The 111,491-nt window shown below is 73.8% G+C and carries 122 protein-coding genes, 1 tRNA gene and 1 riboswitch (2 of these 124 only partly in view); of the genes, 69 read left to right on the top strand and 54 right to left on the bottom strand.

All coding sequences use genetic code 11. The features are described 5' to 3' along the window. Together O2W53_RS08980 and O2W53_RS08975 are read left to right on the top strand one after the other, a co-directional pair. Positions 1-1,158 carry the 3' portion of an FAD-binding oxidoreductase gene (locus O2W53_RS08980; RefSeq protein ID WP_269162717.1) on the top strand. 105 nt of this gene lie to the left of the window's left edge, so the window shows 1,158 of its 1,263 coding nt (coding positions 106-1,263); the start codon falls outside the window, past its left edge; the stop codon is at positions 1,156-1,158. After that, positions 1,158-2,561, top strand: a complete 1,404-nt coding sequence (locus O2W53_RS08975) for a (Fe-S)-binding protein (protein WP_269162716.1) — start codon at positions 1,158-1,160, stop codon at positions 2,559-2,561. Before O2W53_RS08980 ends, O2W53_RS08975 begins: the two co-directional genes overlap by 1 nt. A 38-nt stretch (positions 2,562-2,599) precedes the next feature. Here O2W53_RS08975 and O2W53_RS08970 read toward each other — a convergent pair whose 3' ends face one another. The 5 genes from O2W53_RS08970 to dnaK form a co-directional block, all read right to left on the bottom strand. Continuing rightward, positions 2,600-3,127, bottom strand: coding sequence for a MarR family winged helix-turn-helix transcriptional regulator (locus O2W53_RS08970; protein WP_269162715.1), 528 nt, complete (start codon positions 3,125-3,127; stop codon positions 2,600-2,602). A gap of 44 nt (positions 3,128-3,171) precedes the next feature. Next, entirely contained in the window at positions 3,172-3,603 is a 432-nt protein-coding gene (locus tag O2W53_RS08965) for a heat shock protein transcriptional repressor HspR (RefSeq protein WP_269162714.1), read from the bottom strand. Beyond that, positions 3,600-4,844 (bottom strand): molecular chaperone DnaJ, encoded by a 1,245-nt coding sequence (dnaJ, locus tag O2W53_RS08960; protein ID WP_269162713.1) that lies wholly within the window; start codon positions 4,842-4,844, stop codon positions 3,600-3,602. Before dnaJ ends, O2W53_RS08965 begins: the two co-directional genes overlap by 4 nt. An 82-nt stretch (positions 4,845-4,926) precedes the next feature. Further along, positions 4,927-5,679, bottom strand: coding sequence for a nucleotide exchange factor GrpE (gene grpE / locus O2W53_RS08955; protein WP_269162712.1), 753 nt, complete (start codon positions 5,677-5,679; stop codon positions 4,927-4,929). A 64-nt stretch (positions 5,680-5,743) separates the two neighbouring features. Continuing rightward, positions 5,744-7,630 carry a molecular chaperone DnaK gene (gene dnaK, locus O2W53_RS08950; RefSeq protein WP_269162711.1) on the bottom strand — a complete coding sequence of 629 codons (1,887 nt, stop codon included), beginning with the start codon at positions 7,628-7,630 and terminating at the stop codon, positions 5,744-5,746. A 305-nt stretch (positions 7,631-7,935) separates the two neighbouring features. On the opposite strand from dnaK, the gene O2W53_RS08945 reads away from it, so the two are divergent. From O2W53_RS08945 to O2W53_RS08930, 4 genes are all read left to right on the top strand, one after another. Next, entirely contained in the window at positions 7,936-8,934 is a 999-nt protein-coding gene (locus O2W53_RS08945) for a type IV toxin-antitoxin system AbiEi family antitoxin domain-containing protein (protein ID WP_269162710.1), read from the top strand. 218 nt (positions 8,935-9,152) lie between these two features. Continuing rightward, positions 9,153-11,444, top strand: a complete 2,292-nt coding sequence (locus tag O2W53_RS08940) for a (Fe-S)-binding protein (RefSeq protein ID WP_269162709.1) — start codon at positions 9,153-9,155, stop codon at positions 11,442-11,444. 146 nt (positions 11,445-11,590) lie between these two features. Next, entirely contained in the window at positions 11,591-12,151 is a 561-nt protein-coding gene (locus tag O2W53_RS08935) for a hypothetical protein (protein WP_269162708.1), read from the top strand. Positions 12,152-12,201: 50 nt separating this feature from the next. After that, positions 12,202-13,512 (top strand): CynX/NimT family MFS transporter, encoded by a 1,311-nt coding sequence (locus O2W53_RS08930; RefSeq protein ID WP_269162707.1) that lies wholly within the window; start codon positions 12,202-12,204, stop codon positions 13,510-13,512. Positions 13,513-13,514: 2 nt separating this feature from the next. Here O2W53_RS08930 and O2W53_RS08925 read toward each other — a convergent pair whose 3' ends face one another. Both O2W53_RS08925 and dcd read right to left on the bottom strand, forming a co-directional pair. Then, positions 13,515-14,288, bottom strand: a complete 774-nt coding sequence (locus O2W53_RS08925; RefSeq protein WP_269162706.1) for a methyltransferase domain-containing protein — start codon at positions 14,286-14,288, stop codon at positions 13,515-13,517. A 90-nt stretch (positions 14,289-14,378) separates the two neighbouring features. Continuing rightward, entirely contained in the window at positions 14,379-14,972 is a 594-nt protein-coding gene (dcd, locus tag O2W53_RS08920) for a dCTP deaminase (protein WP_269162705.1), read from the bottom strand. Positions 14,973-15,159: 187 nt separating this feature from the next. Here dcd and O2W53_RS08915 point away from each other — a divergent pair, with 187 nt between their 5' ends. The 5 genes from O2W53_RS08915 to O2W53_RS08895 all read left to right on the top strand — a co-directional run bounded on the left by O2W53_RS08915 (position 15,160) and on the right by O2W53_RS08895 (position 20,047). Continuing rightward, positions 15,160-15,687: a PAS domain-containing protein gene (locus tag O2W53_RS08915; RefSeq protein ID WP_269162704.1), complete on the top strand. Its 528-nt coding sequence runs from the start codon at positions 15,160-15,162 to the stop codon at positions 15,685-15,687. 1 nt (position 15,688) lies between these two features. Next, positions 15,689-16,639, top strand: coding sequence for a methyl-accepting chemotaxis protein (locus O2W53_RS08910; RefSeq protein WP_269162703.1), 951 nt, complete (start codon positions 15,689-15,691; stop codon positions 16,637-16,639). Between the two features lie 123 nt (positions 16,640-16,762). Beyond that, positions 16,763-19,453 (top strand): S8 family serine peptidase, encoded by a 2,691-nt coding sequence (locus tag O2W53_RS08905; protein ID WP_269162702.1) that lies wholly within the window; start codon positions 16,763-16,765, stop codon positions 19,451-19,453. Positions 19,454-19,537: 84 nt separating this feature from the next. Continuing rightward, positions 19,538-19,611: transfer RNA gene (locus tag O2W53_RS08900), tRNA-Gly, on the top strand. A gap of 220 nt (positions 19,612-19,831) precedes the next feature. After that, positions 19,832-20,047 (top strand): helix-turn-helix domain-containing protein, encoded by a 216-nt coding sequence (locus tag O2W53_RS08895; RefSeq protein WP_269162701.1) that lies wholly within the window; start codon positions 19,832-19,834, stop codon positions 20,045-20,047. A gap of 169 nt (positions 20,048-20,216) precedes the next feature. On the opposite strand, the gene O2W53_RS08890 is transcribed toward O2W53_RS08895, so the two are convergent. Continuing rightward, positions 20,217-20,396: a hypothetical protein gene (locus O2W53_RS08890; protein ID WP_269162700.1), complete on the bottom strand. Its 180-nt coding sequence runs from the start codon at positions 20,394-20,396 to the stop codon at positions 20,217-20,219. Positions 20,397-20,821: 425 nt separating this feature from the next. On the opposite strand from O2W53_RS08890, the gene O2W53_RS08885 reads away from it, so the two are divergent. Both O2W53_RS08885 and O2W53_RS08880 read left to right on the top strand, forming a co-directional pair. Continuing rightward, complete coding sequence (locus O2W53_RS08885; protein ID WP_269162699.1) at positions 20,822-21,427, top strand: hypothetical protein; 606 nt, start codon at positions 20,822-20,824, stop codon at positions 21,425-21,427. A 171-nt stretch (positions 21,428-21,598) separates the two neighbouring features. Next, positions 21,599-22,411, top strand: a complete 813-nt coding sequence (locus tag O2W53_RS08880; RefSeq protein ID WP_269162698.1) for a hypothetical protein — start codon at positions 21,599-21,601, stop codon at positions 22,409-22,411. 95 nt (positions 22,412-22,506) lie between these two features. Here the strand turns inward: O2W53_RS08880 and O2W53_RS08875 are convergent, their stop codons facing one another. Further along, positions 22,507-23,280 (bottom strand): TIGR02391 family protein, encoded by a 774-nt coding sequence (locus tag O2W53_RS08875; RefSeq protein WP_269162697.1) that lies wholly within the window; start codon positions 23,278-23,280, stop codon positions 22,507-22,509. Positions 23,281-23,390: 110 nt separating this feature from the next. On the opposite strand from O2W53_RS08875, the gene O2W53_RS08870 reads away from it, so the two are divergent. After that, a complete protein-coding gene (locus tag O2W53_RS08870) occupies positions 23,391-23,651 on the top strand; it encodes a hypothetical protein (protein WP_269162696.1) in 261 nt (86 codons plus the stop codon). Between the two features lie 326 nt (positions 23,652-23,977). Here the strand turns inward: O2W53_RS08870 and O2W53_RS08865 are convergent, their stop codons facing one another. Then, a complete protein-coding gene (locus O2W53_RS08865) occupies positions 23,978-24,883 on the bottom strand; it encodes a hypothetical protein (RefSeq protein WP_269162695.1) in 906 nt (301 codons plus the stop codon). A gap of 211 nt (positions 24,884-25,094) precedes the next feature. Next, entirely contained in the window at positions 25,095-25,364 is a 270-nt protein-coding gene (locus O2W53_RS08860) for a hypothetical protein (protein ID WP_269162694.1), read from the bottom strand. A gap of 120 nt (positions 25,365-25,484) precedes the next feature. Here O2W53_RS08860 and O2W53_RS08855 point away from each other — a divergent pair, with 120 nt between their 5' ends. Next, positions 25,485-26,654 carry a site-specific integrase gene (locus O2W53_RS08855; RefSeq protein ID WP_269162693.1) on the top strand — a complete coding sequence of 390 codons (1,170 nt, stop codon included), beginning with the start codon at positions 25,485-25,487 and terminating at the stop codon, positions 26,652-26,654. 209 nt (positions 26,655-26,863) lie between these two features. After that, positions 26,864-27,418 carry a GNAT family N-acetyltransferase gene (locus O2W53_RS08850; protein WP_269162692.1) on the top strand — a complete coding sequence of 185 codons (555 nt, stop codon included), beginning with the start codon at positions 26,864-26,866 and terminating at the stop codon, positions 27,416-27,418. A 37-nt stretch (positions 27,419-27,455) separates the two neighbouring features. Here the strand turns inward: O2W53_RS08850 and fdhA are convergent, their stop codons facing one another. Next, positions 27,456-28,682: a formaldehyde dehydrogenase, glutathione-independent gene (fdhA, locus tag O2W53_RS08845; RefSeq protein WP_269158021.1), complete on the bottom strand. Its 1,227-nt coding sequence runs from the start codon at positions 28,680-28,682 to the stop codon at positions 27,456-27,458. Positions 28,683-28,893: 211 nt separating this feature from the next. On the opposite strand from fdhA, the gene dhaK reads away from it, so the two are divergent. From dhaK to dhaM, 3 genes are read left to right on the top strand one after another with little or no spacing between them, the layout of a single operon-like run. Next, positions 28,894-29,895, top strand: a complete 1,002-nt coding sequence (gene dhaK, locus O2W53_RS08840) for a dihydroxyacetone kinase subunit DhaK (protein ID WP_269162691.1) — start codon at positions 28,894-28,896, stop codon at positions 29,893-29,895. 2 nt (positions 29,896-29,897) lie between these two features. Further along, positions 29,898-30,527 carry a dihydroxyacetone kinase subunit DhaL gene (gene dhaL / locus O2W53_RS08835; protein WP_269162690.1) on the top strand — a complete coding sequence of 210 codons (630 nt, stop codon included), beginning with the start codon at positions 29,898-29,900 and terminating at the stop codon, positions 30,525-30,527. 2 nt (positions 30,528-30,529) lie between these two features. Then, positions 30,530-30,940 carry a dihydroxyacetone kinase phosphoryl donor subunit DhaM gene (dhaM, locus tag O2W53_RS08830; protein ID WP_269162689.1) on the top strand — a complete coding sequence of 137 codons (411 nt, stop codon included), beginning with the start codon at positions 30,530-30,532 and terminating at the stop codon, positions 30,938-30,940. Positions 30,941-30,954: 14 nt separating this feature from the next. Here the strand turns inward: dhaM and O2W53_RS08825 are convergent, their stop codons facing one another. Genes O2W53_RS08825 through O2W53_RS08810 form a run of 4 tightly spaced genes read right to left on the bottom strand, consistent with a single transcriptional unit; the run spans position 30,955 to position 33,295 of the window. Beyond that, the gene (locus O2W53_RS08825; RefSeq protein WP_269162688.1) at positions 30,955-31,104 is read right to left on the bottom strand and encodes a hypothetical protein; all 150 of its coding nucleotides are present in this window, start codon (positions 31,102-31,104) and stop codon (positions 30,955-30,957) included. Positions 31,105-31,112: 8 nt separating this feature from the next. Beyond that, positions 31,113-32,141: a type III polyketide synthase gene (locus O2W53_RS08820; protein ID WP_269162687.1), complete on the bottom strand. Its 1,029-nt coding sequence runs from the start codon at positions 32,139-32,141 to the stop codon at positions 31,113-31,115. A gap of 43 nt (positions 32,142-32,184) precedes the next feature. Beyond that, positions 32,185-32,931 (bottom strand): methyltransferase domain-containing protein, encoded by a 747-nt coding sequence (locus O2W53_RS08815; RefSeq protein ID WP_269162686.1) that lies wholly within the window; start codon positions 32,929-32,931, stop codon positions 32,185-32,187. A gap of 10 nt (positions 32,932-32,941) precedes the next feature. Further along, complete coding sequence (locus O2W53_RS08810; protein WP_269162685.1) at positions 32,942-33,295, bottom strand: DUF3140 domain-containing protein; 354 nt, start codon at positions 33,293-33,295, stop codon at positions 32,942-32,944. Positions 33,296-33,343: 48 nt separating this feature from the next. Between O2W53_RS08810 and O2W53_RS08805 the strand changes: the two genes are divergently transcribed. The 12 genes from O2W53_RS08805 (at position 33,344) to O2W53_RS08750 (ending at position 41,722) form a co-directional block, all read left to right on the top strand. Then, positions 33,344-33,856, top strand: a complete 513-nt coding sequence (locus tag O2W53_RS08805; RefSeq protein WP_269162684.1) for a DUF6328 family protein — start codon at positions 33,344-33,346, stop codon at positions 33,854-33,856. A 32-nt stretch (positions 33,857-33,888) separates the two neighbouring features. Then, positions 33,889-34,812 carry a ribokinase gene (locus O2W53_RS08800; protein ID WP_269162683.1) on the top strand — a complete coding sequence of 308 codons (924 nt, stop codon included), beginning with the start codon at positions 33,889-33,891 and terminating at the stop codon, positions 34,810-34,812. Positions 34,813-34,849: 37 nt separating this feature from the next. After that, positions 34,850-35,014: a hypothetical protein gene (locus tag O2W53_RS08795; RefSeq protein WP_269162682.1), complete on the top strand. Its 165-nt coding sequence runs from the start codon at positions 34,850-34,852 to the stop codon at positions 35,012-35,014. Between the two features lie 340 nt (positions 35,015-35,354). Continuing rightward, positions 35,355-36,383 carry a metal ABC transporter solute-binding protein, Zn/Mn family gene (locus O2W53_RS08790; RefSeq protein WP_269162681.1) on the top strand — a complete coding sequence of 343 codons (1,029 nt, stop codon included), beginning with the start codon at positions 35,355-35,357 and terminating at the stop codon, positions 36,381-36,383. After that, the gene (locus O2W53_RS08785; protein ID WP_269162680.1) at positions 36,380-36,901 is read left to right on the top strand and encodes an ATP-binding cassette domain-containing protein; all 522 of its coding nucleotides are present in this window, start codon (positions 36,380-36,382) and stop codon (positions 36,899-36,901) included. Before O2W53_RS08790 ends, O2W53_RS08785 begins: the two co-directional genes overlap by 4 nt. Before the next feature lie 3 nt (positions 36,902-36,904). After that, positions 36,905-37,786: a metal ABC transporter permease gene (locus tag O2W53_RS08780; RefSeq protein WP_269162679.1), complete on the top strand. Its 882-nt coding sequence runs from the start codon at positions 36,905-36,907 to the stop codon at positions 37,784-37,786. A 69-nt stretch (positions 37,787-37,855) separates the two neighbouring features. Beyond that, positions 37,856-37,978, top strand: a complete 123-nt coding sequence (locus tag O2W53_RS08775; RefSeq protein WP_269162678.1) for a hypothetical protein — start codon at positions 37,856-37,858, stop codon at positions 37,976-37,978. 156 nt (positions 37,979-38,134) lie between these two features. Next, positions 38,135-38,758, top strand: coding sequence for a TetR/AcrR family transcriptional regulator (locus O2W53_RS08770; RefSeq protein WP_269162677.1), 624 nt, complete (start codon positions 38,135-38,137; stop codon positions 38,756-38,758). 22 nt (positions 38,759-38,780) lie between these two features. Then, positions 38,781-39,203, top strand: coding sequence for a hypothetical protein (locus O2W53_RS08765; RefSeq protein WP_269162676.1), 423 nt, complete (start codon positions 38,781-38,783; stop codon positions 39,201-39,203). A 44-nt stretch (positions 39,204-39,247) separates the two neighbouring features. Further along, on the top strand, positions 39,248-39,403 hold the full coding sequence (locus O2W53_RS08760) for a hypothetical protein (RefSeq protein WP_164703369.1): 156 nt from the start codon (positions 39,248-39,250) through the stop codon (positions 39,401-39,403). 117 nt (positions 39,404-39,520) lie between these two features. Beyond that, on the top strand, positions 39,521-41,365 hold the full coding sequence (locus tag O2W53_RS08755) for an acyl-CoA dehydrogenase (protein ID WP_269162675.1): 1,845 nt from the start codon (positions 39,521-39,523) through the stop codon (positions 41,363-41,365). A gap of 177 nt (positions 41,366-41,542) precedes the next feature. Next, entirely contained in the window at positions 41,543-41,722 is a 180-nt protein-coding gene (locus O2W53_RS08750) for a hypothetical protein (RefSeq protein WP_269162673.1), read from the top strand. 78 nt (positions 41,723-41,800) lie between these two features. On the opposite strand, the gene O2W53_RS08745 is transcribed toward O2W53_RS08750, so the two are convergent. Genes O2W53_RS08745 through O2W53_RS08730 form a run of 4 tightly spaced genes read right to left on the bottom strand, consistent with a single transcriptional unit; the run spans position 41,801 to position 45,433 of the window. Next, positions 41,801-42,406, bottom strand: coding sequence for a response regulator transcription factor (locus tag O2W53_RS08745; protein WP_269162672.1), 606 nt, complete (start codon positions 42,404-42,406; stop codon positions 41,801-41,803). After that, the gene (locus O2W53_RS08740) at positions 42,403-43,605 is read right to left on the bottom strand and encodes a sensor histidine kinase (RefSeq protein ID WP_269162671.1); all 1,203 of its coding nucleotides are present in this window, start codon (positions 43,603-43,605) and stop codon (positions 42,403-42,405) included. Before O2W53_RS08740 ends, O2W53_RS08745 begins: the two co-directional genes overlap by 4 nt. Positions 43,606-43,646: 41 nt before the next feature. Continuing rightward, entirely contained in the window at positions 43,647-44,474 is an 828-nt protein-coding gene (locus tag O2W53_RS08735; protein ID WP_269162670.1) for an ABC transporter permease, read from the bottom strand. Then, positions 44,471-45,433 (bottom strand): ABC transporter ATP-binding protein, encoded by a 963-nt coding sequence (locus O2W53_RS08730; RefSeq protein ID WP_269162669.1) that lies wholly within the window; start codon positions 45,431-45,433, stop codon positions 44,471-44,473. The genes O2W53_RS08735 and O2W53_RS08730 overlap by 4 nt, the downstream gene beginning before the upstream one ends. Positions 45,434-45,610: 177 nt before the next feature. On the opposite strand from O2W53_RS08730, the gene O2W53_RS08725 reads away from it, so the two are divergent. Both O2W53_RS08725 and O2W53_RS08720 read left to right on the top strand, forming a co-directional pair. Beyond that, complete coding sequence (locus O2W53_RS08725; RefSeq protein ID WP_269162668.1) at positions 45,611-46,531, top strand: 3-methyladenine DNA glycosylase; 921 nt, start codon at positions 45,611-45,613, stop codon at positions 46,529-46,531. Between the two features lie 18 nt (positions 46,532-46,549). After that, on the top strand, positions 46,550-47,389 hold the full coding sequence (locus O2W53_RS08720) for a tyrosine-protein phosphatase (RefSeq protein ID WP_269162667.1): 840 nt from the start codon (positions 46,550-46,552) through the stop codon (positions 47,387-47,389). Between the two features lie 175 nt (positions 47,390-47,564). On the opposite strand, the gene O2W53_RS08715 is transcribed toward O2W53_RS08720, so the two are convergent. Then, positions 47,565-47,720, bottom strand: a complete 156-nt coding sequence (locus O2W53_RS08715; RefSeq protein ID WP_269162666.1) for a hypothetical protein — start codon at positions 47,718-47,720, stop codon at positions 47,565-47,567. Between the two features lie 315 nt (positions 47,721-48,035). Then, the gene (locus O2W53_RS08710; RefSeq protein WP_269162665.1) at positions 48,036-49,754 is read right to left on the bottom strand and encodes a phosphoenolpyruvate--protein phosphotransferase; all 1,719 of its coding nucleotides are present in this window, start codon (positions 49,752-49,754) and stop codon (positions 48,036-48,038) included. A 224-nt stretch (positions 49,755-49,978) separates the two neighbouring features. Here O2W53_RS08710 and O2W53_RS08705 point away from each other — a divergent pair, with 224 nt between their 5' ends. The 4 genes from O2W53_RS08705 to O2W53_RS08690 are packed head-to-tail and all read left to right on the top strand — an operon-like array spanning position 49,979 to position 54,238. After that, positions 49,979-50,746: a DeoR/GlpR family DNA-binding transcription regulator gene (locus tag O2W53_RS08705; protein ID WP_036336305.1), complete on the top strand. Its 768-nt coding sequence runs from the start codon at positions 49,979-49,981 to the stop codon at positions 50,744-50,746. Beyond that, on the top strand, positions 50,743-51,765 hold the full coding sequence (locus O2W53_RS08700) for a 1-phosphofructokinase family hexose kinase (protein ID WP_269162664.1): 1,023 nt from the start codon (positions 50,743-50,745) through the stop codon (positions 51,763-51,765). Before O2W53_RS08705 ends, O2W53_RS08700 begins: the two co-directional genes overlap by 4 nt. Positions 51,766-51,785: 20 nt before the next feature. After that, positions 51,786-53,945 (top strand): PTS fructose transporter subunit IIABC, encoded by a 2,160-nt coding sequence (locus O2W53_RS08695; protein ID WP_269162663.1) that lies wholly within the window; start codon positions 51,786-51,788, stop codon positions 53,943-53,945. 32 nt (positions 53,946-53,977) lie between these two features. After that, a complete protein-coding gene (locus tag O2W53_RS08690) occupies positions 53,978-54,238 on the top strand; it encodes an HPr family phosphocarrier protein (RefSeq protein WP_269162662.1) in 261 nt (86 codons plus the stop codon). Between the two features lie 82 nt (positions 54,239-54,320). Here O2W53_RS08690 and O2W53_RS08685 read toward each other — a convergent pair whose 3' ends face one another. The 7 genes from O2W53_RS08685 to pdhA all read right to left on the bottom strand — a co-directional run bounded on the left by O2W53_RS08685 (position 54,321) and on the right by pdhA (position 61,040). Further along, entirely contained in the window at positions 54,321-54,941 is a 621-nt protein-coding gene (locus tag O2W53_RS08685; RefSeq protein ID WP_269162661.1) for a flavodoxin family protein, read from the bottom strand. A gap of 161 nt (positions 54,942-55,102) precedes the next feature. Next, a complete protein-coding gene (locus O2W53_RS08680; RefSeq protein ID WP_269162660.1) occupies positions 55,103-55,561 on the bottom strand; it encodes an SRPBCC family protein in 459 nt (152 codons plus the stop codon). Between the two features lie 115 nt (positions 55,562-55,676). Then, positions 55,677-56,147, bottom strand: coding sequence for a hypothetical protein (locus O2W53_RS08675; RefSeq protein WP_269162659.1), 471 nt, complete (start codon positions 56,145-56,147; stop codon positions 55,677-55,679). A gap of 81 nt (positions 56,148-56,228) precedes the next feature. Then, positions 56,229-57,425 (bottom strand): AGE family epimerase/isomerase, encoded by a 1,197-nt coding sequence (locus O2W53_RS08670; RefSeq protein WP_269162658.1) that lies wholly within the window; start codon positions 57,423-57,425, stop codon positions 56,229-56,231. Positions 57,426-57,427: 2 nt separating this feature from the next. Next, entirely contained in the window at positions 57,428-58,927 is a 1,500-nt protein-coding gene (locus O2W53_RS08665) for a dihydrolipoamide acetyltransferase family protein (RefSeq protein ID WP_269162657.1), read from the bottom strand. Next, entirely contained in the window at positions 58,927-59,904 is a 978-nt protein-coding gene (locus O2W53_RS08660; protein ID WP_269162656.1) for an alpha-ketoacid dehydrogenase subunit beta, read from the bottom strand. Before O2W53_RS08660 ends, O2W53_RS08665 begins: the two co-directional genes overlap by 1 nt. Then, on the bottom strand, positions 59,901-61,040 hold the full coding sequence (gene pdhA / locus O2W53_RS08655; RefSeq protein WP_269162655.1) for a pyruvate dehydrogenase (acetyl-transferring) E1 component subunit alpha: 1,140 nt from the start codon (positions 61,038-61,040) through the stop codon (positions 59,901-59,903). Before pdhA ends, O2W53_RS08660 begins: the two co-directional genes overlap by 4 nt. A gap of 229 nt (positions 61,041-61,269) precedes the next feature. Between pdhA and O2W53_RS08650 the strand changes: the two genes are divergently transcribed. From O2W53_RS08650 to O2W53_RS08640, 3 genes are read left to right on the top strand one after another with little or no spacing between them, the layout of a single operon-like run. Next, positions 61,270-61,761 (top strand): Lrp/AsnC family transcriptional regulator, encoded by a 492-nt coding sequence (locus O2W53_RS08650; protein ID WP_269162654.1) that lies wholly within the window; start codon positions 61,270-61,272, stop codon positions 61,759-61,761. Further along, a complete protein-coding gene (locus O2W53_RS08645; protein WP_269162653.1) occupies positions 61,754-62,104 on the top strand; it encodes a hypothetical protein in 351 nt (116 codons plus the stop codon). The genes O2W53_RS08650 and O2W53_RS08645 overlap by 8 nt, the downstream gene beginning before the upstream one ends. 50 nt (positions 62,105-62,154) lie before the next feature. Next, entirely contained in the window at positions 62,155-62,745 is a 591-nt protein-coding gene (locus O2W53_RS08640; protein ID WP_269162652.1) for a hypothetical protein, read from the top strand. Positions 62,746-62,755: 10 nt separating this feature from the next. Here the strand turns inward: O2W53_RS08640 and O2W53_RS08635 are convergent, their stop codons facing one another. Together O2W53_RS08635 and O2W53_RS08630 are read right to left on the bottom strand one after the other, a co-directional pair. After that, a complete protein-coding gene (locus O2W53_RS08635) occupies positions 62,756-64,225 on the bottom strand; it encodes an AAA family ATPase (protein WP_269162651.1) in 1,470 nt (489 codons plus the stop codon). 70 nt (positions 64,226-64,295) lie between these two features. Continuing rightward, a complete protein-coding gene (locus O2W53_RS08630) occupies positions 64,296-64,547 on the bottom strand; it encodes a DUF3253 domain-containing protein (RefSeq protein WP_269162650.1) in 252 nt (83 codons plus the stop codon). A gap of 45 nt (positions 64,548-64,592) precedes the next feature. On the opposite strand from O2W53_RS08630, the gene O2W53_RS08625 reads away from it, so the two are divergent. The 3 genes from O2W53_RS08625 to O2W53_RS08615 are packed head-to-tail and all read left to right on the top strand — an operon-like array spanning position 64,593 to position 66,788. Continuing rightward, complete coding sequence (locus O2W53_RS08625; protein WP_269162649.1) at positions 64,593-65,546, top strand: aldo/keto reductase; 954 nt, start codon at positions 64,593-64,595, stop codon at positions 65,544-65,546. Positions 65,547-65,588: 42 nt separating this feature from the next. After that, positions 65,589-66,107 carry a hypothetical protein gene (locus O2W53_RS08620; RefSeq protein WP_269162648.1) on the top strand — a complete coding sequence of 173 codons (519 nt, stop codon included), beginning with the start codon at positions 65,589-65,591 and terminating at the stop codon, positions 66,105-66,107. A gap of 60 nt (positions 66,108-66,167) precedes the next feature. Further along, positions 66,168-66,788, top strand: a complete 621-nt coding sequence (locus tag O2W53_RS08615; protein WP_269162647.1) for a pyridoxamine 5'-phosphate oxidase family protein — start codon at positions 66,168-66,170, stop codon at positions 66,786-66,788. Between the two features lie 4 nt (positions 66,789-66,792). Here O2W53_RS08615 and O2W53_RS08610 read toward each other — a convergent pair whose 3' ends face one another. The 3 genes from O2W53_RS08610 to O2W53_RS08600 all read right to left on the bottom strand — a co-directional run bounded on the left by O2W53_RS08610 (position 66,793) and on the right by O2W53_RS08600 (position 69,827). After that, positions 66,793-68,121: a serine hydrolase domain-containing protein gene (locus tag O2W53_RS08610; RefSeq protein ID WP_269162646.1), complete on the bottom strand. Its 1,329-nt coding sequence runs from the start codon at positions 68,119-68,121 to the stop codon at positions 66,793-66,795. A 7-nt stretch (positions 68,122-68,128) separates the two neighbouring features. Then, positions 68,129-68,497, bottom strand: coding sequence for a DUF3817 domain-containing protein (locus O2W53_RS08605; RefSeq protein ID WP_269162645.1), 369 nt, complete (start codon positions 68,495-68,497; stop codon positions 68,129-68,131). A gap of 148 nt (positions 68,498-68,645) precedes the next feature. Next, complete coding sequence (locus O2W53_RS08600; RefSeq protein WP_269162644.1) at positions 68,646-69,827, bottom strand: C40 family peptidase; 1,182 nt, start codon at positions 69,825-69,827, stop codon at positions 68,646-68,648. Positions 69,828-69,843: 16 nt separating this feature from the next. Next, a riboswitch (cyclic di-AMP (ydaO/yuaA leader) is annotated at positions 69,844-69,999 on the bottom strand. A gap of 169 nt (positions 70,000-70,168) precedes the next feature. On the opposite strand from O2W53_RS08600, the gene O2W53_RS08595 reads away from it, so the two are divergent. From O2W53_RS08595 to O2W53_RS08575, 5 genes are all read left to right on the top strand, one after another. Then, on the top strand, positions 70,169-70,714 hold the full coding sequence (locus tag O2W53_RS08595) for a hypothetical protein (RefSeq protein WP_269162643.1): 546 nt from the start codon (positions 70,169-70,171) through the stop codon (positions 70,712-70,714). 4 nt (positions 70,715-70,718) lie between these two features. Further along, entirely contained in the window at positions 70,719-71,171 is a 453-nt protein-coding gene (locus O2W53_RS08590) for a GNAT family N-acetyltransferase (protein ID WP_269162642.1), read from the top strand. Continuing rightward, the gene (locus tag O2W53_RS08585; RefSeq protein WP_269162641.1) at positions 71,168-72,721 is read left to right on the top strand and encodes a phytoene desaturase family protein; all 1,554 of its coding nucleotides are present in this window, start codon (positions 71,168-71,170) and stop codon (positions 72,719-72,721) included. The genes O2W53_RS08590 and O2W53_RS08585 overlap by 4 nt, the downstream gene beginning before the upstream one ends. A gap of 158 nt (positions 72,722-72,879) precedes the next feature. Beyond that, entirely contained in the window at positions 72,880-73,026 is a 147-nt protein-coding gene (locus tag O2W53_RS08580; protein ID WP_269162640.1) for a hypothetical protein, read from the top strand. Between the two features lie 65 nt (positions 73,027-73,091). After that, positions 73,092-73,925: a YihY/virulence factor BrkB family protein gene (locus O2W53_RS08575; protein ID WP_269162639.1), complete on the top strand. Its 834-nt coding sequence runs from the start codon at positions 73,092-73,094 to the stop codon at positions 73,923-73,925. Here O2W53_RS08575 and O2W53_RS08570 read toward each other — a convergent pair. From O2W53_RS08570 to O2W53_RS08560, 3 genes are all read right to left on the bottom strand, one after another. After that, positions 73,916-74,497, bottom strand: a complete 582-nt coding sequence (locus tag O2W53_RS08570) for a putative glycolipid-binding domain-containing protein (RefSeq protein WP_269162638.1) — start codon at positions 74,495-74,497, stop codon at positions 73,916-73,918. The genes O2W53_RS08575 and O2W53_RS08570 overlap by 10 nt on opposite strands. An 84-nt stretch (positions 74,498-74,581) precedes the next feature. After that, positions 74,582-75,436, bottom strand: coding sequence for a PPK2 family polyphosphate kinase (locus tag O2W53_RS08565; RefSeq protein ID WP_269162637.1), 855 nt, complete (start codon positions 75,434-75,436; stop codon positions 74,582-74,584). A 23-nt stretch (positions 75,437-75,459) separates the two neighbouring features. After that, positions 75,460-77,541, bottom strand: coding sequence for a HelD family protein (locus O2W53_RS08560; RefSeq protein ID WP_269162636.1), 2,082 nt, complete (start codon positions 77,539-77,541; stop codon positions 75,460-75,462). 102 nt (positions 77,542-77,643) lie between these two features. Between O2W53_RS08560 and O2W53_RS08555 the strand changes: the two genes are divergently transcribed. Further along, positions 77,644-78,423 (top strand): YsnF/AvaK domain-containing protein, encoded by a 780-nt coding sequence (locus tag O2W53_RS08555; protein WP_269162635.1) that lies wholly within the window; start codon positions 77,644-77,646, stop codon positions 78,421-78,423. Between the two features lie 17 nt (positions 78,424-78,440). Here O2W53_RS08555 and O2W53_RS08550 read toward each other — a convergent pair whose 3' ends face one another. Then, a complete protein-coding gene (locus tag O2W53_RS08550; RefSeq protein ID WP_269162634.1) occupies positions 78,441-79,124 on the bottom strand; it encodes an alpha/beta hydrolase in 684 nt (227 codons plus the stop codon). A 55-nt stretch (positions 79,125-79,179) separates the two neighbouring features. Between O2W53_RS08550 and O2W53_RS08545 the strand changes: the two genes are divergently transcribed. Together O2W53_RS08545 and O2W53_RS08540 are read left to right on the top strand one after the other, a co-directional pair. Continuing rightward, a complete protein-coding gene (locus O2W53_RS08545; RefSeq protein ID WP_269162633.1) occupies positions 79,180-80,205 on the top strand; it encodes a zinc-binding dehydrogenase in 1,026 nt (341 codons plus the stop codon). Between the two features lie 196 nt (positions 80,206-80,401). Then, the gene (locus O2W53_RS08540) at positions 80,402-82,231 is read left to right on the top strand and encodes an NAD(P)/FAD-dependent oxidoreductase (RefSeq protein WP_269162632.1); all 1,830 of its coding nucleotides are present in this window, start codon (positions 80,402-80,404) and stop codon (positions 82,229-82,231) included. Positions 82,232-82,257: 26 nt separating this feature from the next. Here the strand turns inward: O2W53_RS08540 and O2W53_RS08535 are convergent, their stop codons facing one another. The 3 genes from O2W53_RS08535 to O2W53_RS08525 form a co-directional block, all read right to left on the bottom strand. Further along, positions 82,258-82,926, bottom strand: a complete 669-nt coding sequence (locus O2W53_RS08535) for an acVLRF1 family peptidyl-tRNA hydrolase (protein ID WP_269162631.1) — start codon at positions 82,924-82,926, stop codon at positions 82,258-82,260. Positions 82,927-83,002: 76 nt separating this feature from the next. Continuing rightward, positions 83,003-84,250, bottom strand: a complete 1,248-nt coding sequence (locus O2W53_RS08530) for an MFS transporter (RefSeq protein WP_269162630.1) — start codon at positions 84,248-84,250, stop codon at positions 83,003-83,005. A 184-nt stretch (positions 84,251-84,434) separates the two neighbouring features. After that, positions 84,435-86,240 (bottom strand): phosphoenolpyruvate carboxykinase (GTP), encoded by a 1,806-nt coding sequence (locus O2W53_RS08525; RefSeq protein WP_269162629.1) that lies wholly within the window; start codon positions 86,238-86,240, stop codon positions 84,435-84,437. A 206-nt stretch (positions 86,241-86,446) separates the two neighbouring features. Here O2W53_RS08525 and O2W53_RS08520 point away from each other — a divergent pair, with 206 nt between their 5' ends. Continuing rightward, on the top strand, positions 86,447-87,622 hold the full coding sequence (locus O2W53_RS08520) for an NADH:flavin oxidoreductase/NADH oxidase (RefSeq protein ID WP_269162628.1): 1,176 nt from the start codon (positions 86,447-86,449) through the stop codon (positions 87,620-87,622). A 67-nt stretch (positions 87,623-87,689) separates the two neighbouring features. On the opposite strand, the gene O2W53_RS08515 is transcribed toward O2W53_RS08520, so the two are convergent. Beyond that, the gene (locus O2W53_RS08515; protein ID WP_269162627.1) at positions 87,690-88,193 is read right to left on the bottom strand and encodes an SRPBCC family protein; all 504 of its coding nucleotides are present in this window, start codon (positions 88,191-88,193) and stop codon (positions 87,690-87,692) included. Beyond that, complete coding sequence (locus tag O2W53_RS08510) at positions 88,190-88,519, bottom strand: ArsR/SmtB family transcription factor (RefSeq protein WP_036335844.1); 330 nt, start codon at positions 88,517-88,519, stop codon at positions 88,190-88,192. The genes O2W53_RS08515 and O2W53_RS08510 overlap by 4 nt, the downstream gene beginning before the upstream one ends. A gap of 81 nt (positions 88,520-88,600) precedes the next feature. Between O2W53_RS08510 and O2W53_RS08505 the strand changes: the two genes are divergently transcribed. The 4 genes from O2W53_RS08505 to O2W53_RS08490 all read left to right on the top strand — a co-directional run bounded on the left by O2W53_RS08505 (position 88,601) and on the right by O2W53_RS08490 (position 90,816). Then, complete coding sequence (locus O2W53_RS08505; protein ID WP_269162626.1) at positions 88,601-88,837, top strand: hypothetical protein; 237 nt, start codon at positions 88,601-88,603, stop codon at positions 88,835-88,837. Positions 88,838-88,944: 107 nt separating this feature from the next. Further along, positions 88,945-89,187 (top strand): acyl carrier protein, encoded by a 243-nt coding sequence (locus O2W53_RS08500; protein ID WP_269162625.1) that lies wholly within the window; start codon positions 88,945-88,947, stop codon positions 89,185-89,187. A 123-nt stretch (positions 89,188-89,310) separates the two neighbouring features. Next, positions 89,311-89,811, top strand: a complete 501-nt coding sequence (locus O2W53_RS08495) for an FBP domain-containing protein (RefSeq protein WP_269162624.1) — start codon at positions 89,311-89,313, stop codon at positions 89,809-89,811. A gap of 42 nt (positions 89,812-89,853) precedes the next feature. Beyond that, positions 89,854-90,816 (top strand): NAD(P)H-dependent flavin oxidoreductase, encoded by a 963-nt coding sequence (locus tag O2W53_RS08490; protein WP_269162623.1) that lies wholly within the window; start codon positions 89,854-89,856, stop codon positions 90,814-90,816. 78 nt (positions 90,817-90,894) lie between these two features. Here the strand turns inward: O2W53_RS08490 and O2W53_RS08485 are convergent, their stop codons facing one another. The 3 genes from O2W53_RS08485 to O2W53_RS08475 are packed head-to-tail and all read right to left on the bottom strand — an operon-like array spanning position 90,895 to position 92,323. Beyond that, complete coding sequence (locus O2W53_RS08485) at positions 90,895-91,587, bottom strand: DsbA family oxidoreductase (protein WP_269162622.1); 693 nt, start codon at positions 91,585-91,587, stop codon at positions 90,895-90,897. Positions 91,588-91,628: 41 nt separating this feature from the next. Further along, a complete protein-coding gene (locus tag O2W53_RS08480) occupies positions 91,629-91,913 on the bottom strand; it encodes a DUF1905 domain-containing protein (protein ID WP_269162621.1) in 285 nt (94 codons plus the stop codon). 44 nt (positions 91,914-91,957) lie between these two features. Then, positions 91,958-92,323: a MerR family transcriptional regulator gene (locus O2W53_RS08475; protein WP_269162620.1), complete on the bottom strand. Its 366-nt coding sequence runs from the start codon at positions 92,321-92,323 to the stop codon at positions 91,958-91,960. 93 nt (positions 92,324-92,416) lie between these two features. Between O2W53_RS08475 and O2W53_RS08470 the strand changes: the two genes are divergently transcribed. Next, complete coding sequence (locus O2W53_RS08470) at positions 92,417-93,121, top strand: SDR family oxidoreductase (protein WP_269162619.1); 705 nt, start codon at positions 92,417-92,419, stop codon at positions 93,119-93,121. Positions 93,122-93,214: 93 nt separating this feature from the next. Here the strand turns inward: O2W53_RS08470 and O2W53_RS08465 are convergent, their stop codons facing one another. Then, entirely contained in the window at positions 93,215-93,592 is a 378-nt protein-coding gene (locus tag O2W53_RS08465) for an FKBP-type peptidyl-prolyl cis-trans isomerase (protein WP_269162618.1), read from the bottom strand. Positions 93,593-93,809: 217 nt separating this feature from the next. Here O2W53_RS08465 and O2W53_RS08460 point away from each other — a divergent pair, with 217 nt between their 5' ends. After that, a complete protein-coding gene (locus O2W53_RS08460) occupies positions 93,810-96,512 on the top strand; it encodes an ATP-binding protein (protein ID WP_269162617.1) in 2,703 nt (900 codons plus the stop codon). On the opposite strand, the gene O2W53_RS08455 is transcribed toward O2W53_RS08460, so the two are convergent. The 3 genes from O2W53_RS08455 to O2W53_RS08445 all read right to left on the bottom strand — a co-directional run bounded on the left by O2W53_RS08455 (position 96,469) and on the right by O2W53_RS08445 (position 99,537). Beyond that, positions 96,469-97,764 (bottom strand): AI-2E family transporter, encoded by a 1,296-nt coding sequence (locus O2W53_RS08455; RefSeq protein ID WP_269162616.1) that lies wholly within the window; start codon positions 97,762-97,764, stop codon positions 96,469-96,471. The genes O2W53_RS08460 and O2W53_RS08455 overlap by 44 nt on opposite strands. A 159-nt stretch (positions 97,765-97,923) precedes the next feature. Continuing rightward, positions 97,924-99,192, bottom strand: coding sequence for an acyl-CoA dehydrogenase family protein (locus O2W53_RS08450; RefSeq protein ID WP_269162615.1), 1,269 nt, complete (start codon positions 99,190-99,192; stop codon positions 97,924-97,926). Positions 99,193-99,336: 144 nt separating this feature from the next. Then, positions 99,337-99,537, bottom strand: a complete 201-nt coding sequence (locus tag O2W53_RS08445; protein WP_269162614.1) for a hypothetical protein — start codon at positions 99,535-99,537, stop codon at positions 99,337-99,339. Positions 99,538-99,722: 185 nt separating this feature from the next. Here O2W53_RS08445 and O2W53_RS08440 point away from each other — a divergent pair, with 185 nt between their 5' ends. The 7 genes from O2W53_RS08440 (at position 99,723) to O2W53_RS08410 (ending at position 105,674) form a co-directional block, all read left to right on the top strand. Continuing rightward, complete coding sequence (locus O2W53_RS08440) at positions 99,723-100,046, top strand: FmdB family zinc ribbon protein (RefSeq protein WP_269162613.1); 324 nt, start codon at positions 99,723-99,725, stop codon at positions 100,044-100,046. Positions 100,047-100,098: 52 nt separating this feature from the next. Beyond that, the gene (locus tag O2W53_RS08435; RefSeq protein WP_269162612.1) at positions 100,099-100,758 is read left to right on the top strand and encodes an AmiS/UreI family transporter; all 660 of its coding nucleotides are present in this window, start codon (positions 100,099-100,101) and stop codon (positions 100,756-100,758) included. A 62-nt stretch (positions 100,759-100,820) separates the two neighbouring features. Next, a complete protein-coding gene (gene fmdA, locus O2W53_RS08430) occupies positions 100,821-102,074 on the top strand; it encodes a formamidase (protein ID WP_269162611.1) in 1,254 nt (417 codons plus the stop codon). Positions 102,075-102,110: 36 nt separating this feature from the next. Continuing rightward, positions 102,111-103,373: a formamidase gene (fmdA, locus tag O2W53_RS08425; protein WP_269162610.1), complete on the top strand. Its 1,263-nt coding sequence runs from the start codon at positions 102,111-102,113 to the stop codon at positions 103,371-103,373. Between the two features lie 60 nt (positions 103,374-103,433). Continuing rightward, the gene (locus O2W53_RS08420) at positions 103,434-103,706 is read left to right on the top strand and encodes an FmdB family zinc ribbon protein (RefSeq protein ID WP_269162609.1); all 273 of its coding nucleotides are present in this window, start codon (positions 103,434-103,436) and stop codon (positions 103,704-103,706) included. A 73-nt stretch (positions 103,707-103,779) separates the two neighbouring features. Continuing rightward, positions 103,780-104,607: an MOSC domain-containing protein gene (locus tag O2W53_RS08415; RefSeq protein ID WP_269162608.1), complete on the top strand. Its 828-nt coding sequence runs from the start codon at positions 103,780-103,782 to the stop codon at positions 104,605-104,607. A 32-nt stretch (positions 104,608-104,639) separates the two neighbouring features. Continuing rightward, a complete protein-coding gene (locus O2W53_RS08410) occupies positions 104,640-105,674 on the top strand; it encodes an alpha/beta fold hydrolase (protein WP_269162607.1) in 1,035 nt (344 codons plus the stop codon). Positions 105,675-105,680: 6 nt separating this feature from the next. On the opposite strand, the gene O2W53_RS08405 is transcribed toward O2W53_RS08410, so the two are convergent. Both O2W53_RS08405 and O2W53_RS08400 read right to left on the bottom strand, forming a co-directional pair. Then, positions 105,681-106,475 (bottom strand): CPBP family intramembrane glutamic endopeptidase, encoded by a 795-nt coding sequence (locus O2W53_RS08405; protein WP_269162606.1) that lies wholly within the window; start codon positions 106,473-106,475, stop codon positions 105,681-105,683. After that, a complete protein-coding gene (locus tag O2W53_RS08400; RefSeq protein WP_269162605.1) occupies positions 106,472-107,395 on the bottom strand; it encodes an NAD(P)H-binding protein in 924 nt (307 codons plus the stop codon). The genes O2W53_RS08405 and O2W53_RS08400 overlap by 4 nt, the downstream gene beginning before the upstream one ends. Before the next feature lie 92 nt (positions 107,396-107,487). On the opposite strand from O2W53_RS08400, the gene O2W53_RS08395 reads away from it, so the two are divergent. Both O2W53_RS08395 and O2W53_RS08390 read left to right on the top strand, forming a co-directional pair. Next, complete coding sequence (locus O2W53_RS08395) at positions 107,488-107,886, top strand: DUF2237 family protein (RefSeq protein ID WP_269162604.1); 399 nt, start codon at positions 107,488-107,490, stop codon at positions 107,884-107,886. A 26-nt stretch (positions 107,887-107,912) separates the two neighbouring features. Then, positions 107,913-108,365 (top strand): nuclear transport factor 2 family protein, encoded by a 453-nt coding sequence (locus O2W53_RS08390; RefSeq protein WP_269162603.1) that lies wholly within the window; start codon positions 107,913-107,915, stop codon positions 108,363-108,365. 73 nt (positions 108,366-108,438) lie between these two features. Here the strand turns inward: O2W53_RS08390 and O2W53_RS08385 are convergent, their stop codons facing one another. Continuing rightward, positions 108,439-108,840, bottom strand: a complete 402-nt coding sequence (locus O2W53_RS08385; protein WP_269162602.1) for a VOC family protein — start codon at positions 108,838-108,840, stop codon at positions 108,439-108,441. 70 nt (positions 108,841-108,910) lie between these two features. Beyond that, positions 108,911-109,699, bottom strand: coding sequence for an alpha/beta fold hydrolase (locus O2W53_RS08380; protein WP_269162601.1), 789 nt, complete (start codon positions 109,697-109,699; stop codon positions 108,911-108,913). Positions 109,700-109,864: 165 nt separating this feature from the next. Between O2W53_RS08380 and O2W53_RS08375 the strand changes: the two genes are divergently transcribed. Together O2W53_RS08375 and O2W53_RS08370 are read left to right on the top strand one after the other, a co-directional pair. Further along, positions 109,865-110,293, top strand: a complete 429-nt coding sequence (locus O2W53_RS08375; protein WP_269162600.1) for a hypothetical protein — start codon at positions 109,865-109,867, stop codon at positions 110,291-110,293. Beyond that, positions 110,290-111,491: the 5' portion of a glutathionylspermidine synthase family protein gene (locus O2W53_RS08370; protein WP_269162599.1), read on the top strand. The gene runs 61 nt beyond the window's last position; 1,202 of the gene's 1,263 nt are visible here — the first part of the coding sequence; it begins with the start codon at positions 110,290-110,292; its stop codon lies off the right edge, out of view. Before O2W53_RS08375 ends, O2W53_RS08370 begins: the two co-directional genes overlap by 4 nt.

Here is a 111,491-nt window from a genome sequence, read left to right as displayed (position 1 = left end):
CTCGTCGCCCGGCCGGGCTCCACCGAGGAGACCGCCGCCGTGCTGCGCGCCGCCGCGGCGGCCGGGCTCACCGTCGTCCCGCGCGGTCGGGGCACCAAGCTCACCTGGGGCCGGCCGCCGGAGTCCGCCGACGTCGTGCTGGACCTGAGCCGGATGAACCGGGTGCTCGACCACGCCGCCGGCGACCTCATCGTCGACACCGAGGCCGGCGCGCTGTTCTCCGACGTCCAGCAGGCCGCGGGCTCGGCCGGGCAGCGACTGGCCCTGGACGAGCCGATCGCCGGCGGCACGGTCGGCGGCATGCTGGCCACCAACGCCAGCGGTCCCGGCCGGGTCGCCGTCGGCACCGCCCGCGACCTGCTGATCGGCGTGACCGTGGTGCGCGCCGACGGCGTGGTCGCCAAGGCCGGTGGCCGGGTCGTCAAGAACGTGGCCGGCTACGACCTGGGCAAGCTGGTCATCAGCTCGTTCGGCACCCTCGTGGTCGTCACCCGGGCGGTGTTCCGGCTGCACCCTGTGCCGGCGGCCCGGCGGTTCGTCTCCGTCCCGTTCGGCACCGCCGAGGACGCCTCCCGGCTGGTCCAGTCGGTGGTGCACGCGCAGGTCGTGCCGGCCGCCGTCGAGGTGGAGTGTCGCGCCGACGGCGCCGGCACGGTCGGTGTCCTGCTGGAGGGCACCCCGGCCGGCGTCGAGGCCCGGACGGCGAGCACCCGGCAGCTGCTGGGCGACGGCGCGTCCGCCGCCGAGGAGGCGCCCGCCGGCTGGGGCGTCCTGCCCTGGACCGAGGAGCCCGGGTCGACCGGGCTGAAGCTCACCTGCGCGCTGTCCGGCCTGGCACCGGTGCTCACCGCCGCCCGCCGGGCCGCGGACGACGCCGGGGTGCAGCTCACCGTCCGCGGCTCCGGTGGGGCCGGCGTCCTCTACGCCGCGCTCGCCGCCGACGCGCCGGTCGACGCCGTGGCCGGCGTGGTCGCCCGCACCCGGGCGGTCTGCACCGAGCACGGCGGCTCGCTCGTCGTCCTCGACGGTCCGCCGGCGGTCAAGACGGCGGTCGACACGTGGGGCCCGGTACCGGCGATCGACCTGATGCGCCGTGTGAAGGAACAGTTCGACCCCGAGCGCCGCCTGGCGCCCGGCCGGTTCGTCGGAGGCATCTGATGGTCGAGTCCACCCGCGCCCGTTCCGACGAGCCGCAGAGCGACCCACGCAAGGCCGACGCCCTCAGCGCCGGTCCGGTGCCCGTGGGCACCCCGACCGTGCGGTCGGCGTTCGACGAGGACCACCCGCCCTCGGCGGAGCTGATCAGCGACTGCGTGCACTGCGGCTTCTGCCTGCCCACCTGCCCCACGTACACGCTGTGGGGCGAGGAGATGGACTCCCCGCGTGGCCGGATCGACCTGATGAAGGCCGGGCTGCAGGGCGCACCGCTGACCGACACGATGGTGCAGCACTTCGACGCCTGCCTGGGCTGCATGGCCTGCGTGACCGCCTGCCCCTCCGGCGTCCAGTACGACAAGCTCATCGAGGCCACCCGCGTGCAGGTGGAGCGGCACCACACGCGCAGCCCGGGCGACCGGGCGATGCGCGCGGCGATCTTCGCCCTCTTCCCCTACAAGAAGCGGCTGCGGGCGCTGCGCGGGCCGCTGCGGGCCTACCAGGCCAGCGGCCTGCCCAAGGTCGTGCGCGGCAGCGGGCTGCTGGACCGGCTGGCGCCGAAGCTGGCCGCCATGGAGGGCCTGGCCCCGGTGCTGGAGAAGCGGGAGAAGCTGCCCGAGCGCGTGCCGGCCACCGGCACCCGGCGGGCCGTGGTGGGCATGCTGACCGGCTGCGTGCAGGGCGAGTTCTTCCCCGGCGTGAACGCCGCCACCGCGCGGGTCCTCGCCGCCGAGGGCTGCGACGTGATCATCCCCCGCAAGCAGGGCTGCTGCGGGGCGCTGTCGGTGCACAACGGCCGGCAGGAGGAGGCGGAGTCCTTCGCCCGCTCCACGATCGACGCGTTCGAGGCCGCCGGCGTCGACACGGTCGTGGTCAACGCGGCCGGCTGCGGCTCCAGCATGAAGGAGTACGCCGACCTGCTCGCCGACGAGCCGGACTACGCCGAGCGGGCGAAGGCCTTCTCCGCCAAGGTCCGGGACGTCTCGGAGTTCCTCTCCGACCTCGGCAGCGTCGCACCGCGGCACCCGCTGGAGGTCACCGTGGCCTACCACGACGCCTGCCACCTCGGGCATGCGCAGGGCATCCGGAGCCAGCCGCGCAGCCTGCTGCGGGAGATCCCCGGCCTGCAGGTCAAGGAGATCGCCGAGGCCGAGGTGTGCTGCGGTTCGGCCGGGATCTGGAACGTGCTGAACCCCGAACCCGCCCGCGAGCTCGGCGACCGGAAGGCGCGCAACATCGCCGGCACCGGGGCCCAGCTGCTGGTGACCGCGAACCCCGGGTGCCTGATGCAGGTCTCGTCCTCGCTGGAGCGGCAGGGCACCCGGATCGGACTGGCGCACACCATCGAGGTCATCGACGCCTCGATCCGGGGCCTCCCGGTCACCACCCTCGGCCCCCAGCACTGAGGAACGGCCCGCCCCTGCTGGGGCGGGCCGTTCGGCGTTCAGTCGGTCTGGCCGGCGACCTCGGCCTCGTGCGCCTCGCCGAGCCGGTTCAGCCGGCCCAGCAGCTGGGCGAGGGTCGCGACGTCGGAGGTCTCCCAGTCGGCGAGGTCGGCCTCCCAGCGCGCCCGGCGGGCATCACGCAGCCGGCTGAGCCGTCGGTGCCCCTCCTCGGACGTCGACAGCACCTGGGCCCGGCCGTCGTCGGGGTCGGCGACCCGGTCGACCAGGCCGAGGTCGACGAGCGAGGACACCTGGCGGCTGACCGTGCTCTTGTCCAGCCCGAGCCGCGCGACCACGTCACTCGCCCGCAGCGGGCCCGCGTCGTCCAGCAGCACCAGCAGGCCGTACGCCGCGCCGTCCAGGTCCTGGTGCAACTGGCCACCCAACCGGCCGGAGATGGCCCGGGCCCGGCGCAGCAGCAGGGCCACCTCGCGTTCGAGCGCGACGTAGGCGGCGTGCGGGTCCTGCCCGGAGATGTCCACGTCGGCTCCGTCCGGGGTGGCGCGAGCTGCGCTGTCGACGGTCACACCGTTCTCCACGTCCGAGGCGGACCCGGCGTTCCCGGAACCCGTCACTGCCGGCCCGTCGGCCGCCACACCACCAGGGCAGAACTGGACGTGCGGGGCACCAGGTCCCGGCGGTAGGCCGCCGCCACCGCGGACTCGGCGGCGATCCGGTGGGCCTCGGAGAGCTCCAGCTCGTCGAGCAGTTCGGTCACCCGGGCCTGCAGCGCCTCGACCCGGGACTCGAGCTCGATGATCCGCTTGATCCCGGCCAGGTTGACGCCGTCCTCCTGGCTCAGCCGCTGCACCTCGCGCAGCAGCGCGACGTCCCGCGGGCTGTACCGGCGGCCCCCGCCGGCCGTGCGACCGGGGCTCACGAGGCCGAGCCGGTCGTACTGCCGCAGCGTCTGGGCGTGCATGCCGGCCAGCTCGGCGGCGACGGAGATGACGAAGACCGGGGCGTCCTCGGCGAAGGAGCGGCCGGGGTCGGGGAGCGTCATCGCGCCGCTCCGTTCCGGAGCGCGGCCGTGACCTCCGGTCGCGGGTCGTCGGGCAGCTCGGCGGCGAGCTTCTCGATCGCCTCCCGGGCACCCGGGGTCAACCGACTGGGGACGGCGACCTCCACGGTGACCAGCAGGTCGCCGGTCGTGGCCTTGACCGGCACGCCGCGCCCGCGGACCCGGAAGGTGCGGCCGCTGGAGGTGCCGGCCGGGACCTTCAGCGACACCGCCCCGTCCAGGGTGGGCACGGTGAGCGTGGTGCCCAGCGCCGCCTCGGCGAAGGACACCGGCACGGTGAGGGTGAGGTCGTTGCCGCTGCGCCCGAAGAGCTCCGAGCCGCTGACGTGGACGACGACGAACAGGTCGCCTGCCGGGCCACCGCGTCGTCCGGGGGCGCCCTTGCCGGGCAACCGGATGCGCTGCCCGTCCTTGACCCCGGCCGGGATGCGCACGGTGATGGTGCGGGTCTGGGTGGTGACCCCGCCGCCCTTGCACTCCGGGCAGGGGTCGTCGACCACCGAGCCGGTGCCGCGGCACTCCTTGCACGGCTCGGAGAAGGCGAACGCGCCCTGGCTGCGGCTGGTGACGCCCGCGCCGTTGCAGACCGGGCAGGTGTGCGGGCTGGTGCCCGGGCGGGCACCGCTGCCGGCGCAGGTCGGGCAGGTGCCCGGGCTCTGCATCCGCAGCGGCACGGTCACGCCGAGCACGGCCTCGTCGAAGGCGAGGGTGGCCTCCGTCTCGACGTCCTGACCTCGGGCCGGCCCGGACGCGGCCTGGCTGCGGCCGCGCGCGGAACCACCCGGACTCGCGGCGCCGCCGGTGAACAGGCCGCCGAAGAGGTCGCCCAGGCCACCGGCCCGCCCCCCGGCGCCGGGGGCGCCGGACGCGCCGCCGAAGAGGTCGCCGAGGTCGAACGGCTGGCCCGCGCCGGCACCGCCCCCGCCGGGGAAGCCACCGGGGAACCCGCCGGGCGCACCGGCGCCGGGCCGGAAGCCCCCGGCACCGAAGAGCCGGCGCGCGTCGTCGTACTCCGCCCGCCGCTTCGGGTCGGACAGGACGTCGTAGGCCTCCGAGACCTCCTTGAAGCGGGTCTCGGCCTGCGCGTTGCCCGGGTTCTTGTCCGGGTGCAGCTCACGGGCCAGCTGTCGGTAGGCCTTCTTGATGGCGGCGGCGTCGGCGTCCTTGGCGACGCCCAGGGCCGCGTAGTAGTCCTTCTCGATGAAGTCCCGGGTGCTGCTCATCGGGCGCCTCCTCTCTGCTGGGCGGGGGACGGGCCGGGCCGGCCTCCGGGGGACGGAGACCGGACCGGCCGGGGGGTCGGGCTCAGCCGGCGGCCGGGCCGGAGCCCGACTGATCGGCGTCCGCGGCGGTGTCGACCACCTCGGCGTCCACGACCTCCGGTCCCGCAGCCGCAGCAGGGGCGGCCGGGGTCTCCGGCTCGCTCACGCCGACCATCGCGGTGCGCAGCACCCGGTCACCGCGCTGGAAGCCCGGCCGCAGCACCGTGGTGGCGGTGGGCTCGCTCACCTCCGGGGAGGTGTCGTGCAGGACTGCCTCGTGCAGGGCCGGGTCGAACGGGTCGCCCGGCTTGCCGAACGAGGTGACCCCGAGGCCGTCGAGCAGCCCCAGCACCCGGTCGGCGACGACCTTGAAGGCGCCGGTGAGGTCGCCGTGGTCCCGGGCGCGCTCGATGTCGTCGACGATCGGGAACAGCTGGCCGGCGAAGCGCTCGGCCGCCTGGTCGACGACGAGGACCCGGTCACGCTCGACCCGACGCCGGTAGTTGGCGTACTCGGCGGTGACCCGCTGCAGGTCCTCGGTCCGCTCGGCCAGCTGCCGCGCGGTGTCGTCGGCCCCGCTCTCGATCCCGCCGGTCACCGGCGGTTCGACGACCGGGCCCGCTCCGTTGCCGGAGGCGCTCGTGTCGTTGTCGTGCTCGCTCATGTGTTCTCCCTGCTCCGGCGTGGCACCGGCCGGCTCGTCGCCGGCCGGCACGCGGACCGTGCCGCTGGTCGGGTCGATGCGCCGCTCGTCACGGATGACGACCCGCGGCGCCTGCTCGTCCTGCTGGCTCATCGTCCCTCGCCAGGTGCACCGGCCCGGTCACCCGGGCCGGTGCGCCTGCGCGTCGACGGTGAGGTCAGCGCTTGTCGGACTCGTCGTCCACGATCTCGGCGTCGACGACGTCGTCGTCCCCAGCGGCCGCGGTCGAGGTCGAACCGGTGGAGTCGGTGCCGCCGTCGAAGCCGGCGTCCCCTGCCGCACCGTCGGTTGCCCCGTCGGCCTGCGCCTGGGCGTAGAGGGCCCCGCCGACCTCCTGGGAGATCCGGGCGACCTTCTCCTGCGCCGTCTTGATCGCGGCGATGTCCGACCCGCCGAGGGACGAGCGGAGCTCGGTCAGCGCCTCGCCGAGCTCCTCCTTCTTCTCGGCCGGGATCTTGTCGCCGTTCTCGGCCAGGAACTTCTCGGTCTGGTACTGCAGCGACTCGGCGAGGTTGCGGGTCTCGGCCTCGTCGCGACGCTTCTTGTCCTCCTCGGCGTGCGCCTCGGCGTCGGCCATCATCCGGGCGATGTCGTCCTTGGGCAGGGCCGAGCCGCCGGTGATGGTCATCGACTGCTCCTTGCCCGTGCCGAGGTCCTTCGCGTGGACGTGGACGATGCCGTTGGCGTCGATGTCGAAGGCGACCTCGATCTGCGGGACGCCGCGGGGCGCCGGCGGCAGGCCGGTCAGCTCGAACATGCCGAGCTTCTTGTTGTAGGACGCCATCTCGCGCTCGCCCTGGAAGACCTGGATCTGCACGCTCGGCTGGTTGTCGTCGGCCGTCGTGAAGATCTCCGAGCGCTTCGTCGGGATCGTGGTGTTGCGCTCGATGAGCTTGGTCATGATCCCGCCCTTGGTCTCGATGCCCAGGGAGAGCGGGGTGACGTCGAGGAGCAGGACGTCCTTGACCTCACCGCGGAGCACACCGGCCTGCAGCGCGGCACCCACGGCGACGACCTCGTCGGGGTTGACGCCCTTGTTGGGCTCCTTGCCGCCGGTCAGCTCGCGGACCAGCTCACTGACGGCGGGCATCCGGGTCGAGCCACCGACGAGGACGACGTGGTCGATGTCGCCGACCTTGACGCCGGCGTCGCGGATCGCCTGGTTGAACGGCGCCTTGGCGCGGTCGAGCAGGTCCTGGGTCAGCCGCTGGAACTCGGCGCGGGTGATCGTGACGTCCAGGTGCATCGGGCCGTCGGCACCGGCGGTGATGTAGGGCAGGTTCACGTTCGTCGACTGCGCACCGGACAGCTCGATCTTCGCCTTCTCGGCGGCCTCGCGCAGGCGCTGCATGGCCAGCTTGTCCTTGGCCAGGTCGATGCCGGACTGGGCGTTGAAGGTCTGCACGAGGTGCTTGACGACCCGCTCGTCCCAGTCGTCTCCACCGAGCTTGTTGTCACCGGCGGTGGACTTGACCTCGATGACGCCGTCGCCGATCTCCAGCAGGCTGACGTCGAAGGTTCCGCCACCGAGGTCGAAGACCAGGATGGTCTGCTCGGTCTCGCCCTTGTCCAGGCCGTAGGCCAGGGCCGCGGCGGTGGGCTCGTTGACGATGCGCAGCACGTTGAGGCCGGCGATCTCGCCCGCCTCCTTGGTGGCCTGACGCTGGGCGTCCTCGAAGTATGCAGGGACGGTGATGACGGCCTCGGTCACGGGCTCGCCGAGGTAGGTCTCGGCGTCGCGCTTGAGCTTCTGCAGCACCCGGGCGCTGATCTCCTGCGGGGTGTACTGCTTGCCGTCGATGTCGCCGGTCTTCCAGGTGGTGCCGACCTCGCGCTTGACGCTGCGGATCGTGCGGTCGACGTTGGTGACCGCCTGGTTCTTCGCCGACTGGCCGACGAGGACCTCGCCGTTCTTGGCGAACGCGACGACCGAGGGAGTGGTGCGCGCACCCTCGGAGTTGGCGATGACGGTGGGCTCGCCGCCCTCGAGGACCGCGACGACGGAGTTCGTGGTGCCGAGGTCGATTCCGACTGCTCGTGCCATGGAAGGCCTCTCCTAGCGTTGCTGACGGGGTGGTGCTGGTCTGGGAGTCGGGGGCCCGGCGCCGTCCACCATTGGGCCTTGCGCCTGGTCCGCTCAACTTTCCTGCCCAGCCTAACGGCAGTCTGCGCCTGCGTGTTCCCGGGGGCGTTGGGCGTGACGCGCCCCTCACCTGCAGGGCGCCGTCCTCACGGCACGGGGCGCGGCTCGCCCCCCGGAGGTGAGGACGGCGACGGTGGGGCCGCCGTCGTCCACAGGCCCCTGGCCGACCGGGCGGTCTGGCGTCGTCGAGCACCGAGACTCTCCCGGTGCACCCGGCACTGAGGTACACGGCGGACGAGCGGATGGGCGTCTTCTCCATCGCGGAGGCCCACTCCGCCGGCTACGGCGACGACGAGATCCGCGCGCTGCGCTCATCCGGGCGGTGGGTGCGACTGCGCCAGGGCGTCTACACCACGGCCGAGGACCTGGCGGTGACCGAACGGGACGGCGTCCGGCACGCGGTCGACTGCCTGGCCGTGCTGACGTCGCTGGCCCGCCCCACCGCCGTCGTCAGCCACACGTCCGCGGCGCGGGTGTGGGGCTGGCCGGTCCCCCGGCGGGAGCCGGACACCGTGCGGCTCACCGACCCGCACCAGTGGCGGCGCACATCCGCCTACCGCATGGCCTGCACGCCGGTACCGCCGGAGCACCGGGCGCACCGCGGGCCGGTCCCCCTGACCTCACCCGCCCGCACCCTGGTCGACTGCGCGCGCGAGTGGGCACTGGAGGACGCGGTCATCGCGATGGACGCCGCGCTGCTCGCCGGGAGGGCGACACCGGTGGGGCTCCGGGACGCCCTCGCCGTCGCTGCCCACTGGCCCGGCGTCCCCCGCGCGATCCGGGCCGTCGCCCTCGCCGACGGCCGAGCCGAGTCACCACTGGAGACGCGCGGGCGGCTGCGGGTCGTCGGGGCGGGCCTGCCGCTGTTCGAGCCGCAGGTCGAGATCTGGTCCGGCGGCCGGCGTCTCGCCGTGGTCGACGGCTGGTACGACGACGCTGCGATCGCCCTCGAGTTCGACGGGAAGCTGAAGTACACCGATCCGTGGCGTGACCGCACGCCCGGCGAGGTGCTGTGGGAGGAGAAGCGGCGAGAGGACGCCCTCCGCGGCCTCGACATCCGGGTGGTGCGGATCGCCGACGAGGACGTCGGACGCGGGTGGGATGCGCTCGACCGGCGGCTGCGCGCCCTGCTCGGCGCCGACGGCCCTGTCGACCGCCGGTTCACCGTCGTGCCCCGCGCCATCGGCCGCCCGCGCGTCGGCTGACTCGCCGCCGCCCTCACCTCCCGGGCGCCGCCCTCACCGCACGGGATGCGGTCGGCCCCCGGGAGGTGAGGCCGGCGCGAGCCCAGACGGCCGGCGGGACGCCGCGGCGACCCCGGCGGGGGCGGGGTTCGAGGGTTACCCGCGAGTAGCCTGTGGGCGCCCGGTTAGTGTCCGTGCCGGGTGGGCGATGACGCCCGCGCACGCACGAGAGGGAGCCCATGGGCCCGTTGCAGATCGTCCTCGGCACGCTGGCCGTGATCCTGCTGGTCGTCTCGGTGGTCTATGCCACCAAGGCCGTCCGCGCGATGCTGCGGATCTTCCGCACCGGCCAGCCCGACCCGACCCGGTCCGGCCCGGTCGGCCCGCGGCTGAAGACGCTGGCGGTCGAGTCACTGGGGCACACCCGGATGCTCAAGTGGTCGGCCATCGGCGCCGCCCACTGGTTCGTCTTCATCGGGTTCTACGGCCTCTTCCTCACGCTCGTCGAGGCGTTCGGGGAGGTCTTCAACCCGGAGTGGCACCTCCCGCTCATCGGCGAGTGGGCGCTGTGGAACCTCTTCGTCGACCTGATCGGCGCCCTCACGGTGTTGGGCATCGTGTACCTGATCATCCGGCGACAGCTCGACCACCCGCGCCGGAAGGGCCGGGACAGCCGGTTCGCCGGGTCGAACGAGGGGCGCGGCTACTTCGTCGAGGCCGTCGTCCTGACCATCGGGATCTGCATCCTGCTGATCCGCGCGATCAAGGTCGCCGCCGACCTCACCGACGCGCCGGCCTGGTCGCACCCGGTCTCCGGCCTGCTGGCGAACATCGTCCCGGCCAACCCCGACCTGCTGTCGGTCGTCGCGTTCATCAAGATCGTGGTGAGCCTGGGCTGGCTGATCACCATCTCCCGGGTGCTCAACATGGGCGTCGCGTGGCACCGGTTCAGCGCGTTCTTCAACATCTACTTCAAGCGTGAGGACGACGGCACGCAGGCCCTCGGCCCGCTGCCGGCGATGACCTCGGGCGGCAAGCCGATCGACTTCGAGGACCCGGGCGAGGACGACGTCTTCGGCCGCGGCAAGATCGAGGACTTCACCTGGAAGGGGATGCTGGACTTCACCACCTGCACCGAGTGCGGGCGGTGCCAGAGCCAGTGCCCGGCCTGGAACACCGGCAAGCCCCTGTCGCCGAAGATGGTGATCATGGACCTGCGGGACCACCTGTACGCCAAGGCCCCGTACCTGACCGGCGCGACCAAGGCCTCCGACGATGCGCCGAACTTCGCCGACTTCACCACCCTGGAGCCCAGCGCCGAGCAGGTCTGGGCGTCGGGCTACGCCCGGATCGAGGGCACCAACGACGCCCAGGCGCACCGCCCGCTGGTCGGCACCCTCGAAGAAGGCGGGGTCATCGACCCCGATGTGCTGTGGAGCTGCACCAACTGCGGTGCCTGCGTCGAGCAGTGCCCGGTCGACATCGAGCACGTCGACCACATCATGGACATGCGTCGCTACCAGGTGCTGATCGAGTCCAGCTTCCCCTCCGAGGCCGGCGTGATGATGCGCAACCTGGAGAACCGCGGGAACCCGTGGGGCGTGGGCGGCAACATCCGCGAGGAGTGGATGAAGGACCTGGACTTCGAGGTCCGGCAGGTCGAGGGCGCGATCGACGACGACGTCGAGTACCTGTTCTGGGTCGGCTGCGCCGGCGCCATCGACGACCGCGCCAAGAAGGTCACCAAGGCCGTCGCCGAGCTGCTGCACATCGCCGGCGTGGAGTTCGCCGTCCTGGGCAACGGGGAGACCTGCTCGGGTGACCCGGCCCGCCGGATGGGCAACGAGTTCCTCTTCCAGCAGCTGGCGCAGGAGAACGTGGAGACGCTCAACGCCGTCTTCGAGGAGCGCCCGGCCGGACGACGGAAGATCGTCGCCACCTGCCCGCACTGCTTCAACTCGATCAACCGCGAGTACCCGCAGCTGGGCGGCGACTACGACGTCGTCCACCACACCCAGCTGCTCGGCCAGCTGGTCGAGGAGGGGCGGCTGACCCCGGTCACCCCGATCGACCGCAAGGTCACCTACCACGACCCGTGCTTCCTGGGCCGGCACAACAAGGTCTACACACCCCCGCGGGAGATCCTCGACTCGGTGAAGGGCCTGTCCACCCAGGAGATGCACCGCTGCAAGGACCGCGGCTTCTGCTGCGGCGCCGGCGGCGCGCGGATGTGGATGGAGGAGAAGATCGGCAAGCGGATCAACGTCGAGCGCACCGAGGAGGCGCTCGAGCTGGACCCGGACGTCATCTCCACCGCCTGCCCGTTCTGCATCACGATGCTGTCGGACGCGGTGACCAGCAAGCAGCAGGCCGGCGAGGCGAAGTCGCACGTCGAGGTCCTGGACGTCAGCCAGATCCTGCTCCGCTCGATGGCCCCTGCGGGTGCGCCGGGCACGGAGTCCGGCCCGGGCGTGGGCACCGTGCCCGACGACCCGGCCGGCACCGGCTCCGCCGCCACCCAGCACAACTGACGAAGGACCCCGCTGCCCCCCCACCGCTCGCAGGCTCGCGGCGGGCCCCTGCAGCGGGGCCGGGAACGACCGTCCCCCCGCACGAACGCTGGTGCGGGGGGACGGTCGTCGGTGCAGGGGGACGAGCCGGAGGGACACTGGGCACCATGAGCTCTCCGTACGGCGGCGGTCGTCGCCGCGGGGAGGCCGAACGGACCGCCGCCTCCCGCAGCACGCGCATGCACTACGCCCGCGACGTCAACGACGAGCGCGCGCTGGCCGACGACCGCCCGACGATCCGGCGCAGCCGCCACTGGACCTGGCTGGCCCTCGCGATCGTGGCGATGTCGGTGCTCGCCGCCGTCGGCGGCCGCGGCGCCCAGGACGTGCCGATCACCGCCGACTGCGACGCCCCGCAGATCGCCGTGGCCAGCAGCGTCGTCACCGCCGGCCAGCCGCTGCGGTTCCGGGTGACCGGGGCCGAGGACGTCGACTACGTGATGACCCTGGACGGCGAACCGGTCCGCGGCGACGCCGGCACCACCGTCAGCTACACCGAGACGTCTGCTGGACCGGCGTTCCGGCTGCCCCAGTGCGTGAGCCCGACCCTGCGGCTTGCCGCGCCGGCCGGTGACGGCGTCCACGACCTGGCGATGCTGCGGGTGGCCGGCGACGGCACGACCGAGCAGGTGGCCGCGGTGCCGGTCACGGTCACCGGTACCGGGTAGGAGCACCCGACTCCCGGGCGGCGGCGGCTCGGGGAGGAGGATGAGCGGACGTGACCCGCAGCGCCGCCCCACCGCCGACGCGCACCTCCTCCCGGCAGGGGCTGGTCCTGGTCGGGACGGCGATCGTGCTGACCGGGGTCAACCTGCGCACCGCGGTGAACAGCGTCGGCCCGGTGCTGGAGGAGATCGAGCGCGGTCTCGGCATCTCCTCCGGCCTCGCCGGCCTGATCACCAGCATGCCGCTGATCTGCTTCGCCCTGATCGGCTTCGCCGGCCCACCGCTGGCCGCCCGGTATCGCGACGGTCACGTGCTGGCCGCGGCCCTGCTGGTCATGGCGATCGGGCTGCTGCTGCGGGTGTCGGTACCGAACGTGTGGGTCTTCCTGCTCGGCACCGTGGCCACGATGGTCGGCGGGGCGCTGGGGAACGTGCTGCTGCCCGGGCTGGTCAAGCGGTGGTTCCCGGACCGGACCGGGCTGCTGGTGGGCGCCTACAGCACGGCGCTGGCGATCGGCGGGGCGGTCGCCAGCGTCTCCACCGCGCCGATCGCCGAGGCGGCCGGCGCCGAGGGCTGGCGCTGGGGCCTCGGGATCTGGGCGGTGTTCGCGCTCGTCGCGGCGCTGCCCTGGCTCGCCGTGCCGGTCCGGCCGGGCGCCTCCCGGGGCGGGCACGCCGCGGTACGGCTGCGCGCGCTCGGGCGCAGCCGGCTGGCCTGGACGATGGCGGCCTTCTTCGGCCTGCAGGCGATGCAGGCCTACGTCATCGTCGGCTGGACGGCGCAGTACCTCCGGGACCAGGGGATGTCCGCGGAGGCAGCCGGGTTCCTGGTCGGGCTGAACGCACTGATCGTCATCCCGCTCAACGCCGTCGTCCCGCTCGGCACGGTGCGGCCGACCTGGCAGCGGCCGATGCTGCTGGCCTTCGTCGCCTGCTACCTGGCCGGCTGGACCGGCCTGCTGCTGGCCCCGCTCACGCTGACCTGGCTGTGGGTCTGCCTGCTCGGGCTGGGGATGGGCACGTTCGCGATGATCCTGGCCCTCTTCGGGCTGCGCGGGCGCACCCCGGAGTCGGTGAGCGCCCTCTCCACCGTCGCCCAGGGCTGGGGGTACGCACTGGCCGGGGTGGGCCCGCTGCTGGTCGGCCTGCTGCGGGGCCTCACCGGCGGTTACACCGGCATGTTCGTGCTGGTCTACGCCGGGGTCGGGTTGCTGCTGGCCACCGGCTGGAGCATCTGCCGGCCGAGGTACGTCGACGACGAGGTGCCCGCGCTCGGCGGCCCGGCCGGTCGCCCGGGGGACTTCCCGGAGACCGAGGTCGCCGGCGCCGAGCCACCGGTCGTCCTCCCGCGCCCCGAGCGCTGAGCTCAGACCGGCAGTTGCAGCGCGCGCAGCAGCTCGGTGGACCGGTCCCGGCGCAGCTCCGGTGACCGGGTGAGCAGTGCGACGGCGACGACGTAGGAGTCCTCACCCGCCCAGCCGCGCCCCTCCGCGGTGAGCTCGGCGATGTGCTCGCGGACCCGGGGCTCCCCGCTGTACGCGCCGAACTCCAGGCCCATCGCCAGGAAGTTGGCCACCCGGTACCCGAGGTCGCGGGCCGTGGCCAGGGTGGCGGCGGGGTCGGAGTAGCTGGGCAGCGCGACCAGCAGGTGATCGAACCCGGCCTTGAGCAGCCGGAGCACCATGTCGTTGCCGTACCAGCCGCCCCACAGCTCGGGCATCAGGATGTCGGCGTCCGGTGCCGGGATGTAGGGCGGGTTGGCGATCACCGTGGAGACGTCCCGCCCGCTCGGGGAGTCGGCCCAGGCGAAAAAGTCACCGTGCTCGACGGCGTAGCGGTCGGCCACGCCGAGGCCGCTGATCGTCTGCCGGGCCCGCTCGACCGACGTCGCGCTGATGTCGGTGCCGTGCACCTGCAACCCGGGCACCGCCCGGACGACGTGGGCGATGGCCCGTGCGTCACCGCTGCCGAGCTCCGCGACCCCCTCGGTCTGCCAGGGCACCAGCGTCGCGTACTGCGTCAGCAGGAGCTGCACCGAGAACGCGTAGTGCGCCGACTCCTCGGCACAGTCGAAGAAGCCGTCCACGATGTGGTTGCCCGACGGCTGGGGCAGGAGAACAGCGGTGTCCCGGGGGTCCATGGGGCAGGCCTACCCCGGAAGGCGGTCCGTCATCCGGCCTCGCGCCACCGTTCACCGAGTCGTCGGACACCCGCCGCCCGCGGGTACCCGTCAGGCCGGGTCGGGGCGGCGGGTCTCGGCCCGGCTGAAGTTGCGGAACGACCGGGACGGCGTCGGTCCGCGCTGGTCCTGGTAGCGCGAGCCGTAGACCGCCGAGCCGTAGGGGTGCTCGGCCGCGGAGCTCAGCTGGAACAGGCACAGCTGGCCGATCTTCATCCCCGGCCACAGCGTGATCGGCAGGTTCGCCACGTTGGACAGCTCCAGCGTGATGTGCCCGGTGAACCCGGGGTCGACGAACCCCGCCGTCGAGTGGGTGAGCAGCCCGAGCCGCCCCAGGGAGGACTTCCCCTCCAGCCGGGCGGCGAGGTCGTCGGGGATGCGGACGACCTCGAGCGTCGACCCGAGCACGAACTCACCCGGGTGCAGCACGAAGGCGTCGTCACCGGTGGGCTCGACCAGGGTGGTCAGGTCGTCCTGCTGCTCGGCCGGGTCGATGTGGGTGTACCGGGCGTTGTTGAAGACCCGGAAGAACCGGTCGAGCCGGACGTCGATGCTCGAGGGCTGCACCATCGCCGGCTCGTAGGGCTCGATCCCGAGCCGGCCGGTCGCCAGGGCCGCTCGGATGTCGCGGTCGGACAGCAGCATGGCGCGGAGTCTAGGGACCGCCCGCTCGGGACCTTGGTCCCGTCTCGCCCGACCCGGGTCAACAGCACTGGACCCCTGCCGATGTAGCCGGGAGACAACCGAGTGCCGGAACGGCAGTGGACGGAAGCAGAGGCCCGTGGTCCTGACGACAGCGACACCGGACAGGCCTCGTACGGAACGCCGGGCGATGCGACCGACCGGGGTCGAACGCACCTTCTCCCCCGACGAGCTCATCGTCTCCAAGACCGATGCCCGCGGGGTGATCACCTACGCCAACGACGTGTTCCTGCGGGTCGGCGCCTACTCCCTCGACGAGGTGATCGGCCAGCCGCACAACCTGATCCGGCACCCGGACATGCCCCGCGCGGTGTTCGCCCTGCTCTGGGAGACCCTGGCCCAGCGGCAGGAGCTGTTCGCCTACATCGACAACCTGGCCGCCGACGGCGCCCACTACTGGGTGCTCGCGCACGTCACGCCCTCCTACGGGCCGGACGGCGCCGTGGTGGGCTACCACTCCAACCGGCGCCGGCCCTCCCGCGCCGGGATCGCGGCGGTCAAGCCGCTCTACGACCAACTGCTCACCGAGGAGCGGCGGCACCCCACGGCGCGGGCCGCGGTGGCGGCCTCCAGCGAGCTGCTGCGCCGGCTGATCGCGGAACGGGCACCCAGCTACGAGGACTTCATCTGGTCGATCATCAGCGAGAAGGGCGACTGAGATGCCACGTCGTCCCTCCTCCGGCGACGCGGCCGAGCTGGCCGTCTACCGGGCCTTCGTCCAGCAGCTGACCGAGGCCTGCGATGCCGCAGCCCGGGGCGACCTCGAGGCGCGCAGCCGCCCGGTCCCCGGGTCCGACGGCGTCCCGGAGCTGGTCGCGCTGCAGCACAGCGTCAACCGCGCGCTCGACGTCTCCGATGCCTTCATCCGGGAGTCCAGCGCCGCGCTGACCTCGGCGGCCGAGGGCCGCTTCCACCGGCAGGTGCTGCTCACCGGCCTGCCCGGCGCCTACCGGCAGAGCGCGTCGGACATCAACGCCGCCCGGGACGCGATGCGGGGCAGTGCCGATCGCGTGGTGGAGGCCCGGGACTCCCGGCTGCGGCTGGCCGACGAGTTCGAGTCGGTCGTCCTGGCGATGAGCGAGGGGGTGGCGACCGCGGCGACCGAGCTCAGCGCCTCGGCCGCCGGCCTCACCGGGGCGGCGACCGCGGCGAGCACCGAGGTTGACCGCGCGCGCGACTCGATCACCTCGCTGGACCGCTCCTCGACCGAGATCCAGCAGGTCATCGCGCTCATCGAGACGGTGGCCGACCAGACCCGGCTGCTCGCGCTGAACGCCACCATCGAGGCGGCCCGCGCGGGCGAGGCGGGCAAGGGCTTCGCCGTCGTCGCCTCCGAGGTCAAGGACCTCGCCGACCAGACCGCCCGGGCCACCGAGCGGGTGACCACCCAGGTGGAGTCGGTGCGCGCGGCCTGCGACGACGTCGCGACCGTGATGAGCAACGTCGGGAACACCGTGACGGAGATGAACGGGCTGGTCGACGGGATCGCCGCAGCGGTCGACGGTTCCGCGTCGCTGGGGCCGGCAGGCAGCGACACCACCGGGCTGTCCCAGATGGCGGAGAAGCTGCGGTCGGAGATGACCGGCTTCCTGGGCGCGATGCGGGGCTGAGGTCCGGGGTCACCCGATGGGGGGAGCGGCGACCGGGCCGCTCCAGCGGGGGACCGGCCGGGCCGATGCCCCTCCTTCGAGCACCGCTGTGACGGCACGGGGTGCACCTCGGAGGAGGATCGGATGGATCTCGTGGGCCACCAGGGCAGTCGGCTGCCCGCGCACGGCCGGGGCGTGCGCGTGGTCGCCGTCGTCGCCGCTGCGCTGACCGGCTTCGGCGGTGCCGCAGCCGTGGACGCGCTGGTCGGCCCGCCGACGGTCCCCGTGGCGGAGGGCTTCGGCCCCGGGGACGGGCTGACCCGGTACGTGGTCACCGCAGCAGCGGGGGACGCGACGCCGGAGTTCGTGGCCGGACTGGACCAGCAGGACGGCGTCGACTCCGCGCAGCGGCTCTTCGACGGCACCGCCCTGGTCGCCGTCGACGGCCCCACCCTGCCTCAGCTGCGCGCCCTGCCCGGGGTCGCCGCGGTCGAGCTCTCCCCCTCGGTGCCGGTGTTCGGCACCGCCTCGGACCCGTACTACGCGCCGTACGCCTGGCACCTGGAGAACACCGGGTCCAACGCCTACGGCCAGTCCCCGGTGGTGGCCGACGCCGACATCGACGGCTCGGTCGGCTGGGACGCCTCCACCGGCGCCGGCCTCATCGTCGCCGTCGTCGACACCGGCTTCGACTCCGACCACCCCGACCTGGCCGGCTCGCTGTGGACCAACCCGGCCGAGTCCTGCGGCTCGGTCGACGTCGACGGCAACGGCCTGGCCGGTGACTGCCACGGCTGGAACTTCACGACGAACAGCCCCGACGTCGACAACGGCGCGGGCGGCGGGCACGGCACGTCGGTCGCCGGCGTCATCGGCGCCCGCAAGGACAACGGGGTCGGTTCGGCCGGCGTCGCCCCCGACGTGACCCTGATGCCGCTGGTGATCGGCTCCGGCGAGGGCGTCGACGTCAACCTCGGCGCCCAGGCGATCCGCTACGCCGCCGACCACGGCGCCGCCGTCGTCAACGCCTCCTGGGGCGGACCGGTGACCGGGTCGGCGCTGGACAACCTGCGCGCCGCCGTCGCGTACGCCGAGGCCCGGGGCGTGCTGGTCGTCGCCGCTGCCGGCAACGACGCCGCCGACCGGGACACCTCGCTGGTCTACCCGGCGAGCCTGACCGAGCCGAACGTCGTCACGGTCGGCAACTCGACGGCCGCCGACACCGTCGCCGCCTCTTCGGCCTACGGCGCCACCTCCGTCGACCTCTTCGCCCCCGGCGAGCTCGTGGTCACCACCTCCAACAACGGCGACTACCAGCTGGTGAGCGGGACGTCGATCGCCGCACCCCAGGTGGCCGCCGCACTGGCGCTCCACCGGGCCACCATGCCGACCGCGACCATCGCCGAGCTGCGGGCGGCACTGCTGGCCGACGTCGACCCGATCGCCGCCTTCACCGGGAAGTCGGTCACCGGCGGCCGGCTGAACGTCAGCCGGCTGGACCCCGGTGCGGCCTCCGTCGGCTACCAGTTCACCTCGATGACGGCCCCGACGGGCCCGGCGACGCCGCGGGTCCGAACGACCGGCCCGGAACTGGCCGGGACCTACGAGATGGTGCTCGGCCTGGGCATGGAGCACGGCGGCGAGGTCTGGGCGCTGTCCGGTGAGCCCGTCACGGTCGCCGGGACGACGCTGACCACCGACGACGCCGGCCAGGTCACCGTCCCGCTGGGCACGCTGACCACCGTGGAGGGCCTGGAGCTCGCCCCGTCGGCCGACCTCGCCCCCGGCCGTTACGCGCTGAGCGCGCAGCTGCTCGTGGACGGTCAGCCGTTCGGCGGCACGTTCGCCGCGCCGCTCCTGGTCGGCGACACCTCGGCTCCCGCACCGGACGGCGGGACGACGCCGGGGACCGACCCGAGCACCACCGACCCCGGCACCACCGACCCGGACACCACCGACCCGGACACCAGCGAGCCCGGTACGACGAACCCCGGCACGACGGACCCCGGCACAGGCGGGAGCACTCCCGGCACCACCGACCCGGGCACCACCGACCCCGGCACGAGCGATCCGGGCACGACGGACCCCGGCACCACCGACCCCGGCACCACCGATCCGGGCACCACCGACCCCGGCACCACCGACCCCGGCACCACCGATCCCGGGACGACGGACCCGGGCACCACCGAGCCCGGGACGACCGACCCCGGCACGACGGACCCGGGCACGAGCGGCCCGGGCACCAGTGACCCTGGGACGACCGACCCCGGGACCACGGGCCCGGGGACCACGGACCCGGGGACCACGGATCCCGCGCCGGGCGACAGCACCCCGCCGCCGTCCGTCGTCACATACCCGGAGGTCGGGCCGTTCGGCCTGACCAGCATCTCCCCGGCGGTCGTCAGCACCGCCGGCGGGACGCGGGTCACGGTCACCGGGACCAACGTCCCCGACGGCGCACGGGTGCGGATCGGGGACACCCGGGAGGCCACCGTCGTCAGCTCCGACAGCACGTCGGTCGTCTTCACCGCACCGGAGCTGGTGGCCGGGGTGTACGACGTCTTCGTCTTCGGTCCGTCCGGCACCGAGTCCTCGGTGCTGGCCGACGGCCTCACCTACGTCGAGGACCCGGCCGGCGGCGGCACGACGCCGGGCACGGACGACGGGTCGACGCCGGACTCCGGCAGCACGCCGGGCACGGGCGGCGGCTCGTCCGTGGTCACCGCGGTCGGGCCGAACGGCGAGCGGCTGGTGCGCTCGGCGGCCTTCGGGCGGCTGGGCAGCTCGTTCTGGTCGCTGGACTGCAGCACCAGCTGCCGAGGCGTGCTGCTCTGAGCCGCTGAGACACAGTCGCCCCCGACCGGGTTCCGGTCGGGGGCGACTGCCTTGCTAAGCTCTCCGACAGGTCACTGACCTGTCGCGGGTGTAGTTCAATGGTAGAACATCAGCTTCCCAAGCTGACAGTGCGAGTTCGATTCTCGTCACCCGCTCCACGCGCCTCACCGGCGCATCGACCCTACTGCCTGGTCAGACCGGACATCCGGCTGCCGGGCCAGAGTGGTCTCCAGGGCCCTTGAGTGGTCTGGTGTGTCCCCCGTTGAGACACGCCAAGGACACGCGCGGCCGAGACGGCCACCGAGCGGCACCTGGCCCCCGCGGGCACTCCAGACCGCCCCAGGTTGTCTGAGGGCCGGAGAACCTCGTAGAAGCCCTATGCCCTCTACCCGGAACACCACGAAGCCCACGAAGACCCGGGCCGCCGACACCTTCCTGACGGTCGACCAGATCGCTGAGAAGTGGCAGGTCGGAACCAAGTTCGTGCGGCGGCAGATCGCCTCCGCCGCCCTGCCCGCCGTCCGATTCGGCCGCGCCGTCCGGGTCCGGTCGGTCGACGTCCTGGAGTACGAAGACCGTCTGGCAGCACGGTGAGTGCCGCGCCGGGCCGGAGGCCGCCACATAGCCCGCCAGCCGCCGCGTAACGGCTCCGCCGGGCAGCCCTGGGCCACCCGCCCCACCACCGGCAGCGCCCGCCCGAGGCCCCCCGGAGGATCACCCGGCGCCCGTTCGTCGTCCAGGCGGTCGCCGGGGTTGCCCGGCGTCAACCGCCCCCGACGAGCCACGAGAACGCGGCCACGACCGCCATGAACGCCACGCCTAGCACCGCCACCTTGGCGATGAGCAGGCCGATCCGCGCCAAGACGAACAGCCCGAGGGCGATCGAGACGAGCAGCCCGAAGGCCGTCCCAAGCGACATGAGGAGCACGACGGCGGCGATCACCAAGACGTCCTGCTTTCTGCGGTCCTGCTCCCCCGTGGGGCACGGCGGCTGCTTACTTCTCCACACGGCCTGCCGGCTCGTCCACCCCGTCGTTCCGTTGAGTCACTCCATGGGGGTCCGCCTCGCCCACCAGGACAATCCGTCTCACTCTGCGAGATAAGGCGGAGTCACAGCTCACTAACGCCGTAGTAGATGGTGCGGGGCTCGCTCCGTGGGCCGGTGTGGCCCTGGGAAGCCACACCCCGGACACCTCGTATGAGACCGGAGGCACCTCACCCACCGGCGCGGGGCGCTGGGGGGAAGGGGGGTCTATCCGTTTCTTGATTGAGCCCGAGCACCGCGAGGACCTAGCACTTACCCGCGGGTCACTCGCTCGCCGGTCCGCGTATCTGAGGTCAGTTCCGACTAACGCCGAAGGAGGACTCGTGACGTCAGACCAGCTCCGCCCGGCCGAGGACGGCGGGGAAGCGCGCCCCGCCATGCCAGCGCACCGGCGCTACGTCCGCGAGGTGACGAACCTGCTGCACCGCGCTGGGTTCCCCGAGGCCGGGCAGGACGCCGACACCGGGCTCGTGACCCTCAGGACGAGCTCCGAGGACGACGCCGCCCCGAGCTGGGCGCTGGACCTCCGCGCTGGCCGCCACATCCGCAAGGCCGAGTACAGCGACGCGCTGGCAGAGCGAGCCGACGCCGCCGGGCTGCGGTGGCGGGCCACGGTGCAGCGCCGGTACGGCCACGACACCGGCGCCTCGTACGTCGTGATGACGCTGGACCAGCTGACGGCGATCCTCCAGCGCCTGGAGCCCGCCGCCTGCACGAAGCCAAGCGCGCGGATACGCGCAGGTCTCGGGCTGGACGGGACGGACTGGTGGCCGCTGCGGGTGGCTGGGCGTCGTTCGGCTCGCCGTCCTATGGCACAAAGTCAGTCGGCGGCGACCTGGTCACCGACGACCGTGAGGCCGCCGCCCTGGCCCGCATCCGCGAGTTGCACGCCGAGGGCGCCAGCCTGGGCACAACGGCCGCCACCCTGACCACCGAGGGTCACCGCCCCAAGCGCTCCAACACTGGCACCCGCAGTCCCTGGCCCGGATCGTCGCCCGGATCGACGCGGAGAAGGCGCCCGCGTAGGCCCCTGAGAGCCACGTAGCGCCCGACCGGCGAGCCTCCTGCGCTCCTGCCCGGGCGGCCGTGATGGTCGGTACGTGGCGACTCACAAGATCGACCCCGACGAGGTTCTCCTGGGCGTGGCCCTCAAGCTCGTCCGGGCCCGTGGGCTGTACGAGGGTGTGATCGAAGAGATCGAGCGAGTCCTGACCTCGCCGACCGAGGGCCGCCCCGACGCCAACACCGACGGCACGTTCTCGTCTCACTACTGGCCGACGGCAGAGCCGCACCCCGCGATGAGCCTCATGCTCGGCGAGTTCGCGCACAACGCCCGGAGCGCGCTGGACAACCTCGTCACCGCGCTCGTCGTACGCAACGGCGGGAGCCCCAAGGGCCACCACAAGTTCCCGCTGACCACGCACAGCAACGAGTGGGCGAACTCAGTCGTTGAGCCCTGGCCGGATCTCGGTCCGCTGGCCGGTGTGACGCGCGAAGACCTCGACCTGATCCACGACGTCCAGCCGTTCCACGCCGGCGACCCCGCCGGTCATCCGCTCGCGCTCGTGGGTCGGGTGAACAACGCCGACAAGCACCAGATGTTGCACGCCGCGATCGCCTACACCGCCCCGGACGCCGACCAGCAGGTTCTGGAGGTCCTCCCCGCGACGACGCGGGTAGAGATCGTCTGGACGCCTCAACGGAGCACGCTGCTCACCCCCGGGGACGAGGTCACCCGTTACCGCTTCCTCGGCCCGGTGCCCGACCAGTGGCGGGTCAAGCTCAACTGGCCACTCGCCATCGTGTTCCGCGACCACAAGGGCCGCGACCTGCTGTTCTCCGAGCTGGGCCACATGTACGTAGCCGTGGCCCTGGCCGTCCAGCCGTGGATCGACCCGGATCCTCAGGCGTAGGTCAACGCCTTGGGCTCCGTAGGCGCGGACGAGATACGTGGCCGGCTGAAGTCACCAGATCCGCAGCCGCTTGGCCAACCGACACCGTTTGGTTGTCAGGCTGCACCCGTGGCTCGCTTGGAGACGGTCGCCCCCTGGATCATCCGCGCGAGGACCGACAGGGTGGTCAGCTTCTCCAGCGCCTCCTGCTCGTCCCACTCCTCCGTCTCGTGGGTGGCCGGGTTACGGATGACCCCGTAGATCCCCTGCGCAAAGTTCAACGCTCCCTGTTGCAGGGCCCTATCGAACTTGTTAGCCATGTCGGGGGCGACCCTCAGTCGAGCGACGCCCTGAGCAGGCTCATTGAAGCTGAACGCCTCCTTCATCAACTCCTGATCGTTGACGTCGGTGCGGTTCAACAGCGCCTGCGTCTGTGCCGAAAGCGCCCCCGCCGCCGCACTGACCGCCTGCCGGTGGTGCCCGCTGTTCCAGAGGGACGCGGCCGAGTCCCATACCCAGGTATGTAGTCCGGTCGCCCGCAGAGTCGGGCCGGGCGCACGGATCGCCGCGATGAGCCGCCGGTCTTCCAACTTTCCAAGGGCCCGCATACAGGGCGCGCGGTACTGGAGAAACGCGACCCCTGGGTGCTGCTGGGAGCTCGACGGATCGGGGATCGGGACCGCCTCGCCCACGGATTCCAAGATCGCCTCAATCAAGGGCGCACGCATGAGGAGCTCATCCAGAGCGTCGCTGATCTCCTCCTCCGAGCCCTCGGTGTGCTGGATCCAGTGGATCTTGGCCGCGTACTGCTCCACCACCTCACTCATCTCAAGGGCGCGGTTGAACTCCTCGATCACTTCCGAGGTCACGGGCGGGGCGGGGATGCGCACTGGGTGTCCTCAACATCGACCGGCAGCCTGAGCACGAGGACCGGACGGTACCGAGTGATCGGTCCAACCGGCACACCCTGGTCTGTCGGGGGTTGGTCCACGATGCGCCCATGGACCCGGAGACCCCGTACTGGTTGGTCATCGCGGCGAGCGCACTCGGAGGTGCCGGGTTGACTGGACTGGTGACGGCGGCTTCCAAGGCGGTCGACCTCCGCCACCGGCACGATGACACCAAGCGCGACCACTACGTCGCCCTGCTGGACGCGTTGGACGCTTTGCATCAGGCCACACTGCCCGCCGCCCTCGCCAGCACCCACGGTTTGTCGCCGAGCCGGAGCGCGGCTGGTCCCAGGAAGAGAAGGAACAGCTGAGAACTACGAGAGATCGGGCCTCGGAGATGGCCCACACGGTCGAGCCCGCATACACGGCTGCTCGTGTGGCGTTCCAACGCGTCTCCTTGTTCGCACCCTTCTACGTGCTGGACGCGGCTCAGCCGTTCTATCGGGTCCTAAAGCTGCACTACATGCAGCTATTCAAGAACACATGGGTGCCACCGTCTCGGGTCTGGTTGCCTCCATGGCCTGAGAACGAGTGGCGCAACTTCCGAAGTGCCGTCCGGCGTGACCTCGGTGTGGCCGGAAGCCGATGGGTGAACCGCCGAGGTCGGCGCAATGAGCTGGAGGCTTGAGAGGGCGCTCTAAGGCTTCTCCGGCTTGGCCTTGACCTCGGACAAGATGCGGTCGAGCACAGCTTGGAGGCCGAGCGGCATAGGCGCGTCCTCGCTAGTGCTGCCACCAGAGGCCACAGGCAACTCTCCGAACGCGCGCCGGGCGAGCAACTGACGCACCTCGGCGGCTTCCTTCTCCCCCAGCGGTTGCACATAGGCGTCCACGGTGAGCAGCTGGACCTTGAGCGTGGCCGCCCACTGAGATGCTCGTCGGTGCCGCCCTGCCTCGGCAGCCAGGTAGGCGGCTACGCCGAAGGCCGGGAGCGCAAAGATGGCCCGCTGCGCCACCTCGGTGGCCGAGGGTTCGCCTCGGAACAGGAAGCCCAAGATGACGAGCGCTCCGAGGACCAAGACGACAGCCAAGACGCGCAGGACCTCCGCCTGAGTCCGCTCTGATTTCCTGTACTCCTCGAAGTGCACGGCCAGGTTGGTGCTGCCCGCCACCCCAGCGGCCTGCCGAGAGCTGGACGCAGCGGCTTGGGCTGTTGACGCCGCTTGGCGAGCCTCCTGGGCTGCTCGGGTCGCGACGTCGTTGTCGATCGCTCGCTCCAGCTGGCGAGCCGTCTCCTCTACTTCTCGGTGCTCGAACTCGGCGGCGTACTTCGTTGTGAGCTGCTGTCGATAGCCGCGGAGAATCTCCTGCAGGTACTTCTGTGCGTCCCGCGCCAAAGGAGAGATGAGGTCCCTGAGGTCGTCGGGTGATGTGCGGGGCTCCCGCCGCAGCAGACGGACTAGACCCTCCAGCGCGTCCCCGCACTCGTGCATCAGGTAGCTGCTGGATACGCCAACCATCGGATCAACGACGTGTGAGGCGTTATCCATGATCATCTCGCGGGGCGTGGCGAAGCTGACGACGTTCCGCCACAGCTCAAGCACCCGCTCCACTGCTTGGTTCGTCTCTGGCGAAGGCGGGATCATCACTGGCGGTCCCACTTCGGGCGACCGCCACAACCGCCAGATCTCTTCTAAGACGTCGGCGAGTGGAGGACTACTTGAAGTCGTCACAGGTCAGTCACGTCGGCTGCTCGCGCACGAGGGAAAGGTACCCGTGACGCGTGCTCACGCCGGTTGACACGGGACAACCGTCCTACCGATAAGCCAGGACCTCGACACCGCTGGTGGCGCGGTTCTCGATGACGAACCGCGTGGTGTCCCGACCGAGCATCACCGTGACGTCGACCAGGGCGCGCACCAGCTGCTGACGCTGAGCTAGGGGCAGGCCGTCGAATCGCTCGCCGAGCTGGTCCCGGAGGTCGGCCGCCTCCCCGAAGCTGACGCGCGGCCGGCCGGAGACACGGGATCCGGGCAGCGTGTGCACGCCCTCGGCCAGCGCGGCGGCGGTCTGGCAGGAAGCCACTAGCGCAGAAGCACACGCGGGTCCAACCTTCTCCGGCCACTCGCAGGTTGTCGCCGGTGCCCCGGGGTGGGTAGAGGCACTGTCAGCTTCTGCACCGCTAGATCCCGCGAGGACATCGCGATGACCAGCAAGACCAGCAAGCGCCGGGACTTCGGCTCGATCGAGAGGCTCCACTCCGGCCGGTGGCGGATCCGCTACCGGGACAACGACGGCAAGGTGCGGTCCCGCACGTTCGACACCAAGATCCAGGCCGTCCGGGATCTGGCTCAAATCCAGGCGGATCTGACCCGTGGCGATTACGTGGACCCCCGGGCCGGGGCCGTCCGCCTGGACGCCTACCTGGCGTCGTGGATCACCCACCGCAGGGTCCGTGGCGAGCCTCTGGCCCCCCGGACCGCCGCCCTCTACCGCCTCCAGCTCAGAAAGCACATCGGCCCCGCCCTGGGACACGTCGAGCTGCGCCACCTCACCAAGGATCGCGTGCGCCGGTGGCATGAGGCGATGACGGGGACGGACGGGCCCGGCCGGTCCACCGCAGCCAAGTGCTACCGGCTGCTCCGGGCAGCGCTCGCCACCGCCGTGGAGGACGACCTGGTCAAGATCAACCCGTGCGTGACCCGTGGCGCCGGGGAGGAGCCCCGCCGGGAGCGCCCGCCGATCTCGCTGCCGGATCTGGCGCGCATCCTGGCCGCGATGGAGCCCCACTGGCGGGCCGTCGCAGTGATCAGCGCCCACGTCGGGCTGCGGTTCGGCGAGCTGGGCGCGCTCCAGCGCCGCCACATCGACGTGCTGCACGGTCGCGTGCTCGTGCACCAGGCCGCCGCACAGGTCCCGGGAGAAGGCCGGGTGGTCGGCAAGACCGAGTCCCGGGCATCGCACCGGGAGGTGGCCGTACCGCCGCACGTCCTGCCGGTACTGGTCAAGCACCTGGACACCTACGTCGGCCCGGAGCCGGATGCGTTGGTGTTCACCGGCCCCAAGGGTGGGGCGCTCAACAGCGGCAACTGGCACAAGAAGGTCTGGGGCCCGGCCCTGGTCGCCGCTGGCGTTACCGGCGTGACGTTCCAGGACACCCGCGCTACCGCAGCCACGATGGCTGGGCTGGCGGGCGGCACCCTCAAGGAGTTGATGATCCGACTCGGGCGCAGCTCGCCGGATGCTGCGCTGCGCTACCAGCGCTCCACCGCCGACCGGGACACCGAGCTGGCCGCGAAGATCTCCGCGATGCTGCTGACGGCGACCACCACCGGCACGGTGACCCCGATTGGCACCCGTGCCGTGACGATCTGAGCAGCAGTGACACGCAGGTGACACGTAGTGCCCCGGGCGCAGTCGTCTGGGGCGCTACCTCACTGCTGACCTGCACGCAGACTGTTGGGCCGGGGGGCGCACACGCTGCGTCCCAAGCTGACAGTGCGAGTTCGATTCTCGTCACCGGCTCTCCTCCTCCAGTGGCCCCTCCCGGGGCGGCACGGCGACCCTTCCGCGACGCTGGTCCGGTGAGCTCCCCCCGTCCGACGGTCACCGTCCGCAGCGCCCCCACCGCCGATCTCTCCACGAGCGAGCTCGACCGGCTGCGGGAGTTCCTCGACACGGCGTTCGGCGGCCGGTTCAGCGACGACGACTGGTCCCACACCCTCGGCGGTGTGCACGTGCTGGCCACCGTGGACGGTGAGCCGGCCGGGCATGCCGCCGTCGTCGTCCGCCAGCTCATCACCGGCGGCCGGACGCTGCGGACCGGCTACGTCGAGGCCGTCGCCACCGCGGCCACGATGCGCCGCCGGGGGGTGGGGGCCGCGGTGATGGCCGAGACGGAACGGCTCGTCCGCGGCGGGTTCGAGCTCGGCGCGCTGGCCGCGAGCGAGGACGGCGCCCGGCTGTACACCGCGCGCGCGTGGCTGCCCTGGTCCGGTGACCTGGCGGCGCTGACCCCGGACGGAGTGGTCGCGACCCCGGGTGAGGTGGTGTTCGTGCTGCCCACCCCGGCCACCCCGGCGCCGCTGGACCCTGCGGTCCGGCTGGTGTGCGACTGGCGCCGGGGCGACCTGTGGTGACGCCGGCCCGGGGCGTGCGCCCCGGGCCGGCCACCGCTCAGGCGGCCTTCTTCCCCACCATCCCGTGCGGGTCGATCACGTACTTCTTCGCCGCACCGGAGTCGAAGTCCTGGTACCCCTGCGGCGCCTCGTCCAGGGAGATGGTCGTGGCGTTGACCGCCTTCGCGATCTGCACCTTGTCGTTGAGGATCGCCTTCATCAGCCCGAGGTTGTAGCGCATCACCGGGCACTGACCGGTGGTGAAGGAGAGCGACTTCGCCCAGCCGGTGCCCAGGCTCAGCGACAGCGAGCCGACCTTGGCCGCCTCGTCGATGCCCCCGGGGTCGCCGGTGACGTAGAGCCCGGGGATGCCGATCGCCCCACCGGCCGCGGTGACCTCCATCAGCGAGTTCAGCACCGTGGCCGGCGCCTCCTTGCCCGCCCCCTCGCCGTGACCGCGGGCCTCGAAGCCCACCGCGTCGACGGCGGCGTCCACCTGGGGCTCCCCCAGGATCTGCTCGATCTGGTCCTGCGGCGAGCCCTTGGACACGTCGACGGTCTCGCAGCCGAAGCTGCGCGCCTGGGCCAGCCGCTGCTCGACGAGGTCGGCGACGATCACCACGGACGCGCCGAGGAGCTGGGCGCCGACGGCCGCCGCGAGCCCCACCGGGCCGGCCCCGGCGATGTACACGGTCGAGCCGGGCTTCACCCCGGCGGTGACCGCGCCGTGGAAGCCGGTCGGGAAGATGTCCGAGAGCATGGTCAGGTCCAGGATCTTCTCCATGGCCTGGTCCTTGTCCGGGAACTTCAGCAGGTTCCAGTCGGCGTAGGGCACCGTCACGTACTCGGCCTGCCCGCCGACCCAGCCGCCCATGTCCACGTACCCGTAGGCCGCACCGGGGCGGGCCGGGTTCACGTTCAGGCAGATCCCGGTCTTGCCCTCCTTGCAGTTGCGACAGCGCCCGCAGGCGATGTTGAACGGCACCGAGCAGAGGTCGCCGACCTCGATGAACTCGACGTCCGACCCCTTCTCCACGACCTCGCCGAGGATCTCGTGGCCGAGCACCAGGTTCGGCGGCGCCGTCGTCCGGCCGCGGACCATGTGCTGGTCACTGCCGCAGATGTTGGTGGTGACCACCTTGAGGATCACCCCGTGGTTGAGCTTGCGGCCCACGTTGGCCGGGTTCACCCCCGGACCGTCCTGCAGTTCCAGCTTCGGGTAGTCGGTCTCGTGCACCTCGACCTTGCCGGGCTCGATGTACGCAACGCCTCTGTTGCCAGCCATCTGGGGAGCTCCTCAGCTCTGGGGGACCGTCCTGGTCGCACACCCTCCGGACGCCACCACGACCGGCATGCATCGGAGAGCATGGGAGGCCGAGTGTGCCCCAGGTCACGTCCACCCCGCAGCTCCGTCCGACGATGCGGACCGCCCCCCGTTGCCCTGAGACCTGGCCCACTCCTACGGTTCGCTCGTCCCCCATGATCAGGAGCCCGCGATGAAGAAGCTCATCAACGACCCGGCAGACGTCGTCGACGACGCCCTGCGCGGCATGGCCGCCGCCCACCCGGAGCTGCGGATCGACGCCGAGCACCGGGTCGTCTTCCGCGGCGACGCCCCGGTGGCGGGGAAGGTCGGGCTCGTCTCCGGCGGCGGCTCCGGCCACGAGCCGCTGCACGGCGGGTTCGTCGGGCTCGGCATGCTCGACGCCGCCTGCGCCGGCGAGGTGTTCACCTCCCCCGTCCCGGACCAGATGGTCGCCGCGACCCAGGGCGTCGACGCGGGCGCCGGCGTGCTGCACATCGTGAAGAACTACACCGGCGACGTCATGAACTTCGAGATGGCCGCCGAGCTGGTGGCCGCGGAGTCCGGCACCGAGGTGGTCGCCGTCGTCACCGACGACGACGTCGCCGTCCAGGACAGCCTGTACACCGCCGGCCGGCGCGGCGTGGGCGTCACCGTGCTGGTGGAGAAGCTGGCCGGCGCCGCCGCCGAGGAGGGCCGCCCGCTGGCCGAGGTCGCCGAGGTGGCCCGCCGGGTCAACGGGCAGGGCCGCAGCATGGGCATGGCGCTGACCTCCTGCACCGTGCCGTCCGCCGGCAAGCCGACCTTCGACCTGCCCGCGGGGGAGATGGAGCTGGGCGTGGGCATCCACGGCGAGCCCGGGCGCCGCCGGGTACCGGTGGCCCCGGCCCGGGAGGTCGCCGAGATGCTGCTGGAGCCGGTGCTGGCCGACCTGGACTTCACCGGCGGCGACGGGGTGCTCGCCTTCGTCAACGGGATGGGCGGGACGCCGCTGCTCGAGCTCTACGTGGTCTACGCCGAGGTGCAGGCGGTGCTGGCCAAGGCCGGTGTGACGGTGGCCCGCTCGCTGGTCGGCTCCTACATGACCAGCCTGGAGATGGCCGGCTGCTCGATCACCCTGCTCAAGGTCGACGACGAGCTGATCCGACTCTGGGACGCGCCGGTGCGCACCCCCGCGCTGCGGTGGGGGGTCTGAGCATGACCGCGCTGGACACCGACGCCCTCGGGGCCTGGGTGCGCGAGTACGCCCGCGCCGTCACCGAGCACCGCGAGGAGCTCACCGAGCTCGACTCGGCCATCGGCGACGCCGACCACGGAACGAACATGCACCGCGGGATGACCGCGGCCGTCGCCGCCCTCGACGCCACCCCGCCGGCCGACGCCGCCGCACTGCTGAAGACGGTCGCGATGACGATGATCAGCAAGGTCGGGGGCACCAGCGGCCCGCTGTACGGGACGTTCTTCCTCCGGATGTCCGGAGCCCTGGACGACGGCTCCCCGGCTGCCTTCGCCGCTGCGTTCCGGGCCGGGGTCGAGGGCGTCGTCGCCCGCGGCAAGGCCGAGCTGGAGGACAAGACGATGGTCGACGCACTGCTGCCGGCCGCCGACGCCCTCACCGCGGCGGTCGAGGCCGGGCAGGAGCTGGACGCCGCCCTGCGAGCCGCCGCCGACGCCGCCGCGACGGGGCGCGACTCCGTCACGCCGCTGGTCGCCCGCAAGGGCCGGGCCAGCTACCTGGGCGAGCGGAGCGCCGACCACGTCGACCCGGGGGCCGAGTCGGCGGTGCTGCTGGTCGAGGCCGCCGCGGCGACGCTCGGGAGGAGCTGACCATGGCCGCCGTGGGGATCGTCGTCGTCTCGCACAGCCGGCCGCTGGCCGAGGCCGCGGTCGAGCTGGCCCGGCAGATGCTGCCGAACTCGACCCTGGCCATCGAGGTGGCCGCCGGCACCGACGACGGCGGGCTGGGCACCGACGCCGTCGCCGTCTCCACCGCGATCACGACCGCGGACACCGGCGACGGCGTGGTGGTGCTGATGGACCTGGGCAGCGCGGTCATGTCGGCCGAGACGGCGCTGGAACTGCTGGACGACGCCGTCCGGGCGCGGGTGGTGCTCAGCGCGGCCCCGCTGGTCGAGGGCCTGGTCGGCGCGGCGGTGGTCGCCGCCGGCGGCGCCGACCGGGACCGGGTGGCCGCCGAGGCGCTGCGCGGCCTGGCGCCGAAGCAGGCCCACCTCGGCTGATCGCCCGCCCCGCCTCACCAGCCGCGCGGCGGGCGCTCCCGGCCGTTGCGGCGCCAGTGTTCCTCGATCGCGGCGTCGTGGTCGGCCCGGACCCGGCGCAGCAGCAGGGCGAGCCCGCCGATCAGCGCGAGAAGGACCAGTACGACGACCAGGAGTCCGGTCATCTCACGGCTCAGGCCGGGAGCAGCAGGGTGGCGTAGAGGGTCAAGCCCGGGCCGAAGGCCATCGCCACCACCGGGCCGTCGACGTCCCCGAGCTCGTCGAGCACCAACAGCACGGTCGCCGAGGAGCAGTTGCCGTGCTCGGCGAGCACCCGGCGCGAGGGAGCCATCTGCTCCTCGGCGAGCCCGAGCTCGTCCCGGACGACGTCCAGGATCCGCGGCCCGCCCGGGTGCACGGCCCAGCCCGCCACGTCCTCGACCCGCAGGCCGGCCTCGGTGAGCAGTTCCTCGACCACGCCGCCGACGTGCCGGGCCAGCACGTCGGGCACCCGGGGCGACAGGCCCATCCGGAAACCGAGGTCGGTGACGTCCCAGGTCATGTGGTCGGCGGTGGCGTGGTCGGTGCGCGCGACCATCCCGGCGACCCGCCGTCCCCGTCGCGCGGCGGGCTCGACGACGACCGCGGCCGCGGCGTCGCTGAACAGCGCGTGGGTGACGACCTGCTCCAGGTCGGCGACGGCCGGCTGCACGTGCAGGCTGGTCAGCTCCAGGCACAGCAGCACGGCCGGCCGGGAGCGTGCGGTCACGAAGTCGCTGACCGCAGCCAGCCCGGGCAGCGCCGCGTAGCAGCCCATGTGGCCGACGAGCAGCCGCTGCAAGCCCAGCGGCATGCCCAGGTCACTGGAGAGCCGGATGTCCAGGCCCGGGGTGGCGTACCCGGTGCAGGTGGCGACGGCGAACTGCCCGACGTCCCCGGGAGCCAGCCCGGCGGCGTCCAGTGCTGTGGCGACGGCCTGCTTGCCCAGCGGCAGGCCCTCCGTGACGTAACGCTCCATGCGGGCGCCGGTGCCCCACTGCGAGACGTCCTCGTCGACGGGGTTGACCACCGCGTGCCGGCTCCGCACGCCAGCAGCGTGGAACACCCGCTCGGCGGCCCGCAGCCCGGCGTACTTCTCGGCGAAGTAGCCGTCCCAGACCTCGCCCTGCTCGTACCTCGCCGGCAGTGCCCGACCCGATCCGGTGATGACGGCGGCGCTCACCAGGCCGTTCCCGGCGCGTGGGGGGTGGCGGGACCGCAGACGCTCATGACCCGACGGTACGTGCGGAGCCCGGCGTCCGCCGCTCGGCGCCGGGCTCTGCACGCTTGGTCGCCGAGCCGGCGAACAGGATCCCGGTCCAGGGCATGGTGCGCATCCGCACGGTGTCCCGTCGTCCCCGCCGCCAGGCGACCAGGTCGCGCACCGACGGGCGCAGGCCGACCAGCCGCAGGTCCAGCCCCAGCCGGTCGGCCGTGGCCAGCAGCTCGCCGCGGTCGACGAACAGCGCCGGGTCGTGGATCCCCGGGGGCGGCCCGCCGGGCATCCGCTCGGCGATCCGGACGGCCACCAGCGGGGCGAGCCGGGTGGCCGCGATCGAGTCGATGACCAGCAGGCCCCCCGGCTTGAGCAGCCGGGCGCTCTCGGCGAGCACCTGCCCGGGGTCCTCGACGTGCTCGAGGATCTCCCCGGCGGTCACGACGTCGGCACACCCGTCGGCGAGCGGGACGGCGAGCACCGACCCGCGCACGACCCCGACCCCGTGCCCGCGGGCGACCTGCAGCCCGGGGAGGCCGATGTCGACGCCCACGTGCCGGTACCCCAACCGCTGCACGTGCGGGGCCATCAGGCCACCACCGCAGGCCAGGTCGACCAGGACGGCGTCGGGCGTCGACGCCGGGGGCACGTGGCCGGCCCGCGAGGCGGCGATCCACTGGAGCATCGCGAAGCCGCCGTGCGGGTCCCACCACTGGTCGGCCAGCTGGTCGTACTGCGCCGGGTCGTTGCGCTGCACGCCGCGGACGCTACTTGTCTTTGAGCGGGTCGTGGCCCCAGTTCATCAGCGACCACCGCCACTTCGACGTCTCGACGTCCTCCTTGGCTGGCTCCTGCGCCAGGTGCCGCTGCACGTAGCCGTGCACCTTGCGCATGTGCGCCAGGTCGTCGTCGGTGAGGTCGGCCTTCTTCGTGCGCAGCAGCTGCACGATCCGCCGGCCCGACTCGTGGCCGGTGGACTCCGCCGACCCGCTGCTCTTCTGCCCCACCGACTGCGACTCCTCGGTGGCCAGCCACTTCTCCAGCTCGCCGGCGGTCATGTTCACCGCCTCGCCGAACTCCCGGCGGACGGCGTCGGCGTCCTCGGCCTGGTGCTCGGACATGGGCGTCTCCCGGGTGTTGATCGACTGCGCCTGCGGTACCGCAGGTGGGTGGCGGAGAAACGGACCGAGGCGGAACGCGCCGACGCGGAGCGGACCGCCGAGGCCCGCGGCGAGACGCCCGACGAGGTGCTGGACCGCAACGTCAACGAGGTGCTGCAGGAGATCCGGGTGGCGATCACCGCCGTCCAGGTGCTGTTCGCCTTCCTGCTGACCCTGCCCTTCCAGTCCCGCTTCGCCGAACTGGGCACCTTCGGGACGACGGTCTACGCGATCACGATGACCAGCACCGCCCTGGCCACGGTGGTGCTCATCGCCCCCGTCTCCTTCCACCGGATGCTGTTCCGGCGGCGGCAGAAGGCGGCGATCGTCCAGTTCGCCGACCGGTCGCTGATGATCGGGCTCGGCCTGCTGATGACCGCCGTCGTCAGCGCGGTGCTGCTGGTGCTGGACGTGGTCCTCGGCCGATGGCCGGCGATCGTCGTGTGTGCGGCCATCGGCGTCGTCGGGCTGACCACCTGGTACCTGCTGCCGCTGCGTCGGCGGACCGAGCAGCCCTCCTAGGCTGGCCGGGTGCTGATCACCGGGAACGCACCGTGTCCGTGACCGTGGTGGGGAGCCTCAACGAGGACGTCGTGGTGACCGTCGACCGGCTGCCCGGCCGCGGGGAGACCGTCATCGGCTCGTCGGTCGCCGTCCTGCCCGGGGGCAAGGGCGCCAACCAGGCCGCGGCGGCCGGCCGGCTCGGCACCGGGGTGCACATGGTCGGCCGGGTGGGCACCGACCCGGCCGCCGGCCGGCAGCTCGCCGCGCTCGCCGACGCGCGGGTCAACGTGGGCCGGGTGCACCGCACCGAGGGCGTGCCCACCGGGACGGCGACGATCCCGGTCGAGGCGGACGGCGGGGAGAACCTGATCGTGGTGGTGCCCGGCGCCAACGCCGAGCTGACCCCGGCGGACGTCGACGTGGACTCGGTGCACCGCGCGGGCGTGCTGCTGCTCCAGCTGGAGACCCCGCTGGACACGGTGCGGGCCGCGGCCGCCGCCACCCGGGGCACCGTCGTGCTGAACCCCGCGCCGTCGCAGCCGCTGCCGGCCGACCTGCTGGCCCGGGTCGACGTGCTGGTGCCCAACGAGCACGAGCTGCGCAGGCTGGCCGACGCCCCGCCCGGCGACCTCTCCCCCGCCGAGCTGGCCGAACTGGCCCGCGGGCTCGGCGTGCGGTCGGCGGTGGTCACCCTCGGCGCCCGGGGGGCACTGGTGGTGCCGGCGGACGGCCCGGCGCTGGTGCAGGGTCCACCGCCGGTCCGGCCGGTCGACACCACCGGCGCCGGCGACTGCTTCTGCGGCGCGCTGAGCAGCGCACTCGACCGGGGCGAGCCGCTGGCCGACGCAGTCCGCTACGCGGTCACGGCGGCGGCGCTGTCGACCACCGGCCCGGGTGCGCGCGGTGGGCTGCCGGACGACGACGAGGTCCGGGCACTCCTGCCCCAGACCCCCGCGGCGACGCCCGTCGGCTGATGGTTGCGCCGCACCGGGCGGGGGCACGGGGCGGGGCATGACCGAGAGCAACGGACGCACCCCGCACGCCGAAGAGCCCGCCGAGGGCGACGCCCGGGCCGACCAGCACGACACCGGGCGCACGCCGCACCCCGAGCAGCCGGCCGAGGGCACCGACCCGGCGGCGGGCGTGGACCCGGAGAACCGGGTGACCGGGGCCTGACGCCCGCCTGAGGCGGGCTGCCACCGGCTCAGTCCCGACCCGGCTCAGTCCCGGCCCGGCTCGTCCGGGCTCGGCTGGGCAGGGTCTGGCTGGGCAGGGTCTGGCTGGGCAGGCGCCGGGGCGGGACCGGGACGCCGGTCCGGTGTCCGCGGCGCCCGCCGGGGTGGAGCGGTCGGCGGACGGACCGGAGTGCGTCCGGGCTGGATCGGCACGCTCGGACGGTAGCGGGCCGAGACCGGGGCGGGGCCGCTGTGGGAGGGCTGACATCGACGCAGCGCACGGCTGGGGTGATACTGATTGTGACGACCATTCCCAGTAACTGCTCTCGTGAGGACCTCCCGTGCGCCGCCTCGACCTGTTCCGCCGTCCGACGCTCGCCGCCGTGGCCGCCACCGCCACGCTGACCCTCGCCGCCTGCGGCGGCTCCAGCGCCGGCGCCGGGACCACGACGACCCAGGCCGACGAGGCGGACTGCCCCGGCGAGGTGCTCGACGTCGTCGTCTCGGTGAGCCAGTGGGGCTCGATCGTGGAGCAGCTGGGCGGGGACTGCACCAACGTCACCACCGTGCTCGCCTCCTCCGCGGTCGACCCGCACGACTACGAGCCGACGACCGCCGACATCGCGGCCTTCTCCGACGCCGAGATGGTCGTGCTCAACGGCGCCGACTACGACCACTGGGCCGCCGACGCCGTCGCCACCCTCGACCCCGCGCCGACCGTCGTCGATGCGGCCGAGGTGGTCGGCGCCGAGGGCGAGGAGCACGCTGAGGAGGAGGGCGAGGAGCACGCCGAGGAGGAGGGGGAGGAGCACGCCGAGGAAGAGCACGGTCACGGCGGGGTGAACCCGCACCTGTGGTACTCCCCGGAGTACGTCCAGGACGTCGCCGCCGCGGTGACCGAGCAGCTCAGCGAGCTGTCGCCCGACGCCGCCGACCACTTCGCCGAGCAGGCGGAGGCCTGGGAGGCGGACCTGCAGCCCTACCTGGACGAGCTGGCGGCGCTGCAGACCGCGGCCGCCGGGCGTTCGTACGCCGCCACGGAGAGCGTGTTCCAGTACACCGCCGAGGCGATCGGCCTGACCGACGCCACCCCCGAGGGCTACCGCGACGCCGCCAGCAACGAGACCGACCCCGCGCCCGGCGACGTGGCCGCCTTCGAGGCGGCGCTGACCGACGGATCGGTCGACGTGCTGGTGTACAACTCTCAGACGGAGGGCAGCGTCCCCGAGCAGCTGCGCGCCGCGGCGGAGGCTGCCGACGTGCCGGTCGTCGAGGTCACCGAGTCGGCGCCGGACGGGGAGTCGTCCTTCGTGTCCTGGCAGCTGGACCAGCTGCAGCAGCTCTCGAACGCACTCGGTGGGGGTCAGTGACAGACGTCCCGACGGCCGACCAGGTCGCCGCGCGGCCACCGGCGCTCGTCCTCGACGACGTCTCGGTGGTGCGCGGCGGCCGGGTGGTCTGGTCGCAGGGCACGCTCACCGTGCCCGCGGGCGCCGTGGTCGGGGTCATCGGCCCCAACGGTGCCGGGAAGACCACGCTGTTCCAGCTGGTCCTCGGCATGCTGCCGCCGGCCGGCGGGCGGGTCGAGGTGCTGGGCCGCACCCCCAGCCGCGGCGACCGCCGGATCGGCTACGTGCCGCAGAACTACACCGCCGCACTCGGCGAGGCGGTGCGCGCCCGCGAGCGCCGGGTCACGGTGCTGGTCGTCGCGCACGACCTCAACCCACTGCTGCCCGTGCTCACCGACGCCGTCTACCTGCTCGACGGCCACCCGCACCACGACCCGATCGACGCCGTCGTCACCGAGGACCTGCTCACCCACCTGTACGGCACCCCGGTCCGGGTGGTGCGCACCGCGCAGGGCGATCTCTTCACCCGGGGCGGTTGAGCCGTGGTCACCTTCCAGGAGAACTGGCTGCAGGTGCTGCAGACCACGTTCATGCAGCACGCCCTGCTCGGCGGTTCGATGGTCGCGCTGGCCGCCGGCCTGATGGGCTGGTTCGTCGTCACCCGGCAGAACGCCTTCGCCGCCCACGCCCTGGCCCACATCGGCTTCCCCGGCGCGACCGGCGCCATCCTGATCGGCGCCCCGGTCACGCTGGGCCTGGCGGTGTTCTGCGTCGGCGGCGGGCTGCTGATCGGGCTGTTCGGCAAGCGGGTGGCCGACCGGGAGGTGGCCACCGGCACGATCCTCGCGTTCGCCACCGGCCTCGGCGTGCTGTTCGCCTCGCTGGCCACGGCCAACGCCAGCAGCACGACCACCGTGCTGTTCGGCAACCTGCTGGCCATCAGCACCGACCAGCTGTGGGTCTTCGGCGGGTTCACCCTGCTCGTGGTCGGCGTGCTCGCGGTCATCGCTCGGCCGCTCGTGTTCGCCTCGGTGGACCCGACCGTGGCCGAGGCCCGCGGGGTGCCGGTGCGCGCCCTGGGCGTGGCCTTCGTCGTCCTGCTCGCGCTGACCATCACGATGGCCGTGCAGGTGGTGGGCACGCTGCTGCTGTTCGCGCTCGTGGTCACCCCGGCCGCGGCGGCGCTGCGGATGACCGCCCGGCCCGGCCTGGTGGCCGCGATCGCCGTGGCCATCGCCCTGGGCAGCGTCTGGTTCGGCCTGGTGCTCTCGGCGATGGTCAACCTCCCGCCGAGCTTCTTCGTCACCACCCTTGCCGTGCTGACCTGGGCGGTCACGCTGCCCCTCACCCGGGCCCGCGCACCGCGGGAGACCGCCGCACCGGTGCTGGACGTGCCTCAGCTGGTGCCCGACCGGACCAGGTGATCGACGTCTCCGTCGTCCACCCGTCCGGGGGCTGTCCCTCCGCAGGCCCGGGCGAGGAGGGTGGGACACGTGCACGACGACGAACGCGACCCGCAGCTGGACGAGACGACCACCGCCGACGAGGAGCAGACGCCGCAGCAGGCGACGGCCATCCGGATGCTGGCCAACCCCCGGCGGATCCGCCGCAACTGAGGGCCTCCGACCAGCACCCCTCGCGGAGAGTCACAGGCGCCTCACAGTCCCCCACCGCCCCGGGCCGCCCCTCCCGCCCCGGACGTGCTGGTCAGGGGCCTGCGCACCCCGGCGTGCCGCGAACCGCTCCGTCACGATGTGCTGCACGATCAGACCGTGACCGCAGCAGCCCTCTCCCTCCACGCACCTGAGGACGGCGCCGTCCCGGCCCGTCGTTCCCGCGCGGAGCGGCAGGAGATCGTCCTGGACACCGCCGAGCGTCTCTTCTCGGCGCGCAGCTCCCGCAGCGTGGGGATGGACGAGCTGGTCCGGGAGACCGGCCTGGGCAAGATGACGGTCTACCGGCTCTTCAAGAGCAAGGACGACCTGGTCGGCGCCTACCTCTCGCGCAAGGCCGCCACCGTGCTCTCCTCCATCGACGCCGAGCTGGACCGACACCGGGACGACCCGCGGGCCGCACTCCTCTCCGTCGTCGACGCCGTCGAGGCCGACGTCACCAGCGTCGGCTTCCGCGGCTGCCCGTTCACCAACGTCAGCAGCGAGTACGACGACCCGCAGCACCCCGCCCGCAGCGCGGCCGCCGACTACAAGTTCGAGCTGCACGCCCGGCTCGAGGGCCTGGCCGACCAGCTGATCCCCGGCGGCGGCGACGACCTGGCCGCGCAGGTCCACCTGATCATCGACGGGATGTACCTCTCCGGCGGCCTCCTCGGCCCCGACGGCCCCGCCTCGCACGGGCGCCAGCTGGCCGAGCAGCTCATCGACCTCGCCGTCGCCTGAACCAGGACGACAGACTGGGCGCATGACCGACCGCTCGCGTCCGGACCTGGACGACGCCACCGTCGCCGCCCTCGGCAAGCTCTCCGAGTCCCTCGAGACCGTCGAACAGGCCCGCGGCCTGCTGTACGGCTTCCACCAGCTCACCGGCAAGGCCGACCTCCTCCTGCAGGACGCCGTCACCGGCCTCCGCGACGCCGGGCACACCGAGCTCGCCGACGACCTCGACCGCGACCTCGTCGGCCGCAACGTGATCGCCGACCGGTGGACCTTCCAGGTCGTGGAGGACTACGACGCCAACTACTGGAGCACCTACCGCGCCTTCGACCAGCGCGCCCGCGACGAGCTGGCCGGCGGTGACCGGCACGTGCTCGAGGCGCGGATGAAGCAGGGCGAGCGCACGTCCGGGCACCCTCGCCACGAGGCCGGCCCGGTCCTGGACGACTGACCCGCCGGCTCGCCGCCCGGCCGCGCGCGGTCGAGACTCGGGACATGACCAGCTCAGCGCAGGGACCGCAGGACGACCGGGACGTCGAGCCGCTGGGCGGTGCCGTCTCCCCCACCCAGGGCGAGGACGACGCCGACGGCATGGCCGGCCCGGTCTACCCGCCCCCGGAGACCGAGCCCGACGCGCACGGCAGGGACTGACCCCCCGGAGGGCCGGGGGCGGCGCGGCGCTTGCCCCTGGCGACCGAGCGGTAATAGCGTTTGTTACCCGCGAGTAGGACCTGCTCGCGGGCAACAGCGAGCACGGGAGCACCCTCCATGAGCCACTACACGGCGAACCTGCGCGACCTCGAGTTCAACCTGTTCGAGTTCCAGAGCACCAAGGACAGGTTCGGCACCGGGCCGTTCGAGCAGATGGACGCCGAGACGGCCCGCGGGGTGCTGGCCGAGGTCCGGCGGCTCGCCGAGGGCCCGCTCGCCGCCTCCTTCACCGACGCCGACCGGAACCCGCCGGTGTTCGACCCGGCGACGCACTCGGTGACGCTGCCCGAGTCGTTCAAGGCGTCGGTCCGGGCGGTGAACGCCGGCGAGTGGTGGCGCCTCGACCTGCCGGACGAGCTCGGCGGCTTCGGCGCACCGTTCAGCCTGCGCTGGGCCGCCTTCGAGATGATGCTCGGCGCCAACCCCGCGGCGTTCATGTACGGCTCCGGCCCCACCTTCGCCGCGATCCTGCACTCCCTGGGCACCCCGGACCAGCAGCGGCTGGCCGAGCTGATGATCGAGCACCTCTGGGGCGCCACCATGGTGCTCACCGAGCCCGAGGCGGGCTCCGACGTCGGCGCCGGGCGCACCAAGGCGGTGCAGCAGCCCGACGGCTCCTGGCACCTCACCGGGGTGAAGCGGTTCATCACCTCTGCCGAGCACGACCTGAGCGACAACATCGTCCACCTGGTCCTGGCCCGCCCCGAGGGCGCGAAGCAGGGCACCAAGGGCCTGTCGCTGTTCTTCGTCCCGAAGTACCACGTGGACCTGGCCACCGGCGCGCTCGGCGAGCGCAACGGCGTGTACGTGACCGGCGTGGAGAAGAAGATGGGCCTGAAGGTCTCCACCACCTGCGAGCTGAGCTTCGGTGACGGCCCGGTGCCGGCGAAGGGCTGGCTGGTCGGCGACGTGCACGACGGCATCGCCCAGATGTTCAAGGTCATCGAGTACGCCCGGATGTTCGTCGGCACCAAGGCGATCGCGACCCTTTCCGCCGGCTACCAGGTCGCACTGGCCTACGCGAAGGAGCGGGTGCAGGGCGCCGACCTCACCGCCAGCAGCAAGGACGCCCCGCGGGTGACCATCACCCACCACCCCGACGTCCGGCGCTCGCTGATGCTGCAGAAGGCCTACGCCGAGGGCATGCGTGCGCTGTACCTGTACACCGCGACCTTCCGCGACCAGGTCATGGCGGCCGAGGCCGCCGGCACGGCCGACAGCCCCGAGGCCGTCCTCGCCGCCAAGCTCAACGACCTGCTGCTGCCCATCGTCAAGGGCCACGGCTCCGAGCGGGCCACCCAGCTGCTCACCGCCGAGTCGCTGCAGACCCTCGGCGGCTCCGGCTACCTGCAGGACCACCCGATCGAGCAGTACATCCGGGACTCCAAGATCGACACCCTCTACGAGGGCACCACGGCGATCCAGGGGCAGGACTTCTTCTTCCGCAAGATCGTCCGGGACGGCGGGGTCGCGCTGACCTGGCTGGCCGAGCAGGTCCAGGCGACGGTCACGGCGGAGGCCGGCAACGGGCGGCTCAAGGAGGAGCGGGCGCTGCTGGCGACCGCGCTCGGCGACGTCCAGGGCATGCTGACCGCGATGTTCGGCCAGCTCACCGCGGCCCAGACCGACGTCCGCAAGCTCTACGAGGTCGGCCAGAACACCTCCCGGCTGCTGCTGGCCACCGGTGACCTGATCACCGGCTGGCTGCTGGTCCGCCAGTCCGAGGTCGCGCTGACCGCGCTGGACGGCGAGGTGTCGGAGTCCGACCGGCACTTCTACGAGGGCAAGCTCGCCGCCACCCGCTTCTTCTGCGCCCAGGTGCTGCCGACGCTCACCAGCGAGCGGTTCATCGTCGAGCACACCGACAACGCCCTCATGGACGTCGACGAAGCCGCGTTCTGAACGAGGACCCCCACTGCCGGCCGCCTCCCCGCACCGGGGGAGGCGGCCGGCGGTGCATGAGGCCCGGGGATCGCGGGCATGGGCGGGGGACGACGTCCACGAGGACGCCCGTGCCGACCGGGCTCCTCGCCGGCGCAGCGCGCCCCGTCCTGAACCCCTGATCGAGAGGCCCACCCCATGACCGAACCCACCGGCAGCGGCTACCACGACTCCCCGGCGACCTCCGACCCCGACGGCGACCTGGTCGACGGCACCTCCGGCCACGACCGCGGGGACGGCGGCGAGAAGGACACCGTCCTGCTCACCGACGACGACGCCCAGAGCGAGGACTCCGTCACCCGCCCCGGCAACTCCTGACGGAGCACCCCCTGCCCCCCGGCCCCCGTGCAGGGTCCCGCTGCGGGCGTGCGAGCAGTGGGGGGCAAGGGGGTCCTCCTAGATCCAGCCGTGCCGGCGCGCCGTGTCCACCGCGGCGTGCCGATTCGGCGCACCCAGCTTGGCCGATGCCGCGGACAGGTGGTTGCGGACCGTCCCCGGCGACAGGTGCGCCCGTGCGGCGATCTCCTCCACGGGGGCCCCGCCGGCGGCCAGCTCCAGGACGTCGGCCTCGCGCGGGGTCAGCGGGCTGTCCCCGGCGCTGATCGCCTCGGCGGCCAGCTCCGGGTCGACGTAGCGCCCGCCCCGGTGCACCGTGCGCACCACGTCGCTGAGCACGGTCGCGCTGACCGTCTTCGGCAGGAACCCCCGCACCCCGGCCTCGAGGGCCCGCTTGAGGTGCCCCGGTCGCCCGTGCCCGGTGACGATGACCAGCCCGCAGCCGGGCAGCAGCGTGGTGAGCTCGCCGGCCACGCTGATCCCGTCCCGGTCGGGCATCTGCAGGTCCAGGACGGCGACGTCCGGGGTGTGCGCCCGGGCCATCGCCAGCGCCTCTGCCCCCGACGACGCCTGGGCGACCACCTCGAGGTCGTCCTCCAGGCCCAGCAGCGCGGCGAAGGCGGAGCGGACCAGGTTCTCGTCGTCGGCGAGCAGCACCCGGATCACGCCGCACCCCCGGTGGGCAGCGTGGCGGTGACGGTGAACCGGTCGTCGTCCCGGCCGGCGTGCAGGGTCCCGCCGGCACCGGCCAGTCGCTCCCGCAGCCCGGTCAGGCCGTTGCCCTCACCCGGGTCGGCGGCGACGCCGTCGTTGCTCACGGTCAGCCGCACCTCTCCACTCCCTCGCTCCAGCGTGATCGTGCACTCGGCGGCCTCGCTGTGCCGCAGCACGTTGGTGACCGCCTCCAGCACCACCCAGCCCAGCGCGGCCTGCACGGGCTCGGGCAGGGTGCCGGCGCCGTCCTCACCCTGCACCGTGCAGCCCACGCCGGCCGCGCGCAGCACGGAGCGTGCCCCGGCGAGCTCGCCGGTGAGGTCGGTCCGGCGGTAGCCGCGGACCACCTCCCGCACCTCCTTCAGCGACGCCTCGGCGATCCGGCTGATGTCGGCGACCTCGTCGGCCGCCTCCGGCCGGGACCGGCGCACGAGCTCCCCGGCCAGCTGGCTCTTCACCGCGATCGCGGAGAGGTTGCGGCCCATGACGTCGTGCAGGTCACGGGCGAACCGCAACCGCTCCTCGGCCACCGCCAGCTGCAGCTGCACGCCGCGGCTGCGCTCCATCTCCAGCACGACGTCGAGCACCCACACGGTGAACCGGAAGGCCAGGACCACGAACAGCACCGTCGTGGCCATCACCAGGCCCTGTACGACGGCCGCGGCAGGGTGCGCGTCGCCGAGCGAGGTGACGAAGCCGCTGAGCACCCCGATGCCCACTGCCTGCGGGGCGAGCTGCCGGGTGGTCCAGACCGTCGAGCAGGCGATGAGCACCGCACCGAGAGGCAGGGTGACCGACCACGGCACCGCGACCGACGCATCGCGGTCGGCGAACGCCCAGACCCCGCCGGCCGCCGTCGCCCCCGCGGCGCAGAACGCCAGGACGGCGAGCCGCCCGGGGAGCGGCCGCCCGGCCAGGTGCGCCGCCAACCCCCGCCGGGTCAGCTGCACCGCCACCGCCGCGGTGGCGACCGATCCGGCGACGAACAGCCAGGACCCCGCCGTCGGCGCCGCCCCCTCGACCGCCGCCCCCACCACCGCGAGGGCGAAGAGCGGCAGCCCGGCCAGGAAGAAGTAGAAGGACCAGCGGGTGTAGAGGTCGATCCGCTGCGGCGCCGTCCGGCTGTTCCACCAGCGGGAGACGGTCGGCACGGCGGTCATGCTGCCGTACCGACCGTCCCGGGGGCGGGACCTCACCGGCGGGGAGCCCACCGGAACCCGCGCCGGGCGGCGATCGAGCCCACGACCAGCCAGCCGGCGAGCACCGCCAGCGGCATGCCGGCGTGCGGCCAGACGCTGCCGTCGACCGCGTCGCCTTGCCACGTCTGGCCGGCCAGACCCAGCTGCAGCAGCTCGACGACCGGGGTGAGCGGCAGGAACCGGGCGATCTGGCCCAGCGCCTCGGGCAGCACGGAGAGCGGGTAGAAGACGCCGGACAGCCCGGTGGAGACCACGATGATCGGCAGCGTGGTGATCTGCGCGGACTCCGGCGTCCGGGTGAAGCTCGTGCTCGCCGCGGCCAGCACGACCATCAGCAGCGTCCCCGCGAGCAGGGCGACCAGCGGCAGGACGACGTCGGCGGGGGCCGACCACTCACCGAGCAGCACCACGCCCGCGGCGATGACCACCACCTGGCCGAGCGTGACGAACACGGTGGGCGCAGCGGTGCCGGCCAGCACCTCGACGTCGGTCAGCTCCCCGGTGCGCATCCGCTGCAGCACCAGGTCCTCCCGGCGGGCGACGTAGGTGGTGACCAGGTTGTAGTAGGTGACCATCACCAGGCTGATGCCGACGGCGGTCACCAGCAGCCGGGCACCGTAGGGGAACTCGCCCTCGTCGAGGCCCAGGGCCGGGACGGCCGCGACGAACAGCAGCGGCAGGAGGACCGAGTTCACCAGGGCGGTCCGGTTGCGGACCAGCAGCCGGGTCTCGGCGGAGGCCAGGGACCAGGCCCGGGAGAGCCGGGAGGGGCCGTTCGTGGGGCGGTCGAGGGTGCTGCGATCGGGAGTCACGGTGCTCATCGGTTCTCCTCCGGGGTGCGGTGCGGGTCGGCGCCGTCGGCGACGGCGAGGAAGGCCTGCTCCAGCGAGCCCGCGCGGGCCAGCAGGGTCCGCAGGACGACGCCGTGCTCGGCGGCCCAGGCCAGCAGCTCGGCGAGCACCGGCTGCAGCGCGCGGGTGTGCCACTCGACCCGCCGGCCCTGGGTGACCACCTGCGCGCCGGCGGGCACCGGCGGCGGGGGGGCGTCGTCGTCGAGGGTGAACCGGATGGTCGCCGGCTGGGTCTCGGCGATCTCGGCCTGGGTGCCGGACAGCACGACGTGCCCCGCGCGCATGATCGCCACCCGGTCGGCGAGCTCCTCGGCCTCCTCCAGGTGGTGGGTGGTCAGCAGCACCGCGGCACCGTCGGCGACCAGCCCCTGGACCAGCTCCCAGACCTGCCGTCGGGACTCCGGGTCCAGCCCGGTGGTCGGCTCGTCGAGGACGACGACGTCGGGCCGGCCGAGCAGGGCCAGCGCGAGGTCCAGACGCCGTCGCTCACCCCCGGAGAGGCTGCGCACCCGGACGTCGGCGCGGCCGGTGAGCCGGACCTGGGCCAGGGCCTCCTCGACGGGCCGGGGTGCGGTCAGCGTGCCGGCCCACGTGTGCAGGGTCTCGGCGACGGTGAGGTCGCCGGGCAGGCCGCTGCTCTGCAGCAGCACGCCCAGGTGCGGGCGGACCCGGGCCCGCTCGGCGACCGGGTCCATGCCCAGCACCTGGACGGTCCCGCCGCCCGCGGCGGCGAGCCCTTCCAGCACCTCCAGGGCAGAGGTCTTGCCGGCGCCGTTGACCCCCAGGAGGGCGAGCACCTCCCCGGGCCGGACCTCGAAGGAGACGCCCCGCACCGCCTCGAAGTCGCCGTAGCTGCGCCGCAGGTCCCGCACCTCGATCGCGGGAGCGGCCTCGACGGGCGCGGACACTGGTGGGGCGCTGGGGTGCACGGTCGACCTCCTCGATGCGCCGCCGGCCGCCGTCGGGCCGGTCTGTCGGACGCATCCCCCACGTTGCTGCCACTCCGCGGCCGGCACAGGTGCCGGGGCGCACGACTTCTCCCCGCCGGTGCACGGACGGGCGGTGACACGCGTCATGGGTGGTGCGTGCACGCCTACCCTGGGCCGGTGCTCCCCGTGCTCGCCCCCGCGCCGACGGTGCTGCCCGAGGCGGCGTGGACGGCCCGGGCCGGCGCCCACCGGCAGCGGATGGACACCTGGCTGACCCCGCACCAGGAGCGCCGTCGCACCGGGGTCGCCCACCCGGTGCTGGACTTCCTCTTCACCTACTACTCCGAGACGCCAGCCCGGCTGCGCCGGTGGCACCCCGGGGTCGGGGTCGTGCTGACCGGCGAGGCCGCCACCGAGCGGTTGAGCTGGCCGTTCTACGCGGAGGTCGACGCCCGGGACGCCGCGGGAGAGCCGGTGCGTGGGGTGGGGCTCGACGTCCCGGCGTTCCTGGCCAAGCGGCGGGCATCGGTCGGCTGGGTCGAGGGCCTGCTGCGCGGGACGGCGAGCCGCCCGGGCCAGTTCGGCTGCTTCGGGATGCACGAGTGGGCGATGCTCTACCGCCCCGGCGACGGCGAGGTGCGGCACGAGCAGCTGCCGCTGCGGCTGGGGCAGGCCGGCACCGACGCCGTCGTCGAGTCGCACCGGGTGCAGTGCAGCCACATCGACGCGTTCCGGTTCTTCACCCGGGCCGGCGCCCCGCGGAACACGCTGACGCCGACCCGGGAGACGCAGCAGCAGCTGGAGCAGCCGGGCTGCCTGCACGCCACGATGGACCTCTACAAGTGGGCCTACAAACTCGGTCCCGCGGTGCCCGGTGAGCTGCTGGCCGACTGCTTCGCGCTGGCCGCCGACGTCCGCGAGCTGGACATGCGCGCCTCCCCCTACGACCTCACGAGCCACGGGTACGCACCCGTCGCGGTGGAGACGCCGGAGGGCAAGGCCGAGTACGGCGCCGCCCAGCGCGGCTTCGCCGACCGCGGCGCGGTGCTGCGGGAGCGGCTGCTCGCGGTGTGCCGGGAGCTGCTGGCGCTGGCCTGACGTCGTACGGTCGAGGGCGTGACCTCCACCCGCACCGACCGCTGGCTGCACCTGGACGGGACGACGAACACCCGTGACCTGGGCGGGCTGCCCACCACCGACGGCGGGACGACGCAGTTCGGCCGGGTCCTGCGCAGCGACAACCTGCAGACCCTCAGCGAGGCCGACGTCGCCGCGCTGGTCGAGGAGGTGGGGCTCACCGAGGTCGTCGACCTGCGCACCACCGCGGAGATCCTGCTGGAGGGCCGCAGCCCGCTGCGCGACGTCGACTCGGTCACCCACCGGCACTTCACCCTGCTGGTCGAGCGCGGCATGCGCACCGACGTCTTCGCCGCCGAGGAGACCGACGAGGAGATCCGGGCCCAGCTGCCGGCCGACTGGGCGGAGTCGATCCTCCCCCGCCAGGTCACGCCCGGGGACGCGGGCGAGCCGCCCGCCGTCCGCTCCTACCTCGGCTACCTGACCGACGGCACGGAGAACGTGCTGGCCGCGCTCCGCTCGCTCGCCGCCGGTGGCCCCGGTGCCGCCGTGGTGCACTGCGCCGCGGGCAAGGACCGCACCGGCGTCATCTGCGCCCTGGCGCTCGCGGTGGCCGGCGCGACGCCGGAAGCGATCATCGCCGACTACGCGCAGACCGCCGAGGTCATCGACGCGCTCGTCGCCAAGCTGGCCAGCAGCCCCACCTATGCCGAGGACATGACCCGGCGCGACGTCGGCAGCCACACCCCGCGGGCGGAGTCGATGCGCCGGGTGCTGGAGCTGCTCGACGAGCGCTGGGGCGGCCCGGTCGGCTGGCTGGAGCAGCACGGCTTCGGCGCCGACGAGCAGGCAGCCCTGCGGTCCCGCCTCCGCGACTGAAAGGACCCCGTCCTCCTCACCCCTCGCGAGCTCGGGGCGAGCCTCTGGACGGGGCCGCAGGCCGGCGACAACACGCAACGCATGCACCCACACAGCAGAGGACCCCGGCTCCCAGGGGGAGTCGGGGTCGCGGTGCGTGCCTGCGTCCGCCGTCGTCGTCGACGGCGGGGGTCGATCAGCGCAGGATGTTGGTGAACTGGCTGCTGTTGGCCAGGGTCAGCAGGTCGTCGCGCATCGCGGGGCTGCTGGTGCGGGCCACGGCGGCATCCACTGCCCGCCGCGTACGCGACGCCTGCCGACGCTGACGCCAGCTGGAGGTCACGCTGCTCATGTCACTGCCTTCTTCCGGTGGTCCTGAGTGGGTGTTACGTCTGTATTAAACCAGGCGTAGCGGCTGGTATTCCAACGGATCCAAGGTCGTGTCGCTGGAGTTTCCGATGGAATCTTCACTCGGAGGGGGTGGTGGCCATGGATCCGTCACCTTTGCGCCACTTGTCCAGCGCCTACGGAGTGCAGTCGGTCACCTCTGCGGCGTGATCGACGTCGTCCTGGAGACGTCAGCGCCCCGCCGGTCACCTTCGACCGACGGGGCGCGGGCGCTCTCCCCCTCTGCGGGCCCGCCACGGGCCTGCGCGGACTGGGGACCTCAGTCGCCGGCGAGCAGCACCTCACGCACGGCGGCGCGGGCGGAGGCGGGGTCGGCTGCGGCGAGTGCCGCCTCCGCAGCCCGCTGACAGGTGGCCAGGTCCACCGTCGCCAGCCGCGCACCCACCCCGGCCACCGAGGACGCGGCGCAGGACAGCGAGCTGATCCCCATGCCCACCAGCACGCAGGCCAGCATCGGGTCGGCAGCCGCCTCGCCGCAGACCCCCACCGGCTTCCCCGCCCGCTGACCGGCCGCCGCCGTCGCCTGCACCAGCGCCAGCAACGCCGGCTGCCACGGGTCGGTCAGGTCGGCCAGGTCGGCGGAGAGCCGGTCGGCGGCGAGCGTGTACTGCGACAGGTCGTTGGTGCCGATCGACAGGAAGTCCAGGTGCTCCAGGAACCGGTCGGCGAGCACGGCGACCGAGGGCACCTCCACCATGACGCCGGGCACCATGCCCCGCTCCCGCACCTGGGCGGCGAACTCCGCGGCCTCGGCGACGGTGGCCACCATGGGGGCCATCACCCAGGGGGCGGCGCCGGTGCTGCTGGCGGCCTGCGCCACGGCGTCCAGCTGGTGGGTCAGCAGGCCGGGGTCACGACGGGCGGTGCGCAGCCCGCGCACCCCGAGGGCCGGGTTCGCCTCGTCCGGCGGGGTGGCGAAGGGCAGCGGCTTGTCCGAGCCCGCGTCCAGCGTCCGGAGCACGACCTTGCCCTCGGGGAAGGCCGCGAAGACGCCGGCGTAGATCTCCGCCTGCTCCTCGACCGACGGCTCCTCGGTGCGGCCGAAGAAGGCGAGCTCGGTGCGGAGCAGGCCGACCCCCTCGGCGTGCGCCGCCGCCGCGGCCCGCGCCCCGGCGCCGTCCTGCACGTTGGCCAGCACCTGGACGGGGTGGCCGTCGCGGGTCGTGCCCGGCCCGCGGTACCCGGCGAGCGCCGCAGCGGCCTCCTGGGCGGCGGCCACCCGGGTGCGGGCCTCCTCCGGGTCGGGGTCGACGGTGACGGTGCCCTGCTCGCCGTCGACCAGCACCATCGCGCCCTCGGGGACTTCGGAGAGCCCGCCGACGCCCACCACGCAGGGCAGGCCGAGCTGGCGGGCGATGATCGCGGTGTGGCTCGTGGCCCCACCCAGCCGGGTGGCCAGCGCGACGATCCGGGACGGGTCCAGGCCGGCGGTGTCGGCCGGTGCGAGGTCGTCGGCGAGCAGCACCGACGGTGTCTCCGGCGCGGGCACCCCCGGCTCACCCTGGCCGGTGAGCTCGGCGACGATCCGGTCGCGGACGTCGCGGACGTCGGTGGCCCGCTCGGCCATCACGCCGCCGAGGCTGACGAAGAGGTCGACGAACTGTGCCGCGGCGCCCACCGTTGCGGCCTCCGCCGAGGCGCCGTCGCCGATGCGCTGCTCCACGGCCGACAGCAGCCCACGGTCCCGGGCCAGCTGCGCCGTGGTGTTCAGCACCTCGGCGCTCACGCCGGTCGCCGCCGCAGCCCGGCCGGCCAGCCGCTCGGCCACCGCGTCGGCCGCCGAGGTGAACCGTTCCTTCTCGGCCGTGCGCTGCTGCTCCGGGACGACCGGCCCGTCGGCCGGCGGCAGCTCGATGGCCCCGACCGGGCGCACCACAGGGCCGGCGGCCACACCTGGGACGACCGGGGTCCCGGTGAAGACGGTCGCTCCGGTCAGGGCGTCCGGGGCGATCCGGGTCCCGGTCGGCGTGCTGGACATCGGGGGCCTCACTGTCTGCTCGGGCCGGGGGGTGTCCGGTCGGACGAGCTCCGTCGTAGATGACTGGGGGCGGCGCAACGACAATGCTGCATCCGGTGACCAGAGTCACCAGCAACCCTTGACTTGTCAACTGATCCCACGTAGAACAACATGAAAGCGGGCCGATAGCCACATGATCGGGCATCGGCCCGATCTGTCAGTACAGCGCGACCCCGGGGGTGAGCATGTACGCGGAGGAACGCCAGCAGGCGCTCGCCGGCCTGGTCACCCAGCGCGGCCGGGTCGCCGTCACCGCCGTCGCCGAGCACTTCGGGGTGACCACCGAGACCGTCCGCCGCGACCTCGCCGTCCTCGAGCGTGCCGGGATGCTGCGCCGGGTGCACGGCGGCGCCGTCCCCGTCGGGACGCTGACCGTGGTGGAGCCCGCGCTCGGCGAGCGGCGCGGCACCCGCATCGAGGCCAAGCGCCGCATCGCCACCGCGGCGCTCACGCTCCTGCCACCTGCCAACGGCAGCCTGATCCTGGACGGCGGCAGCTCGACCGCGGCGCTGGCCGAGCTGCTCCCCGGCGACCGGCCGCTGGTGACCGCCACCAACTCGGTGCCGATCGCCGCCCGGCTCTCCGGCTCCCCGGGCATCACCCTGCACGTGCTCGGCGGGCGGGTCCGCGGGATCACCCAGTCCGCCGTCGGGGAGTCCACCCTCGCCGCGCTCACCGACCTGCGGGCCGACGTCGTCTTCCTGGGCACCAACGGGATCAGCGCGGGCTTCGGCTTCACCACGCCCGACGAGGCCGAGGCGGCGGTCAAGCGGGCCATGGCGCGCGCCGGGCAGCGGGTCGTCGTGCTCGGCGACAGCAGCAAGCTCGGCCGTGAGCACCTGGTGCGCTTCGCGGCCATCGAGGACGTCGACGTCCTGGTCACCGACGAGGAGGCCGACCCGGCCGTCGTCGCCGAGCTCGAGCAACAGGGGATCGAGGTGCTCGTCGCATGAGGACGGACTCCGCACCGGGCGGGCGGGTGGTCACGCTGACCGCCAACCCGAGCCTGGACCGGACGCTGGACCTGCCCGGCCCGCTGGACCGCGGCGCGGTGACCCGGTTGGGCGGCAGCCACACCGAGCCCGGCGGCAAGGGGGTCAACGTCTCCCGGGCCGTGGCCGCGGCAGGGGCCGAGGTCGTCTCGGTGCTCCCGGCCGCCGACGACGACCCGATCGTCCGCGCCCTGCACGCGCTCGGCCTGCACCTGGCCAGCGTGCCCATCGACACCCCGGTGCGCACCAACTACACGCTCACCGAGCCCGACGGGACGACGAGCAAGCTCAACGAGCCCGGCGCCCGGCTGGACGAGCCGACGCTCGCCGCGCTGCAGCACGCCCTGCTGGAGCACGCCTCCACCGCCAGCTGGGTCGTGCTCTCCGGATCGCTCCCCCCGGGGGTGCCGCGCGACTGGTACGCCACGCTCGTCCGCGCACTCCGCAGCACCGGCGCCCGCATCGCCGTCGACACCTCCGAGGCGCCCCTGCTGGCGCTGCTGGCCGCCGGCCCGGAGTCGGCTCCCGACCTGCTCAAGCCCAACACCGAGGAGCTGGCCCAGCTGGCCGGCGTGCCCGAGGAGGTCGTGACCGGCGACCCCGCGGCCGCGCTGGCCGCGGTCGCCACCCTGCACCAGCGGGGCGTGGCCGAGGTGCTGCTGACCCTCGGTGCCGACGGGGCGCTGCTCTCCACCGCCGACGGCGAGGTCTGGTCGGCCCGCCCGCCGCGGGTCACCGTCCGCAGCACGGTCGGCGCCGGCGACTGCAGCCTCGCCGGGTACCTGCTGGCCGCCCTCGCCGGTGCCGCGCCCGCCGACCGGCTGCGGTCGGCGGTGGCCTACGGCGCCGCCAGCGCCGCGCTGCCCGGCTCCGCCGTGCCGACACCCACGCAGGTGGACCCGGCTGCGGTCACCGTCACCGCCGGCCCGCCCGACCACCCGACTCCCGCCGAGGCCGTCCCGGCCGCCGGCGCTCGCTGAGAACACCCGGGGGAACCACCATGTCCGCACTCATCACGACCGAGTTGGTGGCGCTCGACGCCGACCTCGGTCACGACAAGGACGCCGTCGTCCGCCGGCTGGCCGGCCTGGTCGCCGCCAGTGGCCGGGCCACCGGCGCTGACGACCTGCACGCCGACGCGATGGCCCGGGAGGCGAAGGCCGCCACCGGCCTGCCCGGTGGCATCGCCATCCCGCACTGCCGCTCCGCCGCGGTGACCCAGGCATCGCTGGCCTTCGCCCGGCTGGACCCGAAGGTCGACTTCGGCGCGCCCGACGGCCCGGCCGACCTGGCCTTCCTCATCGCCGCCCCCGAGCACGGCGACGCCGACCACCTGACCCTGCTCACCGCCCTGGCTCGGGCGCTCGTGCGCCCGGAGTTCGTCGCCTCGCTGCGCGCCGCCGGCTCCGCCGACGAGATCGTCGCGCTGGTGCAGGACGTCGTCTCCCCGCCGGAGGCACCGGCCGCTGCGGCCCCGCAGACCACCGGCGGCGCCACCGCCGCCGGCGCGACAGCGCCCACCCCGGCAGCCGAGCCCGCCCCGGCGACGGCCGGCCGCAGCATCGTCGCGGTCAGCGCCTGCCCCACCGGCATCGCGCACACGTACATGGCCGCCGACAAGCTCACCGCCGCGGCCAAGGAGATGGGCGTCGAGCTGCACGTGGAGACCCAGGGCTCCTCGGGCTCGACCCCGCTGGACCCGTCGGTGATCAGCCAGGCCACCGCCGTCATCTTCGCCGTCGACGTCGGGGTCAAGGACCGGGACCGCTTCGCCGGCAAGCCGCTGGTGCAGTCCGGGACGAAGCGGGCGATGAACGAGCCCGAGGTGATGATCCGCGAGGCGCTGGCCGTCGCCGACGACCCGAACGGCCGCCGGGTGCCCGGCACCGCCGGCGCCGGGGCGGCGGCGCCCGCGGCGAGCGGTGACCGGCCCAGCACCGGGTCGGAGATCCGGCGCTGGCTGCTCACCGGCGTCAGCTACATGATCCCGTTCGTCGCCGCAGGCGGCCTGCTCATCGCGCTGGGCTTCCTCTTCGCCGGTTACCCGATCGTCAACACCGACCCGACCACGGACGGCGCGCAGAGCTACGCGCTGAACTGGGCGCTCAACAACAACTTCTTCGACCTGCCCGGCGACCCCGGGGTCGACTACCTCCGCGGCGGCCTGCTCGGCTACCTGGGCGCGCTGTTCACCGTGCTCGGTCAGGCTGCGTTCGGCTTCCTCGTCCCGGCGCTGGCCGGCTACATCGCCTACGCCATCGCCGACCGGCCCGGCATCGTCCCCGGCTTCGTCGTCGGTGCCGTCTCCCTCACCGTCGGTGCCGGCTTCCTCGGCGGCCTGGTCGGCGGCATCATCGCCGGTTTCGCGGCGCTCTGGATCAGCCGCTGGAAGCTGCCGACCTTCGCCCGCGGCCTGCAGCCGGTCGTGATCATCCCGCTGCTGGCCACGCTGATCTCCAGCGGCATCATGGTGGTCCTGCTGGGCCGCCCGCTGGCCGCCGCGCTCGAGGGCCTCGGCGACTTCCTCAACGGGCTGACCGGCACCTCGGCGGTCCTGCTCGGGGTCATCCTGGGCCTGATGATGTGCTTCGACCTGGGCGGGCCGGTCAACAAGGCGGCCTACGTCTTCGCCACGACCGGGCTGACCGCCGCCGCCACCAGCGGTCCGCTGGTGATCATGGCCACGGTGATGGCGGCCGGAATGGTGCCGCCGCTGGCGATGGCGCTGTCCAGCACGGTCCTGCGGCCGAGGCTGTACACCCCGGCCGAGCGGGACAACGGCAAGGCGGCCTGGCTGCTGGGCGCCTCGTTCATCTCCGAGGGCGCCATCCCGTTCGCCGCTGCCGACCCGCTGCGGGTCATCCCCTCGATGATGCTCGGCGGAGCGACCACCGGGGCGATCGTCGCCGGGCTGGGGCTGGAGCTCCGCGCCCCGCACGGCGGCGTGTTCGTGTTCTTCGCGATGAGCAACGCCGTCCTGTTCATCCTGGCCGTGCTCATCGGTGCGGCCGTCGGCGGCGTCGCGGTGACCCTGGCCAAGAGCATCGGCCGGAAGCCCGCCGCCCCGGCCGAGGACGCCGACCTGACCACCGACCTGGCCGACGACCCCCGCCCGGCCACTGCCGGGCCGGGGGCCCCCGCCGGCCGTCCGGCACACTGACCACCAGCACGCCGACCAGAAAGAAGGCACTGATGCCCTCCAAGACCGTGACCGTCGGCTCCGCCGTCGGCCTGCACGCCCGTCCGGCCGCCCTCATCGCCGAGGCCGTCTCGAAGTCCGGGGTGCCGGTCACGCTGGCCACTCCCGGCGGGAACCCGATCGACGCCGGCTCGCCGCTGATGATCATGACGCTCGGCGCCAAGCAGGGCACAGAGGTCGTCGTCGACAGTGAGGACGAGGCGGTGCTCGACCGGATCGCCGACATGGTCGCCAGCGACCTCGACGCCGAGTAGGACCTCACGGCCCCGTTCGAAGGGCCTGAGACGACGACAGCGCCCGTCCCCCGGCAGGGGGACGGGCGCTGTCGTCGGCGGCTCAGGAGGCCGGCGGGTAGGGCGAGGCCTTCAGCAGCCGGGCCAGGTGCGCGGCGTTGCGGGCCACGGTGGCCGTCGTCGTGGCGGTCGCCTCCGGCGTCTCGTCGAGGTCCTGGTAGTCGGTGCCGTGCATCGCCTCGCCGTTCCAGTACGTGGCGCCCTGCGCCGGGACGGTGAAGCCGACGTCGTCCAGCGCCTGGAACAGGTCGGCACTGATCTTGTGGGCGCCGTCCTCGTTGCCGACGACGGCGACGATGCCGACCTTGCCGAAGGTGTGCGGCCGGCCCTGGTCGTCGGTCTCGGAGATCTCGGCGTCCAGCCGCTCCACGACCCGGTTGGCGACGCTGCTCATCTGCCCGACCCAGGTGGGCGTGGCGATCAGCAGGACGTCGGCGGCCAGGACCTTCTCCCGGATCGACGGCCACGCGTCGCCGTCGCCCATGTCCACCTCGACGCCGGGCTTGACGTCGTGGTCGACGACCCGGAGCAGCTCACCCTCGACGCCGTGCTCGGCCAGGGCGTCGAGCACCTGGCGGGCGATCAGGTCGGTGCTGGAGGGGGCGGGGGACGGCTTGAGGCTGCAGGTCAGCGCGAGTGCGCGCAGCGGGGTCGCTGTGGTCATGACGAACCCATGCCCCATCCGGTCGTGCACTGCACATCGGATCCGACCCCCGGACGAACGCGACGGCGCCCGCCCCCTCGAGCTGAGGGAGCGGGCGCCGTCGGGCCCCGTTCAGACACTCGTCCCGAGCCTGCGAGGGATGAGGAGAACGGGGTGTTCCTTCAGCCCTCGCGCGGCACGTCCCCGCGCCAGGCACCGGTCTCGGTGCCGCGGCTCTCGATGAACTCCTTGAAACGCTTGACGTCGGCGCTGATCTGCCGGTCGTCGACGCCGACCGCCGCCCCGACCTTCTCCACGACGCCGTCGGGCTCCCAGTCGATCTGGACCATCACCCGGGTCGTGGTGTCACTGATCTTGTGGAAGGTGACGACGCCGGCGTGCGACTTGCCGTCGGTGCTCTTCCAGGCCACCCGCTCGTCCGGGTGCTGCTCGGTGATCTCGGCGTCGAACTCGCGCTCGACCCCGCCGATCTTGGTGACCCAGTGGGTGTGCCGGTCGTCGAGCTGGGTGATCCGCTCGACCCCGTTCATGAACTGGGGGAACGTCTCGAACTGGGTCCACTGGTCGTAGACCTGCCGGATCGGCACGTCCACGTCGATCGACTTCTCCACGTTCGCCATGGGGAGCCTCCTCTGCTCAGGGGTCTCGTACGTCCAGTCGCCCCCTACCCGGACGTGGACGATCGACAAACAAGATCCGCAGTTGCCCGACGACCCCGTCGGAACGGTCGCGCTCTCAGCGCGCGGGGCGCCAGCGGGCCGTGAGCACGAGCATCGCCGTGAAGGCGAGCGCGGCAGAGGCGCCCAGGGCCAGCACCAGCCAGCGGAGCCAGTCGAACGACTCGGGCAGGAGCCGGACCGCGAGACCGGGCACGATCGCCAGGAGCCAGGAGGCCGAGGCGATGCCCGCCCAGCGCCGGGCCCGGACGACCTGCGGGTCGTCGGCGACCTCGGGCTCGGCCCAGGCCCGCCGCAGGAAGCTCAGCGCAGCCAGCGCACAGACGAGGGCCGAGACCAGGACGAACGCGCTCACCAGGCGGCCGACGCCGTCCTGCACCACCGCGACGGCCAGGAACCCGAGGACGGCGAGCACCGCCACCGTGCCCGCCGTCAGGCCGATGCGACGCCACCGGAGCAGGGTCGGCATCCCCAGCGGCTCCGGAAGTTGCGCGTGCCGGGCGGTGCGGCCGCTCCCTGCTCCGCTCATGGTCCAGCTCCTCCTCGACGGTCACCCCGACGCCGGACGGCGCCGTGATCTTGGTGCACCGTAGCGGGATCCCGCCTCGGATCAGCGCGACGCGAGGACGGCGGCGGCGACGCTGCCCCGCACCGGGCGTCCGGGCAGCAGCAGCATCTGCGCCAGGTGGTACGCGTCCGGCTTGCCCGCCCAGGTGCCGCTGCCCACCGCGCCCTCCGGGGTGAGCTCGTGGTGCCAGCTGCCCACCGCCGGGTCCAGGAACAGCCGGTCACCCAGCTCCTCCCAGCGCTGCTGCAGCGCCAGTGACTGCGGATCGCCGAGCACGGCGTGGCGGACGGCCGCGGCCGCGATCGCCTCGGTGACCACCCAGTGCATCCGGGCGGCGACCACCGGACGGTCGTCCCAGTCCAGCGTGTACGGGAAGCCCTCGTGCCCGTCGGCCGCCCAGCCCCGCTCGGCAGCGGCCAGGAACAGCCCGTCCGCGTCGGTGTGCAGCCAGCCGGGCGCGTCCTCGCCCAGCGCCGCAGCCAGGTGCAGGCACAGCCGGGCCCACTCGAACTGGTGCCCCACGGTGACGCCGTACGGGCGGAACGGGTCGGCCGGCCGGTCCCGGTTGAACTCGGGCAACGGCTCCCACGAGGGGGTGAAGTGCTCGGGCAGCCGCCAGTCCCGCTCCCGGGTCCACTGGTGCACGATCCGCTCCGTCGCCCGCAGGGCGCGGGTGCGCAGCCGGGCCGCCGCGCCGGGATCGGTGGGGGCCAGCGCGTCGGCCGCCGCCAGAGTCGACTCGACCCCGTGCATGTTGGCGTTCGCGCCGCGGTAGGCCTCGCTGGTGGCCCAGGTGCGGTCGAACGACTCGACCGCCAGGCCCTCGTCGTCGTCCCAGAACCGCTGCTCCCAGACCTCCAGCGCCTCCTCCAGCAACGCGCGGCCGCCCGCGATGCCGGCCACGGTGGCGGTCGAGCCGGCGAGCACCACGAAGGCGTGCACGTACGCGGCCTTGGTGTCGTCGTCGGCGCCGGCCCCCACCGCGGAGCGCCAGCCGCCGTGCTCGGTGTCGTGCAGCGGGCCCTCGCGCAGCGCGGCCACCCCGTGGGCGGCGAGCTCCTCGGCGCCCGGCTCGCCGACGAGCGCGCCGAGGCCGAAGACGTGCGTCATCCGGGCGCTGATCCAGGTCTCCACCGGCTTGCCGGCGAGCACCCGCCCGTCGTCACCGAGGTAACCGAACCCCTCGGGGACCCGGGAGGCGGCGGCGAAGGACAGCAGGGGACCGAGCTGGGTGCGCACGGTCAGAACGTAAGTGCGGTGCCGGGGTCGTGCAGCAGCGCCCCCACGTCGGCCAGGAACCGGGAGCCCAGCTCGCCGTCGACGATGCGGTGGTCGAAGGAGAGCGCCAGCTGGGTGACCTGCCGGGGCACGACCTTGCCCTTGTGCACCCACGGCATCTCCCGGACCGCGCCGAAGGCCAGGATCGCCGACTCGCCGGGGTTCAGGATCGGCGTGCCGGTGTCGATGCCGAAGACGCCGACGTTCGTGATCGTGATCGTGCCGCCGGTCATGTCCGCGGGCTGGGTCTTCCCGGCCCGCGCGGTCTCGGTGAGCTCGCTGAGCGCACCGGCCAGCTCGGCCAGCGACAGCCGGCCGGCGTCCTTGACGTTCGGCACGATCAGGCCCCGCGGCGTGGCGGCGGCGATGCCCAGGTTCACCGTGCCGTGGACGACGATCTCCTGGGCCGCCTCGTCCCAGGAGCTGTTGACCATCGGGTGCCGCTTCGCCGCCAGCAGCAGCGCCTTGGCCACGAACAGCAGCGGGCTGACCTTCACCCCGGCCAGCTCCGGCCGCGCGGACAGGCGCTCGCGCAGCTTCATCGTGCGGGTGATGTCGACGGTGAGGAACTCGGTGACGTGCGGGGCGGTGAACGCGCTGGCCACCATCGCCGCGGCGGTGTGCTTCCGCACCCCCTTGATCGGGATCCGCGTGTCGCCGGCCGCAGCCTCCCGCGACGGCCCTGCCGCGGTCTCCGGCGACGACGGGCCCGCGATGGCCGCGTCGACGTCGGCGCGGGTGATGACGCCGCCGGTGCCGCTGCCGCGGACCGTGGTGAGGTCGACGCCCAGCTCCTTGGCGTACTTGCGCACCGGCGGCTTGGCCAGCGGGCGTGGCGCGCCGCGGCCGGCGGTCGCCGAGGGCGCCGACGTGGTGGGCTCGGCGGGACGGCGGGCCGCCGCTGCCTCGGCCGCACGGGCGGCCTCCAGCCCACCGTGCCGGACCGGCTTGACGGTGGCGTCGGGCGCCGTGGCCAGCAGCGGCGGCCGGTCGCTGCCCGAGCCGTAGTCGGCCTCGGGGAGCACCTGCGGCGCCGTGGCCCGGGCAGCTGCGGCCTCGACCGGCTGCCCCCGGCGGGGACGGCGTTTGGCCTCGGTGCTGCGCGGGCCGTAGCCGACCAGCACCGCCGTCCGGCCGTTGGCGTTGGTCTCCCCGATCAGCCCGGACCCGGTGCTCTCGGCGGCCGGTGCGTCCGCGGCCGGGGCCGCAGCTGCGCCGCCGCCGACGTCGATCGTGATGATCGGCGCGCCGACGTCGACCGTCGTCCCGGCGTCGAACAGCAGCTCGGTGACCGTGCCGGCGAACGGGCTGGGCAGCTCGACGGCGGCCTTCGCCGTCTCCACCTCGCACAGCGGCTGGTTGACGGTGACCGTGTCGCCCACGGCGACCAGCCAGGCCAGGATCTCGCCCTCGGTCAGCCCCTCCCCGACGTCGGGCAGCTTGAACTGGCGCAGCTCGGCCATCAGAAACCCATCGCTCGGTCGACGGCGTCGAGCACGCGGTCGAGGTCGGGGAGGTAGTCCTCTTCCAGCTTCGACGGCGGGTACGGGGTGTCGTACCCGCCCACCCGCAGCACCGGCGCCTCCAGCGAGTGGAAACAGTGCTCGGTCACCCGGGCGGCGATCTCCGCGCCCAGGCCGAGGGTCACCGGCGCCTCGTGCACGACCACGCAGCGGCCGGTGCGGCGGACCGACTCGTAGACCGGGTCGAGGTCCAGCGGGGAGAGGGTGCGCAGGTCGACGACCTCCAGCGAGCGGCCCTCCTCGGCGACGGCGTCGGCCGCCTGCAGCGCCGTCTTCACCATCGGCCCGTAGGCGAGCACCGTGACGTCGTCCCCGCCGCGGACCACCCGGGAGCCGAACAGCGGGTCGGGGCTGCCGTCCGGGTCGACCTCGCCCTTCTCCCAGTACCGCCGCTTGGGCTCGAAGAAGACGACCGGGTCGGGGGAGGCGATCGCCTGCTGGATCCCCCAGTACGCGTCGGCCGGGGTGCTGACGGCGACCACCTTCAGGCCGGCGGTGTGCGCGAAGTAGGCCTCGGGGCTCTCGCTGTGGTGCTCGACCGCACCGATGCCACCGCCGAAGGGGATCCGGATGACGATCGGCATCGGCATCCGGCCCCGGGAGCGGGCGTGGATCTTGGCGACCTGGGTGACGATCTGGTTGTAGGCGGGGTAGACGAACCCGTCGAACTGGATCTCGCAGACCGGCCGGTAGCCGCGCATCGCCAGCCCGACCGCGGTGCCGAGGATGCCGGCCTCGGCCAGCGGGGTGTCGACGACGCGGGCCTCGCCGAAGTCCTTCTGCAGGCCGTCGGTGATCCGGAAGACCCCGCCCAGCTTGCCGATGTCCTCGCCCATGAGCACGACCTTGCCGTCGTCCTCCATGGCCTTGCGCAGGCCGAGGTTGAGCGCCTTGCCGATGGTCAGCGTCTCGGTCACTGCTCCCCCTCGAACGAGGCGTGGTAGGCCACGAACTCCTCGCGCTGGCGGGCCAGCTCGGGGGTCTGCTCTGCGTAGACGTGGTCGAACATCTCGGTGCCGGCCGGGTCGGGCATCTCCAGCGTGCCCTTCCGGATCCGGGCGGCCAGCTCGTCGCCCTCGGCGTCGACCCCGGTGAAGAAGTCCGCGTCGGCGATGCCGGCGCGGGACAGGTGCGCCTTGAGCCGGGCGATCGGGTCGCGCAGCTTCCACTCCTCCAGCTCGCTGGCCAACCGGTAGCGGGTCGGGTCGTCGGAGGTGGTGTGCGCGCCCATCCGGTAGGTGAACGCCTCGATGAAGGTGGGGCCGGAGCCCTCGCGGGCGGCGGCGAGTGCCGCCCGGGTCACGGCGAGGACGGCGAGGACGTCGTTGCCGTCGACCCGCACGCCGGGGAACCCGAACCCGGCGGCGCGCTGGTACAGCGGTACCCGGGACTGCCGCTCGATCGGCGCGCTGATCGCGTACTGGTTGTTCTGGCAGAAGAAGACGACGGGGGCGGTGAAGGACGACGCCCAGATCATCGCCTCGTTGACCTCGCCCTGGCTGGTCGCCCCGTCACCGAGGAAGGCCAGCACCGCGCTCTCCGCGCCGTCGCGCTGCACGCCCATCGCGTAGCCGGTGGCGTGCAGGGTCTGCGCCCCGATGACGACGGTGTAGAGGTTGAAGCTGTGGGCGACCGGGTCCCAGCCGCCCTGGTCGACGCCGCGGAACAGGCTCATCACGTGCAGCGGGTCGACGCCCCGGGTCCAGGCGACGCCGTGCTCCCGGTAGGTCGGGAAGGCCATGTCCCCCTCGGCGAGCGCCCGGCCGGCGCCCACCTGGGCCGCCTCCTGGCCGAGCAGCGAGGCCCAGATGCCGAGCTCGCCCTGGCGCTGCAGGGCGGTCGCCTCGACGTCCCACCGGCGGACCAGGGCGAGGTCGCGGTAGAGGGCGCGCAGCTCCTCCTCCGAGATGTCCAGGCCGTAGTCGGGGTGCTCGACCCGCTCGCCCTCGGGGGTCAGCAGCTGGACCAGGTCCGGCTGGCCCGGCAGGTGCGGCGCTCCGGCGCCCGGTACGGGATCGACCACCTCGGTGGTCTTCTGCTGCAACGCAGTCACGCCACTCTCCTCGCCGTCTGGCCTTGCCGCCTCGACGGAGCCCGGGGTCACCGGAGCGCCCGTCGCTGGACGTCCACGCGGCGCCGGGGATGTGGCGCCACTCACACATGGTGGCACGCCGGGCCGTGTGTGGAGAAGATCACTCTGCGGCCGATCTGCGCAACCACCTCCGTCGCCGTTGCGCAGAACGGGCACTACTTGACCGCCCTGCCATGTCAGACTGAGCAACGTGCCCGCCCTGGACGCCACCGACGCGCGGCTGCTGCTCGCCCTCTCCGAGGACCCGCGGGCCACCGTCCTCGCGCTCTCCCAGCGGCTCGGCCTGGCCCGCAACACCGTGCAGGCGCGGCTGGCCCGGCTCGAGTCCAACGGCGTCCTGGACCCCTTCGAGCGCCGGGTGCGACCCGAGGCGCTGGGCTACCGGTTGGGCGCCTACGTCACGGTGCAGGTCGTCCAGCGCAGCCTCGCCGACGTCGGGGAGGCGCTGGCCGCGATCCCCGAGGTGCTCGAGGTCATCGGGCTCTCCGGGGTCGCCGACCTGCTCGTGCAGGTGGTCGCCGTCGACGCCGACGACCTGTGGCGGATCACCGAGCAGGTGCTGGCGATCCCCGGCGTCCAGCGCACGGACACGAACCTGGCGCTGCGCCGGTTCGTCGACCACCGGATGACCCCGCTGCTGGAACGCGCCGCCGGGTCCCTGCCGGTCACCGACGATGGCTGACGACGCAGTGGGCCGAGAGATCGTCGACCTGTTCGTCCGCAAGCTCGACAGCCAGGGGACGCCGGTCTCCCGCGGAGCGGACCGGGACGAGGTGGTCGTCGTGGTCGACGGACGGACCCACCGGCTGTGGATAGACCCCGGGAGGGTGCACGTCGACGAGGACGCCGAGCTGCTCTGGGGCCCCGGCGTCAGCGCGGTGGAGTCCACGGCCCGCCTGATGCTGGTGCACTGGGACGAGTCGCTGGCCGCTCGGGAGCCGCACCCCACCGGCTGGTGGACCCACCAGGGCGGCGGCTTCGACCCCGAGCCGCCCTGGGAGGCCCACCGGATGCGGCGCCGGTGAGCCCCGTCGGCGAGACCTGACCGAGATCCTGCGGGAGCATGCTCCCGGCCATGTCCAGGACGACGACGCTGGTCGCGGTGGTCCTGGCCGCCGTGGCGCTCGTGTTCACCGGCTGGGTCCTGGCGACCCCGGCGTCGGCGTGCAGCTGTGCGGGACTGGCCACCCCCGAGCAGTTCGAGCGGGCCGACGTCGTCTTCGCCGGGCACCTGGTCTCCCGCGAGGTGAACGGCGGGGCGAGCAGCAGCGACCCCGCCCTGCACGTGTTCGCCGTGGACGCGGTGTTCAAGGGCACGGCGCACGCCCGGCAGGGCGTCGTCTCGGCCGCCTCGGGCGCCAGCTGCGGCCTCGAGCTGGCCGGTGACGGACCGTTCCTGGTCTTCGCCGGCGAACAGGACGGCGGCCCCCACCGCGCCGACCTCTGTGGTGGCACCGCGCCGGCCGCGCCAGAGCTGGTCGCCGAGGTCCGGGCGCTGAGCGCGGCGGAGGGCGCGGCCGTCGCAGTCGACCCGCTGCCCGGCGCCGCCGGCACCGAGCTGCGGTCCGCGCCGCAGCGCTGGGCCGGCGTGCTGGTCGTCGGGGGCGCAGGCCTCGCCCTCCTCACCGGCCTGCTGGTGCGCCGGTCGCGGCGCCGCCGCGGCTGATCGGCGCAGCTCAGCCCGGTGCGCTGCCCAGCAGGGTGCGGGTCATCGCGTTGCGGGTGTCGAGCAGCTCGTCCAGCGCACCGGAGAGGTCGGCGGCGGACACGCTCAGCGGCCCCGTCTCGGTCCGCTGGGCCGCCAGCAACGCCGCCCGGCGCAGCAGCTCCTTGAGGAACGACGCGGTCACGCCCTCGGTCCTGGCCAGGACGTCGTCCAGCCCGCTGGTGTCCACCTCCAGCCCGCGCCGGTAGAGCTCGAACAGGGCCCGGCGGGCCTCGGCGTCGGGCAGCCGCAGCTCCACGGCCTGGTCCACCCGCCCCGGCCGCGCCGCCAGCGCCGGCTCGAGCAGGTCGGCCCGGTTGGTGGTCAGCACGAAGACGACGTCGGCGTCCTCGGCCAGCCCGTCCATCTCGTTGAGCAGCTGGAACAGCAGCGGGTGCTGGCCGGGGTGCATGCCGCGGTCCTCGGCGATCAGGTCGACGTCCTCGATGACCAGCATCGCCGGCGCCAGCGCGCGGGCGACCGAGCAGGCCTCGGCGATCAGGTGCAGGGCGTTGCCGGTGAGCTGGAGGACCGTCGTCCCGGTCAGCCTGCTGGTCAGGTACCGCACCGTGTGCGTCTTGCCGACGCCGGGCGGCCCGTACAGCAACACGCCGCGCTTGAGGTGCTGCCCGGCGGCGAGCAGCTGCTCCTTGTGTCGCGCCACCTCCACGACCTGGCGCTGCACCTCCGCGAGCGTGTCCGCAGCCAGCACCAGCTGGTCGGCGGCGAGGGTGGGCCGACGGTGGAACTGCAGCAGCGTCTGGCCGTGGCCGAACACCTCGGCGCCGAAGGACAGCACCTGCCCGCGGAACACGTTCTGCGCCATCGCCGCGGCGCGGATCTCCGTCGCGGCCCGCGCAGCCAGCTCCGGGTCGGTGCTGACCACCTGCACCGTGGTGTTCGGCAGCCCCGACTCCGGCTCCGGGCCGCGCACCAGCACCGCGGTGCGGGCCGGCCCCTCGGTCACCAGGTAGACGCCGCAGCGCACGCACGGCCGCGACTCCCCGTCCGGTCCGGCCGCCCGGTTGACCCGCGAGGCGTTCCCCGGCCGGGGCCCGTACGGGTCCTGCGCCTCCGGTCCCGCCGACAGCAGCTCCCCCAGCCCGAACGGCCGGTGCTGGAAGCCCACGACGCCGACCAGCTGCCAGGCGCGGTCCGCGCCGGCCAGCCAGGTGTCCAGCCCGGCCTGGACGTTCACGTGCTCGTAGCCCGGCCACGCCTCCTCGACGACGTCGAGCTCGGCACCCGCCGGACCGAGATGGGCCAGCAGCAGGCCGGACAGCGTCGTCCGGTCCTCGGCGCGGGCCGCCCCGACGACTGCCCGCACTCCGCGGCGCACCAGCTTGCCGACGTCGGCCAGCTCCGGCCGCGGTGCCGCGGTGGGCGGCGGATCGAACTCGAGCCTCAGCTCGGACCGGTACGCCTGTCCGTCGACCGCCACGCTGCCCCGCTTCCCGTACGCCGGTGGAGACCGCACCGTAGCGACGCACCGGCCCGCGGGGACAGCCGTTTCAGCCGGGCCGGCGGACCCGCACCGGCCCGCGCGCGGTGGCGACGTCGACCACTGCGCCGGACTGGGTGACCTCGACCGTGCCCGCCGCGGCCAGCCGCCCGGCCGCCGAGCGGGCGGCGGGCATCAGGTCCCGCCAGCCGTCGGGGTCGACCGCCCGGGCCGCCTCCGACGGGCAGATGGACGCACCGGGACGACGCTGGTCCAGCAGGGCGTCGATGGTCTGCTCGAGCACCCGGTCGACGTCGTCCACCCGGTCAGGATGCCCCGGACGCCGTCCGGGTGCTGGGATGGGCCCGTGCCCCACGACTCCGTTGCCCAGCTGGGTGTCGGCCTGGCCGCCGTCGGCCGGCCGGCCTACCTCACCCTCGGCCGGGACGCCGACCTGCCCGCCGACCGCGCCCCCGCCGTCCTCCAGGCCCGCACCTCCGAGCTGCTCGACGCCGCGACCGCGCTGGGCATCGAGTACGTGGACACCGCGCGGTCCTACGGCCGCGCCGAGGAGTTCCTCGCCTCGTGGCTGAGCACCACCGGCGCCGCCCCGTTCGTGGCGAGCAAGTGGGGCTATCGCTACACCGCCGACTGGCGCCCGGACGCCACGGTGCACGAGGTCAAGGAGCACACGGAACCCGCCTTCGAGCGGCAGCTGGCCGAGACGACGGCGCTGCTCGGCCCGTGGCTGAAGCTGTACCAGGTGCACTCGCTGACCGCCGACAGCCCGCTGTGGACCGACCGGCCGCTGCAGCACCGACTGGCCCGGCTGCGCGCCGACGGCGTCGAGCTGGGCTTCTCCACCTCGGGGCCGGCCCAGGCCGACGCAGTCCGGCGCGGGCTGGAGCTGACCGTGGACGGCGCACCGCTGTTCACCAGCGTGCAGTCGACCTGGAACCTGCTGGAGCCCTCGGCCGGGCCGGCGCTGGCCGAGGCATCGGCCGCCGGGGCCCGGGTGGTCGTCAAGGAGGGCGTCGCCAACGGCCGGCTGACCGACCGGGGCACCGCGCCGGACTCCCCGCTGGCCGCTGCCGCGCGGGAGCGCGGCGTCGGGGTCGACGCCCTCGCCCTAGCCGCGGCGCTGGCCCAGCCGTGGTGCGAGGTCGTGCTCTCCGGCGCGGTGACCGTGGCGCAGCTGGAGAGCAACGCCGCCGCCCGCACCCTGGACCTGCCCGCGGCGGACCTGACGGCGGCGGGCTGGGTGCAACCCGAGGAGCCGGCGGAGTACTGGTCGGCCCGCAGCCGGCTCAGCTGGCGCTGACGGTCGTTTCGCCCGCCCGGCGGCCCGGGTAGGGCGGCGACCATGGCCACGCACACCCCGTTCGGGACGATCGGCAAGGGCAAGCGCGGGATCAGCACGCTGGGCTGGGTGCTCCGCGGGGCCGCCGCCGGCGCAGCGGGGACGACTGCGCTCAACGCCGTCACCTACCTGGACATGGTCGGCCGGGGCCGGGGCACCAGCTCCACCCCCGAGCAGACGGTCGAGGTGCTCGCGGAGAAGGCCCACGTGTCGATCCCGGGCGACGAGGAGACCCGGCAGAACCGGGTCCAGGGCCTCGGTCCGCTCACCGGGCTGGCGGCCGGCGTCGGGGTCGGGGTGCTCGCCGGGCTCGCCCGGGCGACCGGCTTCCGCTCCCAGCCCCTCGTCGGGACGGCGCTGACCACGATCGGCGTGCTGATCGGCACCAACGGCCCGATGACCGCGCTCGGGATCACCGACCCGCGCACCTGGTCGGCCACCGACTGGGTCAGCGACGTCGTCCCGCACCTGGCCTACGGCGTCGTCGTGAAGACGACGATGGACGCGTTCGACCTCCCCTGACGGCGGACCCGCCGGTTCGCGGTGGGCCTCGGGACAGGTCCGGTGGGCCAGACTGGCGCCGTGGACGAGATCACCACCGAGGCGGAGCTGCGCGAGCTGCTGGGTGAACCGGCGCCGCGCGCCGCCACCAAGGACCGCCCCTGCCTGGACGCGATCGACCGGGACTGGCTGGCCGCCTCACCGTTCTGCCTGGTGGCGACCTCGGCGGCCGACGGCAGCTGCGACGTCTCCCCGAAGGGCGACCCGCCCGGGTTCACCGTCGTCCTGGACGACCGGACGATCGCGCTGCCCGAGCGCGCTGGCAACCGTCGTGCCGACGGGTTCCGCAACATCCTGACCAACCCGCACGTCGGGCTGATCTACCTGGCGCCCGGCCGCAGCGACACCTTCCGGGTGCAGGGCCGGGCCCGCCTGGTGCGCGACGAGGACCTGCTGGACCGGATGCTCGTCCGCGGGCACCGGCCGCTGCTGGCCATGGTCGTGGAGATCGAGTCGGTCTTCTACCACTGCGCCAAGGCGTTCCTGCGGTCGCAGCTGTGGGACCCGGCGACCTGGGATCCCGGGGCGTTGCCCTCCCGGGCCCGGATCGCGCACGCCCAGGAGGCTGCCGCCACGCCACTGGCCGAGCTGGAGCAGTACTACGGCGAGCAGTACGCCGCCGGCCTCTACCCCCGGGGATGAGCGCCTAGGGCGCCGTCCAGCCGCGTTCGTCGACCCCGCCGGGCACGGGTGCCTCGGGGTCGTAGGGCGTACGGGTGAGCACGAACGTCGCCAGGTCCAGGTGGTCGGGAGCGATCCGCAGCGTCTCGCCCGCGTAGTAGCCGTCCAGCCCGACCCACGTGCCGTCCGCGCGGGGAGCGAACCGGCTCGCCCGGCCGGACCGGCCGGGCAGCGGCCCCAGGTGCAGCAGGCCACCGGACTGGGCGCGCAGCACCAGCGGAGCCGGCCCCCAGAACCAGACGCCGAGCGAGTCCAGCGGCAGCGGCGGCGGGGACGGCACCCAGGCGTCGACGATCCGGGGCTCGGCGGCCCGCAGGTCGGCCAGCAACCCGGGCACCAGCGGGTCGAGCCCACTGGTCGTGTTGGCCAGCATCACCGCTCCGACCTGCTCGGACCGGTCGACGAAGACCCCGGCGAGGAAGCCCGGCATCGAACCGCCGTGACCGATGAGGGTGTGCCCGTCGACCCGCAGCACCTGCACCCCCAGCCCGTACGCCGACCACCCGGGGGACGACGAGTCGATCCCGGCCGGCACGGTCATCTCCTCCAGCGTCGCCGGGGAGAGCACGTCGCCGGTGTCGCCGAGCAGGAAGGCGGCGAACCGGCCGAGGTCGGCCAGCGTCGCCCACAGCTGGCCGGCCGCGGCCATGACGCCGGCGTCGTGCTCGGGCTCGGGCAGCACGACGTCTGCCCACGGGTGCACCGCCGCACCCTGCGCCGCCCGACCGGTGGGCCGCGGGGTGGTGCGCTCCATGCCCAGCGGCAGCAGCACCTCGTCCCGGACCACCTCCACCCAGGAGCGCCCACGATGCCGGGCGACCAGCTCACCGAGCAGCCCGAACCCGAGGTTCGAGTAGTGGAACCGCCGGGCGCTGCCCAGGACGACGTCGTCGTCGGTCAGCCGGAGCTCGGCCAGCGACCCGCCGGGGACGCGCTCCCACCAGCCGCCGGGGCTCTCCGAGCTCGCGCCGGCGAGGTGGGCGAGCAGCTGGCCCACGGTGCGCTCCCCGAAGGGGGTGTCGGGGACGTGCTCCTCGAGCAGGTCGTCGAGCCCCAGGCGGCCCTCGTCGCGCAGCCGGAGCACGACCAGGGCCGTCACCGTCTTGCTGATCGAGCCCAGCCGGTACTGCACGTCGGTGTGCGGCTCGGCGACGTCGCCGCGACCGGCCGACCAGGCCAGCCCGCCGTCCCGGACGACGCCCGCGACCAGGCTGGGTGCCCGGCCGTCGCGCTGGACCCGGGCGGTGCGGGCCAGCAGGGTGCGGGCGGTGGCGGGCAGGACGGGGGTGACCATCGGGCGCTCAGCCGGCCCGGACCGGCGTGGTGGCGTCCACCGGCAGCCGGCCGGTACGCCGAGCCCAGCGCTCGAACCAGATGGTCACCAGTGGCGGGATGGAGGCGGCCAGCGCCAGCAGCCCGGTGGCCGGGGTCCAGCGGAGCACCCGCCACGCCAGCAGGGCGACGACGACGTAGGCCACGAACACCGCACCGTGGACCGGGCCGAAGACCTGCACGCCCAGCTCCGAGGCCTGCAGCACCCGCTTGACGAACATGCCGGCCAGCAGGAGCACCCAGGAGACGGCCTCGGCGATGGCGACGACGCGGAAGACGCGGGCGACCCTCGTGGGGTCGATCAGTGCGGCGGGCACGGTGCTCCTCGGGGTGGGCATGGCGTGGGCTGTACCTCATCGTGCCCGGCGGGACGGGGTGCCGGTGCGCGTACCCGGGTGATCGTCGCCACCGGGCCCGGACGCGCCGGTGCCCCGGCCGCCGTCAGGCGACCGGGGCACCGGCGGGTGTCGCGGGGTGGTGCAGCTGTCAGCCGGCGACCCGACGCATGGCGGTGATGGGGCCCATGGCGTCGATGCTGGCGACCTTGACCACGTCACCCGACGTCGGCGCGTGGACCATCTGGCCGTTGCCGATGTAGATGCCGATGTGGCTGACCGGGCTGTAGTAGGCGATGAGGTCGCCCGGCTGCAGCTCGCCGCGGGAGACCGCCCGACCCGACGCCGCCTGCTGCCGGCTGCTGCGGGGCAGGTTGACCCCGGCCGCGGCGTAGGAGTACTTCACCAGCCCGGAGCAGTCGTAGGAGTTCGGGCCGGTGGCGCCCCAGACGTAGGGCTTGCCGCGCTGGGCCATCGCGGTGCTCACCGCGGTGGCGGCAGCGCCGCTGCTGGCCACGACCGGCGCGGCCGGAGCCGGTGCCGGCGCCGCAGCGGCGGCCGGGGCGGGGGCGGCCGCACGGGCAGCGGGGGCCGTGCGCTCGTCGCGCGAGGCGGTCTGGGCGTTGGTGCGCTCCGCCGCCGCGGCGGCCTGGGCCTCGCGCTCGGCTGCGGCTGCCGCCGCTTCTGCGGCCGCGTGCTGCTCGGCCAGGATGCGGGCGCGCTCGCGCTCCTCGGCGGAGAGCCGGTCGTACTCGGCCTGGTACTCGGCGATCTGCTCGTTCAGGTCGGCCTGCTGGGCAGCGACCTCAGCGACCTGGGCCTCCGCGTCGGCAGCGGCCTTCTCGGCAGCGGCCTTCGCCTCGTCGGCGCTGACGGTGGCCTGCTGCGCGACCCCGAGCACCTCGTTGTTGTGCCCGGCGATGCTGTCCAGCGTGCCCATCCGGTCGAGCATCTCGTCGGCGGAGGAGCTGGTGAGCATGGCCTGCAGCGAGGAGAGCTGCTCACCGGTGAAGGCGCTGCGGGCGACCTGGCGCACGTGGTCACGGGCCTCGATCACGGCCGCCTCAGCGGCGACGAGCTCGGCGGCGGCAGCGTCCGAGGCGGCCTTCATGCTGGTCAGCACGTCGGTCGCTTCGTGCATCTTCTCGGTGACGACCTCGAGGTCGTGACCGCGGGCGGCGATGAGCTCGGCCGCCTCCTGCGAGGTGGTGGGTGTTTCAGGAGCCGCCAGGGCGGGCACCGGTGCGAGGGCGACGCCACCCGCGACGAACAGAGTGAGCAGGGCCCGTCGGCCGTTGCGGCCACGACGGACAGAGATGTGCGAACTCGCCATGTTCGGCGGGTGTGTCCTTTCTTCCACCTGCCGCCTACCGAGTTAGCTGACGGGTTCGGGCGGGAAGACGCCCGGCTCCTCGGGCCCGCGAGCGGGCCGTGCGGAGCTTCACCCCAGTGCTGCGGTGGGTCCCCGGTCCACGAGCCCGCGAGTGTTGCGGCGAGCCGTGTGGTTCGGCGGCGGTCCTGTCGGTGGTCACCCGGGTGGGCGACTGCGCTGCCCGTCAGGACCGCTGGTGACCGTACGTGCGTTATGTGCTCGTGACAAACGACTGGGGTCAATTTGTGGAAATCCCCGGGCGTGTGCTCCAACACGCTCACCGAGCGTGACAGGCTCGCCGCGTGAAGGGCCTGGCACAGCGGGAGTTCTGCCTCGTACTGCTCCGCCGCATGGCCGACACGCGACCCGACCTGGTCGCCGAGGCGTTGCCCAGACTCGGCGCCGACCGGGCCGAGGCGCGTGCCGCGCACCGTCGTTGGCGCGCGCTCCATCACACAGAGCGAGCACCGCGCGGGCTCGTGCTGCGCGCTGCCGTGCTCGGTCCACCCGCCGATCAGGAGGACCGCCGGTTCGGTGACGTCGACCTCGTCGTCCGGCGGTGGCCGCTGCCGCTGTGGCCGCACCTGCGGTGGGAGGTGCTGGGCGGCCCGGACGGCGCGGTGCTCCACGAGCAGCTGGTCCGCGCGCCCGGTTCCGCGGTGCCGGCCGCCGCACCGGGGGCCCTGCGCGTCTGGGAGCACGTGGTGGACGACGTCGTGACCCTGCCCGGCGCGGCCGCGGTGGACCCCGGCGTCCCGAGTCACTTCGAGGTGCACCTCCCCGGCCGGGTGCGGGCCCGGTTCGCCTGGGGGCTGCTGCAGCGGGTGGACGACGGCGCGCCAGGATGACCTGGTGCCGACCCTCTCCGCCGCCTCGTGGGACGACCCGGACGTCGCCGCGCTGACCGCCGCCCAGCAGGTCGAGCTGCGGGCCCGCTACGGCGGTGCCAGCGAGCCGGGGGTGCCGCCGTCCGCCGCCGACGTCGCCGTCGTCCTCCTCGCCCGGGACGACGACGGCACGCCGATCGGCTGCGGCGCGCTGCGGCCCCTCGGGGACGGCACCGCCGAGCTCAAGCGGATGTACGTCGTCCCGGCGGCCCGCGGTCGCGGCGTCTCCCGGCTGCTGCTCACCGGGCTGGAGGCGGAGGCGGTGGGTCGGGGCTGGACCACCGTGCTGCTGGAGACCGGGCCGCGCCAGCCCGAGGCGATCGGGCTGTACACCGCGGCCGGCTACCGGCCGGTCCCGGCGTTCGGGCACTACGTGGACGACCCGTTCTCGCTCTGCTTCGCCCGGGAGCTGGCGTGAGCACCGCAGCCCGGTACGACGCCGTCGTGGTGGGCGGCGGCCACAACGGGCTGGTCGCCGCCGCCTACCTGGCCCGCGCGGGCTGGTCGGTGCTCGTGCTGGAGCGGCGGGCCGTGCTCGGCGGCGCCGCGGTCAGCGAGCAGGTCTTCCCGGGCGTCGACGTCCGGCTGTCGGCCTACTCCTACCTGGTCAGCCTGCTGCCCGACCGGGTCGTCACCGACCTGGCGCTGCCGATCACCCTGCTGGACCGGGCGGTCGCCTCCTACACCCCGCTGCGCCGCGGCGGTGCGGCCACCGGGCTGCTGGTCGAGCGGGACGAGGGGCCGGAGACGGCGGCCTCCTTCCGCGCCCTCACCGGCTCGGACGCCGAGTTCGCCGGCTGGCAGCGGTTCTACGGCCGACTGACCACCCTCGCCGAGGACCTGGCCCCCACCCTGACCGGACCGCTGCCCAGCGAGGCGGCGGTCACCGCGCGCCTGCGGGACCCAGCGATCTGGCGCTACCTGCGGGAACGGCCGCTGGCCGACGTCGTCGCTGACCACCTGACCGACGACGAGGTCCGGGGCATCGCGCTCACCGACGGGCTGATCGGCACCTTCGCCGACGTGCACGCCGCCGACGGGCTGGCCGGCCGGTGCTTCCTGTACCACCTCATCGGCAACGGCACCGGCCGCTGGCGGGTGCCGGTCGGTGGGATGGGTGCGGTCAGCGGCGCGCTGGCCGACGCAGCCCGGGCGCGCGGTGCCGCACTGCTCACCCGCGCCGAGGTCACCGCGGTCGAGACCCGGGCCGACGGCGTCACCGTGCACTGGACCGACGCCGACGGGACGGCGCACGCGGCCGACGCCGGGCACCTGGTCAGCGGCGCGGCCCCGGCCGTGCTCGACGAGCTGCTGGGCGCCGCCCCGGCGCCGCGGCCGTCGGGGTCGCAGCTGAAGGTCAACATGGTGCTGCGCCGGCTGCCCGGGCTGCGGTCCGGCGCGGATCCCCGCCGGGTCTTCAGCGGCACCGTGCACGTCGACGAGGCTGCCGGCCAGCTCGACGCCGCGTACGCGCAGGCCGCGGCCGGGCAGCTGCCCGAGGTGGTCCCCTTCGAGGTGTACTGCCACTCGCTCACCGACCCGTCGATCGTCGGCGACACCGGGCTGCACACCCTGACCCTGTTCGGGTTGCACACGCCGGCCGAGCTCTACGCGGCCGACCCCGTCGGGACCCGGACGGAGGCGGTGCGGCGGGTGCTGGCCCAGCTGGACGCCCACCTGACCGAGCCGCTGGCCGACTGCCTGGCCACCGACGGCGACGGGCGGCCGTGCCTGCAGGCGTCCTCGCCGCTGGACGTCGAGGCGTCGCTGGCGATGCCGGGCGGGCACATCTTCCACGGCGACCTCGCCTGGCCGGTCGCGCCCGACCCGGAGGCCGTCGGCACCTGGGGCGTGGCGACGGCACACCCGCGGGTGGTCGCCGCCTCCTCGGGCGGCACGGTGCGCGGCGGTGCGGTCAGCGGCCTGGGCGGCTTCGCCGCGGCGAAGCACCTGCTCGGCGGCCACTGAGCGAAGTGGGGCACTGAGCGGAGTGGGTCACGTCTCAGGCGTGAGCGTCCGCGGAAGTGGGCAGGCACCCGGGACAGCCGCCCGCTCGCCCGAGCAGGCCGGCGACCCGGGGGGACCACGTGTCGGACCGGGGCGCGTACCGATTCCCAGGAGGACCGATGAGCGAGCGACCCGACGGCCGCACTGACCGCAGCGGACAGGGCAAGCTGCCGAAGAACCGGGCCCGCCTGATCATCGTCGGGACCTTCGTGCTGATCCTGGTGGTGGCCTTCACCTTCATGATCCTGGTCGGCACCCTCGGCTGACCTCCGGACCACGGCGCCGGGCGCGCCGCCGAGCGGGACCAGGCCGGACCTGGTCACATGACCCGGTGCAGCTGGCGAGGGAGGCGCGCGGCCTCCTGAGGGCGATCCGGGCCCGCCTGCGCAACCGGGACACCGCACTGATCGCCGCCGGGCTCACCTTCTACGCCGGGATCGCCGTCGTCCCGGCGCTGGTGCTCTCCCTGGGGCTGACCAGCTGGGTGGCCGGGGCCGACGAGGTGCGCGAGCTCGCCACCCGGCTGTCCGAGGTGCTGCCCGACGAGCTGGGCGCCCCGGCAGCGGTGCAGCGGCTGGCCGAGGCGGGCACCGGCCTCAGCGTCGTCGGTGCCCTGCTGACCCTGCTGCCGATCTCGCTCTACGGCGAGGGGCTGCGCCGGGCGCTGCTGCGGTTCAGCCCGGCGCACGACCGGTTCACCGCCTGGCGGGGCCGGGCGCTGGCCCTGCCCCTGCTGGTGCTGGCACCGCTGCTGCTGTACCCGTTGCTGCTAGTCGCTGGGGTGCTCGCGCACCTGGCCGAGACCCCCGGGTTCGGCGCCGCGGTCAGCGGGTTCGCCACCGGCTACTACTCGGTGCTGTTCGCGCTCACCCTGCCGCTGGTGTGGATCTTCCGGGTCGTCGCGGCCAGCCGGCTGGGCTGGCGGGCGGTGCTGTCCGGGGCGCTGTTCACCGCCGCCTGCCTGTCCGGCTTCCTGCAGGGGTTCGTGCTGTTCCTGGCCCTGCCGCTGGACCTCGGCGCCCCGTTCGGCGGCCTCACCGTGGTCGGCGGCGTGATCGCCATCGGGTTCTGGCTGTTCCTGCTCCAGTTCGTGCTCATCGGCGGCTGGTTGTTCACCCAGGCCCTGGACGAGCGCCTCGACCGCGGGACACCGGTTCAGAGCTGACGGACGGCGATGCCCGGGTAGTCGAGCACCAGCCCGGACGGGTCGAACACCAGCTGGCAGCTGAAGTCGAAGGCCGGGGACTTGTAGTGGAACTGCCGGTGGGCCCCGTCGTCGTGCAACCGGGTGTAGGACTGCTCCAGCCGGTCGACGCCCAGGCCCACGGCCCGCACGTAGGCGGCCGGCGCGGACGCCCGCCGCCCCACCGCCAGGTCGAGCCGGTGCACGGGCAGTGCGTTGGTCATGGCCGAGGACTCCAGGTCGACGTCCTGGCAGCCGTCCAGGTCCGGTGCCCGGAGCCCGTCGACGTGCCAGCGGCCGTCGCCGATCGAGTCCAGCGTGGTCCTGCGGGCACCCATCGACGACCGTCCGGTGACCACCGCCCGGCGAGTGGCCCAGGCGGCGTCGAGATCGAGGGTGTAGTCGACGGTCCAGGCCACGCCGGCCTCGACCGCCGTGGTGCAGCCGACCACCTGCCAGCCCCCGCCGGACCGCCGGAAGTGCACCACCTCGAAACCGGTGCGGGCCTGCTGGTGGCGCCATGCGGCAACGGCCGGCGGGTCGACGAAGCTCACGTCGGCACCCCGCTCCTCGGCCCAGCCGGCGCGCGCTCCACCGGGCCGCCCAAGCTACCCGGGCACCCCGTGCTCCACCAGCACTCAGTTGGCGACCGGGTGCTCCTCGATCAGCCGGTCGCGCTGCTCGTCGACGTCCCATTCCGGCTCCGGCAGCCGGGGCTGCAGCTCGGTCAGCGTCTCCAGCAGCAGCCGGCCGACCGCCCAGTTGCGGTACCACTTCCGGTCGGCCGGGACGACGTACCACGGTGCGGTGTCGGTGTCGGTGCGCTCCAGGGCGGTGGCGTACGCCTGCTGGTACTGCGGCCACAGGGCCCGCTCGTCGATGTCCGCGGGGTCGAACTTCCAGCGCTTGCTCGAGTCGTCGAGGCGGGCCAGCAGGCGCTGCTTCTGCTCCCACGGCGACAGGTGCAGCAGCACCTTGACCACCGTGACGTCGTCGGCGACGAGCTGGCGCTCGAACCGCACGATCTCCCGGTAACGCCGCTCGATCACCTCCGGGGTCGCCAGCTCGCGCACCCGGCCGATCAGCACGTCCTCGTACTGCGAACGGTCGAAGACACCGACCTTGCCCGGCCCGGGCAGCGCCCGGCGCACCCGCCAGAGGAAGGAGTGCCGCAGCTCCTCCGGCGTCGGCGCGCCGAAGCTCGCCACCGCCACCCCGTGCGGCTCCATCGCGCCGACGACGTGCTTCACCACGCCGCCCTTGCCGCTGGTGTCCATGCCCTGCAACACCAGCAGGACCCGCCGTCGGCTGCCGCCGCTGCCCTCCGCGTAGAGCCGCTGCTGCAGCTCGGCCAGGTGGGTGGCGTCCAGCCGCGTCGCCTCCCGGGTGCGCTCCTTGTCGCCGGGCGCCAGCGGCGTCGACCGCGGGTCGATCTCGCGCAGCTCGATCGGGGCGGCGGGGACGCGCAGCGCGCGGCGCAGGGAGTCGGGCATGCCCGGGAGCCTAGGGACGCCGCTCAGCAGGACGGGACGGCGGTGATCTCCTCGACCAGCAGGTCGGGCAGGTCGGCGTGGTGGAGCACGACCAGGCTGCTCACCGCCCGGGTGAGGACGACGTAGAGCCGGTGCAGCCCGCGCGGCTCCGCGGCGACGATCGCGGCCGGCTCCACCACCACGACGTGGTCGAACTCCAGCCCCTTCACCAGCCCGGCCGGGACGACGGACACCCGGGCCGGCGCCGAACCGTCGTCGGCCAGCGGCGCCACGTCCAGCCCGGCCGCGGTGAGCACCCCGACCACCTCGGCGACCGACGCGTCGGCGCAGACCACCCCGGTCGACCCGGCTCTGGCCGCCAGCTCGCCGACCACCTCGGCCAGCGGCCCGGCCAGCGTGCCCACCGGCCGCAGCTGCAGCGCCCCCGGCTCCCGGCGTGCCGCGGTGGCTGCGGCCAGCCCGGGGGCGATCGCGGGCAGCAGCCGGTTGGCGAAGTCCAGCACCTCGCCCGGCACCCGGTAACCCCGGGTGAGCGGCCGCACGGTCGTGGCCGGCCGGCCGAGCGCCGTCAGCGTCTGCGACCAGTCCGCCACCGACCAGGGGCTGGTGGCCTGGGCCAGGTCGCCCAGCACGGTCAGCGAACCCGCGCCCAGCCGGCGGGCGACGGCGCGGCACTCCATCGGGGAGAGGTCCTGCGCCTCGTCCACCACCACGTGCCCGTAGCCCGGGGTGCGCTCCAGCATCCCGGCCACCTCGTCGACCAGCACCGCGTCCGCGGCGGTCCACCGCGCGGCGCGCACCGACCGCGGCGGCTTCGGCCAGTGCAGCAGCGCCTGCTCCTCCTCGGTCAGCACGCCCCGGGCCGCCCGGGCCAGCCGCTCGGGGTCGGTGAACAGGTCGTGCACGAGACCGGCGGCGTCCACCGCCGGCCAGACGGCGTCGCAGAAGGCCCGCACCTCGGCGCTGCGGGCGGTCCGCCGGGTCTCCGCGTCGGTCGGGCTGCCCCCACCGGCCTCCTTCAGCCGCCGGGCGTACTCGGCCAGCCCCATCGCCAGCCGCTCCCGGCCGGCGGCGTAGTGCACCAGCTGCTGGTCGTCGACCCCGGAGGTCCCGGCCCGGCGCAGGTCGTCGACGAAGCGCTTGAGCCGGTCCTCACCGATCCGGTACTTCCGCCCGGACAGCGTCACCTGCACCGAGTCCGTCGGCTTGCGGATGCCGCCCCACAGCGCCCGGCGCAGCACCTCGGCCATCCGCGGATCGCCCTTGAGGACGGCGACCGCCGGCTCGTCCTGGGCGCGCACGGTCACCCGGGCGGTGAGGCTCGCGACCGTCGCCTGGTCGACCTCCACCTCGCCCAGCGCCGGCAGCACCTGCTCGATGTACCGCAGGAACGCCCGGTTCGGCCCGACCACCAGCACACCGGTGCGGGCCAGCTGGTCGCCGTGCGTGTAGAGCAGGTAGGCCGCCCGGTGCAGCCCGACCGCCGTCTTCCCGGTGCCCGGGGCGCCCTGCACGCAGATCGACTCGGCCAGCGGCGCCCGGACGATGTCGTCCTGGTCGGGCTGGATGGTGGCCACGATGTCGCGCATCGGGCCGCTGCGCGGGCGCTCGATGTCCTGCCGGAGGAGCTCGCCGGTCCCGCCGTCGTCCTGGCCGTCGGCGAGCAGCTCGTCCTCGTAGCTGGTCAGCTCGCCGTCGGCGAAGCCGAACCGGCGACGGCGCAGCAGGCCCTGCGGTTGTGCGGCGCTGGCCTGGTAGAACGGCCGGCTCATCGGTGCCCGCCAGTCGATGACGACCGGGTCGCCGGCCGCGTCGCGCACGTGGCGGCGGCCGATGTGGAAGGTCTCCGGGTCGGTGCCACCGGCAGCGTCGGTGCGGCCGAAGAAGGCCGGGACGCCCGGGTCGGCGGCGAGCGCGAGCAGTCGCTCGGCGCGGGCGGCGCCGAGTCGCTCGGAGGCCCAGGCGTCGACGCCGGCATCGGCGACCGCGACGGCGGCGGCACGCATGGAGGTCAGGCACCCGGCGGCGTGGGCCAGGTGGTCGCGTTCGGCGGCGAGGACGGGATCGGCGGCGGTGGGGTGGGCCGGGGCGGACGGCACGGACACGATCGGAGGACGCTACGCGCGGACCGTGCTCGGCTCAACCGACTTCCGGCACGACCCGCCGGACGATGTGTAGACCACCGGCATCTGGATCACCCACCAGTCATGGCCAGCGACCCGACTCCCCCCTCTGTCATCGGTGCGATCGCCCACGACCGCGACGGGAAGCCGCTGGGCACGGTCACCGCGGTCTACCTGGACGACGTGACCGAGCAGCCCACCTGGGTGGGCCTCACCCCGGGGACGCACGCCGCCCCGGACGACGACGAGGTCCCGCTCATCGCCCCGGTCACCGGGTCCCAGCTCGCGGAGGACCGGATGCAGCTGGCGGTCGACTCCGCCGCCGTCCACTCCGCGCCCCGGGCGACCCGGCCGGACCACCTGAGCCCGGAGGAGGAGACGGCGCTGCTCGAGCACTACCGCGGGTCGTCGACCACCCCGGCCCGGGGCGGCGACGGGAGTCCCGCCCGGGGCAACGAGAGCGTCCCTGCCCGGGGCGGCGACGGCACGATGACCCTCGCCGAGGAGCAGCTGGACGTCACGACCGTGGTCGAGCCCTGGACCCGGGCCGTGATCCGCATCGAGGAGGTCAGCGAGGAGGTGCTGGTGCCGGTGACGATCACCCGGCAGCGCGCCCGGATCGAGCACCTGCCGCTGGCACACGGCGACCGCGAGCCGGGCCAGGCGGCGACGGGCGAGCGGCAGCCCTCCCGGAGCACCGGCTGGGTCACCCTGTACGCCGAGGAGCCGCGGGTGTCCCTGGAGCGGGTGCCGGCCGAGCGGGTACGGCTCACCACGACGTGGGAGACCGAGCAGTCGTCGGTCACCGAGCAGCTGCGGCACGAAGAGGTCGATCTCTCCACCGCCGACACGCCGCGCGACTGAGCCGCCGCCCCGGCCGGTCAGCCGGCCGGGGCGCCGAGCCACCAGTCCAGCCCGGCGCTCACCAGCTCCGGGGTGAGCACGTGGCCACCGGCGAACTCCTCGTAGGTCACGTCGTAGCCGTCGGCGAGCAGCTCGGCCGACACCCGCCGTCCGCACCGGTCCACCGGCAGCACCGGGTCCTCGGTGCCGTGGCTCAGCCAGAACCTCGCCCGGCCGTACCGGCCCGGCGAGGAGACGAAGCCCGGGGAGAACGCCAGCACGGCGGCGGCCAGGTCGCCGTTGGCCACCCCCAGCGACAGCGCGTAGGAACCACCGTCGGAGAAGCCCGACATCGCCACCTGGCTGACCGGGCAGCCGGCGAAGACCTGCGCGAGCGCCGCGTCCAGGACGGCGACGTCCCGGCCCAGGCCGCCGTCGATCAGGTCCCACGTGGTTCCGGTCGAGGTCGGGGCGAGCACCAGCACGTCCCGGGCGGTGACCAGCTCGGCGACGGCGGCCAGCGACTGCTCCGCCGTCCCACCGGCACCGTGGAAGAACACCAGCAGGGGGCGCGGCCGCGGGTCGCCGGGCGGGACGGCGAGCAGCGCCTCCGCGCCGGGCCCGAGGTCGAGCCGGGTGACCCCCGGACCGGGGGCGGTGCCGGTCGGCTGGTCGGGGCGGCTGTCGAGGCGGCCGTCCGCCGCGCGTGAGGAAGGAGACACCACGCTCCCCTACCCCCGGACGGCGCGCCTGCACGGCCGAGGGCAGGGTGGGGTGGTGCCCGAGACGATCCCTGACTCCATGCTCGCCGGACGGCTGAACGTCCGGACCCGCGACTTCGCCGTCACCGAGGTGCCCGTGCCGACCCCGGGCCCCGGTGAGGTGCTGGTCCGGGTGCGTGCCGCCGGCGTCTGCCTGTCCGACGTGCACCTGATCGAGGGCGAGCTGACCCCGCTGTTCCTCCCCGGGGACACGGTGACCCTGGGCCACGAGGTGGCCGGCACCGTCGCGGCGCTGGGCGCCGGCGTGACCGGCTGGGCCGACGACCAGCGGGTGCTGCTGCAGGCCGGGGAGGACCGGCACGGCGTGGTGCACACCCGCGGCGTCGACTACGACGGCGGATGGGCGCAGTACGCCGTCGCCCGGGCCGACACGCTGGTCGCCGTCCCCGACGACCTGCCGCTGGAGCAGGCCTGCATCGTGCCGGACGCGGTCTCCACCCCGTGGGCGGCGATCACCGCCACGGCCGGGGTCCGGCCGGCCCAGCCGGTCGGCGTCTGGGGCATCGGCGGGCTGGGGGCGCACGGTGTGCAGCTGCTCCGGCTGGCCGGTGCGGCGCCGATCATCGCCGTCGACCCGGTGCCGGCCGCCCGGGAACGCGCGCTGCAGTTCGGTGCGGACCTGGCGCTGGACCCGGCCGAGGACGACCTGGTCGACCAGGTGCGCGCGGCCACCGGCGGCGCCGGACTGGCGTTCGCCTTCGACTTCGCCGGCGTCGCCGCGGTTCGCGAGCAGGCGGTGCGCGCGCTCGGTGCCGGTGGTGCGCTCGTGCTGGTCGGACTGACCAGGCAGCCCCTGACGATCAAGGACGGCACGGCGTTCAGCTACTTCGGGCAGAAGGTGCTGGGCCACTACGGGTCGATGCCCGAGCACGTCGTCGAACTGGTGCAGCTGGTGCGGCACCACCGGATCGACTTCGCCCGCTCGGTCAGCGACACCCTGCCGCTCAGCGAGGCGGCGACCGCGGTCGAGCGGCTGTCGAGCAAGGAGGGCAACCCCATTCGGCTGGTCCTGCAGCCCTGACCTGATGGGGCCGAAGTCGCGATCTTGGCCCCTCCGGAGTCACCCCGTGTGACGTGAGTCATACGGCGGGTGGCGGCGCTCGACGGCCGCCGGGCCGGGTCCCGCGGCGCTCTCTCGTCGGGCGTCGCGGGGGTGGTCAGCTGCACCCGGACGCCGGTCGCGGCGGCCACTCCTCCGACGACGCAGGAGCCGCGCGGTGACCCAGACCCTGGACCCGACCGACACCACGACCACCGACACCGACGATCCGGGCAGCCGGGTCGGGGCCTGGCTGGAGGAGTTCCAGTCGGCCCTGACCGCCCGGGACGTCGACCGGGTGGCCGAGCTCTTCGCCCCCACCTGCTTCTGGCGCGACCTGGTCGCCTTCAGCTGGAACATCACCACGGTCGAGGGGCAGGACGGCGTCCGGGACCTGCTCCGGGCCACGCTCGACCGCACCGACCCGCAGGGCTTCCGGGCCAGCGAACCGGCCACCGGCGCCGACGGCGTCGACGAGGCGTGGATCGCCTTCGAGACGGCGGTCGGCCGCGGCCGCGGGCACCTGCGGCTGCAGGACGGCAGGGCCTGGACCCTGCTGACCACGCTGTTCGAGCTGACCGGGCACGAGGAGCCGGTCCGGGACCGGCGGCCGATGGGCGCCGAGCACGGTGTCCACCGGGACCGGGAGACCTGGCGGGACCGCCGCGAGCGGGAGGCCCGCGAGCTCGGGTACGAGACCCAGCCCGTCGTGCTGGTCGTGGGCGGCGGGCAGGGCGGCATCGCCCTCGGGGCCCGGCTCCGCCAGCTCGACGTCCCGACGATCGTGATCGACAAGCACCCGCGCCCGGGTGACCAGTGGCGCAGCCGCTACAAGTCGCTGTGCCTGCACGACCCGGTCTGGTACGACCACCTGCCCTACATCCCGTTCCCGGACAACTGGCCGGTCTTCGCCCCCAAGGACAAGATCGCCGACTGGCTGGAGTCCTACACCCGGGTGATGGAGCTGGACTACTGGGCGAACACCCGGGCGATCAGCGCCGCCTACGACGAGAAGACCGCCGAGTGGACGGTCACCGTCGAGCGGGACGGCGTGCCGGTGGTGCTGCGCCCGCAGCAGCTGGTGCTGGCCACCGGGATGTCGGGGAAGCCCAACGTCCCGGTGCTGCCCGGACAGGACGTCTTCCGCGGCGACCAGCACCACTCCTCGGCCCACCCCGGGCCGGACGCCTACCGGGGCAGGCGCTGCGTCGTCATCGGCTCGAACAACTCGGCCTTCGACATCTGCGGGGCGCTCTGGGAGAACGGCGCGGACGTCACCATGGTCCAGCGCTCCTCGACCCACATCGTCCGGTCGGACTCGCTGATGGAGATCGGGTTGGGCGCGCTGTACTCCGAGGAAGCCGTGGCCGGCGGCATGACGACGGAGAAGGCGGACCTGACGTTCGCCTCGCTGCCCTACCGGATCATGCACGAGTTCCAGATCCCGCTGTACGACCAGATGCGGGAGCGGGACGCCGACTTCTACCAGCGGCTCGAGGCGGCCGGGTTCGACCACGACTGGGGCGAGGACGGGTCGGGCCTGTTCATGAAGTACCTGCGCCGCGGCTCGGGCTACTACATCGACGTGGGCGCCGCCGACCTCGTCGCGAACGGCGACGTGCGGCTGGTCCGGGGCCAGGTCGACCACCTGACCGAGGACTCGGTCGTGCTGGCCGACGGCACCGAGCTCCCGGCCGACCTGGTCGTCTACGCCACCGGGTACGGCTCGATGAACGGCTGGGCCGCCGACCTGATCAGCCAGGAGGTCGCCGACCGGGTGGGCAAGGTGTGGGGCCTGGGCTCGGACACCGCCAAGGACCCCGGGCCGTGGGAGGGCGAGCAGCGCAACATGTGGAAGCCCACCCAGCAGGAGGCGCTGTGGTTCCACGGCGGCAACCTGCACCAGTCCCGGCACTACTCGCTCTACCTGGCGCTCCAGCTCAAGGCCCGCCAGGTCGGCATCCCGACCCCGGTCTATCGCCTGCAGGAGACCCACCACACCTGCTGAGGGGCCGGAATCGCGATTTCGGCCCCTCAGGTGCGGTCGGTGGGCTCCACGATGTGCACCCGGACGGCCCGGAACTGGGCCGGGGTCTCCAGCAGCACGGCCTTGGTCGGCTCGCCGACCTCCAACGCGGGCAGGCGTGGGAGGTCGGCCAGCCGGCGGAGTCGCGGGTCGGTGAGCACCTCCGCGGCCAGGCCCTTGTCCCCGCCCGGGGCCAGGCCGGCGAGCGTGCCGGCGTGCGGCAGCAGCACCCGGGCGGCGGTGTCCGCGGCATGGCTGACGACGGCGTCGGTCTGGTGCCCGCGCCGCCGGGCGAACCGCTGCTGCGACCACCCGCCGGCGGCGGTGCGGCCCTGCACCTGGCGGGAGTCGACCTTGGAGACGACGAGTTCCGCGCCGTCGAACACCCCGACCGCCCAGCGGCCGCGCCGGACCAGCAGGACGGCGGTTCGCCGCGGCACCTTGGCCGCGGCGCTGAAGGCGGTCAGCGGCGCGGGGCCCGGCGTCCAGCCGTAGGGGGCGGTCAGCCGCACCGTGGTGGTGTCCTGGCAGGTCACCGTGAGCACGCTCGCCTCGTCGGCCCGGACGTCGGTGAACGCGCCGTGCCGCCGGGCGACGCCGTCCAGCCAGCGGTCCAGCCGCTCCGGGGCGACCCCGAGCGATCGCCCGCCACCGGCGGCGGGGCGGGGTGCGGTCACCGGCCGAGCATCCCAGCCGCACGTCGTCCCGGCCTGCTCCCGGGTCCGACCCCAGGCCCCGGAGGAGGGTTCTCCTTCAGTGCGCCAACGCCGGGGAGGCGGCGTGCTCAGCCGGCACGTGCAGGGTCCGCTGCCACAGGGCGACCACCACCGCCGCCAGTCCCGCCGCCACCGTGGCGACCAGGAAGCTGGCGTTGGCGCCGACCGTGTCCACGATCTTCCCGGCGGCCGACGCCCCGATCGCCACCCCGAGGGCGAGGGCGGTGCCGATCCAGGTGAACGCCTCGGTGACCGCGGAGCGGGGCACCAGCACCTCGGCCAGGGTGAAGGCACTGATCAACGACGGTGAGACGGCGATGCCGGCGACCACCACGAGCGGCAGCATCAGCCAGTAGCTGGTGACCAGCACCAGCGGCACGGTCAGCACGGTGAGGACGACGAGGGCGGCGACCAACCGGTGCCGCAGCCGCACCTTCCAGTGCACGACGCCCCAGCCGATGCCGGCGAACATCGAGCCGGCGGCCAGGCCGGCGATGAGCAGACCGGACAGCGAGCGTTGACCGACCTCGTCGGCGAAGGCGACCAGGCCGATCTCCAGGGCGCCGAGGATGGCGCCGACCGCGGCCCCCACCACGAACAGCACCCGCAGCCCTCGCACCCGGATCGCCGACGCCCCGCGCCGGTGCCCGTGCGCGGCCGGGGGCGGCTCGGTGTGCCCCTGCGCGGCGAACAGCAGGCTGCCGACGGCGGCCAGCGTGAACGCGGTGACGACCCCGGAGGTGGTGTGCCCGGTGGTGGACAGGAAGGTGACCAGCACCGGCCCGACGATGAACACGAACTCGTCGACCACCGACTCCATCGCCAGGGCGGTCGGCAGCCGCGGGGTGCCGCGGAGCAGGTGGGTCCAGCGCACCCGGATCATCGAGGAGACCGGCGGGATGCTCGCCCCGGCGGCGGCGGCGGAGAGGAACACCGTCCACAGCGGCCAGCCGCCGCGCACCGACCAGAGGAAGGCCACCCCCGAGACGACGAAGATCGCCAGCACGCCCAACAGCACCCGCCGCTGGGCGTGGGTGTCGGCCAGCCGGCCGATCACCGGCCCGGCGATCGCGGTGGCGATCGCGCCGACCGCGGCCACCGCACCGCCCAGGCCGTAGGAGCCCGTCTCGGACTGGACGAGCAGCACACTGCCCAGACCGATCATCGACAGCGGCAGCCGGCCGATGAACGCGGCCAGCACCATCGGCAGGGCATGCGGGGTCCGCAGCACGTGCAGGTAGGGGTTGGGCACGAGCGGACTGGCCTCCGTCACGGGGATGGGCACGCCCCCGCCACGCTAACCCGGCGGCATCGCCACCCGCGGGACGGGCACGGGAGCGTCGCCGGACGGGATCCCGGACGCGACGAGGTCCCGCCCCCCGACGACGCTGTCGGTGAGCGGGACCTCGTCCGAGGGTCGGCCACCGCGACGGCCGACCCGGTCCGTGGGCCCCCGGAGGGGCGTGCCGCTAGGCCAGGCGGCTCTTGAGGATCTCCAACTCGTCCCACATCGTGCTGGGCAGCTTCTCGCCGAACTTCTCGAACCACTCGGTGATCTGCGGGACCTCGGCCTGCCACTCCTGCTTGTCCACGCGCAGCGCCTGCTCGACCTGCTCGCGGGTCATGCCCAGACCCGAGACGTCGAGGGAGTCCGGCGTCGGCACGTGCCCGACGGGGGTCTCCTCGGCGGCCGCGGTGCCCTCGAGGCGCTCGACGACCCACTTGAGCACGCGGCTGTTCTCCCCGAACCCGGGCCACAGGAAGCCGCCGTCGTCGTCCCGGCGGAACCAGTTCACGTAGAAGATCCGGGGCAGCTTGCTGGCGTCGTGCTGCTTGCCGGTGTCGACCCAGTGCTGGAAGTAGTCACCGGCGTTGTAGCCGATGAACGGCAGCATGGCGAAGGGGTCGCGGCGGACGACGCCGACGGCACCGGTGGCCGCCGCGGTGGTCTCCGAGGAGAGCGTCGCGCCCATGAACACGCCGTGGTTCCAGTCCCGGGCCTCGCTGACCAGCGGGATCGTGGTCTTGCGGCGTCCGCCGAAGAGGATCGCCGAGATCGGCACGCCCTTCGGGTCCTCGTACTCCGGGGCCAGGATCGGGCACTGGGTGATCGGGGTGCAGAAGCGGCTGTTCGGGTGGCTGGAGGGCTCGTCGGAGTCCGGCGTCCAGTCCCGGCCCTTCCAGTCGGTCAGGTGGGCGGGGGCGTCGTCGGTCATCCCCTCCCACCAGATGTCGCCGTCGTCGGTCAGCGCGACGTTGGTGAACACCGAGTTGCCCTGGTCGATGGTGCGCATGGCGTTGGGGTTGGTGTCCCAGCCGGTGCCCGGGGCGACGCCGAAGAGGCCGTACTCGGGGTTGAGGGCGTAGAGCCGGCCGTCCTCGCCGAAGCGCATCCAGGCGATGTCGTCGCCGAGGGTCTCGACCTTCCAGCCGGGGATGGTCGGCTCGAGCATCGCCAGGTTCGTCTTGCCGCAGGCCGACGGGAAGGCCGCGGCGACGTAGTACGTCTTCTGCCGCGGGCTGGTGAGCTTGAGGATCAGCATGTGCTCGGCGAGCCAGCCCTCGTCCCGGGCCATGACCGAGGCGATGCGCAGCGAGTAGCACTTCTTGCCCAGCAGGGCGTTGCCGCCGTAGCCGGAGCCGTAGGACCAGATGGCCCGCTCCTCGGGGAAGTGCACGATGTACTTGGTGTCGCTGCACGGCCAGGGGACGTCGTTCTGGCCGGCCTCCAGCGGGGCGCCGAGGGAGTGCATCGCCGGCACGAACGGCCGGTCGGACCCCATCGCCTCGAGCACCCGGCCGCCGATCCGGGCCATGACCCGCATCGAGACCACGACGTACTCGGAGTCGGTGAGCTCGACGCCGAACATGGGGTTCTCGGCCTCGACCGGGCCCATGCAGAACGGGATGACGTACATCGTCCGGCCGCGCATGCACCCCCGGTACAGCTCGGTCATGACGGCCTTCATCTCGGCCGGTTCCATCCAGTTGTTGGTGGGACCGGCGTCGGCCTCGTCGACCGAGCAGATGAAGGTGCGGTCCTCGACCCGGGCGACGTCACTGGGGTCGGAGGCGCAGTGGAAGGAGTTGGGCTTCTTCGCCAGCCGGGTGAACGTGCCGGCGTCCACGAGCCGAGTGGTGAGCCGCTCCCACTCCTCGTCGGAGCCGTCGACCCACACCACCTGGTCGGGCTGGGCCAGCTCGGCCATCTCCTGCACCCAGGCGAGGAGTCGGGCGTGCGTGGTGGGGGCGTTCTCGAGACCTGGGATGGCCACGGAAGTCACGGCGTCTCCTCCTTCGGGTGCCGCCGGCGTGGGTGTCGCACCGGCGCTGGCGCTGTGTCGGCCCCCCGGCCGCGACGCTGGGGCCGGGGGATCGGGCCAGGCTACCGCCTGCCAGGCGTACGTCTAGAACGTCTACCTGAAGTGTGACGTACCTCCCCCCGGGATGCCATCGGGCCCCTCTCGGGTTGTCGGCGGTCGTGAGCACCCCTCAGCTCCTGCAGCCCCTGACCCTGCGCGGGGTCACCCTCCCCAACCGCCTCGCGGTGGCCCCGATGTGCCAGTACTGCGTCTCCGACGGGGTGGTCGGCGACTACCACCTGGTGCACCTGGGCCGGTTCGCCCTCGGCGGCTTCGGCCTCGTGATGGTGGAGGCGACCGGGGTGACGGCCGACGGCCGGATCAGCCCCGGGGACGTCGGCCTGTGGAACGACGAGCAGGTGCCCGGCCTGGCCCGGGTGGCCGCCTTCCTGCGCGAGCACGGCAGCGTCGCGGCCATCCAGCTGGCGCACGCCGGCGGCAAGGGCAGCACCCTGCGCCCGTGGGACGGCGACGGCCCGGTGACCGCGGAGAACGCCCGCCCCGGCGACGTCCCGTGGACGCCGGTCTCCCCGAGCGGCGTGCCGATGGGCGAGGGCTGGCCGGCCCCCCGTGCGCTCACGACCGAGGAGCTGCCCGGTGTGCGCGACGCGTTCGTCGCCGCCGCCCGCCGCGCGCTGACCGCCGGGTTCCAGGTGGCCGAGGTGCACACCGCGCACGGCTACCTGCTCAACGAGTTCCTCTCCCCGCTGACCAACACCCGCACCGACGCCTACGGCGGGTCGCTGGAGAACCGGATGCGGTTCCCGCTCGAGGTGGTCGAGGCCGTGCGCGCCGTCTGGCCGGCCGACCTGCCGCTGATGGTCCGGGTCTCCGCCGTCGACGCGACCCGCGAGGGGACGACGCTGGCCGACACGATCGCCTTCTGCCGGGAGCTCAAGGCCCTCGGGGTCGATGCGATCGACGTCTCCGGCGGGGGCATCGGCACCGGCTGGGAGCACCCGATCGGCTACGGCTACCAGGTGCCCTTCGCCGCCGCGATCAAGGAGCAGGTCGGCATCCCGACCATGGCCGTGGGCCTGGTCGTCGACCCGCAGCAGGCCGACGCCGTCGTCGCCACCGGCCAGGCCGACCTGGTCGCCGTCGCCCGCGAGGCGCAGGACGACGCGAACTTCGCCCTGCACGCCGCCCGAGCGCTGACCAGCTCCTACGACGCCTACCCGGTGCAGGCCGGCCCGCGACTGGCCTCCCGCGACCGCCTGCTGGGCCGGCTGGGCCCGTGGACCGGCCCGGACCCGGTCCGGGTCCATGAGCCGGCCTCGACGCCTCGAGGCTGACCCTCGGGGCTGAGCCACCTGCTCGACCGTGGAGCCGCGGCGCACCCCGGCTCCACGGTCGGCCGGCTCAGGCCTGCGGCGAGCGCCCGTAGGCGGGCCCGGTGCCGGCGAGGAAGCCGTCCCAGTCACCGGGCGCCGGCCGGTCGCCCACCTCGGCGTCGAACTTGTCCAGGTACCAGTGCCAGCCCAGCACGTAGTCGGTCACCTCGGTGCCCGGGGCGAACAGTTGGGTGAACAGCAGCACCGTCTCGCCGTCCTGAGCGGTCAGGTCCAGTTCGACCCGCCAGCCCTCCTCGGTGTCCCAGTCGACCACCAGCCGGTGCGGCGCCGCGCACTCCACGATCCGCATCGGCTCGCCGATCGGCGCCTCCTCGTGCGTCATCGTGAAGGTGCCCGAGCCGCCGGCCCGGCGCTCCCCCTCGTACGTGCCGATCCAGCGAGCCATCCGGTCGGGCTCGGTGAGCGCCGCCCAGACGTCCTCGATCGGGTCCGGCCAGCTGCGGCGGAACTGCAGCCGCACGCCCTCGGGCAGCTCGGTGACCTGCCCCAGCCGCTCGTCCGGTGTCGTCATCGACCGTCCTCCTGCGTTCGGGCCCGCCGTCCGCGGGCGATCTCGGTGTCCAGCGCGTCCAGCCGCTGCGCCCACAGCCGCCGGTAGGGGGCCAGCCAGGCGTCGAGCTCCGACAGCGGCCGCGGGTCCAGCGCGTACACCCGGCGCTGCCCCTCGGCCCGGACCTGCACCAGCCCGGCCTCGCGGAGCACCCGCAGGTGCCGGCTGATCGCCGGGCGGCTGACCGGGAACTGCCCGGCCAGCTCACCTGCGCCCTGCTCCCCGGCGGCGAGCAGGGCGACGATCTGCCGCCGGGTCGGGTCGGCCAGGGCCGCGAGTGCCTCCACGGCCAGATATGTAACAGGTGGCTTACTTAACTGTCCAGTTACGCACGTTCGGACGGCGCACCACCGGGGCACGGTCGGACCATGACCGTCACCGATCCCGACGTCCCCGACCCCCTCAACGACCCTCGCACGCTGCAGGCCGACCCCGGCGCCCTCGGCGAGGGCGAGGACCTCGCCTCCACCGAGGACGACCAGGTCTCGACCGGCGAGGACGAGCTCGCCTCGTCCCGCACCGAGGCCGACGAGGCCGGCGGCGGTGACGTGACCGGCGGCTTCGCCGGCGCGGTGGGCGAGGCGCCGACCAACGACCAGACCTGAGACGGAACGGTCCGACTCGCGTGTCACCCGCCCGTGGGCGGGGTAGCGCGACGAGGTCAGATCCCGAGGCTCAGCAACGGCCCCATGCGCACTCCTGAGGAGGACCCATGGCCACCGGTGAGACCGGCTTCGCCGACGTCACGTTCGACCTGATCTCCGTCCAGTACCACTCCCTGAAGGCCGGGCACGACTACGGCCAGTACGTCCGGGATGCCGAGAACGCCAACCTGGACGACGTCGCCTCGTTCTTCCGCGAGGTGATGGAGCAGGACTCGCAGCGCGCCGAGCGCGCCCACGAGCTGCTCCGCACGCTGGCCGGCACCGAGCACGGCGGCCCAGCCACCACCTGACGCCGTGCTCCACCAAAATGGCCATTTTGGTGGAGCGCAGGCGCCGGGAAATCCGGGTGCGACGGGACGGGCGCGGTACGTAACCTCTGCGGCCGTCCCGTCCCGACGCCCCTGGAGGCTCCCGTGCACGCCCTGACCGAGGCGGCCATCCGCCGCTCGATGGTCAACTGCTCCCGGAGCGAGGCCGCCGCCCTCACGCCACCCCGCGACCTCGCCGAGCTGGACTGGGCGTCGCTGGACGTGCTCGGGTGGCGGGACGCGAAGGCCGAGCTGCGCGGCTACCTGGTGCACGAACGGGACGGCGAACCGGTCGGTGTCGCCCTGCGCGCCGCGGACACGAAGATGTCCAGCCGCCGCTCGGCGATGTGCCTGCTGTGCCACTCGGTGCAGTCGGCCGCCGACGTCTCGTTGTTCACCGCCCGGCGGGTCGGCGCGGCCGGGCGCAACGGCAACACCGTGGGCACCTACATCTGCGCCGACCTGGACTGCGCGAGCCGGGTGACCGCCGTCCCGCCGTCGGCCCTGCACCTGGACGAGGAGCTCCAGGCCCTCGCGGTCGAGGAGCAGGTCGTGGGGCTGCACAAGCGGCTGCAGGCCTTCACCGCCGACGTCACCCGCCGCTGACCGCCCGCTGCACTCCCCGAGCCGAGGGACGACGATGGGCCGGTGATCAAGACCCCGCTGACCCGCTGGTTCGACCTCGACGTCCCGGTCTTCGGTGCTCCGATGGCCGGGGTGGCCGGCGGCGAACTCGCCCGGGCCGTCTCCCTCGGCGGCGGGCTCGGCATGATCGGCGTCGGCTCGGACACCCCGGTGGAGTGGGTCGCCGAGCAGGCGCGGCTGCCCGCGGAGGCTGACGTCTCCTTCGGCGTCGGCCTGATGGCCTGGGCCCTGGAGCAGCGCCCCGAGCTGCTGGCCGCGGCGATCGCCACCGAACCGGCGCTGGTCTCGGTCTCCTTCGGCGACCCGGCGCCCTTCGTCGGGCCGCTGCACGACGCCGGGATCGCGGTGGCCACCGCGGTGAACTCACGCGCCGACCTGGATCGCGCCCTGGAGGCCGGGGCCGACGTGATCGTGGCACAGGGCACCGAGGCCGGCGGGCACACCGGGCAGCGGGCCACCCTGCCGTTGCTGCAGGAGGTGCTGGCCGCGACCGACCGGCCGGTGCTCGCCGCCGGCGGGGTGGCGACCGGTGCCGGCCTGGCCGCCGTCCTCATCGCCGGCGCCGCCGGGGCCTGGATCGGCACCCCGTTCCTGTCCTGCACCGAGGCGGCCAACACCCCGGCCGCCCGGGCGCGTGTCCGGGCCGCCGGGGGCGACTCCACCGTGCTGACCAGCGCCTTCGACGTCGCCCAGGGTCTGCCCTGGCCGGCTCGCTGGCCCGGGCGGGCACTGGCCAACGAGTTCACCCAGCTCTGGCACGGCCGGGAGACCGAGCTGCGCGGCGACACCGCGGCGGCCGACCTGGTCCGGCGGGCCCGGGAGGAGGGCGACCTGGACCACGCCCCGGTCTACGCCGGGGAGTCGGTCGGGCTGGTGACCACCGAGGAGTCGGCGACCGACGTCGTCCGCCGGCTCGCTGGCGGTGCCCGCAAGGCCCTGGAACGCGCTCCCCGCCTGCTCGGCTGAGCGGCGCTCTGCACGCGCTTCCCCCACTCTGCACGTGCTGCGACGCATGCGAAGTGGCCGGAACGCGTGCAGAGCGACCTAGACGGCGCAGCTGCCGTCCGCGCAGCCCTCGGCGGCGGGGACGGTGGTGAGCGGGTGGGTGTCGGCCCAGGCCCGCTCGAGCAGCTGCAGGAGCGTCTCGGCCGGCTGCGCCCCGGAGGCGCCGTAGGCGCGGTCGACGACGAAGAAGGGGACGCCGGTCGCGCCGAGCGCCCGGGCGGTCTCGATGTCCTGCTGGACGGCGGGCAGGTACCGGTGGTCGGCCAGCGCGGCGCGCACCTCGGTCTCGTCCAGCCCCACCTCGACGGCGAGGGGCACCAGCGCGTCCACGTCGAACACCGAGCGGCGCTCGGTGAAGTGCGCGTGCAGCAGCCGCTCCTTCATCGCCCCGCCCAGGCCCCGCTCGGCGGCGAGGTGGAGGAGCTGGTGGGCGAGGAGCGTGTTGCCGCTGACCCCCTGGACGAGGTCGTAGTCCAGCCCCTCGGCGGCGGCGACCTCCTCGACCCGGCGCATCTGGCCGGCCATCTCCTCGACGCTGCGGCCGTACTTGGCCGCCAGCGCCGGCAGCGTCGGCTCGGTGTGCCCCTCGGGCACGCTCGGGTCGAGCTGGAAGGAGCGCCAGACCACCTCGACCTGGTCGGCGTGCGGGAAGCGGGAGAGCGCCGTCTCCAGCTTGCGCTTGCCGATGTAGCACCACGGGCACACGACGTCGGACCACACCTCGACCTGCATGCCTCCCCAAACCCCCGGCCTGGCCACGGCATTCCGACTGCTCAGCCGGCGCGCTCCGCCAGGTGGACCTGCACCGGGGCGCCGGCCTCGCTCTTGCCGATCTGGGCGCAGAGCGCCTTCTTCAGCGGCAACCAGTGCGGCCCCCGACCCGAGGGCATCAGGGTGGCGGCGAACGGGTGGCCGTCCAGCGTCCCGGCGACGCGCACCGCCCGCCGGGTGCCCAGCACCTCTGCCGAACCGGGGAGCTCCAGGTAGGTGGGGAAGGCGCCGTCCTTGGCGATGACGCAGGAGAAGGCGGCGTCGACGGGCTGGGATGTGGTGGTCATGCAGGAGAGGACTGCCGACCCGCCGAGAACTCATCGGCGTCGCGTCAGGAGGCGGCCTCGACCGCCGGCACGTACTCGGCACCGATGCGGATGATCTCGGCCAGCCGCTCGCGGGCCCGGGTGAGCTCGGCGATCTGCCGGTCGATGCCGTCGAGCTGCTCGACCAGCCGGTCCATCATCGCCGGCGTGGCCACGCCGGTGTGCACGCACGGCAGCAGCTCCAGCACGTCCTTGCTGGTCAGCCCGGCGGCGTAGAGCTGCTGGATGAAGTGCACCCGGTCCACCGCGCCCTCCGGGTACCGGCGCTGACCGCTGGGGCTGCGCTCGGCCTCCAGCAGCCCCTGCTCCTCGTAGTAGCGCAACGCCCGCACGCTCACGCCCGCCGCGGCAGCGACCTCACCGATCCGCACAGGTCCTCCCGGTGGCCCAGATCACCCTTGCCTCTGACGTCAACGTCAGGTCTTAGCGTCCCTCACAGATCCCGCCGACACAAGGAGAACACCATGGACATCACCGGATCGGTCGCCCTCGTCACCGGCGCCAACCGCGGCCTCGGCCGCCACTTCGCCCAGCAGCTGCTCGAGCGCGGGGCCACGAAGGTCTACGCGACCTCCCGCCGCCCCGAGCTCGTCGACGTCCCCGGTGTGGAGGTGCTGCGGCTGGACGTCACCGACCCGGAGTCGATCGCCGCCGCCGCAGCAGCCGCCGGCGACGTCACGCTGCTGGTCAACAACGCAGGCCTCACCACCCGGGCCGACCTCGTCACCGGTGACCTGGCCGACGTCCGGCTGGAGATGGAGACGCACTTCTTCGGCACGCTGGGCGTCATCCGGGCGTTCGCTCCGGTGCTCGCCCGCAACGGCGGGGGCGCGATCGCCAACGTGCTCTCGGCGCTCTCCTGGTTCTCCACCGCCGGCGCCAACGCCTACAGCGCCGCCAAGGCCGCGGAGTGGAGCCTGACCAACGGCGTCAGGATCGAGCTCACCGAGCAGGGCACCTCGGTCACCGGGGTCGTGCTGGGAGCCGCCGACACCGACATGATGGCCGGCTACACCGGCCCGATGAGCAACCCGGCCGACGTCGTCCGGGCTGCGCTCGACGGCGTCCAGGCCGGCGACTGGGAGGTGCTGGTCGACGACTGGAGCCGGGGCGTCAAGGCCGGCCTGGCCGCCGACCCGCGCGACTTCTACAGCCAGCTCGCGATCTGAGGCAGGGCCCGCGGCCCCACCGCCGAGCCCGGGCGGCCCCGTTGCAGGGGCCCGCCGCAAGCCTGCGAACGGTGGGGCCGTCGGGGCCCTTCCTCAGCGGACGCCGACGAGGTCGACGACGAAGACCAGGGTGGCGCCGGGCTTGATGACGCCGCCGGCGCCACGCTCGCCGTAGGCCTTGTGCGGCGGGATGGTCAGCCGGCGGCGGCCGCCGACCTTCATGCCGACGATGCCCTCGTCCCAGCCCTGGATGACCATGCCGACGCCGATGCGGAACTCCAACGGGTCGCCGCGGTCCCAGGAGGCGTCGAACTGCTCGCCGCCGTCGTGGGTGACGCCCACGTAGTGCGCACTCACCAGGCTGCCGGCGGTGGCCTCGGGGCCGTCACCGACCACCAGGTCCTCGATCACCAGGTCGGACGGGACGGGTCCGGTGGGGGGCTCGACGTCGGGGCGGGTCAGCTCTGCCACGGGGGTCTCCTCGGGGTCGGCGCCAGGGCTCTCCCGGCGGTTCTGCCCCCATCCAACCCGCCCGGCGGCCTGGGGGCACAGCTGGCCTCCGGGGCCGGGCAGACCCCCGGAGGTAGGTTGCACGTCGCGGGTGGGTCGCTGGTGACCGCCGCCGAGTACAGCCCTGCCCGGGCTGTCCGGGTCCGCAGGCGTGCTGGTGTCCAGGCTGGAGGTGTGCGTGGCCCCCGATGCGACCTCGGCTGCGTCGGGTGCTCCCGGTGCCGCCGACATCTTCGCCGGTGGCGGCGAGACCGGCCGGCTGATGGCCGGGCTCGACTGGTCCGCCACGCCGGTGGGCCCGGTCGAGGGCTGGCCGGCGAGCCTCCGCTACGCCGTCCGCACCATCCTGGCCTCGCGCTTCCCCATGATCCTCACCTGGGGCCCGCAGTACACCCAGCTGTACAACGACGGCTACGCCACCCTGATCGGCGCCAAGCACCCCGGGGCCCTCGGTGGCGACCTGCGGGTCACCCAGGCCGAGGGGTGGGACGTCCTCCAGGGCCCGGTCGAGCACGCGATGACCACCCGGGAGGCCACCTGGCTGCCCCGGCTGCCGCTGCTGCTCGAGCGCGCCGGCTACCGCGAGGAGACCTACTTCACCGTCTCCCACGCCCCGGCGTTCGGCGACGACGGGCTGGTCGCCGGGATGCACGCCGTCTGCACCGAGGTGACCAACGAGGTGCTCGGCGAACGGCGTCAGCAGCTGCTGCACGAGCTCTCCTGCACCGAGGCCGAACGGGGCGACGAGCAGGCGGTGCTCGCCGCCCTGTGCCACACCCTGGGCAGCGATCCGCTCGACGTCCCGTTCGCGGCGGTCTACCTCGACGGGGGCGACGGCCTCCGGCGGGCCGGCACGGTCGGCTGCTCGGCCGAGCTGCTGCCCGCCTCCGTCGCCGACGCCGCCGAGCTGCCCGGACCGGTCGCCGGGCTCGGGCTGGTCGGCGGGTTCTGGCAGGACCCGGTCGGCGACGCCGTCGTGCTGCCGCTGGGCGGCGCCGTGGACGAGGAGCGGATCGGCGTCCTGGTCGCCGGGGTCAGCCCGAACCGCGCCCTGGACGCCGAGTACCGCACCTTCCTGGACCTCGTCGCCGGGCAGTTCACCAGCGCGTTGGGCAACGCCCGGGCGTTCGAGGACGAGCGGCGGCGAGCCGAGTCGCTGGCCGAGCTCGACCGGGCGAAGACGGCGTTCTTCTCCGACGTGAGCCACGAGCTGCGCACCCCGCTCACCCTGCTGCTCGGGCCGATCAGCGACGTGCTGGCCGACACCACCAGCCCGCTGCCCCGCGCCACCCGCGACCAGCTGGGCCTGGCCCTGCGCAACGGGCAGCGACTGCAGCGCCTGGTCAACGACCTGATGGACTTCGCCAGCATCGAGGCCGGCCGGGCCGGCGCGGTGCGCGTGCCGACCGACGTCGCCGCCTTCACCGCCGAGCTGGCCGGGGTGCTGCGGGCCGCCGCCGAACGGGCCGGACTGAGCCTGACCGTCGACTGCCCCCCGTTGGACCGCCGGGTGCACGTCGACCCGCGGATGTGGGAGAAGGTGGTGCTCAACCTGCTCTCCAACGCGGTCAAGTACACCTTCGTCGGCGGGATCGAGCTGACGCTGCGGGGCGGGGCCGATGCGGTGGTGCTCACCGTCGCCGACACGGGGATCGGCATCCCCGCAGCCGAACTGCCGCTGGTGTTCGACCGCTTCCACCGGGTGCAGGGGTCCCTGGCCCGCAACCGGGAGGGGACCGGCATCGGTCTGGCCCTGGTCCGCGAGCTGGTCGGCCTGCACGGCGGCACCGTGACGGTGGACAGCGAGCCCGGCGCCGGGAGCACCTTCACCGTCACCATCCCCTACGGCAGCCCCGACGCCCCCGCCGACCCGGCGTCCTCGGTCGCCCCCTCGGCCGCCGCGCACGGCACCGCCGCCTCCTGGATCGCCGACGTGACCCCCGACCAGCTGCCCGCCACCCCCGCAGGCGCCACCGCCACGGTGCTGGTCGTCGACGACAACGCCGACATGCGCACCTACCTCACCCGGCTGCTGGCGCCGATCTGGCGGGTCCGCACCTGCACCAACGGCGAGGAGGCGCTGGCGGCCGTCGCCGAGCAGCAGCCCGACGTCGTCCTCACCGACGTGATGATGCCGCGCGTCGACGGCTTCGAGCTGCTCCGCCGGCTGCGGGCCGCCCCGGCCACCTCCAGCATCCCGGTGATCATGCTGACCGCCCGGGCCGGGCAGGAGGCCGCGGTCGAGGGCTTCACGGCCGGGGTCGACGACTACCTCGCCAAGCCGTTCCAGGCCGCTGAGCTGATCGCCCGGGTGCGCGTCGCGGTCGAGCGCAGTGCAGGCGCCCGCGCCCGCACCGACGCCGGTCCCGTCCCCGCCCTCCCGCTCCCACCGTCGCCGGTCGTGCCGGCCGGACCGGCCGAGGTCCGCGCGCTGGTGCCGGCCTGCCGGCCGCCGGCCACGACCCCGGCACCGACGGCCGCACCGGTGCTCCGCGAGCACTGGCGGTTCCCCGCCACCCCCCGGGCGATCCCCGGGCTCCGGCGGGCCCTGCGCCGGGTGCTGATCGACGCCGGGCTGGACGAGGACCAGGTCTACGACCTGCTGCTGGCCGCCTGCGAGGCGGCCACCAACGCGGTCGAACACGCCCAGGACCCCACCGAGCCCGTCGTCGACGTGACCGTCGAGGCGTCCGTGGACGGCGTGGAGATCACCGTGCGCGACCACGGGCAGTGGCGGGAACGGGTGCCGAGCATGGACCGCGGGCGCGGCTCGACGCTGATGAGCGCGTTCGCCGACATCACCGTCGTCCCCAGCCCGGAGGGCACCACCGTGACCATCAGGAGTCGCCCGGCGCCTCCGCCGCTCCACCCCGGCGGCTAGCTCCTCCGCTGCCTGCGCCGTCCCCCGCCGGCCGGCCCGCGGCAGCCGACACCTCGCGCCGGGACGCGCCGCCGGGCCCGAACCGGAGCCGGAGCCCACGGGGCCGCGGGTCGGCGTCCTCCTCGCCGTGCCGACCGGCCAGGGCCACGGCGATCGCGTAGAGGACGGCGGTCAGCGGGACGGCGACGACCGCCCCGGCGATCCCCCACAGCAGGCCGCCGACCGTGAGCGCGTAGACGATCCCCAGGGGGTGGAGGAACACCGTCCGCCGCATGATCAGCGGCTGCAGGAGGTTGCCCTCGACCTGCTGCACCACCACCACCGCAGCGAGCACCCACAGCGCCTCGGTCAGCCCACCCGAGGCGTAGGCCACCAGCACGGCGGCCAGCCCCGCCACGAAGGCGCCGACGACCGGGACGTACGCACCGAGGAAGGTGAGCACGGCCAGGGCGAAGGGCAGCGGCACGCCGATGAGCACCAGGGCCAGGCCGATGCCGACGGCGTCCATCAACGCCACGATCGTGGTCCCCCGCAGGTAGCCACCCAGGGTCTTCCAGGCGCCGTTCCCGGCGGCGTCGGCAGCCGCACGCCGGTCGGCCGGCACGAGCCGGAGGCACAACCGCCAGATCCGGGCCCCGTCGTAGACCAGCCAGAAGGCGGTGAACAGGGCGAGGACCAGCGCGGCCGCGACGGAGATGGCCGCCGTGGCGCCGCTCAGCAGCATCCCCGGCCCGGGTGCACCGGCCCCGGCCCCACTGGGGGCCACCTGGCTGATCAGCCCGTCGATGAGCGAGTTGACCCGCTGCGGGGACAGGCCGACCGTCTCGACCAGACTGCTGCGCAGCCGGTCCAGTCCGCTGGCGAGGGTGGGCCGCAGGCTGGCCAGCTGCCCGGCGACCTGCTGCTGCAGGAAGTAGACGACCCCGCCCAGCAGGGCGAGGAAGACCACCATCACCAGCCAGGTGGCCGCAAGGCGGGGCAGCCCGCCCCGGTCCAGCCAGGAGACGACCGGCCGCATGAGCGCGGTCAGCAGCAGACCGGCCAGGAAGGTGAGCACCACGGTGCCGAGCACGACGGCCAGCTGCACCGCGAAGTAGACGACGGCGCCGATCGCGAGGGTCCAGACGCACCACATCCCGGCGGTCCGGACCCCGGCGGGCACACCTGCGTCGGTCGCCGTCCCCGCCTGCCCACCGGCGGGCGGGTCGGTCGGCGAGCCTGCCGACGGGCGCTGATCGGGGTCCGCTGACACGTGCATCTCCTCCACCGGGGCGACTCGGGTCGGTGCGGGCCTCCCGTGGCTGAGGAGGTGGGCGAGTCGGGGCACCGGGCGGAGGCGTCTGCGACGTCGCCGGTCCCGGCACCCTTCCTGCCCGACCGCGCCGCCGCCGACACGCACGGCCGCAGCCGGTCAGCCCAGCGGGCTGCGCGGCAGCATGGTGTTGCTGATGATCCGCTTCTGGATCTCGCTGGTGCCCTCGAAGATCGTGGTCAGCCGCGCGTCCCGCCAGTGCCGTTCGACCTGCCGCTCGGTGGTGTAGCCGTTGCCGCCGTGCAGCTGCATGGCCTGGTTGGTGACGCGCACCGCCATCTCGGTGGCCTGCAGCTTCACCATCGCCGCCTCCTTCTCGCACGGCACGCCCTCGTCGAGCAGGTGCGCCACCTGGCGGTAGAACGCCCGCGCCTGTTCCACCTGGGCGGCCATGTCGGCCAGCGTGAAGCGCAGCGCCTGGAAGTCGCCGATCGGGTGACCGAACTGGGCGCGCTCCTGCAGGTAGAGCACGCAGTCCTCGACCGCGGCCCGGGCCAGGCCGACGGCGCGGGCGGCGGTGTGCACCCGGGCGGTGTTCAGGAAGGCCTGCGCCTCGCGGAAGCCGGCGCCGGAGTCGCCGCTGCTGTCGGACCCGCCGCCCTCACCCGGGCCGACGATGAGGTCCGCGGCCGGGATGCGGACCCCGTCGAAGGTGAGGTCCCAGGTCAGGAAGCCGTGGTAGCCGACCTTGTCGATGGCGTAGCCGGACAGCCCCGGCGGGAACGAGCCGCGCTCCTTGACCAGCAGCAGGTTCCGCAGGCCGCGAGAGCGGGACTCCCCCGGCTGCGGGTCGGCCACCCGGACCAGCACCTGGATGAAGTCGGCGGCCTTGGCGTTGCCGCACCAGCGCTTGTGCCCGGTGACCACCCACTCGTCGCCGTCGCGCACCGCGCGGGTCTGCACGTTGGCCAGGTCCGACCCGGCCTCGGGCTCCGACAGCGCCACCGCGCCGATCCAGGACCCACCGGCGCTGCGCCGCAGCAGCTCACGGCGTCGGTCGGGGTCGGCGACCGCCGTCCCCATGCCCTGGGACCGGGCCAGGATGCTGGCCACGCTCATCCACGCCCGGGCCAGCTCTTCGCTGACCATGCAGTACTCGAAGACGCCGAGCCCCAGCCCACCGTCGGCCGCGGGGACGGTGACGCCGAACCACCCCAGCTCACCGAGCCGCTCGAGGAGGCGCTGCGGGATCTCGCCCTTCTGCGGGTCGAGCTCGTTCGCGACCGGCAGCACCTCGTCCATGGCGAACCGGCGGGCCTGCTCCATCAGCGCGGCCCGCTCGGGCGTGTGCCACGGGGAGCGCAGGACGGGTGGCTCGGGCAGCCAGGTGTCGTCGGTCTCGGCGGGGCGGCTGGCGGTCGACGTCATCGTCGGTGCCTCCTGGGTCGGGTTCCGGTCCGCCCTACTGTCGGGTAACAACGTGCCCGACGCACCCCTACGTGACCGAGGCAACACAGCCATCGCGTGACGGACCGGCCCGCTCAGCGAGCGCGGGAGCGCGCCCACCGGGTGTCAACGCCCCTGTCGTCCCTGGACAGCTCGCGCGGTGAGGAGCACCGAGGTCACCAGGACGGCACAGGCAGCCGCGGTGAGGACGAAGCTCGCGAGGCGGCTCCCTGGTGGCGCCTGCAGGGTGGTCATGACCGTCAGGAAGACCGAGACGGCCAGACCGGCGATCATGGCCCGTCTCGTGTGCAGCGTCCGTCTGGTCATGGGTGCTCCTGTTCGGTGGGTGACAACGTAGGCCGCATCTCGCCCGGCCGCCGGTTCCACGACGATGTCCATCCGGTGCGTCACGACGCGCCGTCACGCTCCGGGGCGGGGGCCTCCCCCGGATCCCCATCGCCTTGACCCCCTCCGGTGGGCGGGACGAGCGTGCGCCTGGTCCGGAGGGCCCCGTGCCCCTCCGCCGGTGTGACCGGAGGTGCGACATCGCCGTCTACCTGTACCGCTGCCCCGACCACGGCACGACCGAGACCCGGTGCGCGATGGGCGCCGCCCCCGCTGCGGTCGAGTGCCCGGCCTGCGGGTCGACCGCCGCGCGGGTTTTCACCGCTCCCCGCCTCTCCTTCGGCTCCCCGGTGCGCCGGGCCCTGATCGAGCGGACCGAGCGCACCGGCGACCAGCCCGACGTCGTCTCCGCCCCGCCTCCGGGGCCGCGTCCCGGCCGACGGGCCGACGTGCTGCGCAACCCGGCGCTGAGCCGGCTGCCCCGGCCCTGAGGGCGGGCCCTCCGCAGATCCCGATCGACTGCACGAGAGGGGAGGGGCCGAGATGGCCAGTGTCGGCCTGCTGTACGTCGGAGCGGTCCTGATCGTCAACGGCCTGATGCTCCTGGGCCGGGTGGACGCCCGGGCGGCCGCACCGCTGAACTTCTTCGTCGGCGCGCTGCAGGTGTTCACGCCCACCTACCTGATCATCACCTCCGGCGGCGACCCGGACGTGGTCCTCGGCGCCTCCGGGCTCTACCTGTTCGGCTTCACCTACCTCTACGTGGGCCTGAACCTGACCCGCGGCCTGGACGGCACCGGGCTCGGCTGGTTCTCCGCCTTCGTGGCGGCCTGCGCCGTGGTCTACGCGGGGCTGAACTTCGGCCGGCTGGACGACCCGGCCTTCGGGGTCATTTGGCTGTACTGGGCGGTGCTGTGGGCGCTGTTCTTCCTGGTGCTCGGGCTGGGGCGGGAGGAGCTCACCCGGTTCACCGGGCTGGTCGCCGTCGTCGCCGGGGTCTTCACCTGCGCCGTCCCCGCGTTCCTGCTGCTGACCGGCGTGTGGGCGGAGAACGTGACGACAGCGGCGATCGTGCTCGCCGTCGTCCTGCTGCTCTCCCTGGCCCTGTTTCCCGCGTTCCGCGACCGGCGCAGCACACAGGTGCACGGCAACGTCGTGGAAGAGCAGCCCGTGCCGGACGCGCCCGCCGACCGGCGGAGGTGAGGCCCGCCCCCGAGCCGTCGGCCGACCGCCCCGCAGCCAGACCCGAGCCCAGGAGCCAGACCATGCCCGAGCGCCTGTTCCCCCTCGACTCCAGCAAGCCGTTCACCGAGCAGCAGCACCTCGGCCACAACCGCTGGCACCCCGACATCCCCGCCCAGGTGACCGTCCGCCCCGGGGACACCTTCCGGGTCGACTGCCGCGAGTGGTTCGACGGGGCCATCCACAACGACGACTCCGCCGACGACATCCGGGACGCGCCGCTGTCCACGGTGCACGTGCTGAGCGGGCCCTTCGCCGTGGAGGGCGCCGAGCCCGGTGACCTGCTGATCGTCGACATCCTCGACGTGGGGCCGATCCCGCAGGAGGACTCCGGCCCGCTGGCCGGGCAGGGCTGGGGGTACACCGGGATCTTCGCCCGGCAGAACGGCGGCGGCTTCCTCACCGACCAGTTCCCGGACGCCTACAAGGTGATCTGGGACTTCTCCGGGCAGACGGCGACCTCGCGGCACGTCCCGCACGTCTCGTTCACCGGCATCGTGCACCCGGGCCTGATGGGCACCGCGCCGTCGGCGGAGCTGCTGGCCCGCTGGAACCGCCGCGAGGGCGCCCTGATCGCCACCGACCCCGACCGGGTGCCCCCGCTGGCCCTGCCACCCCTCCCGCAGGACGCCGTCCTCTCCGGCCTGACGGGCGCGGAGTACGACCGGGTCGCCGGCGAGGCCGCCCGCACCGCGCCGCCCCGGGAGAACGGGGGCAACCAGGACATCAAGAACCTGACCAAGGGCAGTCGGGTCTTCTACCCGGTGTTCGTGCCCGGGGCGAAGCTGTCGCTCGGCGACCTGCACTTCTCCCAGGGCGACGGCGAGATCACCTTCTGCGGCGCCATCGAGATGGGCGGCTTCATCGACCTGCACGTCGACCTGATCAAGGGCGGCATGGAGACCTACGGGGTCAGCGAGAACGCCATCTTCATGCCGGGCAACGTCGACCCCCGGTACGAGCGGTGGCTGGCCTTCTCCGGGACGTCGGTGACGCTGGACGACGAACAGCGCTACCTGGACTCGCACCTGTCCTACCAGCGGGCCTGCCTGCACGCGATCGACTACCTGACCAAGTTCGGCTGGTCGCCCGAGCAGGCCTACATGATCCTCGGCGCCGCGCCGATCGAGGGCCGGCTGTCCGGGGTGGTCGACATCCCCAACTCCTGCTCCACCGTCTACCTCCCCACCGGCATCTTCGACATCGACGTCACCCCCTCGGCGTCCGGACCGACGCGGATCGACCCCGGCATGGGCGTCCCCCGGTCGAGCTTCTGACCCGCCCGACCGTCCACCCGACCCGAGGAGCCTCCCGTGCCCGAAGTGATCTTCGAGATCAACCGCGACTTGAGCGTGTCGATGCGCGACCAGACGGTGCCCGGCCACAACCGCTGGCACCCCGACATCCCGCCCGCCAACACGGTGGCCCCCGGCGGGACCTACCGGATCGAGTGCAAGGACTGGACCGACGACCAGGTCCGCAACACCGACGACGCCGACGACATCCGCGACATGAACATCGACCCGTGCCACATGCTCAGCGGGCCGTTCGCCATCGAGGGCGCCGAACCCGGTGACCTGCTCGTCGTCGACATCGTGGACATCGGCCCCTTCCAGGAGCAGGAGTGGGGCTACACCGGGATCTTCGCCAAGGAGAACGGCGGCGGCTTCCTCACGGACCACTCCCCCCAGGCGTCGAAGGCGATCTGGGACCTCGACGGCATCTGGACCAGCAGCCGGCACGTGCCCGGCGTCCGGTTCATCGGCAACTCCCACCCCGGACTCTTCGGCTGCGCCCCCTCGCCCGACCTGCTCGCGGAGTGGAACCGGCGGGAGCAGGCGCTGATCGACCAGAACCCGGACCGGGTCACCGGTGACGTCCCGGCACACGACGGCGACGTCCCCGGGGCGCCGCAGGTCCCGGCGCTCGCCCTCCCCCCGCTCTCCAAGGACGCGCTGCTGGGGACGCTGCGCGGCGCGGACCTGGACCGGGCGGCCGCCGAGGCCTGCCGGACCATCCCGCCGCGCGAGCACGGCGGCAACGTCGACATCAAGGACCTCGGCGTGGGCAGCCGGGTCTACATGCCGGTGTACGTGCCCGGGGGCAAGTTCTCCATCGGTGACCTGCACTTCGCCCAGGGGGACGGCGAGATCACCTTCTGCGGGGCGATCGAGATGCCCGGCTTCATCGACCTGCACTTCGACCTGATCAAGGGCGGGATGGACCGTCACAAGCAGTCCATGCCGTTCTTCAAGCCCGGCCGGGTGGGCCCGAACTACTCGGAGTTCCTCACCTTCGAGGGGATCAGCGTCGAGGACGGCCGCAACTACTACATGAACGCGACGGTCGCCTACCGCCAGGCCTGCCTCAACGCCATCAACTACCTGATGCCGGCCATGGGCTGGACCTTCGAGCAGGCGTACCTGTTCCTCGGGGCAGCACCGATCGACGGCCGGATCGGCGGGGTGGTCGACATCCCGAACAGCGCGGTCTCGATCAGCATCCCGCTGTCGATCTTCGACCGGAACATCCTGCCCGACGGTGCCGGCGGCGGCCGGGACCTGACGGCCGACTGACGCTGGTGCGGGGCGGGCCCGGCCCGCCCCGCACCTCCTTCCCCCGAGAGGAGCACCGCGTTGCCGCTGTACGAGTTCCGCTGCCCCGAGTGCGGCCCGTTCGACCTGCACCGCGACATGCGGGACGCCGCCGCCACGGCACCCTGCCCGGCCTGCGACCGGACGGCGCAGCGCCACTACCGCGTGGGGGTCGGGCGCTCTCCCGCCGGGGCGCTGCGCGACGCCGGCCGCGCCGACCGTGCCCGCGTCGACCGGGCCCGCAGTGGCGAGCCGGTGGTCACCGGCCCACCCACGGGACGCCGCCTGCCCGGCGGTGGGGCCCACCGGCACTGACCCGGCAGCGGGACCGCCCGACCCCGGCTACGGTCCAACGCACCGGCACCAGCACCGCTCCGGACGGAGGGCCATGCCGCTCGTCTCCCGACTCTCGACCACCCCGGTCAAGGGCACCGCCCTGCACGGTCCACGCACCGTGACGGTCACCCGGAACGGCGTGCCGGAGAACCGGCGCTTCCACCTGGTCGACGCCCGACGGCGGTTGTTCAACGGCAAGCAGCACGGCCCGCTCGTGCAGCTCACCGCCGAGTTCGACCCCGGCGACGACCAGCTCCGACTGCTCTTCCCCGACCGCCCGCCCGTGGCAGGCCGGACCACCGAGCTCGGCGAGGCGGTCCGCACGGACTTCTACGGGCGCCCCGTCGACGGGCACCTCGTCGAGGGGCCGTGGTCGGCCGCGCTCAGCGACTTCGTCGGGCGCGAGGTGCACCTGGTCGCGGTCGACCGGCCCGGTGACGCGGTCGACGTCCACCCGGTCACGCTCATCTCCACCGCGACGCTGGAGCACCTGCGGCGGGTCACCCCCGACGGCGAGCGGCTGGACCACCGCCGCTTCCGGATGCTCGTGGAGGTGGACGGCTGCGACGTCCACGAGGAGGACACCTGGGCCGGCCGGCGGGTGCGGATCGGCGGCGCCACCGTCCAGGTGGTCGGGCCCGTGCCGCGCTGCGTCGTGACCAACGAGAACCCCGACAGCGGGGTGGTCGACTTCAGCACGCTCAAGGCGATCGTGCGCTACCGCGGCGAGCTCGCGACCGACCTCAGCACGCCCGTGGCGCACCTGCCGGACAACGGCGCGGTGATCCTCGGCATGTACGCCACGGTCGAGCAGCCCGGCGAGATTTCCCTCGGCGACCCGGTCGAGCTCGTCGACGAGACCGCCGTCCAGCCCGCCTGACCCGTCCGTCTCCGCAGCCCCGAGGAGCACCGATGCCACGGCCCACCGACCACGAGCTCTTCGACCTGGGGGACGTCGTCCTGCAGGGCGGCGCGACGCTGCGCGGAGCCCAGCTCGCCTACAAGACGTACGGCACGCTCAACGCGGACAAGTCCAACGTGATCGTCCACCCCACCTGGTACAGCGCCTGGCACGACGCCAACGAGTGGTCGGTCGGGCCGGGGAAGGCCTGCGACCCCGAGAAGTACTTCATCGTGATGCCCAACCAGCTCAACAACGGCCTGTCGACGTCGCCGAGCAACACCCCGCCGCCCTACGACGGGCCGAACTTCCCGCACGTGACCTTCCACGACCAGGTCGAGGTGCAGCACCGGCTGCTCACCCAGCAGTGGGGCATCGAGTCGGTGGAGCTGGTGGTCGGGTCCTCCATGGGCGCCGGCCAGACCTACCAGTGGGCGGTCAGCCACCCCGAGATGGTCAAGCGGGCCGCGCCCATCGTCGGCTCGGCGATCACCAGCGAGCACAACCAGGTCTTCCTGAAGAGCCTGCGGGCCGCGCTCACCCTCGACCCGGCGTTCGCCGGCGGGCGCTACCGGCCCGACGCGCTGCCCACCGCCGGTCTGCGGGCCTTCGCCCGGATCTACGCCGGCTGGGGCCTCTCCCAGGCCTTCTACTGGCAGCGGGAGTACCGCAACCTGGGCTTCTCCTCCCTCGAGGACTTCCTCGTCGGCTTCTGGGAGGGCTACTGGCTCGACGAGCGCGACCCCAACGACCTGCTGGGGATGCTGTGGACCTGGGAGCACGGCGACGTCGGGAAGACCCCGGGCTTCGACGGCGACACCGAGGCGGCGCTGCGCTCGATCCGCTGCCCACTGGTGGCCATGCCGGCGAAGACCGACCTGTACTTCCCGCCGGAGGACGAGGAGTGGGCCTCGCAGTTCATCGAGAACGGTGAGGTCCGGGTCATCCCGACCGTCTACGGGCACTTCGCCGGCCTGGGGCAGAACCCCGCGGACAACGAGTTCATCGACCGCGAGCTGGGGGAGCTGCTGGCCCGCCCGGCCTGACCGGGCTCAGAGCTCTTCGGCCGGGTGCGGGTCGTTCACCGAGGGCTCGTCGGCGAACAGCGGCGGCAGGTACCGCAGCATCAGCACCGACCAGGTGGCGTGGGTGAGCATCGGCGCCTGGATGCCGCCGGTGACCCGCCGCTGGAGCGCGAACAGCAGGCCCATCGGCACCGAGGCCAGCACCAGCGCCGGGTTGCGGGTCGCGACGGTGGCCAGCGTGTAGACGGCGGAGGACTTGAGCACCGGGTGGTGGACGCCGGCCGCCGCGTACAGCGCGCCGCGGAAGAAGACCTCCTCGGCGAGGCCGTTGGCCAGCGTGGTGGTGAGCACCAGCGGCGGTGAGCCCTGCTGGGCGTACCGCAGCACCCGGGACACCGCCGCGTCCAGCGGCGGGATGCGCTTGGCCACGAGCGCGGCGCCGTAGAACCCGGCGAAGGCCGCCGCCCCGGCCACGACCGGCGTGAGCAGCGGGCGGCGCAACGTGGCCTTCGGGGTCTGCACCCAGCCCAGGTGCAGCGGCCCGGAGGCGAGCCCCCCGGCCACCCAGGTGCCGGCCACGCCCATGGTCAGCGCGTAGAACGACGTCGAGTTGGGCTTCTGCGACAGCGACACCCCGAGCAGCCCGGCGCCGGCCAGCGAGACCCCGGCGGTCACCCGGCGGCGGCGGCGGAAGGCCTCGTCGGACTCCCGGTGGTCGCGCGGCACCTTGTCCACCAGCCAGGACGGCGCCCGGCGCAGCAGCCGGGCCAGCCGGGCGTCGGACAGCAGCGCCTGGCCCGGCCGCCGCGTGGTGCGGGTCATCCCACCAGCCCCGTGGTCGACGCCCGGGCTTCCCGGCGAGCGCGCGCCCGTTCACCCAGCGCGGTGAGCACCGCCTCGTCGTAGGTCATCGGCTCGAAGGGGACGACCCGGCGGATCGAGTCGTCCTTGACCACCACCTCGTTGGTCATCGAGTCGATCAGCGACCGGCCGGTCTGCACGTCGACGTCGGTGACCAGCGACAGCCAGTAGGAGGAGAGCTTCGGGCTCAGCAGCGGCACCGGGACGATCAGCAGCCGGCGGCCTTGGATCTCCGCGACCCGGGTGAGCATCTCCAGGTACTCGAGCACCTCGGGGCCACCGACGTCGAACGCCCGCCCCTCGGCCTCCGGCGCCTCCAGCACCCCGACCAGGTACCGGACGACGTCGGCGATCGCGATCGGCTGGGTGCGGGTGTGCACCCAGCGCGGGGTGACCATCGCCGGCAGGTGGGCGACCAGCTGGCGGGTCATCTCCCAGGAGACCCCGCCGTGCCCCACCACGATCCCGGCCCGCAGGGCGGTGACCGGCACGCCCGTCTCGCCCAGCAGCCGCTCGACCTGGCGGCGGCTGCGCAGGTGTGCGGAGAGGTCGTCGGAGTCGCTGCCGAGCCCGCCGAGGTAGACGATCCGGCGGACCCCGGCGTCGGCTGCGGCCCGGGCGAAGGCGCGGGCCGCAGCGGCGTCCTTCTCCTGGAAGTCCGCGGAGTCCAGCGAGTGCACCAGGTAGTAGGCGGCCTCGCAGTCGGCCAGCGCGGTCCGCAGCGACGCCTCGTCGCCGACGTCCCCCGGCACCGGCGTGCCGGCGCCGGAGTAGGTGTCCGGGTGCCGGGTCATCGCCCGGACCTCGTGCCCGGCCTCCTCCAGGGCAGGCGCCAGCCTGCTGCCGACGAACCCCGACGCCCCGGTGACCAGTACTCGCACGCCCCCAGCCTCCCGGTGCGGCCGGTCGGGCGCGACTCAGAAGCGCACGGCCCACCCGGCGCGCCGGCTCCGGCGGCGCGATGATCAGGCCCATGAGCGCCCCCGGCGAGGACCGCAACGTGCTGGGCGGTCCGTTGGAGCCGTGCGGCACCGACCCGATGACCGGCTTCACCCGGGACGGGTCGTGCCGCACCGGGCCGGCCGACCTGGGCAGCCACACCGTCTGCGCCGTGGTCTCCGCCGAGTTCCTGGAGATGCAGCGCGAGCTGGGCAACGACCTGATCACCCCGCGCCCGGAGTACGACTTCCCCGGGCTGCGCCCCGGCGACCGCTGGTGCATGGTCGCCGTCCGCTGGCTCCAGGCGCTCCAGGCGGGCACACCGGCCGGGGTGGTGCTGGCCGCGACCAACGCCCGCGCCCTGGAGGTGGTGCCGCTGGAGGCGCTGCGGTCCCAGGCCGTCGACGTCCCGGACGACCTCTCCTCGCTCTGAGCTGCGGACCGGGCCAGGATGGTCCGGTGACCGACCGCCCGCCGCTGCCCCCCTTCACCGCCGAGACCGCCGCCGCGAAGGTGCAGGCGGCCGAGGACGCCTGGAACAGCCGGGACCCCGAGCGGGTGTCACTGGCCTACACCGAGGACTCGGCCTGGCGGAACCGGGACACCTTCGTCACCGGCCGGGCCGAGATCGTCGACTTCCTCACCGCCAAGTGGGCCCGCGAGCAGGACTACGTGCTGCGCAAGTCGCTGTGGGCGTTCACCGACGACCGGATCGCCGTCCGGTTCCAGTACGAGTGGCACGACGCCGACGGGCAGTGGTGGCGCAGCTACGGCAACGAGAACTGGGAGTTCGACGCGCACGGGCTGATGCGGCGACGAGAGGCCAGCATCAACGACGTCCCGATCACCGAGGCCGAGCGGCGACTGACCGGCCCCCGGACGCCGGACGAGCCGGAGATCCCGCTGCGCTGAGCCACCGACCGGCGACCTGCGCACGCCTCGCCCGCCGGGGAGGCGTGCACAGGTCGCCACTCGACGGGGCGGGTCAGCCCTCGAGGGCGGCGGGGTCCATCCACGCCGCCTCCCAGACGTTGCCGTCCGGGTCGGTGAAGCTGGTGCCGTACATGAAGCCGTGGTCCTGGGCCGGCTGCCAGGGCTTGCCGCCCGCGGCCAGCGCCCGGGAGAGCAGGTCGTCGCACTCCGCCCGGTCGGCCGCGGAGATCGCGTTGAGCACCGAGGTGGCCTGCGCCGGGTCGCCGACCTCGCCCGCCACGAACCCGGCGAACTTCTCCCTGGTCAGCAGCATCACCATGATGTTCTCCTCGACCACCATCGCGGCCCCGGTCTCGTCGGTGTACCGGGCGTCGTTGCGGAAGCCCAGCGCCGCGTAGAAGGCCGTGGCCCGGTCCAGGTCGGTGACCGGCAGGTTCACGAAGATGGTGCGCACAGGGAGCTCCTCGGTTCGTGGGACCACCGTCCGGTCCCGTCATGGGTCAGACCGGCCACCGCCGGGGAACTCATCGGCGGGCGGTCGCGGCGAGCACCAGGGCGACGGTCTCCGCGGGCACGTCCCACATCGGGAAGTGACCGGACCCGTCGAACCAGTGCAGCTCGGCGTCGGGGAACGCCTCCAGCGCCCGCGCCGCCTGGCGGGCCAGGGTCACCCGGTCCCGCCGTCCCCAGCCGATGGTCAGCCGGCCGGGCAGCGACCCGGCCGGGGCGCCCTGCTGGCGGGGCCCGCGGGCGAGGTCGGTGAGCACGGCGTCGAAGGACGGCGAGTCCGCGTACCCGGTGAGCTCACGGGTGACCACCTCGCCGTCCAGCGCCCACGGGCGGGCGGAGAACTGGGCCAGCAGCGCCGTCCGCCCGGCCGGGTTGCCCAGCAGGGTGGGGAGCGCCGGCCGGACCCGGCGGACCAGCGCGATCGAGGCGCGCAGGCTGGCCAGGAACACCGCGGCCTCCCGGTCGGTCCAGAACCCGCCCGGGTCGAGGGCCACGGCGTCCCCGCCCAGCCCGCGCCGGGACAGTTCCAGCACCATCCGGGCGCCCAGCGAGCTGCCGACCAGCGGGGCGTCGGCCAGCCCCTCGGCCCGTAGCCAGTCGGCCACCGCGTCGGTGAGCGAGCGGAAGCCGGGGTCGGCCAGCGGCGGGGTGTCGCCGGCGAAGCCGGGCAGGTCCACGGCCACCACCTCCCGCGCCGCGGCCAGGCCGGGGAGCACCGGGTCCCAGGAGCGCCAGGAACCGCCCAGGCCGTGCACGAGGACGAGGGGGTCGCCGGAACCGGTCCGGTGCGCTGCGAGGTCCATCCCCGGCCCCTACCCCCGTCGCGGTCCGGCACCCGCGTGCGGCGGACGCCGCCTGGGCTGCGGATCCGGGGATGATGCGAGGGGGCGGGTGCACGGCAGGACGCCGGGTCCGACAGCATGTGCGGTCCGGGGACACGGTGGACGCCCAGGTGAGGAGCGCGGACGGTGAGCACGTCGAGGAGCAACCGGGTGCGGGCGGCGATCGGCACGGTCAGCCTGACCGGGGCGGCGATGGGCTTCCTGTCCGCCTGTGGGGTCGCAGGTGAGGAGGAGCAGGAGGCCGAGCGGGTCTACTGCGTCGACGAGCAAGACCAGGTCGTGGACGAGGAGCAGTGCGAGGAGGCCGAGCGCAACGGCGGCTTCATCGGCGGGGTGCCCTACTTCTTCCTGCTGGGCGGCTTCGGCGGCAACCGGTACGCGGTCGGCCAGACCATCCCGCAGCAGTACACCGGCGCGGCGACCCGGGTGAACCCCGCCGACACCACGGCGCGGTCCCGGGCCGGGCTGCCCGGCAGCGGCCGGGTCACCTCCGGCACCCGGATCTCCGGCGGCATCGGCTCGGGCCGGGTCGGGAGCGGGAGCGTCGGCTCGTGAGACGGCTCTACGGCACGGCCCGGCTCGGCTGGGAGGCCGAGATCGAGAGCCAGGGGCTGGTCTACAACAAGACGACCGTCCCCGGCGGCGAGACCCGCTCGTACTGGCGCGAGGACGTCTTCTACGACTTCACCTCCGCCGAGATCGACCACCTCGCCGACGTCACCGACCAGCTCTTCGCCGCCTGCGTCGAGGCCGGTGACGTGGCGCTGGCCGACGAGCGGCTGCTGGACCGGATGCGGATCCCGCACGACGCGCGGGAGGTCATCAAGGCCACCTGGGACTCCGAGCCGCCCAGCGTCTACGGCCGCTTCGACCTGTGGTGGGACGGCGAGGGCGCCCCGAAGCTGCTGGAGTTCAACGCCGACACCCCGACCTCGCTGGTCGAGGCCGCGGTCGTGCAGTGGGCCTGGCACCTGGAGACCGGCCAGGGCCGCGACCAGTGGAACCAGCTCGACGACCGGCTGGTGGACGCCTGGCGGCGCAACCTGTCCCGCTGGGAGGCCGAGCACGGCCGCCGTCCCCGGGTGCACCTGGCCTGGACCAACGGCGACCGCAGCGGTGAGGACTGGATGACGGTGGCCTACCTGGCCGACACCGTCCAGCGGGCCGGCTACGAGACGGTGGTGCTGACCACCGAGGAGCTGGGCCTGGACACCGGCGACGCCCGGTTCTACGACCCCAAGGGCAACCGGGTCGACGTCGTCTTCAAGCTCTACCCCTGGGAGTGGCTGCTCGACGACGCCTACGGCCCCTCGGTGATCGCCGACCTGTGGACCCCCGACGGCACCACCTGGATCGAGCCGATCTGGAAGATGCTGTGGTCGAACAAGGGGCTGCTGCCGGTGCTCTGGCAGCGCTACGCCGACGACCCGGTGATCGCCAAGCACCTGCTCCCCGCCTACTTCGCCGACGACCCGCGCGCCGCCGAGCTGGAGCGGACCGGGTACGCCCGCAAGCCGCTGTTCGGCCGGGAGGGCAACAACGTCGAGCTGTTCGCCCCCGGCGGCGCGCCGCTGGCCTCGCTCGGCGGGAAGTACGGCGCGGAGGGCTGGGTCGTGCAGCAGCTGTGCGCGCTGCCGGACTTCGCCGGCCCCGACGGCCCGCACCACCCGGTGCTCGGCGCGTGGGTGGTCGACGGGGAGGCGGCGGGCCTGGGCATCCGGGAGTCCGACGGGCTGATCACCGACGACCTGTC

Origin of the sequence: Modestobacter sp. VKM Ac-2978, assembly GCF_026968025.1 — a bacterium.
Taxonomy (GTDB): domain Bacteria; phylum Actinomycetota; class Actinomycetes; order Mycobacteriales; family Geodermatophilaceae; genus Modestobacter.
This window is presented reverse-complemented; position numbering and strand designations above follow the sequence as displayed.

Coding starts and splice junctions, on each gene's coding strand:
- O2W53_RS08975 (WP_269162716.1), top strand. CDS start 1,158: ATGGTCGAGTCCACCCGCGCCCGTTCCGACGAGCCGCAGAGCGACCCA.
- O2W53_RS08965 (WP_269162714.1), bottom strand. CDS start 3,603: ATGACGCTCCCCGACCCCGGCCGCTCCTTCGCCGAGGACGCCCCGGTC.
- dnaJ (WP_269162713.1), bottom strand. CDS start 4,844: ATGAGCAGCACCCGGGACTTCATCGAGAAGGACTACTACGCGGCCCTG.
- grpE (WP_269162712.1), bottom strand. CDS start 5,679: ATGAGCCAGCAGGACGAGCAGGCGCCGCGGGTCGTCATCCGTGACGAG.
- dnaK (WP_269162711.1), bottom strand. CDS start 7,630: ATGGCACGAGCAGTCGGAATCGACCTCGGCACCACGAACTCCGTCGTC.
- O2W53_RS08940 (WP_269162709.1), top strand. CDS start 9,153: ATGGGCCCGTTGCAGATCGTCCTCGGCACGCTGGCCGTGATCCTGCTG.
- O2W53_RS08935 (WP_269162708.1), top strand. CDS start 11,591: ATGAGCTCTCCGTACGGCGGCGGTCGTCGCCGCGGGGAGGCCGAACGG.
- O2W53_RS08925 (WP_269162706.1), bottom strand. CDS start 14,288: ATGGACCCCCGGGACACCGCTGTTCTCCTGCCCCAGCCGTCGGGCAAC.
- dcd (WP_269162705.1), bottom strand. CDS start 14,972: ATGCTGCTGTCCGACCGCGACATCCGAGCGGCCCTGGCGACCGGCCGG.
- O2W53_RS08915 (WP_269162704.1), top strand. CDS start 15,160: ATGCGACCGACCGGGGTCGAACGCACCTTCTCCCCCGACGAGCTCATC.
- O2W53_RS08910 (WP_269162703.1), top strand. CDS start 15,689: ATGCCACGTCGTCCCTCCTCCGGCGACGCGGCCGAGCTGGCCGTCTAC.
- O2W53_RS08905 (WP_269162702.1), top strand. CDS start 16,763: ATGGATCTCGTGGGCCACCAGGGCAGTCGGCTGCCCGCGCACGGCCGG.
- O2W53_RS08895 (WP_269162701.1), top strand. CDS start 19,832: ATGCCCTCTACCCGGAACACCACGAAGCCCACGAAGACCCGGGCCGCC.
- O2W53_RS08870 (WP_269162696.1), top strand. CDS start 23,391: ATGGACCCGGAGACCCCGTACTGGTTGGTCATCGCGGCGAGCGCACTC.
- O2W53_RS08855 (WP_269162693.1), top strand. CDS start 25,485: ATGACCAGCAAGACCAGCAAGCGCCGGGACTTCGGCTCGATCGAGAGG.
- fdhA (WP_269158021.1), bottom strand. CDS start 28,682: ATGGCTGGCAACAGAGGCGTTGCGTACATCGAGCCCGGCAAGGTCGAG.
- dhaK (WP_269162691.1), top strand. CDS start 28,894: ATGAAGAAGCTCATCAACGACCCGGCAGACGTCGTCGACGACGCCCTG.
- dhaL (WP_269162690.1), top strand. CDS start 29,898: ATGACCGCGCTGGACACCGACGCCCTCGGGGCCTGGGTGCGCGAGTAC.
- dhaM (WP_269162689.1), top strand. CDS start 30,530: ATGGCCGCCGTGGGGATCGTCGTCGTCTCGCACAGCCGGCCGCTGGCC.
- O2W53_RS08825 (WP_269162688.1), bottom strand. CDS start 31,104: ATGACCGGACTCCTGGTCGTCGTACTGGTCCTTCTCGCGCTGATCGGC.
- O2W53_RS08810 (WP_269162685.1), bottom strand. CDS start 33,295: ATGTCCGAGCACCAGGCCGAGGACGCCGACGCCGTCCGCCGGGAGTTC.
- O2W53_RS08795 (WP_269162682.1), top strand. CDS start 34,850: ATGACCGAGAGCAACGGACGCACCCCGCACGCCGAAGAGCCCGCCGAG.
- O2W53_RS08765 (WP_269162676.1), top strand. CDS start 38,781: ATGACCGACCGCTCGCGTCCGGACCTGGACGACGCCACCGTCGCCGCC.
- O2W53_RS08760 (WP_164703369.1), top strand. CDS start 39,248: ATGACCAGCTCAGCGCAGGGACCGCAGGACGACCGGGACGTCGAGCCG.
- O2W53_RS08755 (WP_269162675.1), top strand. CDS start 39,521: ATGAGCCACTACACGGCGAACCTGCGCGACCTCGAGTTCAACCTGTTC.
- O2W53_RS08750 (WP_269162673.1), top strand. CDS start 41,543: ATGACCGAACCCACCGGCAGCGGCTACCACGACTCCCCGGCGACCTCC.
- O2W53_RS08735 (WP_269162670.1), bottom strand. CDS start 44,474: ATGAGCACCGTGACTCCCGATCGCAGCACCCTCGACCGCCCCACGAAC.
- O2W53_RS08715 (WP_269162666.1), bottom strand. CDS start 47,720: ATGAGCAGCGTGACCTCCAGCTGGCGTCAGCGTCGGCAGGCGTCGCGT.
- O2W53_RS08710 (WP_269162665.1), bottom strand. CDS start 49,754: ATGTCCAGCACGCCGACCGGGACCCGGATCGCCCCGGACGCCCTGACC.
- O2W53_RS08705 (WP_036336305.1), top strand. CDS start 49,979: ATGTACGCGGAGGAACGCCAGCAGGCGCTCGCCGGCCTGGTCACCCAG.
- O2W53_RS08700 (WP_269162664.1), top strand. CDS start 50,743: ATGAGGACGGACTCCGCACCGGGCGGGCGGGTGGTCACGCTGACCGCC.
- O2W53_RS08695 (WP_269162663.1), top strand. CDS start 51,786: ATGTCCGCACTCATCACGACCGAGTTGGTGGCGCTCGACGCCGACCTC.
- O2W53_RS08690 (WP_269162662.1), top strand. CDS start 53,978: ATGCCCTCCAAGACCGTGACCGTCGGCTCCGCCGTCGGCCTGCACGCC.
- O2W53_RS08685 (WP_269162661.1), bottom strand. CDS start 54,941: ATGACCACAGCGACCCCGCTGCGCGCACTCGCGCTGACCTGCAGCCTC.
- O2W53_RS08680 (WP_269162660.1), bottom strand. CDS start 55,561: ATGGCGAACGTGGAGAAGTCGATCGACGTGGACGTGCCGATCCGGCAG.
- O2W53_RS08675 (WP_269162659.1), bottom strand. CDS start 56,147: ATGAGCGGAGCAGGGAGCGGCCGCACCGCCCGGCACGCGCAACTTCCG.
- O2W53_RS08665 (WP_269162657.1), bottom strand. CDS start 58,927: ATGGCCGAGCTGCGCCAGTTCAAGCTGCCCGACGTCGGGGAGGGGCTG.
- O2W53_RS08645 (WP_269162653.1), top strand. CDS start 61,754: ATGGCTGACGACGCAGTGGGCCGAGAGATCGTCGACCTGTTCGTCCGC.
- O2W53_RS08640 (WP_269162652.1), top strand. CDS start 62,155: ATGTCCAGGACGACGACGCTGGTCGCGGTGGTCCTGGCCGCCGTGGCG.
- O2W53_RS08620 (WP_269162648.1), top strand. CDS start 65,589: ATGGCCACGCACACCCCGTTCGGGACGATCGGCAAGGGCAAGCGCGGG.
- O2W53_RS08610 (WP_269162646.1), bottom strand. CDS start 68,121: ATGGTCACCCCCGTCCTGCCCGCCACCGCCCGCACCCTGCTGGCCCGC.
- O2W53_RS08605 (WP_269162645.1), bottom strand. CDS start 68,497: ATGCCCACCCCGAGGAGCACCGTGCCCGCCGCACTGATCGACCCCACG.
- O2W53_RS08600 (WP_269162644.1), bottom strand. CDS start 69,827: ATGGCGAGTTCGCACATCTCTGTCCGTCGTGGCCGCAACGGCCGACGG.
- O2W53_RS08580 (WP_269162640.1), top strand. CDS start 72,880: ATGAGCGAGCGACCCGACGGCCGCACTGACCGCAGCGGACAGGGCAAG.
- O2W53_RS08565 (WP_269162637.1), bottom strand. CDS start 75,436: ATGCCCGACTCCCTGCGCCGCGCGCTGCGCGTCCCCGCCGCCCCGATC.
- O2W53_RS08555 (WP_269162635.1), top strand. CDS start 77,644: ATGGCCAGCGACCCGACTCCCCCCTCTGTCATCGGTGCGATCGCCCAC.
- O2W53_RS08515 (WP_269162627.1), bottom strand. CDS start 88,193: ATGACGACACCGGACGAGCGGCTGGGGCAGGTCACCGAGCTGCCCGAG.
- O2W53_RS08505 (WP_269162626.1), top strand. CDS start 88,601: ATGACCGTCACCGATCCCGACGTCCCCGACCCCCTCAACGACCCTCGC.
- O2W53_RS08500 (WP_269162625.1), top strand. CDS start 88,945: ATGGCCACCGGTGAGACCGGCTTCGCCGACGTCACGTTCGACCTGATC.
- O2W53_RS08485 (WP_269162622.1), bottom strand. CDS start 91,587: ATGCAGGTCGAGGTGTGGTCCGACGTCGTGTGCCCGTGGTGCTACATC.
- O2W53_RS08480 (WP_269162621.1), bottom strand. CDS start 91,913: ATGACCACCACATCCCAGCCCGTCGACGCCGCCTTCTCCTGCGTCATC.
- O2W53_RS08470 (WP_269162619.1), top strand. CDS start 92,417: ATGGACATCACCGGATCGGTCGCCCTCGTCACCGGCGCCAACCGCGGC.
- O2W53_RS08450 (WP_269162615.1), bottom strand. CDS start 99,192: ATGACGTCGACCGCCAGCCGCCCCGCCGAGACCGACGACACCTGGCTG.
- O2W53_RS08445 (WP_269162614.1), bottom strand. CDS start 99,537: ATGACCAGACGGACGCTGCACACGAGACGGGCCATGATCGCCGGTCTG.
- O2W53_RS08435 (WP_269162612.1), top strand. CDS start 100,099: ATGGCCAGTGTCGGCCTGCTGTACGTCGGAGCGGTCCTGATCGTCAAC.
- fmdA (WP_269162611.1), top strand. CDS start 100,821: ATGCCCGAGCGCCTGTTCCCCCTCGACTCCAGCAAGCCGTTCACCGAG.
- O2W53_RS08415 (WP_269162608.1), top strand. CDS start 103,780: ATGCCGCTCGTCTCCCGACTCTCGACCACCCCGGTCAAGGGCACCGCC.
- O2W53_RS08410 (WP_269162607.1), top strand. CDS start 104,640: ATGCCACGGCCCACCGACCACGAGCTCTTCGACCTGGGGGACGTCGTC.
- O2W53_RS08405 (WP_269162606.1), bottom strand. CDS start 106,475: ATGACCCGCACCACGCGGCGGCCGGGCCAGGCGCTGCTGTCCGACGCC.
- O2W53_RS08395 (WP_269162604.1), top strand. CDS start 107,488: ATGAGCGCCCCCGGCGAGGACCGCAACGTGCTGGGCGGTCCGTTGGAG.
- O2W53_RS08380 (WP_269162601.1), bottom strand. CDS start 109,699: ATGGACCTCGCAGCGCACCGGACCGGTTCCGGCGACCCCCTCGTCCTC.